Source organism: Microbacterium testaceum StLB037, assembly GCF_000202635.1.
In the GTDB taxonomy this organism is placed as follows: Bacteria; Actinomycetota; Actinomycetes; order Actinomycetales; family Microbacteriaceae; genus Microbacterium; species Microbacterium testaceum_F.
On sequence record NC_015125.1, the window covers coordinates 3,709,997 to 3,824,536 of the forward strand.

Annotated in this window: 104 protein-coding genes, 5 tRNA genes and 1 other RNA gene (2 of these 110 only partly in view); 67 read left to right on the top strand and 43 right to left on the bottom strand. The window is 69.6% G+C overall.

Annotated features, from left to right (window positions below):
- A protein-coding gene (locus MTES_RS16990) for a DUF3145 domain-containing protein (protein WP_013586515.1) crosses the window boundary here: on the top strand, positions 1 to 266 show its 3' portion. The gene continues 238 nt to the left of window position 1, outside the view; the window shows 266 of its 504 coding nt (coding positions 239-504); the start codon falls outside the window, past its left edge; the stop codon is at positions 264 to 266.
- Between the two features lie 149 nt (positions 267 to 415).
- Here MTES_RS16990 and MTES_RS16995 read toward each other — a convergent pair whose 3' ends face one another.
- The 6 genes from MTES_RS16995 to aceE form a co-directional block, all read right to left on the bottom strand.
- Positions 416 to 1,654, bottom strand: a complete 1,239-nt coding sequence (locus MTES_RS16995) for a beta-ketoacyl-[acyl-carrier-protein] synthase family protein (RefSeq protein WP_013586516.1) — start codon at positions 1,652 to 1,654, stop codon at positions 416 to 418.
- Positions 1,655 to 1,723: 69 nt separating this feature from the next.
- Positions 1,724 to 1,972, bottom strand: a complete 249-nt coding sequence (locus MTES_RS17000; protein ID WP_013586517.1) for an acyl carrier protein — start codon at positions 1,970 to 1,972, stop codon at positions 1,724 to 1,726.
- 74 nt (positions 1,973 to 2,046) lie between these two features.
- A complete protein-coding gene (locus MTES_RS17005; protein ID WP_013586518.1) occupies positions 2,047 to 3,051 on the bottom strand; it encodes a beta-ketoacyl-ACP synthase III in 1,005 nt (334 codons plus the stop codon).
- Positions 3,048 to 3,971 carry an ACP S-malonyltransferase gene (locus tag MTES_RS17010; RefSeq protein WP_013586519.1) on the bottom strand — a complete coding sequence of 308 codons (924 nt, stop codon included), beginning with the start codon at positions 3,969 to 3,971 and terminating at the stop codon, positions 3,048 to 3,050. The genes MTES_RS17005 and MTES_RS17010 overlap by 4 nt, the downstream gene beginning before the upstream one ends.
- Before the next feature lie 82 nt (positions 3,972 to 4,053).
- The gene (locus tag MTES_RS17015; protein ID WP_050901894.1) at positions 4,054 to 5,310 is read right to left on the bottom strand and encodes a helix-turn-helix domain-containing protein; all 1,257 of its coding nucleotides are present in this window, start codon (positions 5,308 to 5,310) and stop codon (positions 4,054 to 4,056) included.
- Positions 5,311 to 5,374: 64 nt separating this feature from the next.
- Positions 5,375 to 8,101: a pyruvate dehydrogenase (acetyl-transferring), homodimeric type gene (gene aceE, locus MTES_RS17020; RefSeq protein WP_013586521.1), complete on the bottom strand. Its 2,727-nt coding sequence runs from the start codon at positions 8,099 to 8,101 to the stop codon at positions 5,375 to 5,377.
- A 260-nt stretch (positions 8,102 to 8,361) separates the two neighbouring features.
- Here aceE and MTES_RS17025 point away from each other — a divergent pair, with 260 nt between their 5' ends.
- Positions 8,362 to 9,057 carry a DUF1345 domain-containing protein gene (locus tag MTES_RS17025; protein ID WP_043363223.1) on the top strand — a complete coding sequence of 232 codons (696 nt, stop codon included), beginning with the start codon at positions 8,362 to 8,364 and terminating at the stop codon, positions 9,055 to 9,057.
- 3 nt (positions 9,058 to 9,060) lie between these two features.
- On the opposite strand, the gene MTES_RS17030 is transcribed toward MTES_RS17025, so the two are convergent.
- The 5 genes from MTES_RS17030 to MTES_RS17045 form a co-directional block, all read right to left on the bottom strand.
- Positions 9,061 to 9,136, bottom strand: a tRNA-Val gene (locus tag MTES_RS17030).
- Between the two features lie 14 nt (positions 9,137 to 9,150).
- On the bottom strand, positions 9,151 to 10,428 hold the full coding sequence (locus MTES_RS17035; RefSeq protein ID WP_013586523.1) for a hypothetical protein: 1,278 nt from the start codon (positions 10,426 to 10,428) through the stop codon (positions 9,151 to 9,153).
- Positions 10,425 to 10,754 (bottom strand): hypothetical protein, encoded by a 330-nt coding sequence (locus MTES_RS18625; protein ID WP_013586524.1) that lies wholly within the window; start codon positions 10,752 to 10,754, stop codon positions 10,425 to 10,427. Before MTES_RS18625 ends, MTES_RS17035 begins: the two co-directional genes overlap by 4 nt.
- Positions 10,751 to 11,977, bottom strand: coding sequence for a WXG100 family type VII secretion target (locus MTES_RS17040; protein WP_013586525.1), 1,227 nt, complete (start codon positions 11,975 to 11,977; stop codon positions 10,751 to 10,753). Before MTES_RS17040 ends, MTES_RS18625 begins: the two co-directional genes overlap by 4 nt.
- Positions 11,974 to 12,288 (bottom strand): DUF6507 family protein, encoded by a 315-nt coding sequence (locus MTES_RS17045; protein WP_013586526.1) that lies wholly within the window; start codon positions 12,286 to 12,288, stop codon positions 11,974 to 11,976. The genes MTES_RS17040 and MTES_RS17045 overlap by 4 nt, the downstream gene beginning before the upstream one ends.
- A 90-nt stretch (positions 12,289 to 12,378) precedes the next feature.
- On the opposite strand from MTES_RS17045, the gene MTES_RS17050 reads away from it, so the two are divergent.
- From MTES_RS17050 to rnpB, 3 genes are all read left to right on the top strand, one after another.
- On the top strand, positions 12,379 to 13,107 hold the full coding sequence (locus tag MTES_RS17050; RefSeq protein ID WP_043363226.1) for a zinc ribbon domain-containing protein: 729 nt from the start codon (positions 12,379 to 12,381) through the stop codon (positions 13,105 to 13,107).
- A gap of 6 nt (positions 13,108 to 13,113) precedes the next feature.
- The gene (locus tag MTES_RS17055; RefSeq protein ID WP_080575454.1) at positions 13,114 to 14,829 is read left to right on the top strand and encodes a bifunctional 3'-5' exonuclease/DNA polymerase; all 1,716 of its coding nucleotides are present in this window, start codon (positions 13,114 to 13,116) and stop codon (positions 14,827 to 14,829) included.
- A gap of 45 nt (positions 14,830 to 14,874) precedes the next feature.
- Positions 14,875 to 15,263: RNase P RNA component class A (rnpB, locus tag MTES_RS18650), an RNA gene on the top strand.
- A gap of 70 nt (positions 15,264 to 15,333) precedes the next feature.
- On the opposite strand, the gene MTES_RS17060 is transcribed toward rnpB, so the two are convergent.
- Together MTES_RS17060 and ppgK are read right to left on the bottom strand one after the other, a co-directional pair.
- A complete protein-coding gene (locus MTES_RS17060) occupies positions 15,334 to 15,729 on the bottom strand; it encodes a DUF732 domain-containing protein (RefSeq protein ID WP_158309760.1) in 396 nt (131 codons plus the stop codon).
- 47 nt (positions 15,730 to 15,776) lie between these two features.
- Entirely contained in the window at positions 15,777 to 16,562 is a 786-nt protein-coding gene (gene ppgK / locus MTES_RS17065) for a polyphosphate--glucose phosphotransferase (protein WP_013586530.1), read from the bottom strand.
- A 98-nt stretch (positions 16,563 to 16,660) separates the two neighbouring features.
- Here ppgK and MTES_RS17070 point away from each other — a divergent pair, with 98 nt between their 5' ends.
- The 3 genes from MTES_RS17070 to MTES_RS17080 are packed head-to-tail and all read left to right on the top strand — an operon-like array spanning position 16,661 to position 21,251.
- On the top strand, positions 16,661 to 16,846 hold the full coding sequence (locus MTES_RS17070; RefSeq protein WP_013586531.1) for a hypothetical protein: 186 nt from the start codon (positions 16,661 to 16,663) through the stop codon (positions 16,844 to 16,846).
- A 51-nt stretch (positions 16,847 to 16,897) separates the two neighbouring features.
- Positions 16,898 to 18,238 (top strand): type I glutamate--ammonia ligase, encoded by a 1,341-nt coding sequence (glnA, locus tag MTES_RS17075; protein WP_013586532.1) that lies wholly within the window; start codon positions 16,898 to 16,900, stop codon positions 18,236 to 18,238.
- Positions 18,239 to 18,260: 22 nt separating this feature from the next.
- Positions 18,261 to 21,251: a bifunctional [glutamine synthetase] adenylyltransferase/[glutamine synthetase]-adenylyl-L-tyrosine phosphorylase gene (locus MTES_RS17080; protein WP_013586533.1), complete on the top strand. Its 2,991-nt coding sequence runs from the start codon at positions 18,261 to 18,263 to the stop codon at positions 21,249 to 21,251.
- A gap of 53 nt (positions 21,252 to 21,304) precedes the next feature.
- Here MTES_RS17080 and MTES_RS17085 read toward each other — a convergent pair whose 3' ends face one another.
- Positions 21,305 to 22,996: a long-chain-fatty-acid--CoA ligase gene (locus MTES_RS17085; protein ID WP_013586534.1), complete on the bottom strand. Its 1,692-nt coding sequence runs from the start codon at positions 22,994 to 22,996 to the stop codon at positions 21,305 to 21,307.
- Between the two features lie 101 nt (positions 22,997 to 23,097).
- Here MTES_RS17085 and MTES_RS17090 point away from each other — a divergent pair, with 101 nt between their 5' ends.
- Positions 23,098 to 23,409, top strand: coding sequence for a DUF2277 domain-containing protein (locus tag MTES_RS17090; protein WP_013586535.1), 312 nt, complete (start codon positions 23,098 to 23,100; stop codon positions 23,407 to 23,409).
- Positions 23,410 to 23,421: 12 nt separating this feature from the next.
- Here MTES_RS17090 and MTES_RS17095 read toward each other — a convergent pair whose 3' ends face one another.
- The 4 genes from MTES_RS17095 to glnA (MTES_RS17110) form a co-directional block, all read right to left on the bottom strand.
- Entirely contained in the window at positions 23,422 to 23,982 is a 561-nt protein-coding gene (locus MTES_RS17095; protein WP_013586536.1) for a UDP-N-acetylmuramate dehydrogenase, read from the bottom strand.
- Positions 23,983 to 24,071: 89 nt separating this feature from the next.
- Complete coding sequence (locus MTES_RS17100) at positions 24,072 to 26,033, bottom strand: alpha/beta hydrolase (RefSeq protein ID WP_013586537.1); 1,962 nt, start codon at positions 26,031 to 26,033, stop codon at positions 24,072 to 24,074.
- Entirely contained in the window at positions 26,030 to 26,398 is a 369-nt protein-coding gene (locus MTES_RS17105; protein ID WP_148272905.1) for a DUF6507 family protein, read from the bottom strand. The genes MTES_RS17100 and MTES_RS17105 overlap by 4 nt, the downstream gene beginning before the upstream one ends.
- A 158-nt stretch (positions 26,399 to 26,556) precedes the next feature.
- Positions 26,557 to 27,981: a type I glutamate--ammonia ligase gene (gene glnA / locus MTES_RS17110; RefSeq protein WP_013586539.1), complete on the bottom strand. Its 1,425-nt coding sequence runs from the start codon at positions 27,979 to 27,981 to the stop codon at positions 26,557 to 26,559.
- Between the two features lie 102 nt (positions 27,982 to 28,083).
- Here glnA (MTES_RS17110) and MTES_RS17115 point away from each other — a divergent pair, with 102 nt between their 5' ends.
- Positions 28,084 to 28,542 carry an RDD family protein gene (locus MTES_RS17115; RefSeq protein WP_050901810.1) on the top strand — a complete coding sequence of 153 codons (459 nt, stop codon included), beginning with the start codon at positions 28,084 to 28,086 and terminating at the stop codon, positions 28,540 to 28,542.
- A 40-nt stretch (positions 28,543 to 28,582) separates the two neighbouring features.
- Here the strand turns inward: MTES_RS17115 and MTES_RS17120 are convergent, their stop codons facing one another.
- Entirely contained in the window at positions 28,583 to 29,293 is a 711-nt protein-coding gene (locus MTES_RS17120) for a DUF4191 domain-containing protein (RefSeq protein WP_013586541.1), read from the bottom strand.
- Positions 29,294 to 29,413: 120 nt separating this feature from the next.
- Between MTES_RS17120 and MTES_RS17125 the strand changes: the two genes are divergently transcribed.
- Positions 29,414 to 30,502, top strand: a complete 1,089-nt coding sequence (locus tag MTES_RS17125; protein WP_013586542.1) for a hypothetical protein — start codon at positions 29,414 to 29,416, stop codon at positions 30,500 to 30,502.
- Between the two features lie 17 nt (positions 30,503 to 30,519).
- Here the strand turns inward: MTES_RS17125 and sucB are convergent, their stop codons facing one another.
- From sucB to MTES_RS17140, 3 genes are read right to left on the bottom strand one after another with little or no spacing between them, the layout of a single operon-like run.
- Positions 30,520 to 32,232: a 2-oxoglutarate dehydrogenase, E2 component, dihydrolipoamide succinyltransferase gene (gene sucB, locus MTES_RS17130; protein WP_013586543.1), complete on the bottom strand. Its 1,713-nt coding sequence runs from the start codon at positions 32,230 to 32,232 to the stop codon at positions 30,520 to 30,522.
- Positions 32,233 to 32,286: 54 nt separating this feature from the next.
- The gene (gene lpdA / locus MTES_RS17135; protein ID WP_013586544.1) at positions 32,287 to 33,660 is read right to left on the bottom strand and encodes a dihydrolipoyl dehydrogenase; all 1,374 of its coding nucleotides are present in this window, start codon (positions 33,658 to 33,660) and stop codon (positions 32,287 to 32,289) included.
- The gene (locus tag MTES_RS17140) at positions 33,657 to 35,117 is read right to left on the bottom strand and encodes a leucyl aminopeptidase (protein WP_013586545.1); all 1,461 of its coding nucleotides are present in this window, start codon (positions 35,115 to 35,117) and stop codon (positions 33,657 to 33,659) included. Before MTES_RS17140 ends, lpdA begins: the two co-directional genes overlap by 4 nt.
- An 85-nt stretch (positions 35,118 to 35,202) precedes the next feature.
- Here MTES_RS17140 and MTES_RS17145 point away from each other — a divergent pair, with 85 nt between their 5' ends.
- The 3 genes from MTES_RS17145 (at position 35,203) to MTES_RS17155 (ending at position 38,422) form a co-directional block, all read left to right on the top strand.
- Positions 35,203 to 36,129, top strand: a complete 927-nt coding sequence (locus MTES_RS17145) for a proteasome assembly chaperone family protein (RefSeq protein ID WP_043361655.1) — start codon at positions 35,203 to 35,205, stop codon at positions 36,127 to 36,129.
- 287 nt (positions 36,130 to 36,416) lie between these two features.
- Positions 36,417 to 37,727: an RNA polymerase sigma factor gene (locus tag MTES_RS17150; protein ID WP_013586547.1), complete on the top strand. Its 1,311-nt coding sequence runs from the start codon at positions 36,417 to 36,419 to the stop codon at positions 37,725 to 37,727.
- Positions 37,724 to 38,422 carry a coenzyme F420-0:L-glutamate ligase gene (locus tag MTES_RS17155; RefSeq protein WP_013586548.1) on the top strand — a complete coding sequence of 233 codons (699 nt, stop codon included), beginning with the start codon at positions 37,724 to 37,726 and terminating at the stop codon, positions 38,420 to 38,422. The genes MTES_RS17150 and MTES_RS17155 overlap by 4 nt, the downstream gene beginning before the upstream one ends.
- Before the next feature lie 331 nt (positions 38,423 to 38,753).
- Here MTES_RS17155 and MTES_RS17160 read toward each other — a convergent pair whose 3' ends face one another.
- Entirely contained in the window at positions 38,754 to 39,776 is a 1,023-nt protein-coding gene (locus tag MTES_RS17160) for a sugar-transfer associated ATP-grasp domain-containing protein (protein WP_013586549.1), read from the bottom strand.
- Positions 39,777 to 39,821: 45 nt separating this feature from the next.
- Between MTES_RS17160 and MTES_RS17165 the strand changes: the two genes are divergently transcribed.
- A complete protein-coding gene (locus MTES_RS17165; RefSeq protein WP_013586550.1) occupies positions 39,822 to 40,457 on the top strand; it encodes an alanine racemase C-terminal domain-containing protein in 636 nt (211 codons plus the stop codon).
- Positions 40,454 to 41,497: an alanine racemase gene (locus tag MTES_RS17170; RefSeq protein WP_013586551.1), complete on the top strand. Its 1,044-nt coding sequence runs from the start codon at positions 40,454 to 40,456 to the stop codon at positions 41,495 to 41,497. The genes MTES_RS17165 and MTES_RS17170 overlap by 4 nt, the downstream gene beginning before the upstream one ends.
- 63 nt (positions 41,498 to 41,560) lie before the next feature.
- On the opposite strand, the gene MTES_RS17175 is transcribed toward MTES_RS17170, so the two are convergent.
- The gene (locus MTES_RS17175; protein WP_013586552.1) at positions 41,561 to 41,779 is read right to left on the bottom strand and encodes a DUF7455 domain-containing protein; all 219 of its coding nucleotides are present in this window, start codon (positions 41,777 to 41,779) and stop codon (positions 41,561 to 41,563) included.
- A gap of 166 nt (positions 41,780 to 41,945) precedes the next feature.
- On the opposite strand from MTES_RS17175, the gene MTES_RS17180 reads away from it, so the two are divergent.
- Positions 41,946 to 44,015 (top strand): DNA gyrase/topoisomerase IV subunit B, encoded by a 2,070-nt coding sequence (locus MTES_RS17180; RefSeq protein ID WP_013586553.1) that lies wholly within the window; start codon positions 41,946 to 41,948, stop codon positions 44,013 to 44,015.
- Between the two features lie 77 nt (positions 44,016 to 44,092).
- On the opposite strand, the gene MTES_RS17185 is transcribed toward MTES_RS17180, so the two are convergent.
- Positions 44,093 to 46,546 (bottom strand): DNA gyrase/topoisomerase IV subunit A, encoded by a 2,454-nt coding sequence (locus MTES_RS17185; protein ID WP_013586554.1) that lies wholly within the window; start codon positions 46,544 to 46,546, stop codon positions 44,093 to 44,095.
- Between the two features lie 71 nt (positions 46,547 to 46,617).
- Here MTES_RS17185 and MTES_RS17190 point away from each other — a divergent pair, with 71 nt between their 5' ends.
- On the top strand, positions 46,618 to 47,745 hold the full coding sequence (locus MTES_RS17190) for an alkaline phosphatase family protein (protein ID WP_013586555.1): 1,128 nt from the start codon (positions 46,618 to 46,620) through the stop codon (positions 47,743 to 47,745).
- Positions 47,746 to 47,751: 6 nt separating this feature from the next.
- On the opposite strand, the gene sepH is transcribed toward MTES_RS17190, so the two are convergent.
- Entirely contained in the window at positions 47,752 to 48,804 is a 1,053-nt protein-coding gene (gene sepH, locus MTES_RS17195; RefSeq protein WP_043361659.1) for a septation protein SepH, read from the bottom strand.
- Positions 48,805 to 49,025: 221 nt separating this feature from the next.
- Here sepH and MTES_RS17200 point away from each other — a divergent pair, with 221 nt between their 5' ends.
- Complete coding sequence (locus tag MTES_RS17200; protein WP_013586557.1) at positions 49,026 to 49,319, top strand: DUF4193 domain-containing protein; 294 nt, start codon at positions 49,026 to 49,028, stop codon at positions 49,317 to 49,319.
- Here MTES_RS17200 and MTES_RS17205 read toward each other — a convergent pair.
- The gene (locus MTES_RS17205) at positions 49,294 to 49,785 is read right to left on the bottom strand and encodes a DUF3093 domain-containing protein (RefSeq protein WP_013586558.1); all 492 of its coding nucleotides are present in this window, start codon (positions 49,783 to 49,785) and stop codon (positions 49,294 to 49,296) included. The genes MTES_RS17200 and MTES_RS17205 overlap by 26 nt on opposite strands.
- A 12-nt stretch (positions 49,786 to 49,797) precedes the next feature.
- Here MTES_RS17205 and dut point away from each other — a divergent pair, with 12 nt between their 5' ends.
- The 5 genes from dut to dxs all read left to right on the top strand — a co-directional run bounded on the left by dut (position 49,798) and on the right by dxs (position 56,812).
- Entirely contained in the window at positions 49,798 to 50,253 is a 456-nt protein-coding gene (gene dut, locus MTES_RS17210) for a dUTP diphosphatase (protein WP_013586559.1), read from the top strand.
- On the top strand, positions 50,250 to 50,879 hold the full coding sequence (locus tag MTES_RS17215) for a DUF3710 domain-containing protein (protein ID WP_013586560.1): 630 nt from the start codon (positions 50,250 to 50,252) through the stop codon (positions 50,877 to 50,879). Before dut ends, MTES_RS17215 begins: the two co-directional genes overlap by 4 nt.
- Entirely contained in the window at positions 50,876 to 51,643 is a 768-nt protein-coding gene (locus MTES_RS17220; protein ID WP_013586561.1) for a DUF3159 domain-containing protein, read from the top strand. Before MTES_RS17215 ends, MTES_RS17220 begins: the two co-directional genes overlap by 4 nt.
- 136 nt (positions 51,644 to 51,779) lie before the next feature.
- Complete coding sequence (gene acnA / locus MTES_RS17225; protein WP_013586562.1) at positions 51,780 to 54,620, top strand: aconitate hydratase AcnA; 2,841 nt, start codon at positions 51,780 to 51,782, stop codon at positions 54,618 to 54,620.
- Positions 54,621 to 54,865: 245 nt separating this feature from the next.
- A complete protein-coding gene (dxs, locus tag MTES_RS17230; RefSeq protein ID WP_013586563.1) occupies positions 54,866 to 56,812 on the top strand; it encodes a 1-deoxy-D-xylulose-5-phosphate synthase in 1,947 nt (648 codons plus the stop codon).
- 218 nt (positions 56,813 to 57,030) lie between these two features.
- Here the strand turns inward: dxs and MTES_RS17235 are convergent, their stop codons facing one another.
- The 4 genes from MTES_RS17235 to MTES_RS17250 all read right to left on the bottom strand — a co-directional run bounded on the left by MTES_RS17235 (position 57,031) and on the right by MTES_RS17250 (position 62,231).
- Entirely contained in the window at positions 57,031 to 59,169 is a 2,139-nt protein-coding gene (locus MTES_RS17235; RefSeq protein ID WP_013586564.1) for a 3-hydroxyacyl-CoA dehydrogenase NAD-binding domain-containing protein, read from the bottom strand.
- Entirely contained in the window at positions 59,166 to 60,374 is a 1,209-nt protein-coding gene (locus MTES_RS17240; protein ID WP_013586565.1) for a thiolase family protein, read from the bottom strand. The genes MTES_RS17235 and MTES_RS17240 overlap by 4 nt, the downstream gene beginning before the upstream one ends.
- A 71-nt stretch (positions 60,375 to 60,445) precedes the next feature.
- Positions 60,446 to 61,642, bottom strand: a complete 1,197-nt coding sequence (locus MTES_RS17245) for a ribonuclease D (protein WP_013586566.1) — start codon at positions 61,640 to 61,642, stop codon at positions 60,446 to 60,448.
- Positions 61,635 to 62,231, bottom strand: a complete 597-nt coding sequence (locus MTES_RS17250; RefSeq protein ID WP_013586567.1) for a DUF3000 domain-containing protein — start codon at positions 62,229 to 62,231, stop codon at positions 61,635 to 61,637. Before MTES_RS17250 ends, MTES_RS17245 begins: the two co-directional genes overlap by 8 nt.
- A 19-nt stretch (positions 62,232 to 62,250) precedes the next feature.
- On the opposite strand from MTES_RS17250, the gene MTES_RS17255 reads away from it, so the two are divergent.
- Complete coding sequence (locus MTES_RS17255) at positions 62,251 to 63,459, top strand: alpha/beta hydrolase family protein (protein WP_043361661.1); 1,209 nt, start codon at positions 62,251 to 62,253, stop codon at positions 63,457 to 63,459.
- 14 nt (positions 63,460 to 63,473) lie between these two features.
- On the opposite strand, the gene MTES_RS17260 is transcribed toward MTES_RS17255, so the two are convergent.
- Complete coding sequence (locus MTES_RS17260) at positions 63,474 to 63,914, bottom strand: SufE family protein (RefSeq protein ID WP_013586570.1); 441 nt, start codon at positions 63,912 to 63,914, stop codon at positions 63,474 to 63,476.
- Between the two features lie 34 nt (positions 63,915 to 63,948).
- Positions 63,949 to 64,851, bottom strand: a complete 903-nt coding sequence (locus MTES_RS17265; protein ID WP_043361663.1) for a sulfurtransferase — start codon at positions 64,849 to 64,851, stop codon at positions 63,949 to 63,951.
- Between the two features lie 119 nt (positions 64,852 to 64,970).
- Here MTES_RS17265 and zapE point away from each other — a divergent pair, with 119 nt between their 5' ends.
- The 4 genes from zapE to MTES_RS17285 all read left to right on the top strand — a co-directional run bounded on the left by zapE (position 64,971) and on the right by MTES_RS17285 (position 68,623).
- The gene (gene zapE, locus MTES_RS17270) at positions 64,971 to 66,008 is read left to right on the top strand and encodes a cell division protein ZapE (RefSeq protein ID WP_013586572.1); all 1,038 of its coding nucleotides are present in this window, start codon (positions 64,971 to 64,973) and stop codon (positions 66,006 to 66,008) included.
- A gap of 169 nt (positions 66,009 to 66,177) precedes the next feature.
- Positions 66,178 to 67,452, top strand: coding sequence for an ammonium transporter (locus MTES_RS17275; RefSeq protein WP_013586573.1), 1,275 nt, complete (start codon positions 66,178 to 66,180; stop codon positions 67,450 to 67,452).
- 123 nt (positions 67,453 to 67,575) lie between these two features.
- Positions 67,576 to 68,085, top strand: coding sequence for a type II toxin-antitoxin system PemK/MazF family toxin (locus tag MTES_RS17280; RefSeq protein ID WP_013586574.1), 510 nt, complete (start codon positions 67,576 to 67,578; stop codon positions 68,083 to 68,085).
- A 22-nt stretch (positions 68,086 to 68,107) separates the two neighbouring features.
- A complete protein-coding gene (locus MTES_RS17285; RefSeq protein WP_013586575.1) occupies positions 68,108 to 68,623 on the top strand; it encodes an ASCH domain-containing protein in 516 nt (171 codons plus the stop codon).
- Positions 68,624 to 68,674: 51 nt separating this feature from the next.
- Here MTES_RS17285 and MTES_RS17290 read toward each other — a convergent pair.
- Positions 68,675 to 68,750 (bottom strand) — tRNA-Val (locus tag MTES_RS17290).
- 152 nt (positions 68,751 to 68,902) lie between these two features.
- Here MTES_RS17290 and MTES_RS17295 point away from each other — a divergent pair.
- The 7 genes from MTES_RS17295 to MTES_RS17325 all read left to right on the top strand — a co-directional run bounded on the left by MTES_RS17295 (position 68,903) and on the right by MTES_RS17325 (position 71,255).
- Positions 68,903 to 68,974: transfer RNA gene (locus MTES_RS17295), tRNA-Gly, on the top strand.
- Between the two features lie 65 nt (positions 68,975 to 69,039).
- A tRNA-Cys gene (locus MTES_RS17300) sits at positions 69,040 to 69,110 on the top strand.
- A 27-nt stretch (positions 69,111 to 69,137) separates the two neighbouring features.
- Positions 69,138 to 69,209, top strand: a tRNA-Val gene (locus MTES_RS17305).
- 101 nt (positions 69,210 to 69,310) lie between these two features.
- Complete coding sequence (locus tag MTES_RS17310) at positions 69,311 to 69,682, top strand: hypothetical protein (protein WP_043361664.1); 372 nt, start codon at positions 69,311 to 69,313, stop codon at positions 69,680 to 69,682.
- A 141-nt stretch (positions 69,683 to 69,823) separates the two neighbouring features.
- Positions 69,824 to 70,237, top strand: coding sequence for a PPOX class F420-dependent oxidoreductase (locus MTES_RS17315; protein WP_013586577.1), 414 nt, complete (start codon positions 69,824 to 69,826; stop codon positions 70,235 to 70,237).
- 201 nt (positions 70,238 to 70,438) lie between these two features.
- Positions 70,439 to 70,822, top strand: a complete 384-nt coding sequence (locus MTES_RS17320) for a hypothetical protein (protein WP_013586578.1) — start codon at positions 70,439 to 70,441, stop codon at positions 70,820 to 70,822.
- A gap of 40 nt (positions 70,823 to 70,862) precedes the next feature.
- Entirely contained in the window at positions 70,863 to 71,255 is a 393-nt protein-coding gene (locus tag MTES_RS17325) for a PPOX class F420-dependent oxidoreductase (protein ID WP_013586579.1), read from the top strand.
- Positions 71,256 to 71,258: 3 nt separating this feature from the next.
- Here the strand turns inward: MTES_RS17325 and MTES_RS17330 are convergent, their stop codons facing one another.
- Positions 71,259 to 72,410, bottom strand: coding sequence for an SLC13 family permease (locus MTES_RS17330; RefSeq protein ID WP_013586580.1), 1,152 nt, complete (start codon positions 72,408 to 72,410; stop codon positions 71,259 to 71,261).
- 82 nt (positions 72,411 to 72,492) lie between these two features.
- On the opposite strand from MTES_RS17330, the gene thrS reads away from it, so the two are divergent.
- From thrS to MTES_RS17345, 3 genes are read left to right on the top strand one after another with little or no spacing between them, the layout of a single operon-like run.
- Entirely contained in the window at positions 72,493 to 74,493 is a 2,001-nt protein-coding gene (thrS, locus tag MTES_RS17335; protein ID WP_013586581.1) for a threonine--tRNA ligase, read from the top strand.
- Positions 74,490 to 75,056, top strand: a complete 567-nt coding sequence (locus tag MTES_RS17340) for an HIT family protein (RefSeq protein WP_013586582.1) — start codon at positions 74,490 to 74,492, stop codon at positions 75,054 to 75,056. The genes thrS and MTES_RS17340 overlap by 4 nt, the downstream gene beginning before the upstream one ends.
- Positions 75,057 to 75,111: 55 nt before the next feature.
- Complete coding sequence (locus MTES_RS17345) at positions 75,112 to 75,699, top strand: hypothetical protein (RefSeq protein ID WP_013586583.1); 588 nt, start codon at positions 75,112 to 75,114, stop codon at positions 75,697 to 75,699.
- 15 nt (positions 75,700 to 75,714) lie between these two features.
- Here the strand turns inward: MTES_RS17345 and pdxY are convergent, their stop codons facing one another.
- Positions 75,715 to 76,569: a pyridoxal kinase PdxY gene (gene pdxY / locus MTES_RS17350; protein ID WP_013586584.1), complete on the bottom strand. Its 855-nt coding sequence runs from the start codon at positions 76,567 to 76,569 to the stop codon at positions 75,715 to 75,717.
- On the bottom strand, positions 76,566 to 77,903 hold the full coding sequence (locus MTES_RS17355) for an aminotransferase class I/II-fold pyridoxal phosphate-dependent enzyme (RefSeq protein ID WP_013586585.1): 1,338 nt from the start codon (positions 77,901 to 77,903) through the stop codon (positions 76,566 to 76,568). Before MTES_RS17355 ends, pdxY begins: the two co-directional genes overlap by 4 nt.
- A 118-nt stretch (positions 77,904 to 78,021) precedes the next feature.
- Here MTES_RS17355 and pdxS point away from each other — a divergent pair, with 118 nt between their 5' ends.
- The 10 genes from pdxS to MTES_RS17405 all read left to right on the top strand — a co-directional run bounded on the left by pdxS (position 78,022) and on the right by MTES_RS17405 (position 88,208).
- Positions 78,022 to 78,906: a pyridoxal 5'-phosphate synthase lyase subunit PdxS gene (pdxS, locus tag MTES_RS17360; RefSeq protein WP_013586586.1), complete on the top strand. Its 885-nt coding sequence runs from the start codon at positions 78,022 to 78,024 to the stop codon at positions 78,904 to 78,906.
- Complete coding sequence (gene pdxT / locus MTES_RS17365; RefSeq protein WP_043361666.1) at positions 78,896 to 79,516, top strand: pyridoxal 5'-phosphate synthase glutaminase subunit PdxT; 621 nt, start codon at positions 78,896 to 78,898, stop codon at positions 79,514 to 79,516. Before pdxS ends, pdxT begins: the two co-directional genes overlap by 11 nt.
- Before the next feature lie 10 nt (positions 79,517 to 79,526).
- Positions 79,527 to 80,285, top strand: coding sequence for a YebC/PmpR family DNA-binding transcriptional regulator (locus tag MTES_RS17370; RefSeq protein ID WP_013586588.1), 759 nt, complete (start codon positions 79,527 to 79,529; stop codon positions 80,283 to 80,285).
- 48 nt (positions 80,286 to 80,333) lie between these two features.
- Entirely contained in the window at positions 80,334 to 80,936 is a 603-nt protein-coding gene (gene ruvC / locus MTES_RS17375; protein WP_043361668.1) for a crossover junction endodeoxyribonuclease RuvC, read from the top strand.
- Between the two features lie 9 nt (positions 80,937 to 80,945).
- The gene (gene ruvA, locus MTES_RS17380) at positions 80,946 to 81,566 is read left to right on the top strand and encodes a Holliday junction branch migration protein RuvA (protein ID WP_013586590.1); all 621 of its coding nucleotides are present in this window, start codon (positions 80,946 to 80,948) and stop codon (positions 81,564 to 81,566) included.
- Complete coding sequence (ruvB, locus tag MTES_RS17385; protein ID WP_013586591.1) at positions 81,559 to 82,602, top strand: Holliday junction branch migration DNA helicase RuvB; 1,044 nt, start codon at positions 81,559 to 81,561, stop codon at positions 82,600 to 82,602. Before ruvA ends, ruvB begins: the two co-directional genes overlap by 8 nt.
- An 83-nt stretch (positions 82,603 to 82,685) precedes the next feature.
- Complete coding sequence (locus tag MTES_RS17390; protein ID WP_013586592.1) at positions 82,686 to 83,147, top strand: preprotein translocase subunit YajC; 462 nt, start codon at positions 82,686 to 82,688, stop codon at positions 83,145 to 83,147.
- 48 nt (positions 83,148 to 83,195) lie between these two features.
- Complete coding sequence (secD, locus tag MTES_RS17395; RefSeq protein ID WP_013586593.1) at positions 83,196 to 84,902, top strand: protein translocase subunit SecD; 1,707 nt, start codon at positions 83,196 to 83,198, stop codon at positions 84,900 to 84,902.
- On the top strand, positions 84,902 to 85,888 hold the full coding sequence (gene secF / locus MTES_RS17400) for a protein translocase subunit SecF (RefSeq protein ID WP_013586594.1): 987 nt from the start codon (positions 84,902 to 84,904) through the stop codon (positions 85,886 to 85,888). The genes secD and secF overlap by 1 nt, the downstream gene beginning before the upstream one ends.
- 67 nt (positions 85,889 to 85,955) lie before the next feature.
- Positions 85,956 to 88,208 carry a RelA/SpoT family protein gene (locus MTES_RS17405; RefSeq protein WP_013586595.1) on the top strand — a complete coding sequence of 751 codons (2,253 nt, stop codon included), beginning with the start codon at positions 85,956 to 85,958 and terminating at the stop codon, positions 88,206 to 88,208.
- On the opposite strand, the gene MTES_RS18630 is transcribed toward MTES_RS17405, so the two are convergent.
- The 3 genes from MTES_RS18630 to MTES_RS17420 form a co-directional block, all read right to left on the bottom strand.
- Positions 88,203 to 88,778, bottom strand: coding sequence for a hypothetical protein (locus tag MTES_RS18630; protein WP_013586596.1), 576 nt, complete (start codon positions 88,776 to 88,778; stop codon positions 88,203 to 88,205). The two genes, MTES_RS17405 and MTES_RS18630, sit on opposite strands and share 6 nt — an antisense overlap.
- 65 nt (positions 88,779 to 88,843) lie before the next feature.
- Positions 88,844 to 90,079 (bottom strand): DUF349 domain-containing protein, encoded by a 1,236-nt coding sequence (locus MTES_RS17415; protein WP_043363240.1) that lies wholly within the window; start codon positions 90,077 to 90,079, stop codon positions 88,844 to 88,846.
- A gap of 477 nt (positions 90,080 to 90,556) precedes the next feature.
- A complete protein-coding gene (locus MTES_RS17420; protein WP_013586598.1) occupies positions 90,557 to 90,853 on the bottom strand; it encodes a hypothetical protein in 297 nt (98 codons plus the stop codon).
- A 158-nt stretch (positions 90,854 to 91,011) separates the two neighbouring features.
- On the opposite strand from MTES_RS17420, the gene MTES_RS17425 reads away from it, so the two are divergent.
- The 10 genes from MTES_RS17425 (at position 91,012) to aroB (ending at position 102,355) form a co-directional block, all read left to right on the top strand.
- Positions 91,012 to 92,370 (top strand): replication-associated recombination protein A, encoded by a 1,359-nt coding sequence (locus MTES_RS17425; protein ID WP_043363243.1) that lies wholly within the window; start codon positions 91,012 to 91,014, stop codon positions 92,368 to 92,370.
- Between the two features lie 186 nt (positions 92,371 to 92,556).
- A complete protein-coding gene (rpsD, locus tag MTES_RS17430; RefSeq protein WP_013586600.1) occupies positions 92,557 to 93,186 on the top strand; it encodes a 30S ribosomal protein S4 in 630 nt (209 codons plus the stop codon).
- Positions 93,187 to 93,333: 147 nt separating this feature from the next.
- Complete coding sequence (locus MTES_RS17435) at positions 93,334 to 93,600, top strand: hypothetical protein (RefSeq protein WP_043363245.1); 267 nt, start codon at positions 93,334 to 93,336, stop codon at positions 93,598 to 93,600.
- A gap of 61 nt (positions 93,601 to 93,661) precedes the next feature.
- Complete coding sequence (gene alaS, locus MTES_RS17440) at positions 93,662 to 96,331, top strand: alanine--tRNA ligase (protein WP_013586602.1); 2,670 nt, start codon at positions 93,662 to 93,664, stop codon at positions 96,329 to 96,331.
- The gene (gene ruvX, locus MTES_RS17445; protein ID WP_013586603.1) at positions 96,328 to 96,801 is read left to right on the top strand and encodes a Holliday junction resolvase RuvX; all 474 of its coding nucleotides are present in this window, start codon (positions 96,328 to 96,330) and stop codon (positions 96,799 to 96,801) included. The genes alaS and ruvX overlap by 4 nt, the downstream gene beginning before the upstream one ends.
- A 1-nt stretch (position 96,802) precedes the next feature.
- A complete protein-coding gene (gene mltG / locus MTES_RS17450; protein ID WP_013586604.1) occupies positions 96,803 to 98,659 on the top strand; it encodes an endolytic transglycosylase MltG in 1,857 nt (618 codons plus the stop codon).
- Entirely contained in the window at positions 98,653 to 99,489 is an 837-nt protein-coding gene (locus tag MTES_RS17455) for a shikimate dehydrogenase (RefSeq protein ID WP_013586605.1), read from the top strand. Before mltG ends, MTES_RS17455 begins: the two co-directional genes overlap by 7 nt.
- Positions 99,490 to 99,493: 4 nt before the next feature.
- A complete protein-coding gene (aroC, locus tag MTES_RS17460; protein ID WP_013586606.1) occupies positions 99,494 to 100,720 on the top strand; it encodes a chorismate synthase in 1,227 nt (408 codons plus the stop codon).
- Complete coding sequence (locus tag MTES_RS17465) at positions 100,707 to 101,282, top strand: shikimate kinase (protein WP_013586607.1); 576 nt, start codon at positions 100,707 to 100,709, stop codon at positions 101,280 to 101,282. Before aroC ends, MTES_RS17465 begins: the two co-directional genes overlap by 14 nt.
- Positions 101,279 to 102,355 carry a 3-dehydroquinate synthase gene (gene aroB, locus MTES_RS17470; RefSeq protein ID WP_013586608.1) on the top strand — a complete coding sequence of 359 codons (1,077 nt, stop codon included), beginning with the start codon at positions 101,279 to 101,281 and terminating at the stop codon, positions 102,353 to 102,355. The genes MTES_RS17465 and aroB overlap by 4 nt, the downstream gene beginning before the upstream one ends.
- Positions 102,356 to 102,482: 127 nt before the next feature.
- On the opposite strand, the gene MTES_RS17475 is transcribed toward aroB, so the two are convergent.
- The 3 genes from MTES_RS17475 to MTES_RS17485 form a co-directional block, all read right to left on the bottom strand.
- Positions 102,483 to 103,802: an MFS transporter gene (locus MTES_RS17475; protein WP_013586609.1), complete on the bottom strand. Its 1,320-nt coding sequence runs from the start codon at positions 103,800 to 103,802 to the stop codon at positions 102,483 to 102,485.
- A gap of 13 nt (positions 103,803 to 103,815) precedes the next feature.
- Positions 103,816 to 104,721 carry a shikimate dehydrogenase gene (locus MTES_RS17480; protein ID WP_013586610.1) on the bottom strand — a complete coding sequence of 302 codons (906 nt, stop codon included), beginning with the start codon at positions 104,719 to 104,721 and terminating at the stop codon, positions 103,816 to 103,818.
- Positions 104,722 to 105,106: 385 nt separating this feature from the next.
- Positions 105,107 to 105,739, bottom strand: coding sequence for a TetR/AcrR family transcriptional regulator (locus MTES_RS17485; protein ID WP_013586611.1), 633 nt, complete (start codon positions 105,737 to 105,739; stop codon positions 105,107 to 105,109).
- A gap of 50 nt (positions 105,740 to 105,789) precedes the next feature.
- Here MTES_RS17485 and MTES_RS17490 point away from each other — a divergent pair, with 50 nt between their 5' ends.
- The 8 genes from MTES_RS17490 to MTES_RS17525 form a co-directional block, all read left to right on the top strand.
- On the top strand, positions 105,790 to 107,601 hold the full coding sequence (locus tag MTES_RS17490; protein WP_013586612.1) for a sugar phosphate isomerase/epimerase and 4-hydroxyphenylpyruvate domain-containing protein: 1,812 nt from the start codon (positions 105,790 to 105,792) through the stop codon (positions 107,599 to 107,601).
- A 13-nt stretch (positions 107,602 to 107,614) separates the two neighbouring features.
- Positions 107,615 to 108,073, top strand: a complete 459-nt coding sequence (aroQ, locus tag MTES_RS17495) for a type II 3-dehydroquinate dehydratase (protein ID WP_043361671.1) — start codon at positions 107,615 to 107,617, stop codon at positions 108,071 to 108,073.
- An 84-nt stretch (positions 108,074 to 108,157) separates the two neighbouring features.
- A complete protein-coding gene (gene efp, locus MTES_RS17500; RefSeq protein ID WP_013586614.1) occupies positions 108,158 to 108,718 on the top strand; it encodes an elongation factor P in 561 nt (186 codons plus the stop codon).
- A gap of 2 nt (positions 108,719 to 108,720) precedes the next feature.
- Positions 108,721 to 109,131, top strand: coding sequence for a transcription antitermination factor NusB (gene nusB, locus MTES_RS17505; RefSeq protein ID WP_013586615.1), 411 nt, complete (start codon positions 108,721 to 108,723; stop codon positions 109,129 to 109,131).
- A 142-nt stretch (positions 109,132 to 109,273) separates the two neighbouring features.
- Positions 109,274 to 112,225 carry a DEAD/DEAH box helicase gene (locus MTES_RS17510; RefSeq protein WP_013586616.1) on the top strand — a complete coding sequence of 984 codons (2,952 nt, stop codon included), beginning with the start codon at positions 109,274 to 109,276 and terminating at the stop codon, positions 112,223 to 112,225.
- A gap of 38 nt (positions 112,226 to 112,263) precedes the next feature.
- Positions 112,264 to 112,794 carry a putative immunity protein gene (locus MTES_RS17515; protein ID WP_013586617.1) on the top strand — a complete coding sequence of 177 codons (531 nt, stop codon included), beginning with the start codon at positions 112,264 to 112,266 and terminating at the stop codon, positions 112,792 to 112,794.
- Between the two features lie 119 nt (positions 112,795 to 112,913).
- A complete protein-coding gene (locus MTES_RS17520) occupies positions 112,914 to 114,512 on the top strand; it encodes an MBL fold metallo-hydrolase (protein WP_013586618.1) in 1,599 nt (532 codons plus the stop codon).
- Positions 114,513 to 114,515: 3 nt separating this feature from the next.
- Positions 114,516 to 114,540 carry the beginning of a VOC family protein gene (locus MTES_RS17525; protein WP_013586619.1) on the top strand. 371 nt of this gene lie beyond the right edge of the window, so the window shows 25 of its 396 coding nt (coding positions 1-25); it begins with the start codon at positions 114,516 to 114,518; its stop codon lies beyond the right edge, outside the window.

The following is a 114,540-nucleotide window of genomic DNA, read 5'->3' on the forward strand; positions in this document are numbered from 1 at the left end:
GCGAAGATCCCACCCCGCGCAGCGATGGAGGCCGCTGGATGCACACGCCGGGTCTCGGCATCCACTATGCGCAGACCGACGCCGCCGGGAACGTCGTCATCGGCGAAGACCGCGTCCGTTACGCCATGGAGGTCGCGGCGGGGGATGCCTTCGAGCTGCGCCGCGAGCTGGATGTCGCTCTCGGCTCGGCCTGGGATGAAGAACTCGAACCGTTCCGTCACGCCGGCGACGACCAGCAGATCGTCTGGCTCCACAAGGTCGGCTGACCCCCACGCGTCGGGGGAGCGGAGGCGTCACTACCGGACGTCGGTGATCATTCCCGGCACCGGGACCGCGTATCCCTCTCCCGATCGGAAAGCGAACGCCCCCGGCATCCCCGAAGCAGTCGGGGGATGCCGGGGGCGTTCGATCGTGATCAGACCGAGGCGATCGCGACGACGGCGTTGTGGCCGCCGAAGCCGAACGAGTTGCTGATGGCGAGCTGGTCGCCCGCCCCGAGCTCCACCGGCGAACCGGAGAGAGCGAACGGGACCTCGGGGTCCTGCTCGGTGAGGTTGATCGTCGGGGGCGCAACGCGGTCCTGAAGCGCGAGGACGGTGAAGATCGCCTCGAGCGCGCCCGTGCCACCGAGCAGGTGGCCGGTGGATGCCTTGGTCGCCGAGACGGGGATCTCGTCGACGCGATCCCCGAACACGGCGCGTAGCGCCTTGTACTCGTTCGGATCGCCGACCGGAGTCGACGTCGCGTGGGCGTTGATGTGGGTGACGTCGTCGACCGACGCACCGGCCATCTCGAGCGCCATGTGGACGGCGCGCGCGGCGCCGAGGCCCTCGGGATCGTTGGCCGTGATGTGGTACGAGTCCGCCGTGACGCCGCCTCCGACGATCGACGCGTAGATCTTCGCACCGCGCGCCTTCGCGTGCTCCTCCGTCTCGAGGATCAGCACGCCGGCGCCCTCGCCCATGACGAAGCCGTCACGGTCGATGCTCGCCGGGCGCGAGGCGGTCTCGGGGGAGTCGTTGCGCTTCGAGAGCGCCTGCATCGACGCGAACGACGCGATGGTGATCGGGTGGATCGCCGACTCGGTGCCACCGGCGATCACGACGTCGGCCAGGCCGTCACGGATGTGCTGCACCGCGTTGACGATCGACTCGGTGCTCGACGCACAGGCCGAGGCCACGGTGCGGGCGAACGCTCGCGCGTTGAAGTGGAGGGAGAGGTTGCCGGCCGCCGCGTTCGGCATGAGCATCGGCACCGTCATCGGCATGACCCGACGCGGGCCCTTCTCGCGAAGGACATCCCACGCGTCGAGGAGCGTCCAGACGCCGCCGATCCCGGTCGCGAAGTCGACCCCGAGCCGGTCGGGGTCGATGTCGGGCGCGCCCGCGTCCTCCCACGCTTCCTTCGCCGCGACCATCGCGAGCTGCGACGAGGGGTCGAGGCGCTTGGCGACCGGACGCTCGAGGACGGTCTCGGGCCGCACGAGCGCCTCGGCGGCAAAGGTGACGGGAAGCTGGTACTTCTCGACCCATTCATGCTCGAGGGTGCGCGCGCCGGAGGTGCCGGCCAGCAGGGCGGACCAGCTCTCAGGGGCCGTCCCGCCGATGGGCGAGGTGGCGCCGATGCCGGTGACGACGATGCGGGGTGTGCTCATGGGGTGCGAAATCCTTGCTGCGGACCGATGGGACCTGACCGGTGGGGGCCGAGGCCCCCACCGGGAGAATCAGGCCTGGTTCGAGGTGATGAAGGTGACGGCGTCGCCGACGGTCTTGAGGTTCTTGACCTCGTCGTCGGGGATGGTGACGCCGAACTTCTCCTCGGCGTTGACGACGATCGTCATCATCGAGATGGAGTCGATGTCGAGGTCGTCGGTGAACGACTTCTCGAGGGCGACCTCGTCGGCCGAGATGCCGGTCTCATCGGTGATGAGCTCGGCCAGACCTGCGAGGACCTCGTCGTTGGTGAATGCCATGATTTCTCCTGTTCGTGGGTCGGCCCCGCGGTTACCCGTGGGCCTGGATCAGTCTAGGGTTCGACGCCGCTGCGTCAGGGGAGGACGACGACCTGCGCGCCGAAGACCAGACCGGCACCGAAGCCGATCTGCAACGCGAGTCCGCCGCTGAGCTCGGGGTGCTCCTCGAGCAGTCGGTGGGTGGCGAGGGGGATGGATGCCGCCGAGGTGTTGCCCGTGGTCTCGATGTCGCGACCGATGACCACCGTCTCCGGCAGCCCGAGCTGCTTGGCGAACTCGTCGATGATGCGCATGTTCGCCTGGTGGGGGACGAACGCGGCGAGATCGCTCGGCTCGATGCCCGCGGCCTCGATCGCCTGGCGTGCGACCTTCACCATCTCCCACACGGCCCAGCGGAACACCGTGGGGCCCTCCTGGCGGAGAGTCGGCCACGGGGCGGCCCCGTCGCGGAACTCCGTCAGGGTGGCGTTCATGCCCACGGCATCCGCCTTCGATCCATCGGACCCCCAGATGGTGGGGCCGATACCCGGCGTGTCACTGGGGCCGATGACCACCGCTCCGGCACCGTCGCCGAGAAGGAAGGAGATACTGCGGTCGGTCGGGTCGACGACGTCGCTGAGCTTCTCGGCCCCGACGACGACCACGTGCTTCGCGAGACCACCGCGGATGAGGGCGTCGGCCTGACCCACGCCGTACGCGAAGCCGGCGCACGCCGCGTTCACGTCGTACGCCGCGGCGGGGTTCGCGCCGATCCGGTCGGCGACGATCGCGGAGGCCGACGGTGTCTGCTTGGGGTTGCTGATGGTCGCCACGATCACGGCGTCGATGTCGGCGGGGTTCACGCCCGACTTCTCGACGGCCTCTCGCGCGGCCTCCGAGGCGAGGTCGATGGCATCCGTCTCTTTGTTCGCGCGGACGCGCGTGACGATGCCGGTGCGCTGACGGATCCATTCGTCGCTCGAGTCGATCGGCCCCACGAGGTCGTCGTTCGGGACGAAGTTCTCGCCGCGCGCGGCACCGTACGCGTAGATGCGCGTGTGTGCCGGGCCCTGCAGCTGACGGAGAGTGGGGGTGCTCATGCCTGGATGTCTTCTTTCAGAAGCGAGACGGCCGCATCGAGGTCGTCGGGGGTCTTGACCGCCACGGTGGGTGTGCCGCGCAGGGCGCGCTTCGCGAGTCCCGTCAGCGCTCCCGCGGGCGAGAGTTCGATGATGCCGGTCACGCCCCGCTCGGCGAAGGAAGCCATGCAGCGGTCCCAGCGCACGGGCGACGCGACCTGGGCGACGACGAGGTCGAGGGCGCGGCGGCCGTCGGCGACGACGGAACCGTCGGAGTTGGTCCAGAGCGTCACGCCGGGGTCGGAGACCTCGACGTCGGCCGCCGCCGCGCGCAGGACCTCGACGGCGGGTTCCATGAAGCGCGTGTGGAAGGCGCCGGCGACCTGCAGCGGGATCACTCGTGCCCCGCGCGGCGCTTCAGCCGCGAGCTCTGCGAGGGCCGGAAGCTCGCCCGCCGCCACGATCTGGCCGCCCCCGTTGTAGTTGGCCGGGGTGAGTCCGAGCGCCTCGAGCCGTTCGAGCACGGCCGTCTCGTCGCCCCCGACGACGGCGCTCATACCGGTCTCGGTGACGGCCGCGGCCTCGGCCATCGCGCGGCCTCGTAGACCGACCAGACGCAGTGCGTCGCCGTCGGACAGGACTCCGGATGCCGCAAGCGCGGCGATCTCGCCCACGGAGTGCCCCGCAACCCCGGCGACGGCGCTGCCGGAGCGCTCCGTCAGCGCAGCCCACGACAGCAGGCTCGCGGCGACGATGAGGGGCTGGGCGACGCTCGTGTCGCGGATGCGGTCGGCATCCCACTCGGTGCCGGCGGCGACGAGGTCGACACCGGCCTGCTCGGAGTACGCGGCGAGGCGCTCGCGCGCCCCGTCGAGCTCGAGCCACGGCGTGAGGAACCCAGGGGTTTGCGACCCCTGCCCGGGGAAGACGGCGATGATCACGGTCCCATCCTGCCAAGGATCGGGCGCGGGCTTATGGAGGTATCGACACAGATATGCGGCGTGTCTTTGTGCGAGCCGTGCATCAACGAGGCAGAGAGGAGCGCCGACCGGCGGCTCCACGCCGTCGCGTGGCATCCGTTCCGATCGATCCGAGGATCAGCGCGGTCTGGAGGATGAGCGCTTCGCGGGGGCCGGTGGCATCCCACCCGATGACCTCGGACACGCGCTTCAGGCGATAGCGCACCGTGTTCGGGTGCACGTACAGCTCGCGGGCGGTGGCCTCGAGCGAGCGACCGTTGTCGAGGTAGCTCCAGAGCGTGGCGACGAGATCGGTGCTGTGCGCCTGGAGCGGACGGTAAACGCGGTCCACCAGCGTCTGCTTGGCCACCGCATCGCCCGCGAGGGCGCGCTCGGGGAGGAGGTCGTCCGCCTCGACCGGACGCGGGGCGTGGCGCCACGCGCGGGCGACGGCGAAGCCCGCCAGCGCCGCGCGTGCACTCTGCCCGGCGTCGACGAGAGCGGCGACCGGGGGGCCGAGCACGAGGTGTCCCGAGCCGAAGCCGGGTTCGAGACGCTTGGCGATCTCGGTGAAGGGGAGCTCGGTCGTGTCGTCACCCCCGCGAGCGGGGAGCTCGGCGCGACCGAGGACGAGGACGAGACGCGACCCCTGGACACCGATGAGGACGTCGACGCCGAGCTTGCGCGCGGTGCGGCGCACCTGGTCGACATCGAACTGCGGGGGAGTCGTGCCCACCAGAACGGCGACCTCGCCGTGGCCGTGCCATCCGAGGGCGGCGATGCGACTGGGCAGCTCTTCGTCGGCCTCGCCCGTGAGGATCGAGTCGACGACGAGCGCTTCGAGACGCGCGTCCCAGAGCCCGCGCGCTTCCGCCGCTCGCGCGTAGACGTCTGCGGCCGCGAAGGCCACCTCGCGCGAGTAGAGGAGCATCGCTTCGCGCACGCTCTTGCTTCGGCCCGCGACGCGCTCCTCCATCACCTCGACGGTGACGCGGACGAGCTGCAGCGTCTGCGTCAGGCTCACGCTGCGCAGGAGCTCGCGGGGGGCCGCCGCGAAGATGTCGGACGCGATCGCGGGTGTCTGCGCGGGGTCCTCGACCCACTGCGTGAACGACGTGATGCCGGCTTGGGCGACGAGGCCGACGGCCGATCGCCGGGCCGGCGGCATCCCGGCGTACCAGGGGAGGGTCTCCTCGAGACGCTGGATGGTGGCTGTCGCGAGGTCGCCCGAGATGCGGCGCAGCCAGACGAGGGTCTCTTCCTTGTCGCGAGCCGCCCGGTCCTTGCCCGCCGTCGCCGACGTGTGCGAGTCCCGCGAAATGCGGTCGGGACCGGCCCCACCCGAAAGGGGGGAGCCGGTCCCGACCGTGGGTTCACTCACGTGATCAGGCCTCGCCACCCGCGTTGCCGCTGGTGCCGGCGTTGACGTCGTGCAGGCGGTACTTCTCGATCGCCTGTCCGACGACCGCGCGGTCGACCTTGCCCTCTTCCGCGAGCGCCTGCAGGGCGCGGACCGCGAGCGAGGGGCCGTCGATCTTGAAGAAGCGGCGGGCCGCTGCGCGGGTGTCCGAGAAGCCGAAGCCGTCGGCGCCGAGCGTCCAGTAGTTCTGCGGGACCCACTGACGGATCTGGTCCTGGACGGCGTGCATCCAGTCGCTGACCGCGACGACCGGGCCCTGGGCTTCCTTCAGCTTGTCGGTGAGGTAGGCCACGCGCGGCTCCGCCTCGGGGTGCAGGAAGTTGTGCTCGTCGGCGGCGAGACCGTCGCGGCGCAGCTCGCTCCACGAGGTGACCGACCACACGTCGGCCACGACGCCCCAGTCGTCCTTCAGCAGGCGCTGGGCCTCGAACGCCCACGGCACACCGACGCCGGAGGCGAGCAGCTGCGTGCGGGGACCGTCGCCCTCGCCCGAGGAGATGTGGTGGATGCCACGGACGATGCCGTCGACGTCCACGTTCTCGGGCTCGGCCGGCTGCACGTACGGCTCGTTGTAGACCGTCATGTAGTACATGACGTTGGGGTCGGGGTGGTTGCCGCCGTACATGCGCTCGATACCGGAGCGGACGATGTGCGAGATCTCGTACCCGTAGGCCGGGTCGTAGGACACGGTCGCCGGGTTCGTGGATGCCAACAGCTGCGAGTGGCCGTCGGCGTGCTGCAGGCCCTCACCGGTCAGCGTGGTGCGACCGGCGGTCGCGCCGATGATGAAACCGCGCGCCATCTGGTCGCCGGCGGCCCACTGGGCGTCGCCCGTGCGCTGGAAGCCGAACATCGAGTAGAAGACGTAGACCGGGATGAGCGGCTCGCCGTGCGTCGCGTACGAGGTTCCGGCCGCGGTGAACGCCGCGAGGGCGCCTGCCTCGTTGATGCCGACGTGGATGATCTGCCCCTGCGGGCTCTCCTTGTACGCGAGCAGCAGCTCGCGGTCGACCGAGGTGTAGTGCTGACCCTTGGGGTTATAGATCTTCGCCGTCGGGAAGTACGCGTCCATGCCGAACGTGCGCGCCTCGTCGGGGATGATCGGCACGATGCGGTGACCGAAGTCCTTGACCCGCAGCAGGTCCTTCAGGAGACGCACGAACGCCATGGTCGTAGCGATCTCCTGCGTGCCGGAGCCCTTCTTGGGCAGCGCGTAGGCGGCGTCGCCCGGCAGCTCGAGGCCGACATGCGTGGTGCGACGCTCGGGCAGGAAGCCGCCGAGCGAGCGGCGACGCTCGAGCATGTACTTGATCGTCTCGTCCTGCTCGCCGGGGTTGTAGTACGGCGGCTGGTACGGGTTCTCGTCGAGCTGCGCGTCGGTGACGGGGATGTCCATCGCGTCGCGGAAGGCCTTGAGGTCGTCGAGCGTCAGCTTCTTCATCTGGTGGGTCGCGTTGCGGCCCTCGAAGTGCGGACCGAGGCCGTAGCCCTTGATCGTCTTCGCCAGGATGACCGTGGGCTGTCCCTTGTGCTCCTTGGCCGCCTTGAACGCGGCGAACACCTTGCGGTAGTCGTGACCACCGCGCTTGAGGCCCCAGATCTGCTCGTCGGTGTAGTCCTTGACGAGCTCGAGGGCGCGCGGGTCGCGGCCGAAGAAGTTCTCGCGGACGTACGCGCCGTTCTCGGCTTTGTAGGTCTGGTAGTCGCCGTCGGGCGTGGTGTTCATGAGGTTGAGCAGCGCACCCTCGGTGTCGCGGGCGAGCAGGTCGTCCCACTCACGGCCCCACACGACCTTGATGACGTTCCAGCCGGCACCGCGGAAGAAGCTCTCGAGCTCCTGGATGATCTTGCCGTTGCCGCGTACGGGGCCGTCGAGACGCTGGAGGTTGCAGTTGACGATGAACGTCAGGTTGTCGAGGCCCTCGTTCGCCGCGACCTGCAGCTGTCCGCGGCTCTCGACCTCGTCCATCTCGCCGTCGCCGAGGTAGGCCCAGACGTGGGAGTCGCCGACGTCCTTGATGCCGCGGTTCGACAGGTACTTGTTCGACATCGCCTGGTAGATCGCGTTGATCGGACCGAGACCCATCGACACCGTCGGGAACTGCCAGAACTCCGGCATGAGACGGGGGTGGGGGTAGGAGGGGATACCGTTGGGCGCCTGCGACTTCTCCTGGCGGAAGCCGTCGAGCTGCGCCTCGGTGAGGCGACCCTCGAGGTACGCGCGTGCGTAGGCGCCGGGGGAGGCGTGGCCCTGGATGAAGATCTGGTCGCCGCCCGAGGGGTCGTCGAGACCGCGGAAGAAGTGGTTGAAGCCGACCTCGTACAGCGCAGCCGACGAGGCGTAGGTGGAGATGTGGCCGCCGACGCCGATGCCGGGGCGCTGCGCACGGTGCACGGTGACCGCGGCGTTCCAGCGGATCCACTTGCGGTACCGGCGCTCGAGTTCCTCGTCACCGGGGAACTCGGGCTCGTTCTTCTGCGAGATGGTGTTGATGTAGTCGGTGGTGGGAACCATCGGCACGTTGAGGTGCAGTTCCTTCGAGCCCTTGAGAAGGCTCAGCATGATCTCGCGAGCGCGGGCCGGCCCCTTGGCCTGGACGAGCTGTCGCAGGGATTCCTGCCACTCCCCGGTCTCTTCGGGGTCGCTGTCCTGCGGCCCTTGCGAATACGGATCCTGGTCGTGAACAGTCACGGAAGACCTTTCGTCGTCTGGCAGGTCATGCCAGAGAATCGCCATACAAGTGCGGCAACCCTTGTTCGCTCCGCACAATCAACCAGCGTCCAGCCTAGCGAGTCGCGGGGACATCGGATGCGCGCGTGGCGTACACATCCCGCGCGACCGTCCGACGCTTCGACGTCGAACGATCCACCGCGCGCCCGGGATCGGATCACCGGATGCCACGTCCCGGTGTTCCACCGCTGACGCATCGGACGCGGGTCTACCCTGAGCGCGTGACTTCCAGCGCATCCGCGGGCTTCCGGACCCGCCCTGAGCATCGCTGGCCGGTGCTCATCGCCCTCGGCGTCGGCACCGGGTTGTACGCGGTCCTCCCCAGCGACGCGTCGGGTATTCTGCGCTACGTCGTCGTGATCGCCGGCGTGCTCTGCGCGATCCCCATGGTGGTCACCAACCCCGCACGGTTGACGCGCGAGACGCGTGTCGGACGCGGTTTCGCGCTCGCGTTCACCGTCGTGCTCCTCGCCGCCAACCAGGTCGCCTTCTTCCTCCTCGTCCACCAGCTGCTTCAGGGCGAGGGGAGCGGAGCGACGACCCTGCTGGGTGCGGCGCAGGTGTGGGCGATCAACGTCATCGGCTACGCCGTCGTGTATTGGGAGATGGACCGGGGCGGCCCGATCGCCCGCCGCCGCGACGCCCGCGACGAGCTGCCGCCCGCCGACTTCCAGTTCCCGCAGGACTCCGACCGCGACGCCGTGAGCGAAGTCGCCCGGCGCTCGTCCGACATCGAGGACTGGGCCCCGGGGTACGTCGACTACCTGTACTTCTCGGCATCCAACGCGATGGCCTTCAGCCCCACCGACGTCATGCCGCTGAGCACGCGCGCGAAGATGTTCATGATGGTGCAGGCGATCTCGGGGTTCGTGCTGCTCGCACTCGTGATCGCGCGGAGCGTGAACATCCTGAGCTGACGGTGGTGGGCCCTGCCGGGATCGAACCGACGACATCCACGGTGTAAACGTGGCGCTCTACCAGCTGAGCTAAAGGCCCGGGATGCCCCGAGTCTAGCGGGCGAGCGACCGCGCGCAGAGCTCGACGAGGAACGAGTACACCGCGAAGCTCGGGTCGGCGACCAGCTCGTGCGTGCCGTCGACCGGGGGAGCGACCCGCTTCCAGCCGCGCCCCGGGATGATGACGTCGTACCGCTCCGCTCCGGCGCCCTGGACGACGATGTCGGTCCAGGGCGCGGTGTCGTCGCGCACCGCGGCCTCGAGGGCGGCGGTCTCCACGGTCGACGCCTCAGGGTCATCGATCGGCCAGAACGGGGCGAGCCCGCTCCACGCGGCGACGAGAGCCGGCAGGTGCTCGGGGGCGATGAGGGCGTGATGGCGCCGTTCGGGATCGGCGGTCGCGGTGCCCGCGTGCAGCTCGGCGATCGACGGATCGTGCGAGACCACGATGCCGCGCGGACCGGCGAAGGCCACCAGCACCGCGGCGACCCCGCCGCGCCGAGCGCGGACCACGAGCACCGGGCGTGGAGAACCGAGCGCGTACGCGACGGCGGTGCCGGCGGGCGTGAGCCTCGACGCGTCGTCGATGAATCCGGCCGCGGCGAGCTCGGCAGCGGCATCCGTCCCTCTCATCCGGCGGGGGAGCGACGCGGATCCCCCGCGGATGCGTGCAGCGCCCGCGCGGAGCTCCGTCAGCGCCGCCGCGGAGACAACGGGAGCGGTGGCGGCGAAGACGGGCGGCGCGAAGGCCGTGAGGTCCTCGAGCGGGAAGCCGACGCGTCTCGAGGCCTCGGCGTCGACCGGCGCGGCGCCCACGGCGCGAGCGGCGGCCTCGACCTCGGCAGGGTCGGCCGTGAGACGCAGCTGCGCGGCGATCCACGAGAACACCGGCCGCAGCGCGCCGAGCTGTGCGGGCGTCGCGCTCGCGGAGAGGTGCACGTGATGCGTGCCCGTGGCCCACACCGTCTTCGTCACGACGACGTCCGTCGTCTCCACCGGGTACACGAACGTGATGTGTCGCGCGCGGGCGAGGCCGGCATCCGGATCCTCATCCCACAGGTCGACGCCCAGCACGCGGGCACCCGGATGCTGCCGGCCCGCGGCGAGGAGCGCGGCCGCGGAGGCATCCGTCAGGGGCGCTGTGCTCTCGACCGCCGTGAGGACGAGATTCGGCTGGAAGCCGGGCTGCTCCTCGCCCAGGGTCAGCACGAGTTCGGCACCGTCATACTCCGAGGCGACGAAGCTGTCGGGGTACCGCACGGTCGCGTGGGTCGTGGACGCTTCGCGCACCTCGGGTGCGGGTGCCCGCTCGTCGGTGGTGAAGAACTTCACGCCTGTCCGCCCTTCGTCGACGCCTCGCCCCGCCAGGCGCGGTACCACCGCGGCAGCAGGAAGCGCGGCAGCCAGAACACGCCCATGATCGCCACGAGCAGCAGAATCGCCGCGGCCCCGAGGAGAACGGCGAAGAGCTCACGCGAGTACGGACTGACCAGGAGGCCGACGGTCGCCGCCAGGAATGCCGCGCCGAGCCACAGCCAGGCGAACCCGATCGTGCTGCCGAAGCCACGGCGGACGCGCATCCAGCCCTTCCATCGGCCGGAGTATGCGACCACGCCGAGGACGAGGAAGACGACGCCGAGGAGCAGGCCCGCGGTCACAGGAGGTTTCCCTGCGCCTGCGGCTCGACCCCGATCGGGCCGGGCGCCATGATCTCGACGTTCTCCTGACGGACGTCGTCCATCACGTCTTGCGCGATCTCCTGACCGCCCCAGCCGCCCAGGACACCGCCGATCACACCACCGATGACGCCGCCGATCACCGTGCCGGGACCCGGGAAGATCGAACCGATGCCCGCTCCGAGCAGGGCACCGCCCCACGCACCACCGGCACCGCCGGCGACCGAGGAGCTGCCGATGACGAGGGTGTCGACCGCGGCTTCCTCTTGGCGCTGATCCTCGGACCATTCCGGATGCCGGGTGAGGGTGTCGTTGTAGCTCTCGCCGTAGACGCTCCAGTACGTCAGCCCCGCGCCGAGGAGCCCCAGCCCCTTGCCCACTCGCCCCGCCCAGGCCGGCGGCGTGCCGACCCCGTCGGGGGCGAACTGCGGCTGACCGTTCCATCCCGGCAGGCCCGAGATGCGCGGGGGAGTGTCGGGCAGGAGGTTGCTCTCGAGCATCCACGCCCCGGACGGCCGCTGGACCCACACCTCTCCGTCGATGAGGCTGCGCGGCCAGGTGGGGTTGATCTGCCCGGCTGTGAGCGTGATCTCGTCGGGGAGAAGCGCTCCGGGACCGGGCACCATGAGCGTGCCGCGGTAGCGCGTGAGCAGTTCGGCGGCCAGACCCTGCACCGCCGAGCCGGCGTTGCCGTTGACGATCTCGAGACCGTCGTTCAGGAGCCAGGATGCCGAGGTCCGCAGCGCCCGCAGAGCTCGCGCGCACTCCTGGTCGGCGGCTGTCGCGTCGGCCTCGAACGTCGTCCGCGCGCGACCGACTTCGTAGAAGGTCGGCGCGTCCGGGTCGCGGTCCGCCATCGGGAGGTCCGACTGCTCGTCGACCGTCTGCAGGTCGGTCAGCAGGGCAGCGCGGCGCGTCTCGAGGGACGCGAGCGTGTCGGCGTAGGTCCGCAGGGCCGAGACGGCCGACGACAGCGCGGTGGTCAGTTCGTCGACGGCGAGCGGCAGCGGCGCCATCGCGCCGTAGGCCGTCTGAGCCTCGGGCGCCTCGTAGACCGCGCTGAGACCGCTCCAGGTCGTCGTGACGTCGGTGATGGCGTCGTCGAGTCCGTCCAAGACGCCGGCGAGTGTGTCTGCCGCGGCCGAGACCGCGGTCGAGCTGGGGACCGCGACGAGCGACCCGGTCGAGAGGACGGGAGTGCTCACGGCTCGAGTCCGTTCAGCGTCGACTGCGTCTGCGCGGCCATGTCGTAGTCGGTGTGCTCGTACAGCGCGATCACGCTCTCCGTCGTCTCGGTGACGGTGCTGATGTGCCGCCGCATGCCCGCGAGACGGATGAGGAACGGGTCCGCGGCGACCTCCGCGAGGGCCGCCGAGGTCTCGCCTTCTCCCACGGCCGTCTGGGCCGCGTCGAAGGCGTTCGCCGTCGCGGTCACGACGTCGTCGATCGCCTCGGCGTGTTCGTCGGCGGTGCGGCAGACGGCGCGCGCCTGCACAGGGTCGATGCTCCACGTCACGGTGATGGCATCCCTTCATCTGGGGGGGTCCGTACGTTCCAGGCTACCTAGGGCGGTGCGGTGTCCGACCCTCGCGGTAGCGTGGACTCCGTGAACGCCGACCCCGCCGACCAGCGCAAACTGCTCGATCTCGCCGACCTCGATGCCCGGATCCGGCATGACGAGCGCGTCGCCGGCAACCCACCGCAAGCGGCGGAAGTGCGCGAACTGATCGCTCAGCGCGCCACGCTCGCCCAGGAGCTGTCGGCGCGTGCGAACGCCCGCGACGACCTCACCGCCGAGATTGCGCGGCTCGAGTCCGACGTCAAGGTCGTCGATGCGCGCATCGCGCGCGACACCGAGCGCCTCGCCGCGTCCTCGAACCCGAAGCAGGCACAGGGCTTCGAGAGCGAGCTCGCCGCTCTCGCCCGCCGCAAGAGCGATCTCGAAGACATCGAGATCGAGCTCATGGAGCGTCTCGAGAGTGCGGATGCCGCCGTCGCCGAGCAAGAAGCACGGATCGCCGAGACCAACGCACGCGGCGCCGAGCTGAGCGCCGAAGCGAAGCGCGTCGTGGCAGAGGCCACCGAGCGCCTCGAGGGCGCCCGCCGCGATCGCGAGGCCGTCGCCGGGTCCCTCCCGGCTGACCTCCTCGCTCTGTACGAGCGCCTGGCCGCGCGCGGAAACGGCGCCGGGCTCCTGCGCGCCGGAGCGTGCGAAGCCTGCCGCATGGTGCTGCCGCCGAGTGATCTCGCGAACGTCCGCCGCGCGCAGACCGACGAGGTCGTCTTCTGTCCCGAGTGCGGGGCGATCCTCGTGCGTACCGAAGAATCGCGGTGAGCCGCCCTGGCATCCGCGGCGTCTGACGCGGTCGTCGTCGCCCGGACCGCTACCGGCGACGTCGTCCTGATCGACCTGGATGCCACGGGCACCGCGACAACGACCGTCACGGTCGCGCTCTCCGACCTCCCCGGAACGATCCGCGCGCGAGAGGCGGCGGGAGCCGTCCGGTGGATCTGGAATGACACCCGCGCCTGGTACCCCGGTCTGCTCGCCGCTGGTGTGCGCGTGGCGCGCGCGTGGGACCTCCGGCTCGTTCACGCTCTCCTCCGCGACGCGGCCGCCGTGGTCGACGATCACGGGCTGCGCGCGGCGCGCGCGTGGGACGCCGTCCTCCCGGACACCCTCGTCGCCGATACGCTCTTCGACCTCGCCGAGGCGGCATCCGGTCCGCCGGACTCCGCCGAAGCCACCCTCGAGGAGTACCGCCGCCAGCGCGACGCCATCGACGACTCGGCGTCGCCTGCCGCACTCCGGCTGCTCGCCGCCGCCGAGTCGGCGGGGGCCCTGATCGCCGTCGAACTGCACGCGGCCGGGTTGCCGTGGAGCGTCGACGCGCACGGCGAACTGCTGGAGCGCCAGCTGGGGGAGCGCCGAGGGCAGGCACTTCCCGCCCGGATCGAGGAGGCCGCCGGGCGCGTGCGTGCGGCGCTCGACGACCCGGCCGCGTCCCTCGACTCGCAGCCGCGGCTCCTGAAATCGCTGCACCGAGTCGGCCTGTTCGTGGAATCCACGAGCAGATGGGAGCTCGCCGAACACGACCACCCGGTCGTGGCACCCCTGGTCTCGTACAAGAAGCTCATGCGCCTGTACACCGCGAACGGCTGGACGTGGATGTCGGAGTGGGTGCGCGACGGACGGTTCCGTCCCGTGTACGTGCCCGCCGGCGTCGTCACGGGTCGGTGGGCGTCGTCGGGCGGGGGAGCGCTCCAGATTCCCCGGCAGTTGCGCGTCGCCGTCCGCGCCGACCCCGGTTGGACGCTCGTCACGGCGGACGTGGCTCAGCTCGAACCCCGCGTGCTCGCGGCGATGGCCCGCGACACCGCCCTCGCGGACGCCGCGCGGCGCCGCGATCTCTACTCGGGTGTCGTCGAGGCCGGCGCGGTGGCCACGCGCGCCGAGGCCAAGATCGCGATGCTCGGCGCCATGTACGGCGCGACGACCGGGGAGAGCGGGCGCCTCCTCCCGCGCTTGCGTCGCACGTTCCCGCGGGCGATGGCCCTCGTCGACCATGCCGCGCGCGTCGGAGAAGAGGGCGGAGTCGTCTCGACCTGGCTCGGCCGCACGTCACCCGGTCCCGGCGAGGCCTGGCGGGCGGTGCAGTCGCGCGCCGGCGACGCCGAGGCATCCGGGATCGACGAGACCCGCGCTCGTCGCTCGGCGCGCGATCGTGGACGCTTCACGCGCAACTTCGTCGTCCAGGGCACGGCCGCCGAGTGGGCACTGGCGTGGCTCGCCGACCTGCGCGGGCGCTTGGCGGCCCTCGAACCCGTGGATGCCGCGGACGCGGCGCCGCGGTCCGGCCCGGTGTTCGGACGCCGGCCGCACCTGGCGTTCTTCCTGCACGACGAGATCATCGTGCACACGCCCGTGGTGCACGCGGAGGCCGTCGCCGCCGCCGTCCGGGAATCGGCGGCGGCTGCCGGGACGCTGCTGTTCGGATCGTTCCCGCTCGACTTCCCCCTCGATCTGAAGATCGGCGAAACCGCCGAGAAGGCGTGACGCGACGGGCCGACCTGGCCGCGCCGGTAGACTCGAGCACGCGAATGGGTCGGCTGGACGGTCGCGTCACGGGTTCGCCCGTGCCGAGGAACGTCCGGGCTCCACAGGGCAGGACGGTGGGTAACACCCACCCGGAGCAATCCGCGAGACAGTGCCACAGAGAGCAGACCGCCCGCACCGCACTCGTCGCGGGAGCGGGTAAGGGTGAAAGGGTGGTGTAAGAGACCACCGGGGGTCGTGGTGACACGATCCGCCAGGTAAACCTCGTCCGGAGCAAGGCCAGACAGGGGATGTTGACGCGGCTCGCCGAGTCCCCGGGTAGGCCGCTGGAGCGGCACGGCAACGTGTCGCCGAGAGAGATGACCGTCCACGGGGGCCCTGAGCTTGTTGAAGGGTCCCCCGGACAGAACCCGGCGTACAGGCCGGCCCATTCGCTTCACTCGCTCGATCGATGAGCTCGCACCGCGGGGCCAGACCTGCACGCCGGTCCGTCGACGGTGTTGGTCAGCCGCAGAGGGTCGCCTGGGCCGCCTGAGCGACGATGGTCCCGTCACCCGCCTGAGCCGTGAGGCCCGCGGGAACGACGAGCAGTACCTGGTCGGCGGGGGTCCCGGCATCCAGCTGCTCGCAGGTGCTCTCGCCCAGCGAGATCAGCTGCTCGTCCGTCGCCTTCCCGAGGTCGCCGAGCTTGCTGCGCACCTCGGTGAGGTAGGCGGCATCCTCGGTCGAGGCCGGGGCCTCGGTCTCTTCCGGCTCGACGACCACGGACGTGTCGCCGGAGGAGAACGTGCCGGTCTGCCCGGGAGTGACGGTGATGTTCTCCTGCGTCGTTTCGCTGCTGCACCCGGCCAGGAGGACAGCGGCGGTGGCGAGGACGAGGACGGCGGGGAGACGTTTCATGGCTCCCACCATAGGGAGACCAAAACGCGTCCGTCAGGAAACGGCTGTCACTTGACAGCGGGCAACGCCTCGGGCAAAGGCACGGCGAGGGAGGCCGCACCGATGATCCCGGCGTTGTTACGGTGCTTCGCCGGAACGATCGGCGCGCGGAGCTTCAGCAGCGGGAGGAACTCCTCCGAGTGCTTGGACACGCCCCCACCGACGACGATGAGGTCGGGGCTGAAGAGGAACTCGACGTAGTCGTAGTACCACTGCAGGCGCTTGGCCCACTTCTCCCACGACAGCTCTTCGCGCTCCATGGCGGAGTAGGCGGCGTAGCCCTCGGCATCCCGCTTGTGACCGCTGCGCTGCAGGTGGCCGAGCTCGCTGTTCGGCACGAGCACGCCGTCGTAGATCATCGCCGAGCCGATGCCGGTGCCGAGCGTCGTGAGGATCACGAGGCCGTCGATGCCCTTCGCGGCGCCGTAACGCACCTCGGCGATACCGGCGACGTCGGCGTCGTTGGCGAAGTGGATGTCGCGGGAAAGGCCGTGCTCGAAGAACTTCTCGGCTTCGAAGCCGATCCACGACTTCGAGACGTTCGCCGCCGACATCGTGCGTCCGCCCTTCACGATCGCGGGGAACGCCACCCCGAGGGGGAGGTCGGCGGGCGCCTCGAGCGTCTCCAGCACCTGCTTGACGGCGGCGAGCACGTCGGCCGGTTCCGCGCCGGCAGGGGTGGCGACCTTGACGCGGTCGCTGATCAACTCCCCGGCATCCAGGTCGACGATCCCCGCTTTGATCCCGGTTCCGCCGATGTCCACTCCGACCGCGCGCGACGCATTCGTTGCCATGCCCTCCAGCCTATCCAGCCGGGCGGCCCGGATCAGTAGGATCGACGAAGGCCCGGCGGATCTGCGCCCGAGGCTCGTGACCCACTCGAGGAGCGATCGTGAGCGACGAGAACGCGAAGTACTGGTACAACCTGGAGACCCACGAGGTCGAGCAGGGCTACGCCTCTCCGGCGATCGACCGAGCAGGCCCCTTCGACACCGCCGAAGAAGCGGCGCGCGCGCCCGAGATCCTCCGCGAGCGGTCCCGGCAGTGGGCCGAAGACGACGCCCGCGAAGACCGCTGAGCATCGACGGCGCCACCCGCTGACCGCACGGACTGAGAACGAGGGATGACGATGGACAAGCAGCGCGATTTCGTTCTGCGCACGATCGAAGAACGCGGCGTGAAGTTCGTGCGCCTGTGGTTCACCGATGTCGTGGGAACCCTGAAGTCGGTGGCGATCGCCCCGGCCGAGGTGGAGGGGGCCTTCACCGAGGGCCTCGGATTCGACGGTTCCGCGATCGAGGGTCTCACCCGCTCGTACGAGTCGGACCTGCTCGCCCACCCCGACCCCACGACCTTCCAGATCCTGCCGTGGCGCGGAGAGATCGACCCCACGGCGCGCATGTTCTGCGACATCACGACCCCCGACGGTCAGCCGGCGGTCGCCGACCCGCGGCACGTGCTCAAGCGCACCCTCGCCAAAGCCGCCGACGCGGGCTTCACGTTCTACACGCACCCCGAGATCGAGTTCTACCTGCTGAAGTCCTCGCAGCTCGGCCCCGACGGGCGTCCCGAGCCGGTCGACTCGGCGGGCTACTTCGACAACGTCCCCGGGGGAACGGCGCATGACTTCCGTCGCCGCTCGGTGCGGATGCTGGAAGACCTCGGCATCTCGGTCGAGTTCAGCCACCACGAGGGCGGCCCGGGTCAGAACGAGATCGACCTGCGTTACGCGGACGCCCTCACCACCGCCGACAACATCATGACCTTCCGGACGGTCGTGAAAGAGGTCGCGATCGAGCAGGGCGTGTACGCGACGTTCATGCCGAAGCCCATCAGCGGGCAGCCCGGCAGCGGTATGCACACGCACCTCTCGCTCTTCGAGGGCGACATGAACGCGTTCTACGAAGAGGGCGGGCAGTACCAGCTCTCGAAGGTCGGCCGTCACTTCATCGCGGGCCTCCTCCGTCACGCCAACGAGATCTCGGCCGTGACGAACCAGTTCGTCAACTCGTACAAGCGCCTGTGGGGCGGTGACGAGGCTCCGAGCTTCATCTGCTGGGGTCACAACAACCGCTCGGCCCTCGTGCGCGTGCCGCTCTACAAGCCGAACAAGGGTCAGTCGACGCGCGTCGAGTACCGCGCCCTCGACTCCGCAGCCAACCCGTACCTGTCGTACGCGCTCATGCTCGCGGCCGGCCTGAAAGGCATCGAGGAAGAGTACGAGCTGCCCGCCGAGGCCGAAGACAACGTCTGGTCGCTGACCGACTCCGAGCGCCGCGCCCTCGGCTACGCGCCGCTCCCGGCAAGCCTCGACCACGCTCTCGAGTACCTCGAGGAGTCCGAGCTCGTCGCCGAGACGCTGGGGGAGCAGGTGTTCAAGTACGTTCTGCTCAACAAGCGTCGCGAGTGGCAGCAGTACCGCGCCCAGGTCACGCCGTTCGAGCTCGCGAGCAACCTCGAAGCGCTCTGACACCGCCCCTGACAGGACACCGATGATGTCGGGCGATCGATCGACGGCGCTCACCGCCCTGGCGCGCATCGGCTTCTCGCGACTCGCGGAGGCCGATGCGCTCCTGGGCGAGCTCGAGGAGCTCGCCGGCGTCCCGAGGGCCGATGCCACGACGTTGGCGCAGCGCGTCGCCGACCCCGATCGCGCCCTCTCGTCGATCGTCCAGATCGCTCGCCGGAACACGGATGCCGTGCGCACCTGCGCCGCGGACGCCGGCGCGTGGCGCGCGCTCTGGGACATCGTCGGCGCCTCCGACGGGTTCGCGGAGTTCTACCTCCGCCATCCCGAGGAGCTCGCTCACCTCGCCGGGGCGGGTCTGACCATTCCCGACGAGCAGGCCATGCGCCTCGAGCTCCTGGCATCCGTCGGCGACGAAGACGGCTTCGCCGCGGAGTCCTCGGATGCCGCCTGGCTCGCGCTGCGAGTCCGCTACCGGCGTCTGCTGGCCCGGATCGCCGCGTACGACCTCGGCCAGGACGACCCGGCCGGCGCGATCGACATGGTCTCGGCCTCCCTCGCCGACCTCGCCGGAGCAGCGCTCGAAGCCTCGCTCAGCGTGGCCCGCTCGCGTGTGTCCGGAACCGGACCGGCCGCGTTCCCGCGCGAGCAGGTCGAGGCGACGCAGTTCGCGATCATCGCGATGGGCAAGACCGGTGCCCGCGAGCTGAACTACGTCAGCGACGTCGACGTGATCTTCGTCGGCGGGTCCTCGGACGAGGAGGTCGTGTCCGAAGCGCGCGCGATCGACATCGGCACGCGTCTGGCCGTGCAGACGATGCGGGGGATCTCCGGTCCCGAGATCGAGCCGCCGCTGTGGGAGGTCGACCCGAACCTGCGCCCCGAGGGCAAGCAGGGTGCGTTGGTACGGAGCCTCGGCTCCCACCGCCAGTACTACGACCGGTGGGCGAAGAGCTGGGAGTTCCAGGCGCTGCTGAAGGCCCGGGCGATCGCGGGCGACGCGCAGCTGGGGGCCGAGTACGTGGGCGCCATGCAGCCCCTCGTCTGGCACAGCGCCGCGCGCGAGAACTTCGTCGAGGGCGTGCAGCGCATGCGCGAACGCGTGACCGACCACGTCCCCGCGAGCGAGGTGAACCGTCAGCTGAAGCTGGGTCCTGGTGGCATCCGCGATGTCGAGTTCACGGTGCAGCTGCTCCAGCTCGTGCACGGGCTCACCGACGAGCGCATCCGGCAGCGCGGCACGCTCGAGGCGTTGGACGCCCTCGTGGCCGAGGGGTACATCGGCCGGTCCGAGGCGGAGGCATTCGGCCGCGACTACCGCCTGCTGCGGCTGCTCGAACACCGTCTGCAGCTGCGGGGGCTTCGGCGGACGGCGCTGCTCCCCGAGAAGCCCGAAGACCTTCGCGTGCTCGCGCGAGCGACGCGGTTGTCGGATTCCGCGGAGGGCGTGCAGGCGGCGTGGGAGGGCATCAAGCGCGAGGTGCGCGACATCCACGTGCGCTTGTTCTACCGACCGCTGCTCTCGGCCGTCGCCGCCCTGCCCGAGGGGGAGCGGACGCTCTCGACCGAGCAGGCGCGCGATCGTCTCGCCGCGATCGGCTTCCGCGATCCTGCGGGGGCGCTCCGCCACATCGCGGCGCTCACCAGCGGACTGAGCCGCAAGGCCACGATCCAGCGGCACCTCATGCCGATCATGATCCGCTGGTTCGCCGACGGCGTCGATCCCGACTACGGGCTCCTGGTGTTCCGCCGCATCAGCGAGCGTCTGGGGAACACGCCCTGGTTCCTGCGCGTGCTGCGCGACTCCGCCGGTGCGGCCGAGAGCCTCACCCGCGTGCTCTCGGGCTCGCGGTACATCGGTGAGTTGATGGAGTGGATCCCCGAGGCCGTGGCGTGGCTCGACGACGATGCGCTGCTCCGCCCCCGCTCGGGCAAGGCGCTCGAAGACGAAGCACGCGCGATCCAGACGCGCTGGCAGAACATCGACGACGCGATGCGGTCGGTACGAGCCCTTCGGCGCCGCGAGATGCTCCGCGTCGCGATGGCCGCCGTGCTCGAGGTCGTCTCGCTCGAGGAGCTCTCCGACGCGCTCACGACGATCACCGAGACGACGATCCAAGCGACCCTGCGCGCTGTGCGTCGCGCCGTGGTCCCGCCCGAGGACGACGATCTCGACTTCTCCGTCATCGCCATGGGTCGCTTCGGCGGCCGCGAGCTGGGATTCGGGTCGGATGCCGACGTCATGTACGTCTATCGGGCGAACGGCCTCGACCCCCAGCGCGCGAGCGCCCTCGCCCTCAAGATCGTCGCCGGCCTCCGGGAGCATTCCGAGGACCACCGCCTGCCCCTCGACCTCGACGCCGAGCTGCGCCCCGAAGGGCGAAGCGGACCGCTCGCCCGTTCGCTCGACGCCTACGCCGAGTACTACCGCCGGTGGTCGTTGTCGTGGGAGGCGCAGGCCTTGCTCCGCGCCCGCGGCGTCGCCGGCAGCGTCAAACTCATCAACGACTTCATGGCCCTGGCCGATGAAGTGCGCTACCCCGAGAAGGCCGAACCGAACGGCCTGCGCGAGATCCGCCGCATCAAGGCGCGCGTCGAGAACGAGCGGCTTCCGCAGGGCGCCGATCCCGCGCGCCACCTCAAACTCGGCCCGGGGTCGCTGAGCGACGTCGAGTGGCTGGTGCAGATCATCCAGCTCCAGCACGCGCGCGCGGTGCCGGGGCTGCGCACGACGTCGACGCTCGGGGCCTTGAGCGCGGCGGTGGAGGCCGGTCTCGTTCCCGCCGATGCGGCTGAGAAGCTGGCGGCATCCTGGCACCTCGCCAGCCGCCTGCGGTCCGCCAACACCCTGCTTTCGGGGCAGACGAGCGACGTCCTTCCCGCGGACCGCTCGCGTCTCGACGGCATCGGTCGCATCCTCGAGTACCCGCCGCGCTCCGCAACTCAGGTCGAGGAGGACTACCTCGGCGCCACCCGCCGCGCGCGCCGCGTCTTTGAGAAGCTGTTCTACGGCTGATCGGTCCCGGCGGGAGGGATGCCGCGGCTCCGGGGCCGCGGCATCCCCCCGCGTCAGGACATGAGGCGCTCGCGCACCTCGCGACGAAGGACCTTGCCGATCAGCGAGCGGGGGAGATCGTCGACGACGATCACCCGGCGCGGGACCTTATAGGCCGCGAGTCGCGACTTGCAGAAGTCGCGGACCGCGTCCGCGGGGAGGTCGACGCCGTCACGCACGACGATCGCCGCCGCGACGTCCTCCCCACCACGGGGTTTCGGAAGCGCGACGACCGCCGCCGCCTCGATGTCGGGATGACCGACGAGCACGTCTTCGACCTCGCTCGGCGACACGTTGAAGCCACCGGTGATGATGATCTCCTTCAACCGATCGACGATCGTCACGAAGCCGTCGGGGGAGACCGACGCGATGTCTCCCGTGCGCAGCCATCCGCCGTCGAGAAGGGTCTCCGCGGTGTCGGTGGGCCGGTTCCAGTAGCCCTGGAACACCTGGGGGCCGCGCAGCAGCAGTTCGCCCGTCTCCCCGAGGGCGACGTCGTTCTCGGGATCGGCCGGGTCGACGACACGGATCTCGGTGCTGGGGAAGGGCACGCCGACCGTGCCCGGGCGACGCGAGGGCCCGATCGGGTTCCCGAGAGCGACAGGCGAGGACTCGGTCATGCCGTAGCCCTCGACCAGCAGACCGCCGGTCGCGGCCTCCCAGCGGTCGACCGTCGCGACCGGGAGGCTCATCGCCCCCGAGATCGCGAACCGCACGGTCGAGAGGTCGATCGTGCCGCGGGCCGCCGCGCGGGCGAGCTGGTCGTAGATGGGCGGGACGGCCGGAAGGAAGGTCGGCGGGCTCTTCGGAATCGCGGATGCCACGAGCTCGAGATCGTACTTCGGGAACAGCACGAGCTTGGCGCCGATGCTCATCGCGAAGGTCAGGCACAGGGTCAGCCCGTACGCGTGGAACAGGGGGAGGACGCCGTAGAAGGTCTCTTCGCCATCGCGGAGCCCGGGGACCCACGCGCGCCCCTGCATCGCGTTCGCGCGCAGGTTGGCATGGGTCAGCACCGCGCCCTTCGGACTCCCGGTCGTGCCGCTCGTGTACTGCAGGAGCGCGATGTCGTCGAGCCGCGGTCCCTTGTGCTTGCGAGACAGCACGCCGTGGGTCAGCAAGGTCTCCCAGGGGCGCGTCCGCTTCGATGTCGGTGTGGCGGTCAGCTGCGCGCGCGCCTCGCGGGCCTTACGGACCGGAAGCCGGAGCGCCAGGCGCTTCGCGCGCGGCATGGCCCTCGTGATATCGACACTGATGACGTGTTCGAGCGCCAGGTCGGCGGGGAACTCGGCGACGACGTCGGCGATCTTGTCCCACACGATGGCGAAGCGCGCACCGTGGTCTTCGAACTGGTGACGCAGCTCGCGCGGCGTGTAGATCGGGTTGTGCTCGATGACGATGGCCCCGAGTCGCAGCGCGGCGTAGAACGCCGCCACGTGCTGCGGGCAGTTCGGGAGCACCAGCGCGACCCGATCGCCCGCGCGGACGCCGAGCCGGCGCAGCCCCTCAGCCGCATGGTCGATCAGGCGACCGAGCTCGCGATACGTCGTCGTCGCGCCGAAGAACTCGAGCGCGGGGCTCTTCCCGTACCGCGAAACGCTCGCGGCCATCATCTCGGGCAGCGTCTGCGTCGGTTCGTCGATCTCGTGCGGCACCCCGTCGGCGTAGGAGCTCAGCCAGGGACGCGAAGAGTAAGGCAGGGGCATGGCATCCATCCTTCCGTCCCCCTCCGCCATGACGGCGGCACGGCACCTGTGGGGATGCCGGGAGCCTGGAGATCATCGATGCTCAGGTCTAGCCTGGCGCCATGTGCCGCAACATCGTCCCGCTTCACAACTTCACGCCGCCGGCGACGGATGCCGAGTGCCATGACGCCGCGCTGCAGTTCGTCCGCAAGATCGTGGGGACGACGAAACCCTCGCGGGCCAACCAGGACGTCTTCGACCGCGCCGTGGCCGAGATCGCGGCATCCGTCCGTCATCTCCTCGACGACCTGGTGACGAACGCCCCGCCGAAGGTGCGCGAAGAGGAGGCGGCGAAACGCCAGGCGCGCTCGGCCGAACGCTACGAGGCGATCCGCGTCTTCCAGGAGCAGAAGCGCGCGGAGCGCGCGGGCTGAGCCCGCCGCGTGTCAGCCCTCGGTGTGTCGCTCGAACAGAGGAGTGGCATCTGGACTCTCCAGGTCTGGGACGCCGGTCTCATCCGGCACCGCCTGCAGCGGGCCGCGCAGCTGCTCCAGCAGGGCCGCGGCGTCGCCGGGCTCGCAGGTCGAGGTCGCACGAAGCTCGAGCATATCGACCGTGCCGTCGGCCGCGCTGCCCGGGATCATGTCGACGTCCAGCCGGGACACCTTCGCCTCCGGCTTGCCCGCGACGATCACGATGTTCTCGATGCCCTCCCCGTACGTGGGCGACGGAGCGAGCTGCCATCCGTTTTCTGTCATCCACGCTCGGAGATCCGCCATGCGCTGGGGACCCTCACCGTTGAACGAGAAACCCTCCGGCAGGTTCCGGCGCAGGAAGAACTCGTATCCTTCGTCGCATCGCTCTGGCACATCGCCGTACTCCGCAACGCGCCATTCGCCCGTGAATATCTGCTTCTGCACCTCGGCGACGGTCTCTTTGAACGCGAGATTCTGCTCTTTGGCTGCGGCGAAGCTGACCTCCTCGGAGGGGGTGACCTGAGGGGACATTTGCGGACCTCCACATGCTGTCAAGACGGTCGCGGCGATCACCGCGCCAAGGAGGGCAAGGGGCCCTCGTCTGCTGCCGCTTTTCGTCATCAGTGTGCTCCTGCCGTCTCCAGCGCCTCGCGCAATCCCACCACGAAATGCTTGAAGGACTCGGCGGACGGATCCAGATAGCCGGTCTGCTCCCTCGATTCATAGCGGGGGATTGCCGCACCGCCCGGCCCGACGCTCCACCCGACGAGAACATCCTTGGTGCTGTTGTGCGCGTCGTGACTGTCGGTCGATTCCCCGTCCTCGCCTCCAGGGGAACCGTACCCGGGCACGACCCCGCCGTTGGACCCGAAGCGCTCGACGCCCGGGATGTCGCGCGGGTCGACCGCGTGCGCGCTGCCCAACCAGTCCTTGCGTCCCCACTCCGCGATGTTGTCGTCGTCCGCGTGGGTCGAGAACAGCTCGGTCTGCCCGGAGCGGATCTGCGCGGCGAGTTCATCGCCCGTCTGCGGGGTCACCCCAGCCGAGCCGAAGAACCACACGTGCGAGACCAGTCCGGGGTTGTCGGACAACGCCTGACCGGTCATGGTCGTGCCGAGCGAATGCGCGCCGGCGTTCAGCTGCGCGTCGGGGTTCACGGTGCGCAAGCCCTGCCAGGTCTGCGAGAGCCGGGAAGCTCCCGCATCCGGTCGATCGATCTCCCGAACGCTCAGGACCCCTCCGGAGTCCCAGTCCATGACCAGCACGACAGCAGTGCTCTTGTCTTGCCCCGTGCGCTCCAGCTCGCTCGTCAGCGCCGCCTGCAGGTCGGCGCTCCCGCGTGCCCATTCGTTGAGCGACCCCAGATCGGTCCGGATGCCGTGCGTCAGCGTGGTGATCTGATCGGCGTTGTCGACGTCGCCGAACGCGATGTTCGCGCGCGGGGAGCCCTCGGTGTCGAGGAAGAAGCTGAGCAGCGTCGGCCGCGTGCCGTCGTCCCCGCGCTGCTCGATCACGGCGCGGAGGTGCTCGAGCCGCGTCCGGGTCTCGTCGTCGAGATCGTCCCGCGCGAGGGCCTGAGCGAGCCCTGAGCGATTGAACATCCCGCGCTGCGGAGCGGGGATGCCGTTGAGGTTCCCGACCACGAGCGGAGCCAGCGCGAGCAGCTGCGCGAGGGGACCCGCGTTCCACTCGCCGTTCGGCGCCGCCGTCGAGGTCGACGCGAGATCCGCGAAGAGGTCGCCCGCCCGATGCGGGTCGACGAAGGCGACCGCCTGAACGAAATCAGGGTGCGCCTCCATCCAGCGCTTCGCCGCGTCTTCGTCGGCGGTCGAAAGCCAATCGATGCGACGCTCGGCCGCGCGCCCGAGTTCGTAGGTGAGCTGCTCCGCCAGAGTCCGGCTCGTGGATGCCGCAGCCGGGGCTCCCGGGTACGCGTTATCCACGAATCCCCAGAACGTCTGCGCGACGCGCAGCGGCTCGCCACCGGCGGCGTAGACCTCAGTACCACCGGAAACACCCCGCAAGCGCGATGCGAGTCGGTCCTCCGAGTCCTCGATGTCGCGCCGGAGACGCTCGATATCGTCGCGCAACGCGTCGAGTGCGTCCTTAGCCTTGCGCAGCACCGTCCCCGCCGACGACCGCCCCAGCGCCGCATCCGCGGCGACGTCAGGGTCCGTGCCGCTCGATCGCGTCGACCAGTAGGTCGTGTCCGCCATCGCCTTGGCTTCTTCTGCCGACGTGTAGTCCGCGACGACGCTGCCGATCCGTGATGCCAGCTCTTCGCGACGAGAGCGGAGGTCGGGCAGTTCCGAGGATGCCGCCTCGTACAGCGCGTTTCGCGCGGCGATCAGCGATTCCGCGAAGCTCTGGGCGTCGTCGCGGGGCCGATCCAGCATCCGTGGCACCCCTTCGGCACCGGTCACGTGGAACACCTCGGGGTCGCTGAGGACATTCCACCGGTCATGAACCGTCGACATCGACGTCTGCGTGGCGTTCGCCACCGTGACGAGCCGCTCCGCGAGTCCCGAGACGACGGCGGGATCGAGGACCTGAGGCAGGTCGGCGACACTCGGCGTGCTCATCCGTACACCCCCGAGGTGTAGGCGTCGAGAGAATCGATGCCCCAATCATCCAGAGCGCGGGACTCCGCTTCACCCGCCGTGACGGACATCTCGACGTCGCCTGCGACCACGGCGGTGGTCGCCTCGGTCACGGCCGTGGCGGAGGCCGCGACGATGTGCGCGAGCTTTCCGGGAACGAGACTCCGCTCCTCGAGGAAATCGCCCCAGGCCGCGGACAGTGTCCGGCGGCCATCCACCGACAGCGAGCCGCCCTCGAGGGCGAGAGCATCGATGCCGGAGATGGCATCCGCGATGCCGACACCGGCATCGTCCACGCTCGCCAGAACCCCGATCACGCGATCCGGATCGACACGATAATCACCCACGATGGCCCCTCTCATCGATGCGACCATCCTGCCAAAGCCCTCTGACATCGTCCGAGACCGTTCGCGCGACACACAGGAGCGTCACAGGAAGCCCCGCGCAAACGGCGACGCCCGCCCCCGCGAAACGGCGGGAGCGGGCGTCGTCGACGATCGGGCGATCAGACCCCGAAGTACAGCTCGTACTCGAAGGGGTGCGGGCGCTGAGCGATCGGCTGGATCTCGTTCTCGATCTTGTACTCGATCCAGGTCTCGATGAGCTCCTCGGTGAAGACGCCACCCGCGAGCAGGAACTCGTGGTCGGCGCGGAGGGCCTCGAGCGAGTCGAGCAGCGAGTTCGGGACCTGCGGGATGTTCTTGGCCTCTTCGGCGGGGAGCTCGTAGAGGTCCTTGTCGACGGGCTCGTGCGGCTCGATGCGGTTCTTGATGCCGTCGAGACCGGCCATGAGCTGCGCCGCGAACGCGAGGTACGGGTTGCCCGAGGCATCCGGCGCGCGGAACTCGATGCGCTTCGCCTTGGGGTTCGAACCCGTGATCGGGATGCGGATGGCCGCCGAACGGTTGCCGGCCGAGTAGACCAGGTTCACGGGCGCCTCGAAGCCCTTCACCAGACGGTGGTAGCTGTTCAGCGTCGGGTTGGTGAAGGCGAGAACGGCGGGGGCGTGAGCCAGCAGACCACCGATGTACCAGCGCGCGATGTCGGAGAGCCCGCCGTAGCCGGTCTCGTCGTAGAACAGCGGCTTGCCGTCGTTCCACAGCGACTGGTGGGTGTGCATGCCCGAGCCGTTGTCACCGAAGAGGGGCTTGGGCATGAAGGTCGCGACCTTGCCCCACTCCTCGCAGGTGTTCTTGACGATGTACTTGAACTTCAGGATGTCGTCGGCCGCGTGCACCATCGTGTCGAAGCGGTAGTTGATCTCCTGCTGACCACCCGTGCCGACCTCGTGGTGCGAGCGCTCGAGGACGAAACCGGCCTCGATCAGCTTGAGGGTGATGTCGTCGCGCAGATCGGCGGTCTTGTCGACCGGCGAAACGGGGAAGTAGCCACCCTTGTACGGGGTCTTGTTGGCGAGGTTTCCGCCCTCCTCCGCGCGACCCGTGTTCCAGGCGCCTTCTTCGGAGTCGACCGAGTAGAAGCTCGAGTTCTGCTTCACTTCGTAACGGACGTCGTCGAAGATGTAGAACTCGGCCTCGGGGGCGAAGAACGCGGTGTCGGCGATGCCGGTGGAGGCGAGGTACTTCTCGGCCTTCTTGGCGACCTGGCGCGGGTCCTTGCCGTAGATCTCACCGTTGCGCGGGTTATAGATGTCGAAGATCATCACGAGGGTCTTCGCCTCGCGGAACTGGTCGACATACGCGGTGGTCACGTCAGGGATGAGCTGCATGTCCGACTCGTGGATGTTCGCGAACCCGCGGATCGACGAGCCATCGAACAGCTGTCCGACGGTGAAGAACTCCTCGTCGACAGTCGAGGCGGGGATGTTGAAGTGCTGCTGCACACCAGGAAGATCCGTGAAACGGATATCGAGGAACTTGACGTCCTCGTCCTGGATGAACTTCAGCACCTCGGACGAATCTTTGAACATGAAGACTCCAGAGGTAGAACATTCGGGATCAGGCCGACCTCGGCCAGCCTCCTCGACCCTACCCAGAACCGGTGTCCCGGTCATATCTCGCATGTTTCGGGGATGTTACACGGGCACGATTACGCTGGATTCGTGACCGCTGCCGCAGACAACGAGTATCCGGGCCAGCGGCTCGGCCTTCCCCGCGAGGGTCGCGGCTCCGTCGCCCGCCCGGGGCGGCGCATCGCCGCCCTCCTGATCGACGTGGCGAGCGCCGGGCTGATCGGATTCGCGTTCTTCTCGCATCCTGACCCGGTGACGGGGGTGCCGTTCGCGAACCCGATCGCCACGAACCTCATCTTCTTCGCGGCTCAGATCCTCTTCATCCCTCTCATCGGCGGGAGCCCGGGGCACCGACTGATGGGGATGCGTCTGGAGCTGGCATCCGGCGGATGGGTCGGCGTCTGGCGGCCCATCGTCCGCACAGTGCTTCTCGCCCTCGTCATTCCCGCCGTGGTGTGGGACTCCGACCAGCGGGGCCTTCACGACAAGGCCGTCGGGACCGTCCTCGTCCGGAGCTGAAAGAGCAAAGGCCCCGCCGAAGCGGGGCCTTTCTCGTTGATCAACGGGGGCGCGGAGCCCGCATCTTGTTCGGGTCGACGCCCTTCGGGATCGGCAGCGATGCCAATCCCTGAGACACCGACGAGACACGCTTGATGACGGCGGCCATCGTCGCACGGTCGACCTTCTTCGGCAGACCCTTGATGGTCGAGGCGAGGTTCTTGATGGCCACCTCGTCCTCCCCGTGCCCGACATAGATGACGGTGATCGGGACGCCGGTCGCCACACGCTGGACGCGGGCGCGCTCTTCGCCCATGAGCCGGGACAGGCGCGTACGCGAACCCTCACCGATGAGGACGACACCGCCGCGACCGATGGCTCGATAGACGGCTTCCTGGGTACGGGGGTTGACGCCGATGGGCGTTTCCGATGCCTGCCAGTTGCGGCCGAGCGACGATGACAGCACGTGGCCGGTGGCCCCCGGCATCCCGTCGATCTTCTTGTACATCGCGTGAGTCGACAGACGCGTCATCGTGATCATTCCGACCAGGATGCCGGCCAGCAGCCCCGTGAAGCCCCAGAGGATCACGCTCCACACCGCCACCGGCGGGATCAGGAAACCGATCAGCACGCCCAGACCTGCGCCCGCGAGCACGATGCCGGCCAGCGCGAACGGGAGCCAGCGGTACTCCTTCTGCGTGAAGGTGTAGAGCGTGCGAAGCTGCGAGAAGAATCCCGGACGCTTCTCGGGGGTGGAGGTACGAGCGGCCATAGGAATGATTCTATCTTCGCGCGTGGCGCCCCTCCTCCCCATGCAAGGGATGTTCGGTCTTGTCCACCATCGACCGCTCACCGGGCGTGGTGCCAGCGGCGACTCATCCACCATCGACGGATGAGCACCGCCGTCTCACCTCCTTTCGTCGAATTCCTGGACGACTACCTCCGTCGCCGTACGCGCAGTGGCCTGTCCCTCGCGCCCGGGGAGTCCGTCACCCTCGCCGTCGGTCTCCTGCGGGGATGCCGCCGGGCGGAGGATCGCGCGCACGGGGCGGCCTGGGCGCTGACCGCTCGAGGCTGCCCGGTGCTCATCGAAGACGTCGACGGCGAAGACGCCGTGGGGGTGACCGCGGCCGCCCTAGCGCAATTGGCGGAGATGATCGACGACGAGGATCGAGCACTGATCGAACGCGCGCGCGACGCCGTGCTGACCCAACCGCCCCGCGCGTGGGACGAAGCGGAGCGACGGCTGTTCGCGTGGGCCGAACCCGTTCCGCTGGTTCTCGGACCCCTGGCCCCGCGAGTGGATGACGGCGACACCCCTCCGCCCACCTTGCGCCGGCCACCGATCTTCCTCTCCGCCGTCGATGCCGATCTCGCCACCCTGGTCACCTCGGCGATGAGCGACCTTCGAGAGAGATGGAGGAGCCGACGATATCCCCGCGCACTCACCGTCGCGCTGGTCGCGGCCGGTGTCGCCGTGGTGCTCGGGCTGATTCTGCCCACGGGCGCGACGAACCCCGTCCCCCCGACCGGGTCCACGGCGTCGCCGTCCTCATCGATCCTTGACTGGACTCCGGATGCCGCCCGCCCGGCGACGCCGCGTCCGTCCGACCGACCGACGGTGCTGGATCCGGGCCGCCCGACGCCGCTGCTGACGGGGGAGACTCCGGCACCGTCTCCGGCCGAGTCCTCGTCCGCCGAGGAAGACATCGTCGATGCGGCGAGAGAACTGCTCACCACCTACTCGGCCTGCGCTGGGGAGACTGTGTGCGAGCAGAGCTTGCGTGAGGGGCGGGCAGACCCCGGGGACGCGCCACCCACGGATCCTGCAGGTGCCCGGATCTCGCTCGTCGACGACTTCGGTGGGCTCGCTGTGGTCCGTCTCGACAGCGCCGACGCGTCACAGTACGTGACGATCGTGCGGGAGAAAGACCGATGGCTGGTCCGCGACGTCAGAACGGTCGCGGACCAGCCATCATGAGCCGATCACGGCGGGGATCAGATCCCGAGGTCACCCTCGAACTGCGCGCCCTCCAGGCGAGCCTTCACGGCGCCGAGGAAGCGAGCGGCGTCCGCACCGTCGATGATGCGGTGGTCGTACGAGAGGGCCAGGTAGACGTACGAGCGCACGGAGATGGCATCCTTTCCGTCGACCGAGACGACGCCCGGCTTCTTCACGACGGCGCCGAGGCCGAGGATCGCCGACTGGGGGAGGAAGACGATGGGCGTGTCGAACAGCGCGCCGCGCGAACCGGTGTTGGTCAGCGTGAACGTGCCGCCGGCGAGCTCATCGGGCTTCAGCTTGTTGTCGCGCGTGCGGGCAGCCAGATCGGCGATCTCCCGAGCGAGCTGGGCGATGTTCTTCTCGCCCGCGTCCTTGACGACGGGGGTCAGCAGGCCGCGCTCGGTGTCGACCGCGATCGCCACGTTCTCCTGGGCGGGGTAGACGATCTCGTCACCCTCGACCGTCGAGTTGATGATCGGGTACGCCTTGAGCGCCTCGATCGCCGCGAGGGCGAAGAACGGCAGGAACGAGAGCTTGTCACCCGTCTTCTGCTGGAACTCGCCCTTCACACGGTCGCGAAGAGCGGCGACCTTCGTGACATCGACCTCGACGACGGTGGTGAGCTGCGCGGTGGCCTGCATCGACGCCACAGCACGCTCGGCGATGACCTTGCGCAGACGCGACATCTTCTGCGTGGTTCCGCGCAGCGGAGAGACCTCGACGGGCGCGGGGGCGGCTGCCGCAGAAGCGGCGGGAGCCGCTGCCGGAGCCGACTTCGCGGCTTCGGCAGCCTTGAGGACGTCTTCCTTGCGGATACGGCCACCGACGCCACTGCCCTTGACGGTGTTCAGGTCGACGCCCTGCTGCTGCGCCAGACGGCGAACGAGGGGAGTGACGTAGGTGACGTCGTCGTTCGAGGACCCTGCCGGCGCCTGCTCGGCCGGCTTCTCGGCGGGCGCAGGCTGCTCGGCCGGCTTCTCGGGAGCGGGAGCAGCTGCGGCGGGCTTCTCCTCGACCGCGGGAGCAGGCTGCTCGGCGGGCTTCTCTTCTGCGGCGGGAGCCGGGGCGGGAGCCTCGGCCGGAGCGGCAGCACCGCTGCCGATACGGGCGAGAGTGGCGCCGACGGCGACCGTCTCATCTTCCTGAACGAGGATCTCCTGAAGGGTTCCGGCGACCGGCGAAGGGATCTCGGTGTCGACCTTGTCGGTCGAGATCTCCAGCAGCGGCTCGTCGACCGCGACGTCGTCGCCGACGGCCTTGAGCCAGCGCGTGACGGTGCCCTCGGTGACGCTCTCGCCCAGCTCGGGGAGCTTGACATCGGTCGCATCGCCGGACGACGCCGGCGCGGGTGCCGCTGCGGGCTCGGCGGCGGGAGCGGGGTCTTCGGCCGCGGCCTCCTGCTGCGCCGGGGCTTCCTCCTGTGCCGCGGGGGCGGCCTCGGGAGCGTCGTCCGAGGACGCGGCGCCCGAACCGTCGCCGATCTTCGCCAGCACGGCGCCGACCTCGACGGTCTCGTCTTCTTGCACGAGGATCTCTTCGATCACGCCCGAGACGGGCGAGGGGATCTCGGTGTCGACCTTGTCGGTCGAGATCTCCAGCAGACCCTCGTCCTCCTGGACGGTGTCACCGACCTGCTTCAGCCAGCGGGTGACCGTTCCCTCGGTCACGCTCTCGCCGAGAGCGGGGAGGACGACGGAAGTGCTCATGGATATGTCTCCTTCGTACCGGATGCGGTATCTAGCTTAGTGACCGGTGAGCGGTCAAAGTGCGTGCAGGGGCTTTCCGGCGAGTGCCAAGAAGGCTTCGCCGAGTGCCTCGCTCTGGGTGGGGTGCGCGTGGATGAACGGCGCGATGTCTTCCGGGTGGGCTTCCCAGCCCACCGCCAGTTGAGCCTCGGTGATCAACTCACCGACGCGGTCGCCCACGAGGTGGGCGCCGACGACCGGTCCGTCGATCCGCCGGACGATCTTGACGATGCCCGACGTACCGATGATCTCACTCTTGCCGTTGCCCGCGAGGTTGTACTCGTAGGAGCGGACGGCCTCGGATCCGTAACGATCCTGTGCCTGGGCCTCGGTCAGCCCGACCGAGGCCACTTCGGGGTGCGAGTACGCCACGCGCGGGACATCGACGTCGGGAACGAGGACCGGCGACAGCCCGGCGATCTCCTCGGCTACGAAGATGCCCTGTTGGAAGCCTCGGTGCGCGAGCTGCAGGCCCGGCACGATGTCCCCGACGGCCCAGACGTGAGGGGCGTCCGTGCGCAGACGCTCATCGGTTCGGACGAAGCCGCGCTCCAGAGCCACTCCGGCTTCCTCGTACCCCAGGCCCGCGGTGACAGGACCCCGACCGACAGCGACGAGCACGTAGTCCGCCGCGAGTTCGGCGCCGTCGTCGAGCACGACCGTGACGCTGTTCTCGTCCGTCCGCAGCGAGGCGAACCTCCGACCGAGCCGGAACTCGATCCCGCGCTTGCGGAACGCCCTCTCCAGCGCCTTGCTCGACGCGGAGTCCTCCGCGGGGAGCAGGTGGGGGAGGGCCTCGACGATCGTGACGTCGACGCCGAACGAGCGCCACACGCTCGCGAACTCCACACCGATGACCCCGCCGCCCAGGACGACGACGCGGTCCGGGATGACGTCGAGCTCGAGGGCTTGCTCGCTCGTCAGAACGCGGCCTCCGACATCGAGACCGGGCAGGCTGCGGCTGTACGACCCCGTCGCCAGGATCACGTCCGCACCCCGGTAGAGGTCTTCGCCCACGCGCACGGCCGGTCCGGCCGCCAACGTCCCCTCGCCGCGGACCACGCGGATGCCCCGCGCCGCGATGAGACCCTCGAGACCCTTGAACTTCTTCGCGACGATTCCTTCTCGATACGCAAGCACGCCGCTCGGGTCGATGCCCGACAGCGTGGCGTTCACGCCGATACGGCTCGCGTCGCGAGCGGCATCCGCGACCTCGGCGGCGTGGAGCAGGGCCTTGGTCGGGATGCAGCCCCGGTGCAGGCAGGTACCCCCGAGCTTGTCCTTCTCGACGAGAACCACGTCCTTGCCGAGTTCCGCCAGGCGCAGGGCGGCGGCATAGCCACCACTGCCACCCCCGAGGACGACGACGTCGGCCGAGTAGTCGGTCATCGCGAGCTCGCCAGCAGCTCGACGAGCGAACGGACCGTCGCGGCCGTCACACCCTTGTCGGTGTACCCGAACGGAGCACCCTTGTTCATCCCCACGCCGGCGATGTCGAGGTGGACCCACGGGATCCGTGCGGCGTCGGCATCATCAGACACGCGGCCGACGAAGTGGCGCAGGAAGAGTCCCGCGAAGAGGGAGCCGCCGGCCGGGTCGCCGATCTTCGCGTTCTGGAGATCGGCGATGGGGGAGTCGAGGTCGTCCACCATGTGCGCGGGAAGCGGAAGCTGCCACGCGAGCTCGGAAGCGCGCGACGCGGCGGCGAGGTACTCGGCGACCGCCTCGTCCTCCCCCATGACGCCGGTGTGCCGATTTCCGAGGGCGATCGTGATCGCGCCGGTGAGCGTCGCCACATCGATCAGGAGGTCGGGCCGCTCTCGGCTCGCGGCCGCCAGCCCGTCGGCGAGGACGAGTCGACCCTCGGCATCCGTGTTCAACACTTCCACGGTGGTTCCGTCGAGCGTGCGGAGAACGTCGCCGGGGCGGGTGGCGCGCCCGGACGGCATGTTGTCGGCGATGCAGAGCCACGCACTGACGCGGACCGGAAGGGCCATCTCGGCGGCCGCTTTGAGGACCGCGAGCACGGTTGCGGCACCGCACATGTCGTACTTCATGCCGACCATCGATGCCGGCGGCTTCAGGGACAGGCCTCCGGTGTCGAACGTGATGCCCTTGCCGACGAGGGCGACGTGACGCTGAGCGTCGGCGGGGGAGTAGTCGAGGCGGACGAGTCGAGGCGGACGATCCGAGCCCTGACCCACACCCAGGATGCCGCCGAACCCGCCGTCGCGGAGGGCTTCTTCATCCAGGACTTCGACCTCGACGGGGAGGCCGGCGACCGCCTTGACCGCCTCGTCGGCGAAGTCGGCGGGTCCGAGCCACTCCGCGGGAGTGGTCACCAGGTCTTTGACGAGGGCGACGGCGCCGGATACTGCGGCGACGGCGACGACGTCGTCCTCCGTCGGAGCGTCCGACGAGAAGACGGTGACCCGGTGGGCGCGCGTCTTCGGCGACTCCTTCTTGTAGCCGGCGAAGCGGTAACCGCCGAGGGCGGCGCCCTCCGCGAGCGGGCGCCAGTCGGCGGGCGTCAGCGCCTGTACGGCGACGTGCTCGAAGCCCGTCAGCTGCCGAAGGCCCGCGCCGGCCGCGTCGCGGAGGGCGGCGGCATCCGGCGACGTCCCCGCGCCCACGACAGCGAGAGGTGTGGCGACGCCGGGAAGGTACACGCGCTGGAACGAGCCGGGGGCACCGGTGAAGCCGACCGCCCTCAGAGCCTCGCCCAGTCCGTCCCACCCCTCGGGGTCTGCACCTTCGCCCACGGGCTTGGCGACCACCAGGAGGATCGCATCGGCATCGGATTCGCGGAGGGGGGCGTCGGTGTGCGCCACAGAAGGAAAGGGCATGCGTTCCATCCTAGGTTCGCCCGTGTTCGCTAGCAGCGGGACGCACCGCGCCCCGGCGCCGGACCCGGCTCGTAAGCTGGAGGGCATGCCGTATTCCGCACCGCTGTACGATCGCGCACCTTCCGCGCCGCCGGTGCCCTCGGGGCTTCCCCTGGTGATCGCGCTCACCGGATTCACCGACGCGGGCGGCGCGGTGACGCGGCTCGTCGAGTACTTCCGCAATGATCTCGAACCGCACGCGCTCGTCGCCTTCGACAACGACACGCTCCTCGACTACCGTGCGCGGCGCCCCCTCATCACCTTCGTCGAGGATCACCTCACCGACTACCGGCCGCCGCGCCTCGAGCTCTCGCTCGCGCACGACTCCTTGGGCAGTCCGTTCCTCCTTCTGGCCGGGTACGAACCGGACTTCCTCTGGGAGGCCTTCGCCGAGAGCGTCCTCGAGCTCGCCGCCGGTCTCCAGGTGTCATCGGTGACATGGGTGCACGCCATCCCGCTTCCCGTCCCGCACACACGCCCCATCGGCACCACGGTGAGCGGCACACGCTCCGACCTGGCCGAGGCGCACTCGGTGTGGCGTCCCCACACCCAGGTCCCGTCGACGGCCGGGCACCTGCTCGAGTACCGCTTCGCCGAGGCCGGCGCCAAGGTGACGGGCTTCGCGCTCCTCGTGCCGCACTACCTCGCCGACACCGAGTACCCCGCCGCCACCCTCGCGGCGCTCGACAGCCTCACCGTGGCGACCGGCCTGGTCTTCTCGGGTGAGGTACTGCGCGAGGAGAACCGCGAGTTCCTGGCGAAGGTCACCGAGCAGGTCACCGGGAGCGAAGAACTCACGCGCATGCTCCAGGGGCTGGAGGAGCGCTACGACTCCTACATGGCCGGTTCGACGCAGGCCACCCCCATCATCCACACCGGTGATCTGCCCAGCGCCGACGAGCTGGCCGCCGAGCTCGAGCGGTTCCTGGCCTCCGGCGCGGGCGACGACGACCGACGCGGTCCTCTGGGCTGAACGAGGTCGCCCAGACCCTCCGCGCGACGGACGGTCCTGCTCGACCGGGCTCGGATGCCGATCCGCCTCGCTCACCGAGGAATGCGCGGGGGCGTCTGCGCGTTACTACGCATAGATCCCCGGCGCACGTCAAGTCCCGCGTCGAGGATGTGAGACAATAAAGAACCTGACCCGTTGTCGTCCGGTCCAGGAGCCCCGCTCCTCGGCTCCGGGCTTGACAAGGGTCTTACTAGTGTCCGAGAACGACCGGCGGCCGTGCAACGTACGTTCCCGGTGAAAGGCGAAACGTGGCAGGCACGAACACCAAGACCCGCTCCCGGAGTGCGAAGGACACCGACCTCGACACTTCCGAGGAGACCGTGACGGCGTCGACGAAGACGTCGGCCAAGAAGGCTCCCGCGAAGGCCAAGGCGACGCCCGCGAAGGCGAAGACGAAGGCCAAGAAGGACGACGACCTCGAAGACGAAGAAGAGGTCGACGAAGAGGTCGATGTCGAGCTCGACTCCGACGAGGACGACGACAGCGACGACGAGGCCAAGCCCGCCGCGAAGAAGTCGGAGGACGACTCCGACGACGACGAGGAGGCTCCGAAGGCGCCCGCCGAGGCGCTGCCGACCGGAGCGATCGTCATCTCGTCGAGCGACGAGGACGATGTTCCCGTCTACTCGGCGCAGATCACCGGTGCGACGGCGGATCCGGTCAAGGACTACCTGAAGCAGATCGGCAAGGTCCCGCTCCTGAACGCGGCCGAAGAGGTCGAGCTCGCGATGCGCATCGAGGCCGGTCTGTTCGCCGAAGAGAAGCTGTCGAACATGTCGGCGGCCGAGAAGACGAGCCAGCTCGGACTCGACCTGCAGTGGGTCGCCCGCGACGGTCAGCGCGCCAAGAGCCACCTGCTCGGCGCCAACCTGCGTCTCGTCGTCTCGCTCGCCAAGCGCTACACCGGTCGTGGCATGCAGTTCCTCGACCTGATCCAGGAGGGCAACCTGGGCCTGATCCGTGCGGTCGAGAAGTTCGACTACACGAAGGGCTTCAAGTTCTCGACCTACGCCACCTGGTGGATCCGTCAGGCCATCACCCGCGCCATGGCCGACCAGGCCCGCACCATCCGCATCCCGGTGCACATGGTCGAGGTCATCAACAAGCTCGCCCGCGTGCAGCGCCAGATGCTGCAGGACCTCGGTCGCGAACCCACGCCCGAGGAGCTCAGCCGCGAGCTCGACATGACCCCCGAGAAGGTCATCGAGGTGCAGAAGTACGGCCGCGAGCCCATCTCGCTCCACACCCCCCTCGGTGAAGACGGAGACAGCGAGTTCGGTGACCTCATCGAGGACACCGAGGCCGTGGTCCCGGCCGACGCCGTGGGCTTCACCATGCTGCAGCGCCAGCTCGAGTCGCTGCTCGACTCGCTCAGCGAGCGTGAGGCGGGCGTCATCCGTATGCGCTTCGGCCTCGGCGACGGTCAGCCCAAGACCCTCGACCAGATCGGTGACACGTTCGGCGTCACGCGCGAACGCATCCGCCAGATCGAGTCGAAGACCATGGCGAAGCTGCGTCACCCGAGCCGCTCGCAGTCACTCCGGGACTACCTCGAATGAGCGGCGAGGCCAACGCCGGTAAGGCGCTCACCCGCACTGTCGACGGCACCTCGTACGCGCGCATCCCGATCCGCACGCGGGTCGTCATGCCGGGTGACGACCTCGACGCGTTCATCCTCGAGTACGCGAAGGATGCCGTCCAGCCGGGCGACCTGCTGTTCGTCACCGAGAAGATCGTCGCCATCACGCAGGGCCGCTCGTACAAGCTCGACTCGATCAAGCCGCGCAAGCTCGCGCTGTTCCTGTCGAAGTACGTGACGCGCACGCCCTACGGCATCGGTCTCGGGATGCCCGAGACCATGGAGATGGCGCTGCGCGAGTGCGGTACGCCCCGGATCCTGTTCGCCGCGGCCGTTTCGGCCGTGACGAAGGCCTTCGGCCGCAAGGGCGACTTCTACCGCATCGCGGGCGACAAGGCACGGGCGATCGACGGTCCCACGAAGGGCACGATCCCGCCGTACAACCAGGCCGTCGTGCTCGGTCCGGAGCGTCCCCGCGAGGTGGCGGCCCGCCTGAAGGCGCTGCTCGGCGTCGACCTGGACGTCGCCGTGGTCGACATCAACGACCTGGGTGGCAACATCCTCGGGTCGACGATGGACAAGGCCGGCGAGAAGCGTCTCGTCGCCATCCTCAAGGACAACCCGCTCGGCCAGGGACACGAGTCCACGCCGTTGGGTATCGTCCGCCGCGGCTGACAGAACTCACCGCGAGAGGCCCGTCCCGTTTTGCGGGCGGGCCTCTCGCGTTTCCGGATGCCGCCCGCTCGGCGAACCGAGGTGGCAGAGCCCGTCGAAGCCACCGGACGCCTCCGCACCCCGGCCCCTTCGACAGGCTCAGGGTCCTCCCCACCGGGGGTGGCTGAGCTCATCGAAGCCACCGAAGACCGCCGCACCCTTCGACCGGCTCAGGGTCCACCCGCCCAGACGGCTGAGCCCGTCGAAGCCGCCAGACCCGCGAAGATCTCAGCACCTCACACAAACGCGGAAGGCCCGCCCCGCACGGGGACGGGCCTCTCGGCATCCGGAGTCAGAACCCGATGGCCGCCTGATAGCGCGGCTTGTGGCCGGTGCGGATTCCCGTCACGCTCGGCTTGTTCTCGTAGACACCGGCGCCCCAGTTGCCCTCGACGAGCACGGGGCCGTCCGGGCCGACGACGATGTCCCAGCCGACGTACTGCACCTGCGGGACGACGCGGGCGACCTGGTCGACGAACGCCTTGACCTCGTCGATCATCGGCAGCTGGAAGTCGGCGATGCGCACGCCCGAGTCGGGGTGCAGTTCGTGCACGTGCCCGTGCGAGTCGTAGCCGGCGCCGAGGGCATGGCCGTTCTCGTCGAGCATCGTGTAGAAGCCGCCGAAGGTCATCTGGTCGCTGACGGCGCCGCGGCCGAACTTCTGCGCCATCGCGAGGATGTGGGTCTTCTCCCCGTCGAAGAAGGCCGTCACGCGCGTGGTGTTGACGGTGCCGGGGCACACGGCCGCGAGGTCGTCGTGCTGACGGATGACCTCCTCGACGAGGATCTCGCCGCGCTCGAGGAGTCCGCGGTGGAACTGCGTCCAGTCCTCGACCTCGGCCGCGTGGTAGCGGTGCACGCCGGTGCCGGCCTGACCGACCGGCTCCTTGGTGACGATGGTGCCGAGGCGCTCCGTGAAGGCGCGCAGTTCGTCGGCGTTGTCGGCATCCACCACCATCCAGTCGCGGCGGAGGAAGTCGCTGAACTTTCGGTCGAACTCCACCTTGTCTTGGAAGAGTCCTCGGTAGTCGGGGTGGTCGTACTTCTGCGAGATCTGGTTCGAGACCGGGTGCGTCATGTACGTGGCGCGCTCGGCGGGGGTGAGGATCGCGAAGTCGTAGTCGATGTAGTCCTGGAAACCGACGTTCTTCACGCCGGCCTGGTAGAGCATGTCGGCGACGACGAGCGGCAGCGCCTTGCCGTGCTGCGTCGAGGCCTCTTTGGCTCGTTCGATGACCGAGCCCACGTCGATGCGACGGGCACGTCCGGCGAGGTAGCGCAGACGGGTGACGGGGGAGAAGCCCTGGCTAGGCATGCACGCTCCGGGGTCGGGGATGACGGACCCCGTTAGTCTAAAGGGGTGACCTCCACGCTCCCTGCCCGCGCGTCCGCCGCCCGGGGAGTCGCTCCGGTCGCGTTGGTCTCGGCGTCCGCGTTGCGCCGCAACGCCCCCCTCGCCGTGGGCGGCGACGACGACGTTCTCGCCGCCGACGCGTGGGGCCACGGCGCGGAGTGGGTGGCATCCGTGCTCGCCGATCTGGATCTGGATGCCACCGCCCTCGACGCGGTGACCCTGTTCGGCCTGCCCGGATCTCACGCGCTCCCCGTACTGTCTCTGCGCGGTCGCGCGCTGGGCACCAAGGCGCTGCTGCGCGGTGAGGGCGTCTCCTACGGCTACACGCACCGTGCCCCCCACGACACGCGCGTGGCCCTCGTCACGGGCGGCTACGCCCAGGGTGTGGTGCGCTCCCTCGGCAACGCCGTGACGGTGGCGATCGACGGGCGCCGGCACCGCATCGTCGGGCGCGTCGCGATGGACGTCTGCGTCGTCGACGTCGGTGACGCCGACATCGCACGCGGAGCGGAGGTCGTCTTCTTCGGCGACCCGGCAGAGGGCCACCCCTCGCTCGAAGAATGGACGGATGCCACCGGCTGGAGCGCGGCGGAGATCGTCGCCGCCGTGGGCGTCCGAGCCGAGCGGAGGGTCGTCGCATGAGCGCGCAGTACCGCGTCGACCTCGACGCCTTCGCCCGCAACCTCCACCGCGTGCGTGACGCCGTGGCGCCCGCCGAGCCGATGTTCGTGGTCAAGGACGACGCCTACGCGCACGGCCTCGAGGTGCTCGTGCGGCGCGCACGGAGCGAGGGAGTGCGCTGGTTCGGAGCGTTCGACGTGGTCACCGGCGCGGCGGTGCGGGCCATCGCCGGTCCCGATGCGCGCATCTTCGTCTGGTTGATCGGCGGCGCCGACGACCTCGCGGCGGGGATCGCGGCCGACCTCGACCTCGGTGTGGGCGACCAGTCGCTCCTCGACGACCTCGCGGCCCTCACCGCGGACGGCTCTGCCCGCGTGCACCTCAAGATCGACACGGGCCTGCACCGCAACGGCATCCGTCCCGAGGACTGGGATGCCGCGCTCGCCCGCACGGCCACACTCGTCGAGCAAGGCCGCGTCCGGTTCGAGGGCATCTGGTCGCACATCTCGGAAGCCTCGGATGCCGATGACGACGACGCCCGTGCGCTGTTCCTCGCGGCGCGCGACGCGGCGCGTGCCGTCGGCCTGGAGCCGCGCTTCTCTCACCTGGCCGCCAGCGCCGCGGGCTTCGCCCGCGGGGAGTTCCGCGAGGACCTCGTGCGTGTCGGGGCGTTCTCGTACGGCATCCGTCCGGCCGGCGGCCCAGGCGAGGCGGAGTTGGGCATCGAGCCCATCGCGAGCCTGACCGCGACGGTCGCCTCGGTCGATTCCCAGGGCGTGCACGTGGACGTGGGGAGCGCGCACGGGCTCCCCAGCGCCCTCGCCGGGCGATTCGACGTCGCCACTTCGGCGGGTCCGCGTCGTGTCGAGGCGATCGGGTTCACCTCGCTGACGGTCGCCCCGTGGGAGACCGCGGAAGTCGGCGAACCCCTCACGATCTTCGGGCGGGGAGCGCTGTGCAGCGCAACGGATCTCGCGGAACTCATCGACACGATCGGTGAGGAGATCGCTCTGCGCGTGTCGCCCGTCCTTCCGCGCGTCTACACGACGGGCCGGGCCTGACGGCACGAAAAAGGCCCCGTTCCGCGCCTGTCGACGCGGTCCCGGGGCCTGTTCCGAGGATTGTCAGTCAGCGGCGTTGAGCCGTGCGGTCTCGTCGTGCCACGAGGTGGCGATGCTGCGCAGCTTCTCTTCGTACTTGCGGCCGTGGTGCGCGCAGAACAGCAGTTCGCTGCCGTTGACCTCGGCGGCGATGTACGCCTGCGCGCCGCAGGAGTCACAGCGATCCGCCGCCGTCAGGCGGTGGTCGAGAACAGACGCTTCGGGTGCGGTCGTGGTGGTCATCTCGGGTGCCCTCCTCAAGTGGTCGTTGGGCGAGTCTCCATATACAACCACGGGGATGTTTCCCCTATGCCGCAGCTTGATCACATTTCGCTGTGCGCGTACGGTGACCCGACCCCGCTGTGTGTCTGCCAGGCGATGTCGGTGGCCCCGATTACGCTGGGAAATCGTGACGTCCGAGTACTCCGCCCATCATCTCCAGGTCCTCGAGGGCCTCGAAGCCGTTCGCAAGCGCCCGGGCATGTACATCGGCTCCACCGATTCCCGCGGACTCATGCACTGCCTGTGGGAGATCATCGACAACTCCGTCGACGAGGCCCTGGCCGGTCACGGCTCGCGGATCGACATCGTGCTGCACGCGGACGGCAGTGTCGAGGTGCGCGACCGCGCCCGTGGCATCCCGGTGGACGTCGAGCCCCGTACAGGTCTGACCGGCGTCGAGGTCGTCTTCACCAAGCTGCACGCCGGCGGTAAGTTCGGCGGCGGCTCGTACGCGGCCTCCGGTGGACTGCACGGTGTGGGCGCCTCGGTCGTCAACGCGCTGTCCGAACGCCTGGACGTCGAGGTCGACCGCGCCGGGAAGACCTACGCGATGTCGTTCCACCGCGGCGAGCCCGGGCAGTTCGCGGGGGACACCCCCGACTCGGAGTTCACCCCGTTCGAGCGCAGCAGCGAGCTGCGCGTGATCGGCAAGGCGCCGCGCGGCGTGACCGGCACGCGCATCCGTTACTGGGCCGACCGCCAGATCTTCACCAAGGACGCCGCCTTCGGCCTCGACGAGCTCGTGCAGCGCGTCCGCCAGACCGCGTTCCTCGTCCCGGGGCTCGAGATCGTCGTGCTCGACGAGCGGGGCGACGAGAAGGTCGAAACGAGTTACCGCTTCGACGGGGGTATCTCGGAGTTCGCGGAGTTCCTCGCCCCCGACGCCGCCGTCACCGATACCTGGCGACTCACCGGTACCGGCACGTTCACCGAGACCGTGCCGGTACTGCAACCCGGCGGATCGATGATCCCGACCGAGGTGCACCGCGAGTGCGAGGTCGACATCGCCGTGCGCTGGGGGACCGGCTACGACACCACGACCCGTTCGTTCGTCAACATCATCGCCACCCCCAAGGGCGGCACGCATCAGCAGGGCTTCGAGCAGGGGCTGATGAAGATCCTGCGCGCGCAGGTCGAGCAGAACGCCCGCAAGCTCAAGGTCGGGAACGACAAGATCGAGAAGGACGACCTGCTCGCGGGCCTTACGGCCGTGCTCACTGTGCGCCTCCCCGAGCCGCAGTTCGAGGGCCAGACCAAAGAGGTGCTCGGCACTCCCGCGGTGCGGCAGATCGTGGCATCCGTGGTTCAGAAGGAGCTCGCGGCGCGCTTCGCCTCGCCCAAGCGCGATGACAAGGCGCAGACGGCGCAGTTGCTCGAGAAGATCGTCTCCGAGATGAAGGCGCGCATCTCGGCACGCACCCACAAAGAGACGCAGCGACGCAAGAACGCGCTCGAGTCCTCGTCTCTGCCGGCGAAGCTCGTCGACTGTCGATCGAACGACGTCAACGACTCCGAGTTGTTCATCGTCGAGGGCGACTCGGCCCTGGGAACCGCGAAGCTCGCCCGTAACAGCGAGTACCAGGCCCTCCTGCCGATCCGCGGCAAGATCCTCAACACGCAGAAGGCGTCGATCAGCGACATGCTGGGCAACGCCGAGTGCGCCTCGATCATCCAGGTGATCGGCGCCGGCTCGGGCCGGTCGTTCGATCTCAGCGCGGCCCGCTACGGGAAGATCATCCTGATGAGCGACGCCGACGTCGACGGCGCCCACATCCGCACCCTGCTGCTGACACTCTTCTTCCGCTACATGCGGCCGCTCGTGGAGGAGGGCCGGGTCTTCGCCGCTGTGCCGCCCCTGCACCGCGTCGTCGTCATGAACCCCGGCTCGAAGCCGAACGAGACGATCTACACCTACAGCGAGCAGGAGCTGCACAACCTGCTCACCAAGCTCAAGCGCTCGAACAAGCGTTGGCAGGAGCCCGTGCAGCGCTACAAGGGCCTCGGAGAGATGGATGCCGACCAGCTCGCGACCACGACCATGGATCGCGCCGGGCGCACTCTGCGTCGCGTCCGTGTGCAGGACATGGAGGCGGCGGCATCCGTGTTCGATTTGCTGATGGGAAGCGACGTGGCCCCGCGCCGCGAGTTCATCATCGACTCGAGCGACCGTCTGGCGCGCGAGCGCATCGACGTTTGAACCGCGACCGGCGCGGGCTGACCATCTCGCCGGTCACGGGGCAAGAGGCCTTCGCGCGGAACCGCGAGTCGCGGCCGTCAGCGAACCGACGTGCCGATCGCGCCGATGACCGCGTCCAGCGGCTGCCCCGACGCGTCGCGCTTGGCGCCGCCCTCGGGGAGGGCCCGGACCGAGCCGTCCGTACCCACGGCGCGCGGATCGGTCCCGACCCACGCGAGCACGAGGGCGTCCTCGCCGCGGAGCAGACGCTGCGCGCGCACGCCCCCGGTCGCACGACCCTTCGCGGGGTACTCGGTGAACGCCGAGACCTTGGCGCTGCCCGCGTCGGTTCCGGGGAGCGCGGCGGTCGAACCCGCAACCGTGACGACGACGGCGTCGAACGCCGATGCTCCGATGACCGCGAACGCGATCACGCGCGCGCCATCCGACAACCGGATGCCGGCCATACCGCTCGCGGAGCGCCCCTGAGGGCGCACCGATGAGGCGTCGAAGCGCAGGAGCTGCGCGTCGCTGGCGACGAAGACCAGTTCGGCATTGTCGCCGGCGGGAGCGGCCCCGACCACGCGGTCACCATCGCGGAGGGCGATGATCTCGATCTCGGGCTTCGTGCCGAGCTCGCTCGCCGCGACGCGCTTCACCACCCCCTGCTCGGTGCCGAGAGCGATCGTCGGACCATCGCTCAGCGGGACGAGCGCGACCACAGTCTCACCCTTGGCCAGGGCGAGATACTGCTCGACCTTCGTCCCCGCCGCGAGCTGAACCGAGTTGGCCGGGACGGAGGGGAGGTCGACGGGGGAGAAGCGCACGAGACGGCCGGCCGAGGTGACGGCGCCGATCTCCCCGCGGGTGGTCGTGTCGACGGCGGAGCGGATCGCGTCGTGCTTCGATCGGCGCGTCGGCGGCACGACGCCCCCTGCGGGCGCGTCGGCGATGAGCTCGGCGCGGACCATACGGCCGGTGGCCGAGAGATACACGCGGCACGGCGCGTCCGCGATCTGCAGGTCGGCGGCGGCAGCGGCCTTCGCCGAGCGGGGCTGCACCGGACCGCCGTTGAGCAGCAGTGTCCGACGAGGAGTGCCGTAGGCCTCGGCAGCGGCGTCGAGTTCCTTCGCCACCTGCTGCCGCAGGAGCGTCTCACTACCGAGCAACTCCACGAGCTGAGCGATCTCGGCATTCAACTGGTCGCGCTCGGCCTCGAGCTCGATGCGGGAGAACTTCGTCAGACGACGCAGGCGCAGCTCGAGGATGTACTCGGCCTGCGGGTGCGAGAGGTCGAAGACCTCCTGCAGCTTCGTGCGGGCCTGCTCGCCGTCGTCGGACGAGCGGATGACCTGGATGACCTCGTCGATGTCGAGGATCGCGATGAGCAGGCCCTCGACGAGGTGAAGCCGCTCACGCTTGCGGGCCAGCCGATACTCGCTGCGACGGGTGACGACGCGAATGCGGTGGTCGATGTAGACGCGCAGCATGTCGCGCAGACCCAGCGTCTGGGGCTGCCCGTCGACCAGGGCGACGTTGTTGATGCCGAAGGAGTCCTCGAGCGGGGTGAGCCGGTAGAGCTGCTCCAGCACGGCCTTCGGATCGAACCCGGTCTTGATGCCGATGACCAGACGCAGCCCGTTGTTGCGGTCGGTGAGGTCGGTGACGTCGGCGATGCCGGTGAGCTTCTTCGCCTGGACGGCGTCCTTGATCTTCTCGATCACCCGCTCGGGTCCCACAAGGTAAGGGAGCTCTGTGATGACGATGCCGGTGCGGCGCGGGCCGAGCGACTCGATCGACGACTTCGCCCGCGTACGGAAGGAACCACGGCCGTTCGTGTAGGCATCCTTGATGCCGTCGAGGCCGACGATGATGCCACCCGAGGGGAGGTCGGGGCCGGGAACGAACTCCATGAGCTCTTCGACCGTGGCATCCGGATTCTGCAGGAGATGCGTCGCTGCGCCCACGACCTCGATGAGGTTGTGCGGCGCCATGTTGGTCGCCATGCCGACCGCGATGCCGGTCGCGCCGTTGACGAGGAGGTTTGGGAACGCCGCAGGGAGAACCTCGGGTTGCTGGAACTGACCGTCGTAGTTCGGGATGAAGTCGACGACGTCCTCGTCGAGGTTCTCCGTGAGTGCCAGGGCGGCTGCCGCCAGACGGGCCTCGGTGTATCGAGGGGCGGCGGGACCGTCGTCGAGCGAGCCGAAGTTGCCGTGCCCGTCGACGAGCGGGACCCGCAGCGAGAAGGCCTGCGCGAGGCGCACGAGCGCGTCGTAGATGGGCGCGTCGCCGTGGGGATGCAGCTTTCCCATCACCTCGCCGACCACGCGGGCGCTCTTGACGTGGCCGCGGTCGGGACGCAGCCCCATCTCGGCCATCTGATACAGGATGCGCCTCTGCACGGGCTTCAACCCGTCGCGGGCGTCGGGCAGAGCGCGCGAGTAGATGACCGAGTAGGCGTACTCGAGGAACGACCCCTGCATCTCGGTGGAGACATCGACATCTTCGATGCGCTCGGACACGGGGGAGGAGGAACGGGAATCGGGCATGGATGCGGCCTCGGGTCGGGCGGGCGTCACGTCAGGACGGGGATCGGGAGCCGTGTGGAAGACTTGCTCCGATGTCTCTCAGCCTACCGGCGGACCCGCCGCGTTCCCGGAGCCTCACCGGTGTGGTGGAGCAGTCGATCGCCGCACTGGAGGGCCGCTCCGACTGGTTCGCTCCCGCGCGCAGCGCGATCGTGTTCGTGGTCGACGGCCTCGGGGCCCACAACCTCGCCGCCCGTCGCGGACACGCGCGCTTCCTCGGCTCGGTGGGGGGCCGCCGGGATGTCGCGCGGACGGTCTTCCCCTCCACCACCGCCGCAGCTCTGACGAGCCTGTTGACCGGCACCGAGCCCGGAAGCCACGGCATCGTCGGCTACCGCGCCCGCATCCCGGGGACGAACGTCGCACCGAATCAGTTGCACGGGTGGGAGACCGACGGCCTCGACCCGAGAACCTGGCAGCGCAGCACACCGCTGATCGAGCGCGAGGTCGACGGCGGCCGGCCCTGTTTCGTCGTCTCACGGCCCGAGTACACGCGGACCGGCTTCACCGAAGCGACCCTGCGCGGCGCCCGTTTCGTGCCCTCGAACGACCTCGCCGAACGCGCGGCCACGGCCGCTGCCCTCGCGACGGAGCACGCGGGCGCGCTGATCTATCTGTACGCCCCCGAGCTCGACACGGCGGGCCATCGCGACGGGACGGAGTCCGACCGCTGGATCACCGCCCTCGAGCGTGTCGACGCCGCGGCACAGACCCTCGCCGCCGAGGCCGGCCCGACAACCGGCATCCTGGTCACCGCCGACCACGGGATGGTCGACGTCCCGGCCCACCGACATGTGCTCGTGGGCGACGGCGATCCGCTCGTCGACGGCGTCTCGCTCATCGGCGGCGAGCCGCGCATGCTGCACCTCTACACGGAGCCCGGACGAACGGATGCCGTGGCCGCGACGTGGCGAGACCGCGAGCACGCGCGGGCCTGGGTGATGACGCGCGACGAAGCCGTCGATGCGGGTCTGTTCGGCCGCGTCGCGGATGAGGTGCGGGAACGCATCGGAGACGTCATCGTCGCGGCCCGCGGTCGTTACGCCTACTACGACGATCGCGAGGCCGACAAGCGCCCGCAGAGCATGGTCGGCCAGCACGGTTCGCTCACCGACGAGGAGCGGACGGTGCCGCTCCTGAGGCTCGGCGCCTTCAGCTGAGGCCGCTCAGCTCTCGTCGGAGCGCGCGCCGAACACGATCTCGTCCCACGACGGCATCGAGGGGCGGCCCTTCGTACGACGGCCACCGTCACCCGCGGACGACGAGCTCGGGGACGGCGTGGTCTCCGCTTCCGGGGACGACTCGGCCGCCGGATCCGTGTAACCGGGCTCGAGAGCGTCGAACAGCGCGACCGGGGCACCCACGGGTCGCGTCGACGTGGGCTCCGGCGCCGCCGTGCCGGGCAGGGGCTCGCGCTGTCCTCGACGGCGGCGCAGCGCCTCGAGGAGATCGGCGGTCTCGGACGACGTCACGGGCACGTCGGGGGCGCGCTTGATCGCCGCGGCCTGCACCGCTGCGGCGACGGGACCCGTGGCCTCCACGCCCGGTTCGTCCTCGATGTCGATCTTGCGCGGGCCGAACGAACCGCTGTCGAAACGTGACTCGTCTTTGGGGAGCGGGCTGTCCAGGGCGCGCAGTCGCGGAATGAGGCCTTCGGGGAGCGAGCCCTGGCGCGACAGCTGGATCGCGTCGGAGTTCTGCGGCGACAGAGTGCTGCGGCGGGGGTCGAAGCTCCAGCGCGCGTCATGGTCGATCCCGTTCGCAGTGAACTCCAGCTTGACCATCCAGCCGGAGGATTCCTTCCAGCTGGTCCAGCGCTCCGCGGATGCGCCGGCCTCGGCGAGCTTCGCGCGGACCGCGGTGCCGAAGGTGATGGGGGAGTCGTGCTCGAGCGCGCCCCCGAGGAGCACGGGCACGGCCAGAGCCTGGGCGACGACGTGCTCGCGCTCGGCGAGCACGGGGCCTTCGAACCGCTCGATGTCCTCGATGCGCGCGTTCAGCAGCGTGGCGACTTCGCGGGCCGTGAGACCGGAGCGGATGTGCGCCTGGATCTCGCGAGGGCTGGGACGGGGTCCACGATCATCCTCGTCGCGGTCCCGACGCGCCCGGCGCGCTTGCACGCGCATGACCTCGTCGAGAGCGAGGGCGAAGCGTTCACCTGATTCGGTCGCGACGACGAGGACGTCATCTTCGGTTCCGATGACTTTGAGCTGCTCCATGCGAAACACCCCTCCGATCTGCGGTCGACGCCCATGCTGACACGGCGCTCTCCCGGTTCCGGGAATATCGCGGGCGCGCCGCGAGTTTCAGGCCTCGCCCGAAACGCAACCCGTCTCGAGAGCATTTGCTTATCGAGGTCGGGTCATGCAAACTATGGCCGCCCGATCGGGTACCCGACGGCGCACAGCACCACAATCACCGGAAGTAGAGACCAGCACGCATGGCGACCGATTACGACGCACCGCGCAAGACCGAGGACGACAGCGAGTCGATCGAGGCCCTCAAGGAGCGCGTGCCCGACAAGACGTCGGGATCGATCGACAACGAGGATGCCGACAACCCTTCGGGCTTCGAACTGCCCGGGGCCGACCTGTCCGACATCGAACTCGACGTCGTCGTCCTCCCGCCGCAGGAAGATGAGTTCACCTGCATGAACTGCTTCCTCGTCAAGCACCGCTCACAGATCGATCATGAGAGCGGCAACGGCTTCATCTGCGCGGAGTGCGCAGCCTGAGCTGAGCACGTTGGATCGCCGCCACCAGGCGATCCGGCGTCCGGGTGGATACCACCCACGAAGGAGTCGGATCCTCGGGGTCGGTCACGGGAACCGTGACGACCCCGTCGATACCGCCCCGGATCACATGCCACGCCCGGTGGTCGAGACCACTCCCACGGGCCGTGCGCGCCGCATCGCCCTCCACGCCGAACGGTTCCCCGAGCACGTCGACCGGGATGTGCGCTCGACCGGCTCGCAGCTCGCCGTCGCGGATCTCGACGATCGGCGACAGCAGGACGAGTGCGGCCACGATCCCCACCGCGACGACCAGCCCGACGACGAGGGCGAAGGTCGTGTTGACGGGGGAGAACACCAGCGCAGCCATGGGCCCGCAGACAGCGGCGGCGACCAGCGCCCACAGGGACGGGCTGAGGCGCTCGCGATACTCGACTCCGGTGCGGATACCGCACCCCCTCTTCTGCATTACCCTCGTGGGGTGACCGAAACGGTGGACGTCCCAATTGTCGCATCCGAGCCCCCGGTCTTCGCTCACCCGGGCGACGCCGGAGCCGACCTGACCTCCGCGGAGGCCGTGCGTCTCGAGCCCGGTCGTCGCGCGCTCGTGTCCACGGGGGTGCGCATCGCCCTCCCCGAGGGATTCGCCGCCTTCGTCGTCCCCCGTAGCGGCCTCGCCGCCAAGCACGGCATCACGATCGTGAACTCCCCGGGCACGATCGACGCCGGGTACCGCGGCGAGATCAAGGTGGCGCTGCTCAACACCGACCTCGACGAGGCCTACGACATCGCCGTAGGCGATCGCATCGCCCAGCTCATCGTGATGCCCGTCCCACCCGTGCGCTTCGTCCCCGTCGACGACCTTCCCGACAGCGTGCGCGGCGAGGGCGGCTTCGGATCGAGTGGATACCAGAACCTGCAAGGGAGCACCCGATGACCGACGACGCCCAGCCCACCATCGAGCCGGAAGATGCCGGCCTCGAGCTGGCCCTCACGGCCAAGAGCGCCCCGATCGACCGCGACAGCGCCGGCCCGTTCGACGAGGCCGAGGCGAACCCCGTCCGGCCCTACATCGACCTCGGCGGCATCAAGATCCTCCCGCGCGAGGGTCTGAACCTGCGCCTCGAGGTCGAGGAGCAGACCAAGCGCATCGTGGCCGTGGGCCTCGATTACGCCGACTCGACGCTCCAGGTGCAGCCGTTCGCCGCTCCGCGCACGAGCGGCCTGTGGGGCGAGACGCGCGAGCAGATCCGCCAGCAGGTGAAGCAGCAGGGCGGTCGCGTCGAGGAGCGTGAGGGACCCCTCGGCCCCGAGCTCCTCGCCGAGGTCCCCGTCATGGGCACCCCGGACGGCGCGGGCAAGCGCCTCGCGCGCTTCGTCGGCGTCGACGGCCCGCGCTGGTTCCTCCGCGGCGTGATCGGCGGAGCGGCCACCACCGACGTCGAGGCGGCCGCCGCGATCGAAGACCTCTATCGGTCGATCGTGGTCGTGCGGGGCGGCTCGCCGATGCCCCCGCGCGATCTCATCCCGCTCCGGATGCCGGCCACCCCCGGCACGACATGAGCGACGACGCGGCACGGCCGGCCCGCGACGGCGAGAGCGTCCCGCTCGAACCGCCCGCCGCGGCGGACACGCTCGGCGCCGCACTCGGCAACGCCGCGCGACGCGCGGGACTCGACCCGGCCGCCCATGCCTCGACCGGCTCCGCCGTCTGGTCGGCGATGGGCGGGTGGCGCGGCATCCTGGAATCCGTCCTGCCGTCGTTGGCGTTCGTGATCCTCTTCACCGTCACGATCGACCCCGAGACGCGCCAGGGCAACCTGTGGCTCAGTCTCGGCGTCTCGGTCGGCCTCGCGGTGGTGTTCACGGTCGCGCGTCTGATCGCCAAGTCCCCGCCGAGCGCCGCGATCGGAGGACTCCTCGCGACGGTGGCCGCCGCGGTGCTCGCGCTGGTGACCGGTCGCGGGCAGGACAACTTCGTCTTCGGGTTCTTCACGAACGGGGCGTACGGTACGGCTTTCCTCGTGTCGGCCCTGGTGGGCTGGCCCCTGATCGGGCTCGCGGCGGGGTATCTGACGGGCGAGGGGACGCGGTGGAGGGCCGATCGGCGCAAGCGCCGCGCCTACATGTGGCTGTCGATCGCGTGGGCGGCCCTGTTCGCCGCGCGGCTCATCGTCCAGCTGCCGTTGTACTTCGCCGGCGACGTCGTCGCCCTCGGAACGCTGAAGATCGTCATGGGCCTTCCGCTGTTCGCCCCGATGCTCGCGGTGACCTGGTTGACGGTCCGCGCCCTGGGCCCGGCTCGCTCCGTTGCGAGCGAAGACTGATACATTTATCTTGATATCAAGATAAATACCCGTCTTCCGAGCGGTTAGGTCGGCCTTCCTGGCAGGGACCGAGCAGCGCGGGGAAGATGGGATTGGCGGGCTGACGCCTGCGCATTCGCCGACGAAGGAGACGATCGTGTCCACGGTTGACAGCTTCGGTGCCAAGAGCACCCTGACAGTCGGCAGCACCGACTACGAGATCTTCCGCATCGACACGGTCGCCGGTCACGAGAAGCTCCCGTTCAGCCTGAAGGTGCTGCTCGAGAACCTTCTCCGCACCGAGGATGGCGCCAACGTCACCAAGGAGCAGATCGAGGCCCTCGGCTCGTGGGTGCCCACGGCCGACCCCGACACCGAGATCCAGTTCACCCCGGCCCGTGTGGTCATGCAGGACTTCACCGGCGTGCCCTGCATCGTCGACCTCGCCACCATGCGCGAGGCCGTGACCGCCCTCGGTGGCGACCCCAACAAGATCAACCCGCTCTCGCCCGCCGAGATGGTCATCGACCACTCGGTCATCGCCGACCTGTTCGGCAGCGAGAACGCCCTCGAGCGCAACGTCGAGATCGAGTACGAGCGCAACGGCGAGCGGTACCAGTTCCTGCGCTGGGGCCAGACGGCCTTCGACGACTTCAAGGTCGTGCCCCCGGGCACCGGCATCGTGCACCAGGTCAACATCGAGCACCTGGCGAAGGTCATCTACGACCGCACCGTCGACGGTGTGCTCCGCGCCTACCCCGACACCTGCGTCGGCACCGACTCGCACACCACCATGGTGAACGGCCTGGGCGTGCTCGGCTGGGGCGTCGGCGGCATCGAAGCCGAGGCGGCCATGCTCGGCCAGCCCGTGTCGATGCTCATCCCGCGCGTCGTCGGCTTCAAGCTCTCCGGCGAGATCCCCGCCGGCGTGACGGCGACCGACGTCGTGCTCACGATCACCGACATGCTCCGCAAGCACGGCGTCGTCGGCAAGTTCGTCGAGTTCTACGGCGAAGGTGTGGCCTCGGTGCCGCTCGCGAACCGCGCCACGATCGGCAACATGAGCCCCGAGTTCGGCTCGACCGCGGCGATGTTCCCCATCGACGACGTCACGCTCGACTACCTGCGCCTGACCGGTCGCGACGAGCAGACCGTCGCCCTCGTCGAGGCGTACGCCAAGGAGCAGAAGCTCTGGCACGACCCGGCCCGCGAGCTCGTGTTCAGCGAGTACATGGAGCTCGACCTCTCGACGGTCGTCCCCTCGATCGCCGGCCCCAAGCGTCCGCAGGACCGCATCCTCCTCTCCGAGGCGAAGTCGCAGTTCGAGAAGGACATCCTGAACTACGCGGATGCCTCGGTCTCGGACTCCATCGTCGATCTCGAGGTCGACGGCACCTTCCCGGCATCCGACCCGGGCGCCGTCCCCGGCGAAGAGACCGAGGACGTCACCGGCGGCGATGTCCTGATCTCCTCGGGTCACCCCGTGAACGCCTCGAACCCGGTCAAGGTCACCACCCCCGACGGGCAGTCGTACCTGCTCGACAACGGTGCTGTCACGCTCGCGGCGATCACCTCGTGCACCAACACCTCGAACCCCTCGGTCATGATCGCGGCGGGCCTGCTCGCCAAGAACGCCGTCGACAAGGGACTCAAGCGCAAGCCGTGGGTCAAGACGACGCTCGGACCCGGCTCGAAGGTCGTCACCGACTACTACGAGAAGTCCGGCCTCGACAAGGCGCTCGAGGGTCTCGACTTCTACACCGTCGGCTACGGCTGCACGATCTGCATCGGCAACTCGGGTCCGCTCATCGAAGAGGTCTCCGAGGCGATCAACGAGAACGACCTCGCCGTCACGGCTGTGCTCTCGGGTAACCGCAACTTCGAAGGGCGCATCAGCCCCGACGTGAAGATGAACTACCTGGCATCCCCTCCGCTGGTTGTCGCGTACGCCCTGGCCGGGTCGATGAACTTCGACTTCGAGACCGACGCGCTCGGCAAGGACCAGAACGGCGACGACGTCTTCCTCAAGGACATCTGGCCGGCCCCCGACCAGGTGCAGACGATCATCGACGCATCGATCTCGCGCGAGCAGTTCATCCAGCAGTACGCCACCGTCTTCGAGGGCGACGAGCGCTGGAAGAACCTGCCCACCCCGACCGGTCCGGTCTTCGAGTGGGATGCCGACTCCACCTACGTGCGGAAGGCGCCCTACTTCGACGGCATGTCGATGGAGCCCTCGCCGGTCACCGACATCACCGGAGCGCGGGTCATGGCGACCCTCGGCGACTCGGTCACCACCGACCACATCAGCCCCGCCGGCAACATCAAGGCCGGGACCCCCGCCGCGCAGTACCTCATGGAACACGGCGTCGCGCAGAAGGACTTCAACTCCTACGGCTCGCGCCGCGGTAACCACGAGGTCATGATCCGCGGCACGTTCGCCAACATCCGCCTGAAGAACGAGATGGTCGCCGCCGTCAACGACGGTCAGATCATCGAGGGTGGCTACACCCGCGACTTCACGCAGGAGGGCGGCCCGCAGTCGTACATCTACGACGCGAGCCAGAACTACCAGGCGCAGGGCACCCCGCTCGTCATCTTCGGCGGCAAGGAGTACGGCTCGGGCTCGTCGCGCGACTGGGCGGCCAAGGGCACCAACCTGCTCGGGGTCAAGGCCGTCATCACCGAGAGCTTCGAGCGCATCCACCGCTCGAACCTCATCGGAATGGGCGTCGTGCCGCTGCAGTTCCCCGCCGGCGAGAGCTGGAAGTCGCTGGGCCTCGACGGCACCGAGATCGTCTCGATCGAGGGCCTCGAGCAGCTCAACGAGGGCGTCACGCCGAAGACCGTGAAGGTCACGGCCGAGCCGAGCGAGTTCTCGCCCGAGGGCAAGCAGACCATCACGTTCGACGCCGTGGTCCGCATCGACACCCCCGGAGAGGCCGACTACTACCGCAACGGCGGCATCCTGCAGTACGTGCTGCGTTCGCTGGTCTGATCGCCGCATCGTCCGAGCGCCCGTCCCGATCCGTCGGGGCGGGCGCTCGTCGCTTGCGACCGTCCCTCCGTGCACGGACGAACGCTCTCCGAGCGCACTTCTTCGCGCAGCGAGCATCCATCGCGAGGAGCGGGCGAGACCACTGATCGCGCCGTCCCGCAAGCCGTTGCCGGGCCCGGACGAGCCCCGAAGACTAGAATCGACAAGTACGCACGTTCCCGCGCGCACAGCACGAGAGGAGTCTTATGGCTCTCCTACCCGGCATTCACGGCCCCCGTGACCTCGACGACCTGAACCCCGATCAACTGCGCCAGCTGGCCGCGGAGGTCCGCGCGTTCCTCGTCGAGAACGTCTCCCGCACCGGCGGGCACCTCGGCCCGAACCTCGGCGTCGTCGAATTGACGATCGCCCTGCACAAGGTCTTCGATTCCCCGGCCGACCCGATCATCTTCGACACGGGCCACCAGTCCTACGTGCACAAGATGCTGACCGGCCGTCAGGACTTCGTGAACCTCCGCTCGCGCGGGGGCCTCGCGGGTTACCCGCAGCGCTCGGAGAGCGAACACGACATCGTCGAGTCCTCGCACGCGTCGAGCTCGCTCAGCTGGGCCGACGGGGTCTCGCGCGCGTTCAGCCGTACGGGACGACGGGACCGACACGTCGTCGCCGTCGTGGGCGACGGCGCGCTCACCGGCGGCATGACGTGGGAGGCGCTGAACAACATCAGCGACGACAACGACCGCAACCTCGTGATCGTCGTCAACGACAACGGCCGTTCCTACGCGCCGACGATCGGCGGCATGGCGCGGTACCTCAACCGGGTCCGCACGAACGACGCGTACCGCACGCTGCACCGCAACTCGGACACGCTCTTCCGTCGCCTCGGTCCGGCCGCCCGCGCCGTCTACCGTGGTGTCCGCGGCGGCACGCACGGCTTCCTTTCGCGCTTCACGAACAACGAGGCGCTCTACAGCAACCTCGACATCAAGTACCTCGGCCCGATCGACGGGCACGACTTCGAGTCGCTTATCGAGACGCTCGAGCTCGCCAAGTCGTACGGTGCTCCCGTCATCGTCCACGCGATCACCGACAAGGGCAGCGGCTACGCCCCGGCGATGAGCGACGAGGCGGACCAGTTCCACGCCGTGGGCAAGATCGATCCGATCACGGGCGAAGCGCTCGGTGCAGGCGGTGGCCCGCAGTGGACCGACGTCTTCGCCGAGGAGCTCACCGCCGTCGGCGCCGAACGAGACGACGTGATCGCGATGACGGCCGCGATGCTGCGACCGACGGGCCTCCAGCAGTTCGCGGAGCGCTTCCCCGAGCGTGTCTACGACGTGGGTATCGCCGAGCAGCACGCGGTCGCGTCCGCCGCTGGCCTCGCCTTCGGTGGGCTTCACCCCGTCGTCGCGATCTACGCCACGTTCATGAACCGCGCGTTCGACCAGGTCATGATGGACGTCGCCCTCCACAAGGCGGGCGTCACCTTCGTCCTCGACCGTGCCGGCGTGACCGGCCCCGACGGTCCGAGCCACCACGGCATCTGGGATCTGGCGATGCTGCAGCTGGTCCCCGGCATCCGCATCGCCGCTCCGCGCGACGCCGCGCGCCTGCGCGAGGAGTTCCGCGAGTCCACCGCGATCGAAGACGCACCGACCGTCGTGCGCTACCCGAAGGGCAAGGTCCCCGCGGATCTCGAGGCCGTCGAACGCCTCGCCGACGGCGTCGACGTGCTCGCCCGCGGCTCGAGCGAGGACGTGCTGCTCGTCGGCATCGGCCCGATGGTCCACCTCGCGATGGAGGTCGCCGAGCGGCTCCGCGCCCAGGGCATCGGCGCCACGGTCATCGATCCTCGCTGGGCCATTCCCGTGCAGCCCTCGGTCATCGAGCTCGCGCGCGAGCACCGCCTCGTCATCACGATCGAAGACGGCATCCGTGTCGGTGGCGTCGGCACGCGCGTTCGTCAGGTGCTCCGCGAAGCCGGCGTCGACACGGCCGTCGACGAGCTCGGCATCCCGGACGAGTTCATCGACCACGCCACACGCGAGCAGATTCTGGAGGATGCCGGGCTCACGGCATCCAAGATCGCCCATGACGTGGTCGCTCAGGTCCTCGGTACTCGCATCCCGGTCGCCCGTCAGACGCCGACGGGCTCGATCCCGACGATCGAGTGGGAGAAGTCGCGCCCGTAGGCGCTCGATCGACCACGAACAGGCCGGGATGCCGATATCCCGGCCTGTTCCGCGTGTGCGGGCGCATCCCCACCGTCACGAGAACAGGGCAATGCACCGAGAACAGGCCAGTACGCCCATACGCGGCCTGTTCTCGTCGCTTCGCCTGTCCTCGTGACCGCCGCACGAACGACAGCGGCGCCGCCCCCGAAGGAGCGGCGCCGCTGTCGTACCGGGGGTCAGGCCCCGATGCCGCGGATGGGCGGGTGGTGGAACGTGTCGCCGAAGGCGCGCTCCGATGCTCCCTCGCGGTCGAGGTAGGGCGAGGCCCCTCCGTCGATGAAGGGCCAGCCGGCACCGAGGATGAGGCACAGGTCGATGTCCTGCACCTCGGGGACCACACCCTCGTCGAGCATGATCTTGATCTCCTGCGCGAGGCCGTCCTGCACGCGGGCGAGGATTGTCTCGGGCGCGACGGGCGTCTTGCCGGTCACGAGCACCTTCTGCGCGGCCTTCGTCCAGCCGGTCACGCGTCCGCCCTTGTCCTTCTCGACGACCTCGGGAAGCGCGGCGAGCTCGTGGAAGTTCTCCGACGAGAAGAACCGGTCGGGGAACGCGTGCGCCATCGTGTCCTGCACGTGCGCCGCGACCTTCCAGCCGACGAGGTCGATGAGCTGGAACGGACCCATCGGCAGCCCGAGCGGAGCGAACGCCTTCTCCACGACCGTGATCGGCGTGCCCTCGTACACGGCGCGCGCGGCCTCGCCCATGACCTTGGCCAGCAGACGGTTCACGACGAAGCCGGGCGCGTCGGCGGTGAGCACCGCGTTCTTACCCAGGCCCTTCGCGACGACGAACGCCGTCGACAGAGCGGCGTCGGAGGTGGCATCCGTCTTCACGACCTCGATGAGCGGCATGACCGCGACCGGGTTGAAGAAGTGGAAGCCCACGAGACGTTCGGGGTTCTGCAGCACCGAACCGATCTCCGCGACCGAGAGCGACGAGGTGTTGGTCGCGAGGATCGCGTCGTCCGCGACGATCTTCTCGATGGACGAGAACACCTCCTGCTTGACCCCGACCTCCTCGAACACTGCCTCGATGACGAAGTCGCAGTCGGCGAACTCCGAGCGATCGGTGGTGCCGTGCACGAGGGCGCGCAGCTGGTTGGCGGTGTCGCCGTCCAAGCGGCCCTTGGCCTCGAGCTTGCCGATCTCCTCGCGGATGGATGCCACGCCCTTGTCGACGCGTCCCTGATCGAGGTCGGTGATGACGACCGGCACCCGGAGCTTGCGCACGAACAGCAGCGCGAACTGCGAGGCCATGAGCCCGGCGCCGATGACGCCGACCTTCGTGACCTTCTTCGCGAGCGCCTTGTCGGGGGCCCCGACCGGACGCTTGGCGCGCTTCTGCACGAGGTCGAAGGCGTACATGGATGCCGCGAACTGGTCGCCCGTGATGAGGTCGGCGAGAGCCTCGTCCTCGCGCGCGAAGCCCTCGGCCTTGGTGCCGCTCTTCGCCTTGTCGAGCAGGTCGAGGGCGACATAGGGGGAGCGGGGAACGGTCCCGATCTTCGACTCGAGCATCCCGCGCGCCATCTTGATGGCGATGGGCCACTTGGTCAGGCGCTCCAGCTTGCCCGGCTCGTTCTTCCGCTCGACGCGCACCCGACCGGTGAGCACGCCGTCAGCCCAGCGCAGCGAGTCCTCGAGGTAGGAGGCCGCCGGGAAGATGGCATCCATGATCCCCAGGTCGAAGGCCTGCTGGGGCTTGAGCATCCGGTTCTGCTTCAGCGGATTCGAGATGACGACCTCGAGCGCGTTCTCGATGCCGATGAGGTTCGGCAGCAGGTAGGCGCCGCCCCAGCCGGGGATGATGCCGAGGAACACCTCGGGCAGCGCGATCGCCGCGGCCGAGGAGTCGACCGTGCGGTAGGTCGAGTTCAGCGCGATCTCGAGACCGCCGCCGAGGGCGAGGCCGTTCACGAACGCGAACGAGGGCACGCCGAGCTCCGACAGCGAACCGATCACCTGGTGTCCGCGCTGCGCGATGAGGCGGGCGACGTCTTTCGACGGCAGCTTCGCGACGTCGGAGAGGTCGGCGCCCGCGGCGAGGATGTACTGCTTGCCGGTGATCGCGACCGCGTGGATCTCTCCCGCGGCAGCGCGCTTCTTCAGCGTCTCGAGCGTCTGCCCGAGTTCAGCCAGGGTCGCCGGCCCGAGCGTGTTCGGTCGGGTGTGGTCGCGCCCGTTGTCGAGCGTGATCAGCGCGAGCACGTTGCCCGAGGGCAGGCGCACGTCGCGGACGGGGGAGTGGGTCACCACCTCGTCACCCGTCAGGGCGTCGAGGGGCGTGAAGTCGATCGAGGTGTAGTCGGTCACTTGCGCTTCTTCTTTCCGTCGAAGAACGGGTTCTCCCAGATGACCGACCCGCCCTGGCCGAGCCCCACGCACATCGCGGTGAGACCGTAGCGGACATCGGGACGCTCGGCGAACTGCGCCGCCAGCTGGATCATGAGACGGACTCCGGATGCCGCGAGCGGGTGGCCCACGGCGATCGCACCGCCCCACGGGTTGACGCGCGGGTCGTCGTCGGCGATGCCGAAGTGATCGAGCAGCGAGATGACCTGGATGGCGAACGCTTCGTTCAGTTCGAAGAGGCCGATGTCGTCAATCGTGAGACCGGCCTTCTTGAGCGCCTTCTCGGTCGACGGGATCGGGCCGATCCCCATGATCTCGGGCTCGACGCCCGCGAAGGCGAACGACACCATGCGCATCTTGGGCGCGAGACCGAACTCCTTCACGGCATCGGCTCCGGCGAGCAGGCTGATGGTCGCGCCGTCCGTGAGGGGCGACGACGTGCCGGCCGTCACGCGCCCGTGCGGCCGGAACGGGGTCTTGAGCGTCGCGAGACCCTCGACGGTGGTCTCGGGGCGGCGCCCCTCGTCCTCGGTGGCGAGGCCCCACGCGCCGTCGGCGTCCTTGACGGCCACCGGGACGAGGTCGGGCTGGATCTTGCCGGCCTCGTACGCGGCCTGCACCTTGTGCTGGCTCGCGGCGCCGTAACGGTCGGCGCGTTCCTTCGTCAGATGGGGGAACCGGTCGTGGATGCGCTCGGCCGTGACGCCCATGTTCAGCGCGCCCGGGTCGACGAGCTTCTCCGCCACGAAGCGCGGATTCGGATCGACGTTGCCCCCGATGGGGTGGCGGCCCATGTGCTCGACGCCACCCGCGAGGGCGAGGTCGTACATGCCGACACCGATCGAGGCCCCCATGGTCGTCACGCTCGTCATGGCGCCGGCGCACATGCGCTCGATCGCCAGGCCCGGCACCGTCATGGGCAGACCCGCGAGGATCGCCGCCGTCCGGCCGAGGGTGAGTCCCTGGTCACCGGTCTGCGACGTCGCGGCGATGGCCACGTCGTCGATCCGGTCCTTCGGCACGTCGCCGTTGCGCTCCATCAACCCGATGATCGCCTTGACGACCAAGTCGTCCGCGCGGGTGTTCCAGTACATGCCCTTCTCGCCGGCGCGCCCGAAAGGGGTGCGCATTCCGTCGACGAAGAAGACGTCCGTCATCTCGGCCACTCTGCCTCCAAAGTTTGGGATGACCCCAGCCTAGGAAGGCGGATTCCCGGCGGGGAATCGGTTGTCCGAACCTACGAATCCGTGGCGGGGACGTCGTCAACGACGTTGAGGGAAGCTACAAAGCTATCCGCGATCACCTGTGCGGTCTGGTCAATCTGCCAGGGGCGCGCGCCAAGGCCGGACAGAGCCGCGCCGATGGTCTCGACCGTCACCTCGGCGGGCGGCGCCCACGCCACGCGGCGAAGCGTCTCCGGGGTGAGGAGGTTCTCCGTCGGCATGCTCAGCTCTGCCGCGCGCGCCTCGACGGCGGGCCGAGCGGCCTTCAACCGACGATCGGCCTCGGGGTTGCGGTCGACCCACGCGCGGGGTGGCGGCAAGGTGTCGCTCGGCACGCGGTCGGGCGGAAGGTCCGTGTCCTCGCGACCGGCCACGATGGCGTTCCACCAGCGGTCCAGCTGGGTTCGGCTGGCGCGCCCGTTGAACTCCTTGACCCCGGCCAGCGCCTGCTTGCTCGCCGGATCCGCCAGCACGGCGGCGATGAGCGCGCGATCGGGCACGAGACGCCCCGGAGCGACGTCCTGCTCGCGGGCGTACTCCTCGCGCGCTTGCCAGAGCGCGCGAGCAACGGCGAGGGCACGACGCCCCCGCACGGTGTGGAGCCCGCTCATGCGCCGCCAGGGGTCTTCCCGTGGCGGCTTCGGCAGACGCTCGAGAACCGCCTGGAACTCCTGGCGGGCGAACTCGGTCTTCTGCTGCTCCTCGAGCTCGGCGACCAGCACGTCGCGGACGTCGATCAGGTGCTCGACATCGAGAGCGGCGTACTCGAGCCAGGATGCCGGCAGAGGACGCGTCGACCAGTCCGCGGCCGAGTGGGCCTTCGCGAGAGTGATGCCGAGCGTCTGCTCGACGACCGCGCCGAGTCCGACGCGCTCGTGACCGAGAAGACGCGCACCCAGCTCGGTGTCGAAGATCCGCGGGGGTTCGAGCCCCCGCTCGCGCAGCGAAGGCAGGTCCTGGCTCGCCGCGTGGAAGACCCACTCGACGTCGGCGAGCGCTGCCTGCAGCGGGGAGAAGTCCTCGATCGTCGAAGGGTCGAACAGGAAGACACCCGCGTCGCGGCGGAACACCTGGATGAGATACGCCCGCTGGGAGTATCGGAACCCCGACGCGCGCTCGACGTCGACCGCGACCGGACCGGTGCCCGCCGCAAGCCGATCGGATGCCTGCGCCAGGCCGGCGGCATCCTCGATGACCAAGTACTCAACCACGGGTGGGCCTCCGGGCTCCGAAGACGGCGACGCCCTCCGACCCCGGGGGGAGGCCGGCCAGCATGCATACGAGTTCCGCCCACGCGTCGAGATGGGGGCGGATGGGACCACGCGGCGACCATGACGCGCGAAGTTCGATCTGCGACCCTTCGCCCTGGGACGCGAGCGCCCCGAAGCCGGTCGAGAGGGTCTTGGTGGCGGTACCCGATTCGGAGTGGCGTTCGGCTCCCCGCGAATCGAGAGCGTCGATGAGCCACGACCACGCGACCTGCGCGAGCAGCGGATCGATGCCGATCTCCGGTTCCAGAGGCGCCTGCGCGAAGCACACCACTCGCCACGCCCCGCCCCAGGCATCGGGTTCATCGGGGTCGTGAAGAAGGATGAAGCGCCCGGTACCGAAGGGCGAGTCCGTCGAATGCTCCTCGGGCCGTACGTCACCGGCCAACGCCAGGGAATGCGGCGCGAGCCCAGCGGGGGAGGGAATCTCGCGCACGACGAAATCTTCTCGGAACGTCGCGGCGCGCACCTCCTCGATCGCCCGGGCGAAGGGGGTCGACGCCTCGGGGGAGCCCAGGTCAGTCACGGCCACAGACTAGAGTGAGGCCTCGATGAACGCTCCCAGGCGCGCCGCGCGGTCCCGCCCCTCGAGGCGGACGGCCTCCATCGCCCGCGTCGGGATCTCCGCGCTCGCGGTGGCCCTCGCGGCGAGCGCGACCGCCCTGAGCGCCGTCTCGCTGAGAATGGCGCGAACCGTCGTGACGCCGGCGGGGCGCATCCCGAACACGCGCATCGTGAGCCTGGATGCCGCCGCCCAGACGGTGACGCTCGAGCGCACCGCCGACACCGCCCTGCCCGGGCGCTACGGGATCTTCACCACGGGGACCTCCGACTACCTCCGGCTCGGCTCGGTCGTGGCGGACGATGGGAAGACCGTCACCAGGAAGCTCCTCACCCACGTCCCGTCCGATGGGAGCCTCGCCGCCGAGGCGGCTTTCAGCGGCTGGTACTTCCACGAACCCGACCAACTGCGCCTGCCGGTGCTGTCGGTGCAGATCGAGACCCCGGTCGGTCCCTGCCCCGCATGGGAGTTCCCGGCCGACGGCGACTCCGGCGTCTGGGTCGTCCAGGTGCACGGTCGAGGGACCACACGAGCCGAGACGTTGCGCGCCATCCCGATCTTCCACGCCCTCGGCATCACGGCGCTCGCCGTGTCGTACCGCAACGACGGCGAAGCGCCGGAGAGCGCGAGCGGCACCTATGCCCTCGGGGCGACGGAGTGGCGCGACGTCCAGGCCGCCATCGAGTACGCCCTGCACCGCGGGGCGCAGCGCGTCCTCCTGATGGGGTGGTCCATGGGCGGGGCGATGTGCCTGCAGGCCGAAGCCCTGTCGTCCCACCGTGACGCCATCGCCGGGCTGATCCTCGAGTCACCGGTCGTCGACTGGAGAACGGTCCTGCGGTACCAGAGTCGGCTGCTCAACCTCCCCGCCCCGGTGCTGGGCCTGACGGAACGCATCCTCGACTCCCGCTGGGGAGCCCGTCTCGTGAGGGGCGGTGACCCCATTCCCCTCGACCGCCTCGACCGGGTCGCCCACGCGGCTGAGCTACGGCATCCCGTGCTCATCCTCCACAGCGACGACGACGGCTTCGTCCCCAGCGACGCCTCGCATGCCCTCGCGGCGGCGCGTCCCGACCTCGTGACGATGGAGACGTTCGAGGTGGCGCGCCACACGAAGCTCTGGAACTACGACGAGACCCGTTTCACGCGCGTGATCCAGGACTGGGTGCGACGGCAGGGACTCGCGGCCGACGAGTGACCGGATGCCGCGGCTCAGGCGCCGCGCTTGGCGCGGACCTGGCGCTTGGCCCGCATGAGCATGCCGGTCATGCCCGCGATCCGGAGCGGGCTGACGGCACGGGTGAGACCGATGCTCTGCGGGAAGTCGTCGGGGACCGCGAGGACCTCGTCGGCGCTCAGCCCGGTGAGTCCTTGCGCCAGGATGCTCGCGAAACCTCGGGTGGTCGGCGCCTCCGCCGGAGCCGTGGCGTGCATCGCGACGCGATCGGCGTCGTCGACGGTCACGATGATGAACACGGGCGACTGGCACTCGGCGACGCGTTCCTGGAGCTCCGGGTGATCGGCGTACTCGGCCGGCACCGCGGGGAGCTCTTGCGAGAGCTCCAGCAGCAGCTGCAAGCGGTCGGGCTCGTCGAGCTCGAGGAACTCGTCGCGGATCTCGGCCAGACGGGCGGGGAGGGTGTTCTCGGACATCCCCGTCATCCTCCCACGCCCACGCCGCACGGGCTCAGCGCGAAGGGACCTCGCCCGGCTCGGAGCCGGAGACGATCGGCACGCGGACCGCGCTGCCCCACTCGGTCCACGACCCGTCGTAGTTGCGGACGTCGTCGAAGCCGAGCAGGTGCTTGAGGACGAACCACGTGTGGCTCGAGCGCTCACCGATGCGGCAGTACGCCACGATTTTGTCGCCGTCCTTCAGCCCCGCGCCGTCGCGGTAGATGGCATCCAGTTCTTCGCGCGATTTGAAGCCGCCGTCCTCGGCCACGGCCTTGGCCCACGGAACGCTCTGGGCGCTCGGGATGTGACCGGCGCGCAGCGCGCCCTCTTCGGGGTAAGCCGGAGCCGAGGTGCGCTCGCCGGAGTACTCCTCGGGGGAGCGCACATCGATGAGCGGGTTGCCGAGATGGGCGAGCACGTCATCCTTGTACGCGCGCAGCACGGAGTCGTCGCGCTCGACCGCGGGGTAGGCGGTCGGCTCGATGACCGGCTTGTCGGTGGTGAACGGCCGGCCCTCGGCGATCCACTTGTCACGCCCGCCGTCGAGCAGCCGGACGTCTTCGTGTCCGAACAGCGAGAAGACCCAGAGCGCGTAAGCGGCCCACCAGTTGTTCTTGTCGCCGTAGATGACGACGGTGTCGTCGCGAGAGATGCCCTTGCTGCTCAGCAGCTTCGCGAACCCTTCCCCGTCGACGTAGTCACGGACCACCGGGTCGTTGAGCTCCGTGTGCCAGTCGACCTTCACGGCTCCGGGGATGTGTCCTGTCTCGTAGAGCAGGACGTCCTCGTCCGATTCGACGACCACCAGACCCGGCTGACCCAGGCGCTGCTCGAGCCATTCGCCGGTGACGAGCCGGCCGGGCTCGGCGTAGTCGGCGAACTTGGGGGAGCTGGTGTCGAACTCGACGGTCACGGGGATCTCCTCGGTCGGGGCGGGGGATGCGGCGGCATAGGGTGGACACCGCACCATCGACCCTAGATCCGCGGCATGGGGCACGCACCCCTCCCGTAAGACTTGGACACAGGACGGCCATGACCTCCACTCCCGCAACGACCGGCCTCATCCACCTCACCGAGCGCGAGCCCGCGGTCACCGGCGCCGAGATGGTGAACGCCCTCGTTCCGCCGCCGCAGTTCGACGGCGCGACGTTCGAGTCGTACCGCGCGGACGACGCGTACCCCTCGCAGCAGGAAGCGAAAGAGCTGCTGCAGGCGTTCGCGGGAAAGCAGTCGGCTCCTGCGAAGAAGGGCGGCTTCTTCCGTCGCGCGGAGAAGGTCGCGCCGGTCAAGCCCGGCGTCTATCTCGACGGCGGCTTCGGCGTCGGCAAGACGCACCTGCTCGCGTCGATTTATCACGCGATGCCCGCCCGCCGGAAGTACTTCGGGTCCTTCATCGAGTACACCGCCCTCGTCGGCGTCCTCGGCTACGCCAAGGCCGTGGAGCTGTTCCGCGGATCCGACCTGCTGTGCATTGACGAGTTCGAGCTCGACGACCCGGGCGACACGATGGTCATGACGCGCCTGTTGGGGGAGCTCGTGGCATCCGGAACCCGGTTGGCGGCGACGTCGAACACTCCTCCCAACGCTCTGGGCGAGGGGCGCTTCGCGGCTCAGGACTTCCTGCGCGAGATCCAGTCGATGTCCGACAGCTTCCGCACGATCCGCATCGACGGCACCGACTTCCGCCAGCGCGCCATCGACGGCGAGGCGAAGGTGCTCGGTGACGACGAGTACCGACGGGCGATGGATGCCGCGGCCGCCGCGGGAGTGGCATCCGATGACGCGTTCGCCGACCTCGTCGGACACCTCGCCCGGGTGCACCCCTCGCGTTTCATCCGTCTGATCGACGGTGTCGACACGATCGGGTTGCGCGACGTGCAGGTTCTGCACGATCAGTCGGCCGCGCTGCGCCTCGTCGCGTTCATCGACCGGGCCTACGACGCGCAGATCCCGATCCGCGCAACCGGCGTCCCGCTCAACACGGTCTTCAGCGAGGAGATGCTCGCGGGCGGCTACCGCAAGAAGTACCTGCGCGCCACGTCGCGGCTCGTCGCGCTCACACACTCCTGATTCAGCGTCCTCATGCGTGGCTCCCGGCCACGCGAAACGCGATGTTTACCTGGGGCCGAGCGCTGTAACGTCCCCGTAACACCTCTCGAACGGAGATGGAAACCGGCGCTGGGAACACTGGGGGGACCCGACGCTACACCTGCGTCCCTGCAGAGAGGTTTCCTCCGAGATGGATCAAGGCAACACCGCATTCATCCTGCTAGCAGCCGCCCTCGTGCTGCTCATGACGCCAGGACTCGCGTTCTTCTACGGTGGCCTCGTCAAGGCCAAGAGCGTCATCAGCATGATGATGATGAGCTTCGGCGCGATGGGCCTGATCGGCGTGCTGTGGGTGCTCTACGGCTACGCGATCGCCTTCCCCGCGACCGACGCCGGCGTCACCCAGCTCCCCTGGATGATCGACTGGAACGAGTTCGGTCTCTCCAGCGTCCTCACCGCACCTGAGGGCGCGGCGTACCCGCCGCTCGCCTTCGTCGCCTTCCAGGCCACGTTCGCCATCATCACGGTCGCTCTGGTCTCGGGCGCCATCGCCGACCGCGCCAAGTTCGGCTCCTGGATGATCTTCGCCCTCATCTGGTCGACGGTCGTCTACTTCCCGGTCGCGAGCTGGGTCTTCAACTTCGGCCTCGCCGAGGACGGCTCCTTCTCTTACGGCGGCTGGATCACCCACGGCCTCCAGGACGTCTTCGGCGTCGGCGCGATCGACTTCGCCGGTGGAACCGCGGTGCACATCAACGCCGGTGCCGCAGCCCTCGCCCTCGCCCTCGTCCTCGGCAAGCGCGTCGGCTTCCAGAAGGGCGCGCACGTCCCCCACAACCCGCCGTTCGTGCTCCTGGGCGCCGGCCTGCTGTGGTTCGGCTGGTTCGGCTTCAACGCGGGCTCCGAGCTCGCCGCCGACAACACGGCGGCCCTCGCGTTCGTCAACACCATCGCCGCTCCCGCCGCAGCTCTGCTCTCGTGGCTGATCGTCGAGAAGATCAAGGACGGCAAGCCCACCTCGGTCGGGGCCGCCTCGGGTGCCGTCGCCGGTCTCGTCGCCATCACCCCGGCCTGTGCCGCCCTGACGCCGATCTGGGCCATCGTGCTCGGCCTGGTCGCCGGTGCCGTCTGCGCCCTGGCGATCGAGCTGAAGTTCAAGCTCGGGTTCGACGACTCGCTCGACGTCGTCGGCATCCACCTCGTCGGCGGTCTGCTCGGAACGCTGTACCTCGGCATCTTCGCCACCGGCACCGGCCTCATCAACAGCGGTTCGTTCAACCAGCTCATCGTCCAGGCGATCGCGGCCCTCGCGGTCCTGGTGTACTCCTTCGTGCTCGCCTTCATCATCGGCTTCGCGATCGAGAAGACCATCGGCTTCCGCGTCAAGAACGAAGACGAGATCGCCGGCATCGACACCGTGGTTCACGGCGAGGAGGGCTACGTCCTGAGCGACGCTCGGGCCTGACCTTCGTCACCCCCGGACGGGGCGTCACCGAATCGTCGGTGGCGCCCCGTCTCTCTTTTCCTCCGGTGCCGCCGTGCGGTGGGCTCCGTCGGAGCGCGACCGCAGGATGCCTAGGGTGGGGGAATGGGAACCACCTCTCGTCTCGTGTCGGCGTTTCTCGGGATGTTCCGCTCGTCGCCCCCGACCCGAGCCGGCTCCGCCCCGGTACGGCCCTCCACGGCCCCCTCGGGCACACAGACGGTCGAGATCGATCCACCGCGGCGCCTGACGCTCTCCTACGCCCCTCAGCGCGACAACGCGCCGGACGGGGGCGAGATCGTGTGGACCTGGGTGCCGTACGAGGAACGCGACGGGCGCGGCAAGGACCGTCCCGTGCTCGTGATCGGACGGGCGGATGCCACCCGCTCGTACGCCGTACGCCTCACCAGCAAGCCGCACGACGGCGATCGGCAGTACCTGTCGCTCGGCACGGGGGAGTGGGACCCGCAGAGGCGCCCGTCGTGGGTCGACATCGAGCAGGTCTACCTCGTGCACGACGCGGGCATGCGCCGGGAGGCCGCGGCCCTCGATCGACGCCGCTTCGACACGGTCGCGGCGGCGCTGACCGCGCGCTACGGCTGGAAACGCGGCTGACGGGGGCTGCGAGGATGGGGGCATGAGCGCCATCTCACCCATCGTCGTCGACACCGCAGCCGCCGATCGGATGTGGCAGGACTATGCCGCCGCGCATCCCGACGCCGTCGCCGCCTGCCCCGAGTACACCGTCGAGCATTTCGGCGACACCGAGAGACTCGCCGACGAACTGCTCGCGTGCGTGCTCGAGGGGGAGAAGCGCGCCACCTCCTCGCTCGTCGCCGAGTACACCGCGGAAGGGCAGCTCCTCCCGCGGATCGGCTCGCACTGGATCGCCTGCGACGGCCGGGGCGCACCCCGCGCGATCCTCCGGACGACCGAGATGCGTCTCGACGTCTTCGAGAGCGCGGACGCCCGTTTCGCCTACGACGAGGGCGAGGACGATCGGTCCCTCGAAAGCTGGCGAGTCGAACACCGTCGCTACTGGACACGCATCTCGGCGGCTCTCGGGCGCGAATGGTCCGAGGAGAGCGACGAGATCATCTTCGAACGCTTCTCCGTGGCGTGGCCGCCGGAGCACGCGGACGCCGGCCACTGATCGGCGGCGCGCCGGGAAACGAAGAAGCCCCCGGGGAACCGGGGGCTTCTGTGGTGGGCGATACCAGACTCGAACTGATGACCTCTTCCGTGTGAAGGAAGCGCGCTACCAACTGCGCCAATCGCCCTCATCCCGAACGGGACTCATCGATCGTACCGGATGCCGCGACCTGCTCCGAACCACGACGTCGAGACACACCCGGGGCGCGTCCGGTTTTGCACCCTCGCTCAGATCGGGTAATGTCTTACGAGTGCTCGGGGCAAGCCCCGGGAACGAAATGCGGATGTAGCGCAGTGGTAGCGCATCACCTTGCCAAGGTGAGGGTCGCGAGTTCGAATCTCGTCATCCGCTCGAGTGAAGGGATCATCGTCAGGGAAACCGACGAGAGATCACGACACGTGGGTCGAACCACACACGGTGGCGTGGCCGAGCGGCTAGGCACCGGCCTGCAAAGCCGTTTACACGGGTTCGAATCCCGTCGCCACCTCGCTTCACAACTGAACAGCCTGTATAGGCGCGATTGGCGCAGCGGTAGCGCGCTTCCCTGACACGGAAGAGGTCACTGGTTCGATCCCAGTATCGCGCACCGAATGAAACCCCCGGCTCCGCCGGGGGTTTTCTCGTTTCCGAGGTAATCACGCACGCCCGAAAGCGGCGATGTCGGCGGGTCGTGGCATCCTTTCTTCTATGGATGAGCTTCAGGATTCGCCCCCGCGTCGATCGCAGGAGCAGCTGCAGCAGTGGGTGCAGGAGTTCAAGGATCAGGGTCACGTGTTCGGCGGCTCGATCCGTGTCGCCCAGCAGGAGGACGCGGACAGTCAGGACACGGGTCTCGTGGTCATGAGTCTCCGCAACGCGAAGGCCTCCATCTACATGCAGCCACGTGGCTACGACCAGCCGGTGTGGGAGGCCACGCTCACGGGACGCCCCGAAGATCTGACGCTTTCCATCCACGACATCGCCTCGCTCGCGGCAGAGCTCGTCGTCGCCGGCAACCTCTGCTCGTTCCTGCAGTGGAAATCCCTTGAGTGGGACCGCGACAGCGGCACCCGCGGCTGACCTCAGCGGCGGGGAGGTGGTGACGCGGGGATGAGCGCCGCGCCCACCCTGCCGACGGCGGCTCGTGCTCCGATCGTGTGAACAACCGCCCGGCCCGCAAGCCCCCGCCCTTTTCGTCACCCGGACGCCTACCGTGGACCCATGACCGTCCCCGACACGCAGTGGCGTGAGATCGCCGCCTCACCGTTCGTCTCGCTCGGCACCTTCCGTCGCAACGGCGCCGAGGTCGCCGTTCCCGTATGGATCGCACGCGACGGCGATGAGCTCGTCGTCACGAGCGAACGCAACACGGGCAAGGTCAAGCGGCTGCGCAACGACTCCCGCGTGACCCTCCGGCCCTGCAGCCGCATGGGCGCGGTGGACCCGGATGCCATCACCGTCGTCGCGAAAGGACGCGTCGCCGGGGCAGCCACCGACGATTCCCGCGCCGATACGGCCCTGCGGCGGAAATACGGCCTGCAGTACCGCGCGATCCTCGGCTTCGAGGCCATCGTCCGCAAGATCCAGCGACGTCCGGGCGACCGGGTGATCCTCCGCATCTCGCGCGACGGCTGACGTTCCGCGCACCTCTACGTGGAGCGAGGGCCGGGGAACGCGATGAGGTGTACCCGAACCGCAGTTGTTCGCAAGGGGGTTTGCCGTCGGGCCGGACTCGCGAGAGGTTGCAGGAGAGCGGCTGGCACCCCGGCATCCGTGTCCCCCTTCTTCTCGCCGGAAGATGCGCGGTCTGACGAGGTGCCGGCGAGGAGGTGTCACATGGGACGGTTCATCTACGACGGAAACACGAAGATGGAGTTCGAGGATCGGCTCCTGGCGCACCTGCAGGCGGTCATCATGGCCAAGGTGCGGCGGGGAGAGAGTTTTCCGTTCACGTGGAAGGACGACATCAGCACGGGTGGTGGGCGGACGACCGTTTACATCCACCCGAACGTCTCGCTGGTGTTCAAGTACCACGGGAGTCGGACTCCGCAGTTGAGTGCCCCGTGGCTGCACGCGCTGACGTACAACGCCAACTCGGGGCGCGGACTGTACGTGATCCCCGAACCGGAGGAGTTCACCCCGCGCGAGAGCATGCAGCGCGACGAGATGGTCTTCCGCGAGGTACCGAACGACCAGATGGCGGCCGGCCCTCACTCGTGAGCGGGGAATAGCACTGCCCGGCTGCGGGGTTGTCGCCCTCATGAGCGACTGGACAGAGACCAAGCCCTTCTTCGAGACCACGGCGGTCGCGCACCTCGCCACCCTCATGCGGGACGGCTCCCCGCACTCGACGCCGCTGTGGGTGGGCGTCGACGGCGAGCGGCTCGTGTTCTTCACCGAGGTCGACACGCTGAAGGATCGCAACCTGCGTCGCGATCCCCGCGTCGCGATCTCGGTGACGGGAGCCGACAACCCCTACGCGATGGCCTTCGTCCGCGGTGAGGCCGTCGACCGCCTCGAGGGGGATGCCGCTCTGCCCTACGTCGACCGCATCTCGCAGGTGTACGAGGGGCGCCCCTACGGAATGCGCGAGGGTCTGGCCGTGTGGTTCATCGAGCCGCGCAAAGCGTGGTCGCGCACCTACGAGGACTGACCCTCACAGGGCGAGCGGCAACACCCCGAGGAGCAGAATGAGGGGCGCGATCACGGCGCCCAGCACGATGAAGCGCCCCCACTTCACCTCGACGCCCGCCGCCACCAGACGGTCGTGCCACAGGAGTGTGGCGAGGGATGCCCAGGGCGTGACGATCGGTCCGGCGTTGACGCCGATGAGGAGGGCCGCCAGTCGAGCGGGGGATCCCGCGACGGACTCGAGCGCCAGGTAGGCCGGGAGGTTGTTGATGCCGTTCGCCGCGAGAGCCCCGACGCCGGCCACCTGCCAGAGCGAGACGAGGTCGTCGCCGGTTCCTGCCAGCACCGACGTGATGCGCCCGATGCCCAGAGCCTCCAAGGCACCCACGGCGAGGAACAGACCGCCGGCGAACACGAGCAACGACCACGGGACGAGACGGACGCCGAGAACCCGCGGCGCGCGCCACGCGAACGCCGCCACGAGCACCACGGCGGCGCCGAGGGCCGGCATCCACGGTTCGAGGCCGACGACCAGGAGCGGCAGCAAGGCGACGGTGACGACCCCGGACACGCGCAGGAGGAGCGGGTCGGAGACGGCGGGGGAGGCGGCATCCGGGTACGTCTTCGGCAGGCGACGGAGGAACACCGCCGTCAAGACCACGACCGACACGACGATCGCGATCAGCGCCGAGGGCCCGAGAAGCGCGAGGAAGGCGACGGGGTCGTGCCCGCCCCCGAGGGCTTCGGATGCCAGCAGGTTGGTCAGGTTCGACACGGGCAGCACGAGCGAGGCGGTGTTCGCCAGCACGACCGTGACGAACGCGAAGGGGAGCGGATCGAGCTTTCGCGCCACGGCCATCGAGATCACGACCGGCGTCAGCAGCACGGCGGTGGTGTCGAGCGACAGGAAGGCCGTCGCGACCGTCGCGAGCGCCACGACGAGCACCCACAGCCACACCGTGCGCCCGCGCGCGACGCGAGCGAGGCGCGCGGCCACGACGTCGAAGAGCCCGGCTTTGGATGCCAACTCGGCGACGACCGTGACGGCGACGACGAACAGCAGGATGGGCCAGACGCGGTCCGCGACGGCGAGGGCGGCGTCCGCGGGGAAGACGCCGGTGAGCAGCGCGATGATCCCGAGGATCCAGAGCACGCCGCCGATGATGGCCAAAGTCACCGCTCCACTATGCGGCACGTCCGGTGCCGTTGAGGTCACGCCCGCCCGGTAGCCTGGAAGCGACCCTTTCAGGAGATGTGCTGTGACTGATTTCCCCGCCGATGGCTTCGCCCTCTTCCCCGACCGTTCGGTTGTCGCCCTGCGCGTCAACGGCGAGCTGAAAGACCTCGCCACGACCGTCACGGCCGACGACGAGGTGGAGCCCGTCACGATCGACAGCGCCGACGGCCTGTCGATCCTCCGGCACTCGACGGCGCACGTGCTCGCCCAGGCGGTCCAGCGCGTCAAGCCGCAGGCCAACCTCGGCATCGGTCCGCCCGTCACCGACGGTTTCTACTACGACTTCCAGGTCGACGAGCCGTTCACTCCCGAGGACCTCAAGGTCATCAAGAAGGAGATGGAGCGCATCGTCCGCGAGAACCAGCGGTTCGTGCGCCGCGTCGTCACCGACGACGAGGCACGCGCCGAGCTCGCCGACGAGCCGTTCAAACTCGAGCTCATCGGCCTCAAGGGCGGGGCTTCGACGGGCTCAGCCACCGAAATCGCGGAGGGCGCCTCCGTCGAGGTGGGCGCCGGCGAACTGACGATCTACGACAACGTCACCCGCGACGGCGAGACCGCGTGGAAGGACCTCTGCCGGGGACCCCACGTGCCCGGCACGCGCCTGATCGGCAACGGCTGGGATCTCACCCGCATCGCGGGCGCCTACTGGCGCGGCAGCGAGAAGAACCCGCAGCTGCAGCGCATCTACGGCACCGCGTGGCCGACGAAAGACGAGCTGCGCGCGTACCAGCACCGCCTCGAAGAGGCCGCGAAGCGCGACCACCGCAAGCTCGGCAAGGAGCTCGACCTCTTCTCGTTCCCCGACGAGATCGGCCCCGGCCTCTCGGTGTTCCACCCCAAGGGCGGCATCATCCGCTACGAGATCGAGCGCTACATGCGCGAGCGCCTGCTCGCCAGCGGCTACGAGGTCGTGAACACCCCGCACATCACCAAGGGCGACCTGTTCATGACGAGTGGTCACCTGCAGTGGTACGCCGACGGCATGTACCCGCCGATGGTGCTCGACGAGGTGGTGGATGCCGATGGGCACGTCTCGCGCGAGGGCCAGGAGTACTACCTGAAGCCCATGAACTGCCCGTTCCACAACCTGATCTTCCGCTCGCGCGGCCGCAGCTACCGCGAGCTGCCCCTGCGCCTCAGCGAGTTCGGCTCGGTCTACCGCTACGAGAAGAGCGGGACGCTGTCGGGTCTCACCCGCGTGCGGGGCATGACCCAGGACGACACGCACATCTACGTCACGGCCGACCAGGTCAAGGGCGAACTGACCCACAGCCTCGACTTCGTGCTGCAGACCCTGCGCGACTACGGCCTCAACGACTTCTACCTCGAGCTGTCGACCAAGGAGGAGGGCAACCCGAAGTTCATCGGCGACGACAGCCTGTGGGTCGAGGCGACCGAAACCCTCCGCGAGGTCGCCGAGGCCTCGGGCCTCGAGCTCGTGCCCGATCCGGGTGGGGCGGCGTTCTACGGCCCGAAGATCTCGGTGCAGGCCCGGGACGCCATCGGCCGCACCTGGCAGATGTCGACCATCCAGCTCGACTTCAACCAGCCCGAGCGCTTCGAGCTCGAGTACACCGGTCCCGACGGCGAGAAGCACCGTCCGGTGATGATCCATCGCGCCCTCTTCGGCTCGGTCGAGCGCTTCTTCGCGATCCTGCTCGAGCACTACGCCGGAGCCTTCCCGGTGTGGCTCTCGCCCGTGCAGGTCGTGGCCGTTCCCGTCGCCGCCGAGTACGGCGACTACCTGCAGGGCATCGTCGCCGACCTCAAGAGCAAGGGCGTTCGCGCCGAGGCCGACCACAGCGACGACCGCATGCAGAAGAAGATCCGCACGCACACCACGCAGAAGGTGCCGCTCATGCTGATCGCCGGCGAGCAGGACCGTTCCAACGGCACGGTCTCGTTCCGTTTCCGCGACGGAACGCAGCTCAACGGCATCCCTGTCGACGAAGCCGTGGCGCGGATCACCGGCGCCATCTCGTCCCGCACGCTCGTCAACACCGCGGAGGACCTGGCGTGACGCCGGACCCGGATGCCACGGGAACCGACGACGCCGAGTTGATCGACGCGGCGACCCTGCCGGGGGTACCGGACGAGTTCCAGCGCCTGTGGACCCCGCACCGTATGGCCTACATCTCGGCGGGCCGGGAGCCCATGGAGCAGAACTGCCCGTTCTGCGCGGCTCCCGGCAAATCCGACGAGGACGGGCTGATCGTCGCGCGCGGCAAGACGGCGTACGTGCTGCTCAACCTCTTCCCCTACAACTCCGGCCATCTGCTGGTGTGCCCGTACCGTCACATCGCCACCTACGACCAGGCGACCGACGAAGAGGTCGCCGAGATCGGAGTGCTCACGCAACGCGGAATGCGCGTGCTGCGCGCCGTGTCGCGGTGCGACGGGTTCAACCTCGGGATGAACCAGGGCGCGATCGCGGGGGCCGGAGTCGACGCGCACCTGCACCAACACATCGTTCCCCGCTGGGCGTCGGACGCGAACTTCTTCCCGATCATCGCCAAGACCAAGGCCCTGCCGCAGCTCCTCGGGGACGTGCGGCGCACGGTCGCGGAGGCCTGGGGCGACTAGGTCGGGTGTTCGCAAGCCCCTCGCCTCATGACCGAGCGTCGCTAGCGTGGGAGTCATGACCTCTCGCCCTCGCGCCCTCGTTCTGTCACTGACGGTGGCCGCGGTGATCGTCGGTATGACGGCCTGCTTCCCCGTCCCGAACCTCGGCGGAGCGGGTGAGAACGAGAGCGCCCCCACGCAGACGCAGCCCGTCGATCCCGCGGACGGCGCGGATGCCGAGAGCATCGACGATCCTCTGGCCGAGCGGCAGGAGTTCTTCGAGGAGCAGCAGCTCCCGCTGGATGGGACACCGCTCGTCGCGGTCACGCCCGCGCAGAAGGAGTTCATCTCCCAGCAGCGCGCTTACGTCGAGGGTCAGGGGTCGACGTGGTCGGCCCAGGACGAGAACATCGCCCTCGCTCTCGCTGCGGATGCGTGCGAGTCGGCGATCCTCAACAGCCACAGGGTCGACGCGTCGACCCTGCAGACGCATGTCGCCACGTCGCCCCTGTTCGCCGCCATCCTCCCGAAGGATGCGGATGCCGCGACCCTCGCCGCAGGAGAACGCAACGTCGCGAGCGTGATGGTGTTCGGGACATCGTTCCTGTGCCCGGACGATGCGCCGGCCTGGCAGTCGGCCTACGGCGAGGTGTACGGCGGCTGAGCCGCCTCACCCGCTTCAGCGCACCTGACGCACCGAGAACTGCAGGCGCGGGTGCGCGTAGGCCTCCTGCGACTCGATGAGGCGCAGCTCGCGGGATCCCGACTCGTACGTGTTGGTGAGCAGGTCGAAGACACTGGATGCCGTGCGAGCCAGCGCATCGGCCGCGTCGCCGGCGCTGCGGCGGTAGTGCGCGGTGAAGAGCGCCGCCGTGACGTCGCCTGACCCGTTCGCCTTCATGGGGATGAGCGGCGTCTGCACGATCCACGCGCCGTTGTCATCGACGACCATCATCTCGATCGTGTCGGGCTCGCGGTCGGGTCGCTCGACGCTCGTGACGAGGATCGTCCGCGGGCCGCGGTCGCGCAGCGCATCGGCGGATTCGAGGGTCGAGTCGATGCTGCCCGGCTCGGTGCCCGTCAGGAAGCCGAGCTCGAACTGGTTCGGGGTGAGGATGTCGGCGACGGGCACGACGCGCTCACGCAGCAGCTCGGGGATCGCGGGAGCCACGAAGCACCCGGACTTGGCGTTGCCCATGACCGGGTCGCAGGCGTAGACGGCTTCCGGATTCGCCTTCTTCACCCGCGCGACGGTGTCGATGATGACGTCGGCGATTCCCTCGCCGCCCTGGTATCCCGAGAGCACGACGTCGATCTCGGGGAAGATCCCGCGCTCCTCGATCCCGGTGATCACCGCGGCCACGTCGTCGGGCGAGATCAGCGGCCCGCGCCATGCGCCGTAGCCGGTGTGATTGGAGAAGTTGACCGTGTAGACGGGGAGAACCTCGACGCCGATGCGCTGGAGGGGGAAGACGGCGGCGGAGTTGCCGACGTGTCCATACGCGACGGCCGACTGGATCGAGAGAACCTTCATGCCTCGATCCTTCCACCTCGCGCGGTAGGTCGCCGCGTTCCCGCAGCGACGGCGATGTCGTCCGCCAGAGTGACCGCCGAGGCCTCGTCGAGATCGTGCACCGTCAGGCGAAGGAAAGAGCCCGTGGCGGGGGTGAGGAAGAACGGGTCGCCCTCGCGGACAAGCCAGCCGCGGCGCATCAACTCCTCGCGCACGTCGGCGGCGGGCGCGGGCATTGGAACCCAGAGGTTGAGGCCGTCGCCCGGCGCCACGGGAAGGCCGCGGTCGGTCAGCGCACGGGCGAATGCCGCATTGCGGGCCGCGTAGTGCGCGGCAGCGCGCTCGATGTCCGCGCGCACCGCGTCATCCGTGACGAGCGCGAGCGTCATGCGCTGGAGGATGTGGCTCACCCACGTCGTGCCGGGCGTGAGCCGCACGGCGAGTCCGTCGGCGGTGTCCGGATCGGATGCCGTGACGGCGAGGCACGTGTCGGGTCCGAGGAACTTCGACATCGAGCGGATGCGCGCCCACCGCCGCTGCGCCGGACCGATGACGGAGTGCAGCGGCGCGCGTGAGAGCAGAGAGAAGTGATCGTCCTCGATCACGAGCACGTACGGATGTGCCGCCAGCACGTCGCGCAGCGCCGCGGCGCGCTCGGCGCTGAGACTCGCCCCGGTGGGGTTGTGGGCGCGCGGCGTGACGATCACGGCACGCACCCCGGCGTCGAGCGCGGCGCTGAGCCCGTCGACGGTCATCCCGTCGGCATCCACCGCCACCGGAACCGCACGGTACCCGCCCGTTCGGACCGTGTGCAGGGCGGAGAGGAAGCACGGATCCTCGAGCGCCACGGCGTCGTCCCGCTGCAGGGCCTGAGCGAGCAATCGCTCGATCGCATCGCTCGCGCCGCTCGTCACGGTGATGCGGAGGTCGTCATGGGGGAGCTGGTCCGCCATCCAGTCACGCGCCCAGGCCTCGAGGCCCGGGTCGATGACCGGCTCGCCGTACAGCACGGGACGCGTGGAGCGGACGAGGGCGGCGGTGGGGTCCGGGATGAGCGTCGGATCGGGGTTCCCGGTGCCCACGTCGCGCAGGACGGTGCCGGGCGCATACCCCTCCTGCGCCACGGTCGTCCGATCCGCCACGCGGGTGCCGCCGCGTCCGCGCGCCTCGACGAGCCCGGCCTGGGCGAGCTGACGGTACGCCGCGACGACGGTGTTGCGGTTGACGCCGAGTTCGGCCGCGACGGCGCGCACCGAGGGCAGCAGCGTGCCCGGCGCCAGTTCGCCGCGTTCGATCCGCTCACGCAGGTCGGACGCGATTCCGGATGCCGATCGGCCGGTCATGTCGATGGTCATAGCCCCCCTGGGTCCCTGTCCACCTTATGTCCTCAGCCATGCTACGTTTTGGCCTAAGCCAAATGGAGCGCGACCCGACGCGCGGAAGATCGCGCCCCGAGCGCGGAACGGAGTGGACATGACCGACACCGGAACCTCCCGCGTCAAGCGCGGTCTCGCCGAGATGCTCAAGGGCGGCGTCATCATGGACGTCGTCACCGCCGAGCAGGCCCGTATCGCCGAGGACGCCGGCGCCGTCGCCGTCATGGCGCTCGAGCGCGTTCCCGCCGACATCCGCGCACAGGGCGGCGTCGCGCGCATGAGCGACCCCGACCTGATCGACGACATCATCGCCTCGGTGTCGATTCCCGTCATGGCCAAGGCCCGCATCGGTCACTTCGTCGAGGCGCAGATCCTGCAGGAGCTCGGCGTCGACTACATCGACGAGTCCGAAGTGCTGTCACCCGCCGACTACGTCAACCACATCGACAAGTGGAACTTCACGGTTCCGTTCGTCTGCGGCGCGACGAACCTCGGCGAAGCCCTTCGCCGCATCACGGAAGGGGCGGCGATGATCCGGTCCAAGGGCGAGGCCGGAACCGGCGATGTCTCGGAGGCGACCAAGCACATCCGCACGATCCGCAGCGAGATCAACGCCCTCCGCGCGAAGACGAAGGACGAGCTCTACGTCGCGGCCAAGGAGCTGCAGGCGCCCTACGACCTCGTCGCCGAGATCGCCGAGACCGGGAAGCTCCCCGTCGTCCTGTTCACCGCCGGGGGAGTGGCGACCCCCGCCGACGCCGCGATGATGATGCAGCTCGGCGCCGACGGCGTGTTCGTCGGCTCGGGCATCTTCAAGTCGGGCAATCCCGCCCAGCGTGCCGCCGCGATCGTGAAGGCGACCACCTTCCACGACGACCCGAAGATCGTCGCCGAGGCCTCGCGCGGTCTCGGCGAGGCGATGGTCGGCATCAACGTCGCCGACCTCCCCGCTCCGCACCGCCTCGCCGAGCGTGGCTGGTAACGCTCCGCGCGTCGGCGTGCTCGCCCTCCAGGGCGACGTGCGCGAGCACCTCGCGGTGCTGACCGCCCTCGGCGCCGACGCACGTCCCGTACGTCGACCCGAGGAACTCGCCGCCGTGGAGGGCCTCGTCCTCCCCGGCGGCGAGTCGAGCGTCATCGACAAGCTCGCCCGCGCCTTCGGCCTGTTCGAGCCCGTCCGGGCGGCCATCGCCGCGGGCATGCCGATGTACGGCACCTGCGCGGGACTGATCCTCCTCGCCGACCGGATCGACGGCGCGATCACCGGCCAGCGCACGTTCGGCGGGATCGATGCCCGCGTCGCGCGCAACGTCTTCGGCAGCCAGACCGCGTCGTTCGAAACCGATCTCGACGTCCCCGCGCTCGGCGACCCGCCGGTCCACGCCGTGTTCATCAGAGCGCCCGCGGTCGTGGAGTGGGGACCGGATGCCGAGCCCCTGGCATCCCTTCCCGATGGGCGCGTGGTCGCGATCGAACAGGGCGCCCTCCTCGGAACTGCGTTCCACCCCGAATCGACGGGGGAGACGCGCTTCCACGAGCGCTTCCTCGCGCGGGTGAGCGCTCGACGCGGCGCGGGCGCACCCGCGCTCTAGACTGGAACCTATGTCCGGACACTCCAAATGGGCCACGACCAAGCACAAGAAGGCGGTCGTCGATGCCCGCCGCGCCAAGTCGTGGGCCAAGCTCATCAAGAACATCGAGGTCGCGGCCAAGCTCGGCGGCGCCGACCTGCAGGGCAACCCGACCCTCTTCGATGCCGTCCTCAAGGCCAAGAAGACCTCGGTCCCCAAAGACAACATCGACCGCGCGATCAAGCGCGGCGCGGGCATCGGCGGCGAAGCCGTCGAGTACCTGTCGATCATGTACGAGGGATACGGCCCGAACGGCGTCGCCTTCCTCATCGAGTGTCTGACCGACAACAAGAACCGCGCGGCGGCCGAGGTGCGCACCGCGCTCAGCCGGAACGGCGGCACGCTGGCCGACCCGGGCAGCGTCGCCTACAACTTCAGCCGGAAGGGCGTCATCGTCGTCCCGCGCGAGGGTACGACGGAGGACGACGTCATGCTCGCGACCCTCGAGGCCGGCGCCGAGGAGATCGAGCCGCACGGCGACGGCTTCGGCATCATCACCGAAGCGAGCGACCTCGTGACGGTGCGTTCCGCACTGCAGGAAGCCGGCATCGAGTACGACTCGGCCGACGTCGAGTTCGTCCCCTCGTTGAAGATCGAGGTCGACGCCGACACCGCGCGCAAGGTCTTCCGCCTCATCGACGCCCTCGAAGACAGCGACGACGTCCAGAACGTCTACACGAACTTCGACCTCACCCCCGAGGTGCAGGCGGAGCTCGAGAACGACGAGTAAGGGCGCGCCCTGAGCTCGAGCACGGCCCCTGCGCTTAGCGTGGGGGCCGTGTCTCGTTCCCTCCGCGTCCTCGGTATCGACCCCGGCCTGACCCGCTGCGGCATCGGCGTCGTGGATGTGTCACCCAACCGCACGGCGTCCCTCGTGCACGTGGGCGTCGCCCGTTCGGCGCCGAGCGACCCGATCGAGAAGCGGCTCGCGGCGATCGCCGCCGGCATCCGCTCGGTACTGCGCGAACACGACCCCCAGGTCGTCGCCGTCGAGCGCGTCTTCGCGCAGAACAACCGCCATTCGGTGATGGGGACAGCTCAGGCCAGCGGCATCGCGCTCCTCCTCGCGGCCGAGCACGGCATCCCGGCGGCCACTCACACCCCCAGCGAGGTCAAGGCGGCGATCACCGGCTACGGCTCGGCCGACAAGCTGCAGGTGCAGACGATGGTCGCGCGGGTGCTCCGACTCGACGCCCTGCCGCAGCCGGCGGACGCCGCGGACGCCCTGGCGATCGCGCTGTGCCACGCCTGGCGCGGGGGAGCGGCCCCCGCGTCCGGGGAGACCACGCTCACTCCCGCTCAGCGGGCATGGCGGGATGCCGAGAAGAGGCGTTCCCCCCAGCCTCGTGTCGCTCGAACACATGTACGAAGCGATGCGTAAGCTGTGAGCATGATCTCTTCGCTCCACGGGACGGCGGCTCACGTCGCCGAAGACTCTCTGGTCATCGTGGTCGGGGGTGTCGGCTTCTCGGTGGCGGTCACCTCGCAGTTCGCGCGGACGGTGCACGTGGGCGACGACGTGCACGTGCACACGAACCTCATCGTTCGCGAAGACGCCCTCTCGCTCTACGGCTTCGAGAGCCGCGAAGAACTCACCGTGTTCACGCAGCTCATCAGCGTCACGGGCGTCGGTCCGAAGTCGGCGCTGGGCGTGCTGTCGTCGCTGACCGTGCCGCAGATCGCCCAGGCGGTGACCGATGACGACGATGCCCCGTTCCGCAGGGTGTCCGGCATCGGCCCCAAGACCGCGAAGCTCATCGTCGTGCAGCTGGCGGGCAAGCTCGCCGTCGTCCCCGCCGCAGCTCCCGCAGCCGTCGCCGGCCACGGACAGGTGCCGTTGCAGGTGACGCAGGCGCTCGTGGGTCTCGGCTGGACCGAGCGCACGGCGGCCGAGGCCGTGGCATCCGTGGCCGAGAACGCCTCGGAGAGCGACCGCGCCTCGGTCCAGGCACTGCTGCGCCTCACGCTCGCGCTGCTGGGGCCTGCGCGCAAGGAGACCGTGGGTGGCTGACGTCCGCGACGCCGGGACCCCCGACGACGAGACCGAGCTCGCGATCGAGGGGGCGCTGCGCCCGACCTCGCTCGCCGAGTTCGTCGGGCAGCAGAAGGTGCGCGGGCAACTCCAGCTGCTGCTGGACGCGGCGCGCATCCAGCAGCGCTCGCCCGACCACATCCTCCTGTCCGGCCCTCCCGGACTCGGCAAGACGACGCTCGCGATGATCGTCGCCCACGAGAGCGGGCGTCCGCTGCGCCTGTCGAGCGGTCCGGCCATCCAGCACGCGGGCGACCTCGCGGCTCTGCTGTCGTCGCTCACTCCGGGCGAAGTGCTGTTCATCGACGAGATCCACCGCATGGCTCGGTCGGCCGAAGAGATGCTGTACCTCGCCATGGAGGACTTCCGCATCGACATCATGGTCGGCAAAGGCGCCGGGGCGACGAGCATTCCGCTCGATCTCTCGCCGTTCACTCTCGTGGGGGCGACGACCCGTGCGGGCCTCCTGCCCAATCCGTTACGCGATCGGTTCGGTTTCACGGCGCACCTCGAGTACTACGAGCCCGAAGAACTCGAACGGGTCGTCTCGAGATCGGCATCCATGCTCGACGTCGGGCTCCCCGGCACGGCGCGCTCCGAGATCGCCCGCCGTTCACGGGGGACGCCCCGCATCGCCAACCGTCTTCTGCGACGAGTACGCGACTATCTCGTCGTGCACGGGCCGTCCGAGGGTACCGACGACGGTGACGCCGACGTGCGGACCGTGGGGGCCGCCCTCGACCTCTACGACGTCGACGCCATCGGGCTCGACCGACTCGACCGCGCCGTGCTCGATGCGCTCGTGCGCCGTTTCCGCGGGGGACCGGTGGGGCTCAGCACGCTCGCGGTGGCGGTCGGCGAGGAGCCCGAGACCATCGAGTCGGTGGTCGAGCCCTACCTCGTGCGGATCGGCTTCATGGGCCGCACGCCGCGCGGCCGCGTCGCCACCCCCGAGGCCTACGATCACCTCGGTGCTCCTCACCCGGACGGGCTGCTCCGGTTCAGCCAGGGGTGATGACCTATACTCGGCGAGGGATTCCCCGACCCCCGCTAGGCAGTGCCGCACGGCGCGCCTGACCTGAAAGGTGCACCGCCTCCATGGATTTCGCGAGCTTCTTCGCCAATTACGGCCTCATCATCCTGCTGATCGGCCTCTTGATCTTCATGTTCTGGAGCTCTCGCCGCCGCATGCAGAAGCAGAAGCTCGAGCTGGAGGAGAAGGCGCGTCAGACGGTTCCCGGCGCTGAGGTCCTGCTGCAGGGCGGGCTCTACGGCACCATCGTCGAGTACGACGGTGAAGACCTCGACAAGCCGGCTCACGTCGAAATCGCCCCCGGCGTCGTCATCAAGGTCCACAGCCAGGCCGTCCTCCGCATCGTCGACCCGACCTCGGGCACCGTGACCGAAGACGAGTTCATCGAGGCCGAGGAGACCGAGGCCGAGTACATCGCCGGTGTCACCGACGGCGAGATCACCTCGATCAGCGACGACCACCGCGCCGCGCGCCAGGCCGCCGAAGCCGACGCCGACCGCACCGACAAGGACCGTCCGCAGGCCTGACGCCTCGACCGTTCGTTCTCTCGTTCCGCCGCATAGAAAGCCGACTCCGTGGCGCCCTCTCCTCCTGTCCGCCATGCCTGGCGTGTCCTGACCGGTCTCCTCGCCATCACGGCGGTGCTGTTCGGGCTGAACGCTCTGGGCGTGTACGCCTTCAAGGCCAGCTCCTGGACCCCTGACCTCGCCCTCGACCTGCAGGGCGGAACGCAGATCATCCTGCAGGCGCAGACCACGGACGGAGCCACTCCCGATTCGGAGCAGCTCCAGCAGGCGGTGTCGATCATCCGCCAGCGCGTCGACGCGTCCGGCGTGGGTGAGACCGACATTGCGACCGAGGGCAGCGACAAGATCGTCGTGCAGATCCCCGGCGAAGCCGACGAGGCCACGCGCCAGCGCATCCAGAGCTCGGCTCAGCTGCAGCTGCGACCCGTGCTGTTCACGGGTTCGCCCGCGACGACCTTCGTCGGAGAGGACGGCAACACCACGCCGTACCCGACGCCCGACGCGAACCTGCCGTCCACGCCGACCGCCTCGCCGACGGACGGCAGCGACCCGGCGTACATCACGCCGGCGCTCCAGGCGCAGTTCCTCGCCTACGACTGCGCCAACCCGCCGAGCAACCCCGCCCAGGCGCCCGCCAAAGACCCCATGATCACGTGTGGGCTCAACGACGGCACCAAGTACATCCTCGGGCCGGTCGAGCTCGACGGAGACGACATCGCGGATGCCACCAACGGCCAGGAGCAGAACACCGGCCGCTGGGCCGTGAACCTCGTCTTCAACGACCAGGGCACCGAGAAGTTCGGCCAGATCAGCCAGCGCCTGTACGGCAAGCAGGCTCCGTTCAACCAGTTCGCCTTCGTGCTCGACGGGTCGGTCCTCTCGGCCCCGTCGATGAACGGCATCATCCTCGACGGTCGCCCCAGCATCACGGGCAGCTTCACGCAGGAGTCCTCAAAGGCCCTGGCCGACCAGCTGAAGTACGGCGCCCTGCCGCTGAGCTTCAACGTCGTCAGCTCCGACACCGTCTCGGCCACGCTCGGTTCGCAGCAGCTGCAGGTCGGCTTCATCGCCGGTCTCATCGGTCTCGCGCTCGTCGCCCTCTATTCGCTCATCGTCTACCGCGCCCTGGGCACGGTGATCATCGCCTCGCTCGGGGTGATGGCGGTCCTGACCTACGTGATGCTCTGCATCCTGGCCTGGCGTATGGGCTTCCGCCTGTCGCTCGCCGGCGTCGCGGGCCTCATCATCACGATCGGCTTCACCGCGGACTCGTTCATCGTCTACTTCGAACGAATACGAGACGAGCTTCGCGACGGCAAGTCGATCACCGCCGCGGTCGAGGACGGCTGGTCCCGCGCCAAGCGCACGATCTACATCTCGAAGTCGATCAACATCCTCGCGGCCGTCGTGCTGTACATCCTCGCGGATGCCACGGTGAAGGGCTTCGCGTTCACCCTCGGGCTCACGACCGCGATCGACATCCTGATCTTCATCCTGTTCACCCACCCGGTGATGCAGTTGCTCGCACGGACCCGGTTCTTCGGCTCGGGGCACCCGCTGTCCGGCATGGACCCCGAGGCCCTCGGTGCCGTCTACCGCGGTCGTGCGCAGTTCCGTGCGCCCGTCGCCGACACCGGCCGCACCAAGCGCTCGCGCGGTGAGGCGCAGCGCCGTCAGACGATCGCGGAACGCAAGCAGGCTGAGCTCGCCGCCGCTCGCGGCGATAGCCGCTCCACGAAGGAGGGAGACGACTGATGCGCTCCATGACGCAGCTCGGTAACGACCTCTACTCCGGGAAGACCTCCTTCCCGTTCGTCCAGCGTCGCCGGATCTGGTTCCTCATCGCCGCCCTTCTCGTGATCGGCGCGGCGCTGGTTCCGCTCGCACGGCCCATCCAGTTCTCGATCGAGTTCACCGGTGGATCGCAGTTCACGATCTCGAACCCGGCGACCGTCGATCAGTCGCTGGCGACGCAGGCTGTCTCCTCGGTCGTTCCGGGCGCCTCCACCCGCGTCACCGTGATCAACGACGAGGCGGTCCGCGTGCAGACCGATCAGATGAGCAACGACGAGACCCAGGCGGTCTCGGCGGCGCTCGCCTCGGCGTACCAGGTGCCCAGTTCCGAGGTCACGAACTCCTTCATCGGAGCGACATGGGGTGCGGACGTCACGCGCCAGTCCCTGTGGGGTCTCGCCATCTTCCTTGCGCTGACCTTCCTCATCCTCGCGCTGTACTTCCGCACGTGGAAAATGTCGGTCGCTGCCATCATCGGCCTCGTCGACGTCCTCGTCATCACCGTCGGCATCTACGCGCTCTTCGGGTTCGAGATCTCGCCCGCGGCGGTGATCGGCTTCCTCACGATCCTGTCGTACGCCCTGTACGACACCACGGTCGTGTTCGACAAGGTGAGGGAGAACACGCGAGAAGACGGGGAGATCTCCGGACGCACCTTCGCCGAATCGGTCAACCTCGCGGCGAACCAGACCCTCATCCGCTCGATCAACACGACGATCGTCGCCGTTCTGCCGATCGGCGCGATCCTGTTCATCGGTGTGCCGCTCGGTGCGCGCACATTGAGCGACATCTCGCTGTCGATCTTCGTCGGAACCCTGGTGGCCGCGTACTCGACGCTGTTCGTCGCCGTGCCGCTGTACGCGCTGCTGCGCGAGCGGGAGTCGCCGATCGCTCAGCGCGATGCGCGCGTGCGCTCCGCGCGGGAGAAGGCGGGCGTCCCCGCCTGACGGCGGGGACCCGCTCCGCCGGGCGTAGGATTGATCGACTGACGTCATAACGGGGGGAGGGGCAAGGATGACCGAAACCGCGGCCTCCGCACCACCGCCGTCCTCGCTGCGCCGACTCGTTCCGCGGATCTTCTCGCGCGCCGCTCGTCGCGACGACGTCGACAAGCTCCTGCGCACCGTCCGGACGCATCACCCCAAGGGCGATCTCGGCATCATCGAGCGCGCGTACGCGGTCGCCGACAAGGCCCACGACGGGCAGAAGCGCCAGAGCGGCGAGCCGTACATCACGCACCCTCTCGCGGTGGCGCAGATCCTCGCCGAACTCGGTCTCGGCCCGAAGGCGATCGCCGCCGCCCTGCTGCACGACACCGTCGAAGACACCGGTTATCCGCTCGACGAACTGGCCGCCGACTTCGGTGACGAAGTCGCGATGCTCGTCGACGGCGTCACGAAGCTCGACAAGGTCAAGTACGGCGACAGCGCGCAGGCCGAGACCGTCCGCAAGATGATCGTGGCGATGTCGAAGGACATCCGCGTCCTCCTCATCAAGCTGGCCGACCGGCTGCACAACGCCCGCACGTGGGGCTTCGTCCCCCCGCACAAGGCGGCCAAGAAGGCCACCGAGACGCTCGAGATCTACGCGCCGCTCGCGCACCGGCTCGGCATCCAGGCCATCAAGAGCGAGCTCGAGGACCTCTCGTTCGCGGTGATGCACCCCAAGCTCTACGCCGAGATCGAGAGTCTCGTCAAACAGCGCACCCCGCAGCGCGAACAGTACGTCCAGAACGTCATCGACGCCGTCGACGCCGACCTCCGCGAACTCCGGGTGCGTGGCCGCGTCATGGGGCGCCCGAAGCAGCTGTACTCCGTGTACCAGAAGATGGTCGTGCGCGGTCGTGAGTTCGACGACATCTACGACCTCATCGGCATCCGGATCCTCGTGGGCACGGTGCGCGACTGCTACGCGGTGCTCGGCGCGATCCACGCCCGCTGGACGCCGCTGCCGGGGCGATTCAAGGACTACATCGCGACCCCCAAGTTCAACCTGTACCAGTCGCTCCACACGACGGTGATCGGACCCGGCGGTCGCACGGTCGAGATCCAGATCCGCACGCACGAGATGCACCAGCAGGCCGAGTTCGGTGTCGCGGCCCACTGGAAGTACAAGGAGCGCATGGCGGGCGGCAAGGCGGATGCCAAGGCCGTCGACGCCGACATGGCGTGGATCGCGCACATCTCGGACTGGCAGGCCGAGACCGCCGACCCGGGGGAGTTCCTCGATTCACTGCGCTTCGAGATCGGCGCGAAAGAGGTCTACGTCTTCACGCCGAAGGGACGCGTGATCGGACTGCCCGCGGGCGCCACTCCCGTCGATTTCGCCTACGCCGTGCACACCGAGATCGGTCACCGCACCATGGGGGCGAAGGTCAACGGGCGGCTCGTGCCGTTGGAGACCGCCCTGCAGAGCGGCGACGTCGTCGAGGTGTTCACCTCGAAGAACCCCGACGCGGGCCCCAGCCAGGACTGGCTCGGCTTCGTCAAGAGCACCCGCGCGCGCAACAAGATCCGCGGCTGGTTCACGAAGGAACGTCGCGAGGAGGCCATCGAGCAGGGCAAGGACTCGATCGCGCGCGCGATGCGCCGGCAGAATCTGCCGCTGCAGCGCCTCATGAGCCAGGACTCGTTCACGGAGGTCGCGCGGCAGTTCCACTACGAGGACGTCTCCGCGCTGTACGCCGCGGTCGGCGAGGGACACGTCTCGACGCAGTCGGTGATCGAGAAGGTCACCGCGCTGGTCAGCGCGGAGGACACCTCGACCGGGCCGATCGACCTGCCTCAGGTCGGGCGCCGGCGAGCCCCGCGCAACAGCGACTCGGGAGTGCTCGTCCGGGGCGCCCCCGACATCCTGGTCAAACTGGCGAAATGCTGCACCCCGGTTCCGGGCGACGAGATCGTCGGTTTCGTCACGCGCGGAAGCGGCGTCTCCGTGCACCGCGGTGACTGCACCAACGTGAAGTCGCTCAAGGAAGACCCCGACCGTCTCATCGACGTCGAGTGGGCACCGACGACGAAGAGCCTGTTCCTGGTACAGATCCAGGTCGAAGCCCTCGACCGCTCCGGCCTGCTCAGCGACGTGACCCGCGTGCTGAGCGAGCACCACGTTAACATCCTCTCGGCCACCGTGTCGACGTCGAACGACCGCCTCGCCCTGAGCAAGTTTGTCTTCGAGATGGGCGACACAGTGCACCTCGACCGCGTGCTGAACGCCGTGCGACGCATCGACGCCGTCTACGACGTGTACCGCGTCACCTCGTCATAGCCCCCTCCGCGGCGTGGCGCCCTCCGCGGCCGTCGCGCGCTCAGCGGCCGTCGCGCCCTCGAGGACGTCGAGGGCACGACGACCGTAGGGGATGCGGGGACGCTCGTGAATCCACGCCCTCGCCTGCTCCGCGAGGTCCGGGTCGGTAGCGGCCCAGGCCGCGGCCGCCGCGGGTTCCTCCAGACGCGCCAGATCAGCCAGGGCGCGCGTCGGCGTGGCCACGGCCACCCCCGCCACCTCCATCGTGTCGGCGGGGTCGAGCCGCACATCGTGGTAGATGACGTGGATGTCGTGCGTGACCCGGACGCGTCGCTCGCACGCGCGCTGGAGGTGGTGCGGGGACGGCTCGACGAGCACGCCTCCGTGGACCCAACCCGCGCTGTGCCGGACGAGCGCCAGCCGCTTCCCGGTCAGCGGTGCGAGGCTCCGGGCGCGCATCCACGGCGTCTCGGCGGCATCCGCGGGCATGTAGCCGGCGCCGATCCCGACGAGAACGCCGTCGAGACACGCCGCGGTGAGTTCGGCGAGCGAGAGACGCTCGTCCGGGAAGTACAGGAAGGGCGACACCATCCCGTCAGTCTGACGCGAGGGTGTCGCCCTGCCCCGCCGGAGCGGGAATCTGTGGAGAGAACCGATCAGCCGCCGAGGGCGCGCAGCCATCCACGGCGCGCTTCGAGCGCCTCGGAGGCCTGAGCAGCCGCCCGCTTGTCACCGCGCGCTTCGGCATCGGCGAGCTCGGACTCGAGCTTGGCGATCGCGTCGGTGATCTGGCGCGTCATGTCGTTCGCACGCGCCTTCTGCTCGGGGTCGTTGCGCTTCCAGTCCGCGTCTTCCCGCGTGCGGACGCTCTGCTCGATCTTGCGGAGCTCGTCGTCCAGGCCGCGCTCGACGTCGCGGGGGAACACCCGGCCGATCTCGTCCCACTGACGCTGGATCGCGGTCAGTCGCTGACGGGCCGTGGCGAGGTTCTTCTCGTCGACGATCGGAGCGGCCTGCTCGAGCAGGGCACGCTTCTGCTCGATCTTCTCGCGCGACGCTTCGATGTCCGCGGCTTCCCGCTCGCCGCGGGCGCCGTAGAGGGCGTCGCCCGCAGCCTTGAACCGCGCCCACAGCGCGTCGTCGACCTTGCGACCGGCGCGGCCGGAGGCCTTCCACTCGTCGAGCAGGTCGCGATAGGCGCCGATGCCGTCCTCGCCACGCGGGGCGAGGGCCTCGGCGCGCTCCACGAGACGCGTCTTGACGTCGCGAGCAGCCTTGTGCGTGTCGTCCAGCGCCGAGAAGAACTCGCGGCGGTGGCGGTCGAAGCTCGCCCGGGCGTCACGGAAGCGACGCCACAGCTGCTGAGCCGTCGACTTGGGCAGGCGGGGGCCGTTCTGCTGGTGCGCCTGCCAGCGGTCGAAGAGAGCCGACATGTCGGCGGTGCTCTGCTTCCACTGCACGGTCTGCGGGTCGCGGGCGGCCAGAGCCTCGGCCTCTTCGACGATGAGGGTGCGCTCGCGTACCGCCTCTGCGACGGCTTCCTTGGCCGCCGCGGCCTCGCTCTCGCTCGCCTCGGCCAGCTCCGCGGTGAGAGCATCGATGCGCGAGATGAGGGTGGCGAGATCGCCCACGGCGGCGGCCCCGTCCAGCTTGCCGCGCACGCTCAATGCGGTGGCACGGAGGTCGGATGCCGACGCGCCGCCTCGGCGGTGACGAACCTCGAGGAGGGTGACCTCGCTCGCCAGGTCGGCGAACTTGCGCTCGAAGTACGCGAGGGCTTCGGCCGGAGTCCCGTCCGGGTACTGGCCCACGACGCGCCATCCGTCGGCTTCGCGCACCGAAACGGTGCCCTCGTCATCGACGCGACCCCACGGCTCGGTCGGAGCGGCCACGCGAGCGCCCGGGCGCGGCCCGGGGCGGGGCGACGGAGCCGGAGCGGGCACGGGCGCAGCGGGCGTCGCGGCGACGGGCCCGGCGGCATCCTGTTCGGCCGGCTCGGAGATTTCCTCGCCGGCGGTTTCCTCGCCGGCGGCGGGGGAGGCAACACCGTCGCCGGATTCCGCCGCTTCGACGGGCGACTCGTCAGCGGCGCTGGGAGCCTCGGCGGCCTCCGACGCATCCGCGGGGGAGGCGTCGACGGACTCGGCGGGGACGTCGGCCGGATCGGTGGCCGCCGCGGATTCGTCGGGGGAGACCGTCGTCTCGTCGGCGGGAACCAGCTCGTCGGTCGCGTCGCTCGCGGAGTCGTGCGGACCGGCGGTGTCGGGGGAGGAAGCGGAAGTCACGGAAATAGCACCTCATCGCGGCAAAGCCGCCTGGGGGAGAAGGACGATCCCGAGCCTAGTACGCCCGACCGCGGCGTGACGGGATCAGGGTGTCGGGGCCGTCGTCTCTTCCGGTTCGGGAAGCGGAGCGTCGGGAGCCGTGGAGGGAGAAGGGGAGTCCGTGACCGTCGGAGAGGGTGCGGGAGCGCCCGGACCCGCCACGAAGTACGCGGTCTGGGCCGCGATCGCGCCGGCGATCACGATGACGCCGACGACGACCCCGAGAAGGTTGTCGCGCCGACGGCGCTGACCTTGACGACGATGCAGCTCCTGCCGCGCCTGGTACGCACGAGCGCGTTCCCGCTGCTCGCGGCTCTGCCGGTCTTTCCCGCCCGTCGCCACATCGACCTCCTCCGGCCGCCCTGCGACCGTCCCCGATCCTACGCAGCACGCCGCGAGCCCGACAAAAGACCGACGCCGGTGTCGGTGGCCCCGGTTAGCCTGGATCGGTGCCCGCCTCCTCCGCCCTCTTCCAGGGCCAGACCCCGCTCGCGGTCCGGATGCGGCCCACGAGCCTCGACGAGGTCGCGGGCCAGGGCCACCTCCTGCGCCCGGGATCGCCGCTCGTCACCCTCGCGACCACCGACTCCTCGGCATCCGGATCCGCCGTCTCGGTGATCCTGTGGGGGCCGCCGGGGACGGGCAAGACGACGCTCGCCCAGGCCATCGCACGGTCGTCGGGGCGCCGCTTCGTCGAGTTGTCGGCGATCACGGCCGGCGTCAAAGACGTGCGTGAGGTCATGCAAGAGGCCCTCACGCAACGCGACCTGTACGGGCAGTCGACGATCCTCTTCCTCGACGAGATCCACCGTTTCACCAAGGCGCAGCAGGACGCGCTCCTGCCGGGCGTCGAGAACGGATGGGTCGTGCTGATCGCCGCGACCACCGAGAACCCCTCGTTCTCGGTCATCTCGCCGCTGCTCTCGCGGTCGTTGCTCTTGACACTCCGCCCGCTCGGCGACGACGATCTGGGCGCCCTCGTCGACCGCGCGGTGACCGACCCGCGCGGTCTCGCCGGCCGCGTGGTACTCGACGACGACGCCCGAGCAGCTCTCGTCCGCCTCGCCTCGGGCGACGCGCGACGTGCGCTCACGGCCCTCGAGGCGGCGGCCTCCGTCGCGGGCGACGACGCCGGCCACGCCGCACCGAACGCTACCGAGGTCGAGGACGAGGACGATCCGGATGCCGATGACCCCGCCGCGGAGGCCGAGATCGCCGAGCCGCCGGTCATCACCGCCGACCACATCGCCCAGGCCGTCGACCGGGCGCTCCTGCGCTACGACCGCCAGGGCGACGAGCACTACGACGTCATCAGCGCGTTCATCAAGTCGGTGCGCGGGTCGGATCCGGATGCCGCGATCCACTACCTCGCGCGGATGATCGAGGCGGGGGAGGACCCCCGCTTCATCGCGCGGCGCCTGGTCATCTCCGCCGCGGAGGACATCGGCATGGCCGACCCCCAGGCCCTGCAGATCGCTGTCGCGGCGGCCGACGCCGTCGCCTTCATCGGCATGCCCGAGGGGCGTATCCCGCTCGCCGAGGCCACGGTCTACCTCGCGACCACGGCCAAGTCGAACGCGGCGTACAACGCGATCAACGCCGCGATCGCCGACGTCCGTGCGGGCGGCTTCGGCCGGGTGCCCCTGCACCTCCGCGACGCGCACTATCCCGGAGCCAAACGCCTGGGCCACGGCAAGGGATACAAGTACGCCCACGACAGCGAGATCGGCATCGTGACGCAGCAGTACCTACCCGACGAACTGGTGGGAAAGCGGTATTACGAGCCCACGAACCACGGCGCCGAGCGCGACGTGTCCGCCCGCCTCGAGAAGATCCGCCGCATCCTCGACGGCCACTGAGCGCTCTGCGGGAGCTCGCGGGCGGCTCTGATAACATGAATCGGCTCGAAACAGGGTTTTCGGGCATCCCCTCCTTCCTGTGATCACCTTCCGGTGCGCCCCGGCGTGCGCTCCGGATCGGGCGGAAGGGGGCGATACGCCCGCGAGCCGCGAAAGGCGCGGCCGCGTCATCGGAAGGAGAACTTCGTGACCACGAAGTCTCAGGACCGCCGCAAGGTGCGTCTGTCGCGCGCCCTCGGCGTCGCGCTCACCCCCAAGGCCGCCCGCTACCTCGAGAAGCGTCCCTACGCTCCGGGTGAGCACGGTCGCACCAAGCGCAAGGCCGACAGCGACTACGCCGTCCGTCTGCGCGAGAAGCAGCGTCTGCGCGAGCAGTACGGCATCCGCGAGAAGCAGCTGCGCATCGCGTTCAACGAGGCCCGCCGCACCGACGGCCTGACCGGTGAGAACCTGGTCGAGCTGCTCGAGATGCGTCTGGACGCCCTCGTCGTGCGTTCGGGCTTCGCCCGCACCACCGCGCAGGCTCGCCAGCTCGTCGTGCACCGCCACATCCTGGTCGACGGCCAGCTCGTGGACCGCCCGTCGTTCCGCGTGAAGCCGGGGCAGCAGATCCACGTCAAGCCGAAGAGCGAGGGCCTCGAGCCCTTCCAGGTCGCCGCCGCCGGCGGGCACGCAGAAGTGCTGCCCCCCGTCCCGGGCTACCTCGAGGTCGACCTCTCGACGCTCCAGGCGAAGCTCGTGCGTCGCCCCAAGCGCGCCGAGGTGCCCGTCACGTGTGACGTGCAGCTCGTCGTCGAGTACTACGCCGCCCGCTGATCCCAGCGAGCACACGAAGGGCGTCGGGTTCTCCCGGCGCCCTTCGTCGTTCCCGATCCGGTCGCCGGACGCGCGCGCCGCGGGGGCCGTCGCCTACGATGAAGGATGCCGCGACCGCGGCGCTGTATCGAGGAAGAAGTGGTGATCGTGAGAAGCCTCGTCTGGTTCGCCTTCGGCATCGTCGGTGGTTTCGTCGCCGCCCACCTGGTGAACAAGGACCCCCGCGGCCAGGAGCTGTTCGCGCAGCTCGACTCGCGCATCGGCGAGTTCACCGACCGGATGAGCGACGCCTATCACGAGCAGGAAACGCGTCTCTCGGAGATCGTCGACGACGTCAAGGGCGTCGCCGCCTCCGCCGGTGCGGCCCTCGACAACGCCGCCGACACGGCGCGCTCGGCATCCTCGTCCGACTGACCTTCCGGCATCCCGCCCCCGGCGCCGGGGGAGGATCCGCACGCCCATCGAAAGATTCGCCATGAAAACCGCCGAGATCGCCCAGCGCTTCCTCGACTTCTTCGAGAAGAAGAATCACACGATCGTCCCCTCGGCCTCGCTCGTCACCGACGACCCGGCCCTGCTGTTCACCGTGGCGGGCATGGTGCCCTTCATCCCGTACCTCAGCGGGGTCGTGCCGCCGCCCTACCCGCGCGCGGCCGACGTGCAGAAGTGCATCCGCACGAACGACATCGAGGAGGTCGGCAAGACCCCTCGCCACGGCACCTTCTTCCAGATGCTCGGCAACTGGTCGTTCGGCGACTACTTCAAGGAAGACGCGATCCGCTTCGCGTGGGAGCTGCTGACCGCTCCTGAGGCCGAGGGCGGCCTCGCCTTCGACCCGAAGGATCTGTGGGTCACCGTCTACGAAGAGGACGACGAGGCCCGCGACCTCTGGCTGAAGCTGAGCACCCTTCCCGACGAGCGCATCCAGCGCCTCGGCAAGGACACCAACTACTGGTCGACGGGTCTTCCCGGCCCCGCAGGCCCCTGCTCGGAGATCTTCTTCGACCGCGGCCCCGCCTACGGCATCGACGGTGGCCCCGCCACCGACGACGACCGGTACGTCGAGATCTGGAACCTCGTGTTCATGCAGTACGAGATCACGAACGTGCGCTCGAAGTACGACTTCGACATCGTCGGCGAACTCCCCGCGAAGAACATCGACACCGGCATGGGCCTGGAGCGCATCGCGTTCATCAAGCAGGGCGTCGACAACATGTACGAGACCGACCAGGTGCGCCCCGTGCTGGACCTGGCGGCGAAGCTGGCGGGCAAGGCGTACGGCGCCGAATCGCACGAGGACGATGTGCGCCTGCGCATCGTCGCCGACCACGTGCGGTCCTCCCTGATGCTCCTCGCCGACGGCGTGACCCCCTCGAACGAGGGCCGCGGCTACATCCTCCGCCGCATCATGCGCCGTGCGATCCGCTCGATGCGCCTGCTCGGGGTCGAGGGGGCGACCTTCCCCGAGCTGTTCGCCGCCTCGCGCGACGCCATGAAGGAGTCCTACCCCGAGGTCGAGGCCGACTACGCCCGCCTCTCGGCGTACGCGATCGCCGAGGAGCAGACGTTCCTGCGCACGCTCGCTGCCGGTTCCGCCATCCTCGACCAGTCGGTGGCGGAAGCCAAGAACGGCGGGGGCACCACCCTCTCGGGCTCCGAGGCTTTCCTTCTCCACGACACGTACGGCTTCCCGATCGACCTCACGCTCGAGATCGCCGAAGAGGCGGGCCTGTCCGTCGACCGCGGCGCCTTCGACCAGCTCATGCTGGAGCAGCGCACGCGCGCCAAGGCCGACGCCCGAGCCCGCAAGGGGGCGATCGCCGATCAGAGCGCGTACCGCGAGTTCCGCGCGCTCGGTGAGACCGTGTTCACCGGATACACCGAGCTGCAGACCGAGTCGAAGGTCCTCGGCATCCTCGTCGACGGTCAGGGGACCGACCGCGCATCCGAGGGTCAGATCGCCGAGATCATCACGGGCGAGACCGCGCTGTACGCCGAGTCCGGCGGCCAGGTCGCCGACAAGGGCACGATCGTCGGCCCGGGCTACGAACTCGAAGTGCTGGATGTGCAGCGACCGGTTCCGGGCCTGATCAGCCACACCGTCGAGGTCACGACCGGAGAGGTCTCGGTCGGCGCGCCCGCCACGACGGTCGTCGACGCACTGAACCGCCATTCCGCGCAGCAGGCGCACTCGGCCACGCACCTCGTGCACGCCGCGATCCGCGACACCCTCGGCAAGACGGCGACGCAGACCGGCTCGCTCAACCGCGCCGGTTACATGCGCTTCGACTTCAGCTGGGGGTCGGCGCTCTCTCCCGAGACCCGCACCGAGATCGAGGACATCGCGAACAACGCGGTGCGCGACAACCTCGAGGTCACCACGCGCGTGATGTCGCTCGACGAAGCCAAGGCCGCGGGCGCCATGGCGCTGTTCGGCGAGAAGTACGGCGACACCGTGCGCATGGTCGACATCGGCGGCCCGTGGTCGCGCGAGCTCTGCGGAGGCACGCACGTGGCCCGCAGCTCCGAGATCGGCCTGGTCAACCTCGTCGGCGAGCAGTCGGTGGGCGCCTCCAACCGCCGCGTCGAAGCGCTCGTCGGCCTCGACGCCTTCCGCGACCTCGCCGCCGAGCGCGCGATCGTGTCGCAGTTGTCGACGTCGCTCAAGACCCCGCGCGAGCAGCTCACCAGTCGCATCGCCGAACTCGCGGCGAACCTCAAGGCCGCGGAGAAGAAGATCGCCGCCTTCGAGGCGCAGGCCCTGACCGGTCGCCTGCCCCAGCTGGTCGAGGCGGCCATCTCGGTCGGCACCGTGCGCGTCGTGGCCGAGAGCCTCGGCGAAGGCGCATCGGCCGACGACGTGCGCTCGCTCGCCCTGCAGGTACGCGACCGTCTCGGCACCGATCCCGCCGTCGTGGCCCTCGCGTCGGTCGCCGGGGGTCGTGCCACGGTCGTCGTCGTCACCAACGAGTCCGCGCGCGAACGCGGACTCGCCGCCGGCGCGCTCGCCAAGGCGGCCGCCGGGATCCTCGGTGGCGGCGGAGGCGGACGTCCCGACGTCGCCCAGGGCGGGGGAACGGATGCCACGGCCCTTCCGCAGGCGCTCGAGGGCATCGTCGCGGACGTGCGGGCGACCACCGCGTGACGGGATTCCGGCGGGGCATCCGTCTGGGGATCGATGTCGGCCGCGCCCGAGTGGGCGTGGCCCGCTCCGATCCCGACGGAGTGCTGGCCGTTCCCGTCGAGACGGTTCCGCGCAAAGGGGAACCGGTGCGACGCATCGTCGCCCTCGCCGCAGAATACGAGGCGTTCGAGGTGCTGGTCGGACTCCCGCTCAATCTGCGGGGCGAGGACACCGCGTCGACCGCGGACGCACGCGCCTTCGCCCAGGAGTTGGCGGCCGCGCTGGCGGCGCCTGTACGACTCGTCGACGAGCGCCTCAGCACGGTGTCCGCGCACGGCGTGCTCCGGCAGGCAGGTCGTTCTCAGCGGGATTCTCGTAGCATTGTGGATCAAGTCGCCGCTGTGGTTCTGCTGCAGCAGGCGCTCGACGTGGAGCGACAGTCCGGCGAGCCGGCCGGACCCGCCGTCACACCGGGACAGGAGCCCGCCTGACATGCCCGAAAACGACCCCAACGCCAACGACCCCTTCGCCGAACTGTACGGACGGCTGCCCGACCCCCGCGCAGCCGCTTCGGACAGTGCTCGGCGACGCTCGACACCGACCGACGAGTCGGCCGACACGTCCGGTCCGCAGACGCCTCCGTCGCGTCGCGCGGCGCGTGCGGCCCGCGCGCAGACCGGCCCGACCGCCGCCCAGCCTGCCGCCCCCACGGCGCCCGAGGCCGTGGCATCCGTGACTCCACAGCCCGCGGCCGAGCCGACGCGCGGGGCGCGGTCCGAGGAGCAGGCGCCGGCGCAGCCCGCAGCTCCGAAGCCCGCCGTGTCGCAGCCGACCGCCGTGAGCTCGGCTCAGCCGCCGGCAGACGCCTCCGCGCGCGCCGCTCAGCCGGCCGCTGCTCAGCCGGCCGCAGCGCGCACCCCCGCCGCGCAAACGCCCGCGGCGCAGACCCCCGCAGCGCAAACGCCCGCCGCGCAACCGCCCGCGGCGCGCACCCCCGGGGCGCAGCCCCCCGCACCGCAAACCCCTGCAGCACGCACCCCCGCACCGCAGACCCCCGACGAGACCGCACGCCGCACCGCCGCCGCGCAGCAGCCCACCCAGCAGATGCCGATCGCCCGGCCCGAGCGCGAGCCCGCGCTCGTAGGGGCGACGGCCGGCTCCGCGGGGGCCGACGGCTCCGTCCCGAGCGGCTCGCTCGAAGACCTCTTCACCGGCCGCGCGCACACCGATCAGATCGGCGCTCCCGCACCGCGGCCTCCGAAGAAGCGCCGCCGCACGGGGGGATGGATCGCACTGACGATCGTCCTGGTGATCCTCGGCGGACTGGCGGGCGGAGGGTTCGCCCTCTGGAACACCTACGGCGAGCGGGTCCAAGCCTTCTTCGGCACGGGTGAGTCGCTGGACTACGAGGCCGGAATGGCCAACGGCGAAGCGCGCGTCACAATCGTCTCGGGAGACACCGGCGAGTCGGTGTCTCCGAAGATGTTCGAGGCCGGGGTCACCAAGGCCTCCAACTCGCTGTACAAGTACATGGTCGACAACTCCGTGGGCTTCACCTTCCAGCCCGGCGTGTACAAGCTGCAGAAGGAGATGACGTCGGAGGCGGTCATCGCGGCCCTCCGCGACCCGGCGACCCGGCTCGACAGCTCCGTCCAGCTGCGCGAGGGGCTGACCCTCGAGCAGTCGCTCGATGCGATCTCGGAGCAGGCCGGCATCCCGCGCGCCGATCTCGACGCCGCTGTCGCCGACCCGTCGCAGTACGGCGTGCCCGCCTCGACGCTCGAGGGTTGGATCTTCCCCGCGACCTACGACTTCGACGACGGCGTCACCGCGAAAGACGTCATCACGCGCATGGTGCAGCGCACCGTGCAGTCGCTCGATCAAGCCGGCGTCCCCGAGGCGGATCGCGAGCGGATCCTCATCATCGCCTCGATCATCGAGCGCGAGGCGCGCGCGTCCGACGACTTCTACAAGGTGTCACGCGTCATCGAGAACCGCCTGCAGCCGGACAACGACGAGACGCACGGACTGCTGCAGATGGACTCGACGGCGCAGTACGGCGTGGGGGAGATCGGCGCGGGATCCTCGTCGTCGTCCGAGAACGCCCTGACGAGCGACAACCCGTGGAACACCTACATCCACCCCGGTCTTCCCATCGGACCGATCGCCAACGCGGGAGACCTCGCGATCGATGCGGCGATGCACCCGGCGGACGGTGACTGGTACTACTTCACGACCGTGAACCTAGCGACGGGCGAGACGGTGTTCTCGACGACCTACGCCGACCAGCTCAAGGCCGTCGACCAGTTCCAGCAGTGGTGCCGCGACAACCCCGACGGCGGATGCTGACGGCGACCCGGCTCGCCGTCTGGGGAGACCCGATCGACCACTCGCGGTCGCCGGCGCTGCACACGGCGGCGTACCGCGAGCTCGGTCTTTCCTGGACGTACGGGCGACAGAGGGTGGCCGAGGCGGAGTTCCCCGCGCACCTGGCTGAGTTGGATGCCACGTGGCGGGGGCTCTCGCTCACGATGCCGCTGAAGAACGCCGCGTTCCGTAAGGCTGTCGCGCTCGACGACGCGGCGCGACGCACGGGCGCCGTCAACACCTACCTCCTCACGACCGAGGGCCCGCGCGGGTTCAACACTGACGTCGGCGGCCTGGCGCGTGCGCTGCGCGAGGCGGGCGTGGTCGAACCGAATACCGCGCGGATTCTCGGCGCCGGCGCCACGGCCACCTCCGCGGTGCTGTCCCTTTGCGAACGCGGCGTGCGGCACGTGGAGGTGGTGGCCCGGCGCCCGGAGGCCGTCGTCCCCCTGCGCGAGCTCGGGGAGTCGATCGGCGTGGAGATCACTCGGGGGTCCTTCAACGATCCCCACGCGCCCCTGCCCGTCGACGTCACCATCGCGGCTCTGCCGGGGCAGGTCGACGTGGGTCCCGGCATCCGTCCCTTCGCCGAGAACGGCGGGCTGCTCGTTGACGTCGTCTACGGTAACTGGCCGACAGCCCTCGCCGAACGGTGGCGTGACGCGGGCAACGAGGCGATCAACGGGCTCCCGATGCTGCTGCACCAGGCCCTGCTGCAAGTGCGCATCTTCGTCGGCGGCGATCCGGCTGTGCCCCTGGATCGCGAGGACGCCGTGCTGGCCGCGATGCGCACCGCGCTCGTGGGAGACTAGGGGAATGCTTCGCGTTCTCACGGCCGGCGAGTCCCACGGCCCCGAACTGATCGCCCTCATGGAGGGGATGCCGGCCGGCGTGCCCGTCTCATCCGCGCAGATCCGCGCCGAACTCGCGCGTCGTCGCCTCGGCTACGGCCGCGGCTCTCGTATGAAGTTCGAAGAAGACGAGCTGACGCTGTCCACGGGCATCGTGCACGGCTTCACCATCGGCAGCCCGATCGCGCTGCGCATCGGGAACACCGAGTGGCCGAAGTGGACCGAGGTCATGAGCCCCGAGCCGATCGAGCTGTCCGACAAGTCGCGTGGCCGCGGCGCCGCGCTCACGCGCCCGCGTCCCGGCCACGCCGACCTCGTCGGCATGCAGAAGTACGGCTTCGACGAGGCCCGCCCGATCCTGGAGCGCGCCTCCGCCCGCGAGACGGCCGCCCGCGTGGCCCTCGGTGCGATCGCCCGCTCGTTCCTCGGCGAGCTCGGCATCCGTCTCGTGAGCCACACGCTCTCGATCGGTCCGGTCCGCGTGCCCGACGACGCCGCGTTCCCGTCACCCGACGACGTCGACTCCCTCGACGCCGATCCGCTGCGCTGCTTCCACCCCGAGACGAGCGCGGCCATGGTCGCCGAGGTCGACGCCGCGAAGAAGGACGGCGACACGCTCGGCGGCGTCGTCGAGGTCCTCGCCTACGGCCTGCCGCCGGGGCTCGGCTCCCACGTGCAGTGGGACCGTCGACTGGATGCCAAGCTCGCTCAGGCGCTGATGAGCATTCAAGCGATCAAGGGCGTGGAGGTCGGCGACGGCTTCCTTACCACGACCCGTCGCGGCTCGCGAGCCCACGACGAGCTGTTCGCCACGGGCGACGGCATCACACGCTCCTCCGACCGCGCGGGCGGCACCGAGGGCGGCATGTCGACGGGCACCGTGCTGCGCGTGCGCGCGGGCATGAAGCCCATCGCCACGATCCCGAAGGCGCTGCGCACCGTCGACGTCGCCACCGGCGACACCGCGGCCGCGCACCACCAGCGTTCCGACGTCTGCGCCGTTCCCGCCGCCGGCGTCGTGGCCGAGGCCATGGTCGCCGTCACTCTCGCCGACGCCGTGCTCGAGAAGTTCGGCGGCGACAACATCGCCGAGACGCGACGCAACCTCGAGTCCTACCTCGCGAACCTCCCCGAGACGCTGCGCACGACCGACGCGTCCGACGCCGCGCTGCTCGCGCATGACCTCGCCTGAGCCGGTGAACACCGAGGCGACGGTCCGGAATGCCGGAACGCCCGCCGCCTCGGCCGTCGTGCTCATCGGCCCCATGGGGGCGGGCAAGACCAGCGTCGGACGCCGTGTCGCGCGCGCGCTCGGCACGCCGTTCACCGACACCGACAAGCTCGTCGTGCGCGACCACGGGCCGATCCCGGCGTTGTTCGTCGCCCACGGCGAGCCGCACTTCCGGGCCCTCGAGCGCGAGGCGGTCGTCGAGGCGCTGGGCCGGGGCGGCGTCGTCGCGCTCGGCGGGGGAGCGGTTCTCGACCCGCTGACCCGCGAACGCCTGCGGGAGCACCGCGTGGTGCTGCTGACCGTGGCCCCGCACGTCGTGGCATCCCGGATCCACGGAGACGAGCGGCCCCTGCTCGGCGGCGAAGACCCCGTCGCGCGCTGGCTGCGCATCTTCGAGGAGAGGCGGCCCGTGTACGAGCAGACCGCCGACATCGCATTCGACACCTCGTCGGGCCCGCTCGCGCGGGTCGTCGACGACATCGTGGCCTGGGCACGCCGTGTGCCGGCCGGAGAGACGGCATGACCGACACCACCACCATCAGCGTCGCCGGGGACTCCGGCTACGACATCACGATCGGCCGCGGCCTCCTCGCGTCGCTGGGCGAGGTGCTGCCGGCGGCGGCGCAGAAGGTGCTCGTCGTTCACCCGCCGACGCTCGCGAAACAGGCCGAAGCGCTGCGGGCCCAGCTGATGGGCGACCGCCAGGTGCTGCTCGCCGAGATCCCGGATGCCGAGGCCGGCAAGCGCGTGGAAGTCGCGGCGTTCTGCTGGCAGGTCATGGGACAGGCCGACTTCACGCGCACCGACGTCGTGATCGGCTTCGGCGGGGGAGCGGTCACCGACCTCGCCGGCTTCGTGGCCGCGACGTGGCTGCGCGGCGTCGCGCTCGTCCAGGTGCCGACGACCGTGCTCGGCATGGTGGATGCGGCCGTGGGCGGCAAGACCGGCATCAACACCGCGGAGGGGAAGAACCTCGTCGGCGCGTTCTGGCCGCCGGTCGCCGTGGTGTGCGACCTCGACCTGCTCGACACGCTGTCGAAGAACGAGGCGACCGCCGGATTCGCCGAAGTCGTCAAGGCGGGTTTCATCTGGCATCCGGAGATCCTCGATCTCATCGAGGCCGACCCGTCGGGGATCGTGGACCCGCGCGGCGACGCATTCCGCCGCTGCGTCGAATTGGCCATCGACATGAAGGCGCGCGTCGTGGGCGAAGACCTGCGCGAGGCGGGGCTGCGCGAGGTGCTGAACTACGGTCACACCCTCGGGCACGCGATCGAGCACGCCGAGCGCTACCGCTGGCGTCACGGCGCCGCGATCTCGGTGGGCATGGTGTTCGCGGCCGAGCTGTCACGGCTCGCCGGACGCCTGTCCGACGACGTCGCGCAGCGCCACCGCACGGTTCTCGAGTCGCTCGGGCTGCCGACGACGTATCGCGCCGGGGCGTTCCAGACGCTCAAGGCCACGATGCAGCGCGACAAGAAGAGCCGCGGCGCGATGCTGCGCTTCATCGTGCTCGACGACCTCGCTCGCCCGACCGTGCTGCAGGCGCCGGACGAGTCGCTGCTGTTCGCGGCATATCAGGAGGTCGGGGCGTAGATCCGCGCGAACCTCGCAGCTTCCCCCCGGAATCCTGCGAGGTTTCGTCGTTTCTGCGAGAGACGGCACGCCCCACCCGCGAAGCGGCCCCGCCTCCGGACGGAGACGGGGCCGTTCGACGTCGGGATCAGACCCCGGCGGGGACGCGCTGTTCGGCGCGGAGGCCGAGCTGGTCGGTGGGCACGTTCTTCGTCTCGCGCGCCGTGAGGGCGCTCACCGAGGCGATGATCGCGATCGCGGCGGTGAAGAGGCTGATGACGACCCAGCCGCCCGCGCCGCCGCCACCGAGGGCCGCGACGATGCTCGGCGCGAACCCGGCCATCAGGAAGCCGAGCTGCGTGCCTATCGCCATACCGGAGAAGCGCACCCGGACGCTGAACATCTCGCCGTAGAACGACGGCCAGACGGCGTTGGCGGCGGCGTATCCGCACGAGAACGTGAGGATCGCCAGGCCGAAGGTGAGGAGGTCGTTCCCGGCGCCCATCGACAGCATGTAGAACGGCATGAACGCCGCCGACGACAGGGCGCCGTAGATGAAGACGGGCTTGCGGCCGATCCGGTCGGCGAGCTTGCCGAACAGGGGCTGCGTGAACAGCGCCACGACGTTGGCGACGACGACGAGCCACAGGGTCACACTGGCGGCGAGGCCGACCTCCTTGCCGTACGCGATGGCGAGGGTGCCGAAGACGGTGGAGACCGCGGCGATGAAGGCGCAGAAGATCACGCGGAGCACGTCGCGCCAGTGGTTCTTCAGCAGCGGGACCAGTGGCATCCGGGCGATCTGACCGGTCGCCTTCGCCTGCTCGAACTCGGGGGTCTCGTGCAGACTCCGGCGGATGAAGAACGCCACCACGACGACCACGGCGCTGAGCCAGAACGGCACACGCCAGCCCCACGAGAACTTGATGTCGTCGGGCAGGGCGACGACCGGGATGAAGATGAGCGCGGCGAGGATCTGACCGCCCTGGGTGCCGGTGAGCGTCCACGAGGTGAAGAACGAGCGGCGACCGTCGGGCGCGTGCTCGAGGGTGAGTGACGAGGCACCCGCCTGCTCACCCGCGGCGGACAGGCCCTGGGCGAGACGGCACAGCACGAGCAGTACGGGGGCGAACCAGCCGATCTGCGCGAAGCCGGGGAGGCAGCCGATGACGAAGGTCGAGAGCCCCATGAGCAGCAGCGTGAACATCAGCACCTTCTGGCGGCCGATGCGGTCACCGAAGTGGCCGAGGATGATCGCGCCGAAGGGGCGGGCGATGTAGGCGAACCCGAAGGTCGCGAACGACATCACCAGCGCCGCCTGGTCGCCCGAAGGGAAGAACACCGTCGGGAAGATGAGGGCGGCTGCGGAGCCGAAGAGGAAGAAGTCGTAGTACTCCACGGCGCTTCCCATGAAGCTGGCGGTGGCCGCCTTCACGGGAGTCTTCCGCGTCGTTGCGGGGGTGGTCATGGACGGATGCTCCTTAGCGGGCGAGGGCCGGGTCGACGGGGACGTCGAGGCCTTTGTCGGTCGTGACGAGGTCGAGGAAATGGGCGGTCATGCGGGCGGGGTCGGGTCGCGTCCCCGTGATGAGGGCGAACGCGTCAACGGCCTGGTGGACCGCCATGCGTCCGCCGCTGAGCGTGCGGCAGCCGCGCTCGCGCGCGATGACGAGGAGTTCGGTGTCGAGGGGGCGGTACACGATGTCAGCCACCCAGAGCTCGGGGCGCAGGAGCGCGGCGTCGAGGGGGAGTCCGGGATGCTCGGCCATGCCGACCGGCGTGCAGTGCACGAGACCGTCCGCGTCGGCGAGGACGGTGGCCAGCTCGGCGGGTGCGGCGGTGTCGACGACGGCGAGCGGATGCCGAGCGCCCAGGTCCGCGGCCAACGCGCCGGCCCGCGCGGGGTCGAGGTCGACGATGCTCAGGCGCGCGGTCCCGAGCCGCAGCAGCGCGTCGGCGACGGCGGACCCGGCCCCGCCCGCGCCGAGCTGGACGACGTGCCGGGTTCCGGCATCCGGGAGTCCGTCGGTGAAGGCGGCGGCGAAACCCGTCGTGTCGGTGTTGTGGCCGACGCGGCCGGTCGGGGTGAACAGCACGGTGTTGACCGCGCCGAGGGCCGCGGCGACGGGATCGATGCGGTCGAGGTGGGGGAGCACGCTCTGCTTGCACGGGTGCGTGACGTTGACGGCGTCGTAGCCGAGCCGCTCGGCCCAGGCCAGCACCTCGCCGATTCGCTCGGCATCGATGCCGAGGGCGGTGAGGTCGAGCGGACGGTAGACGTAGGTCAGTCCGAGGGCGCGCGCTTCGGCCATGTGCATCGGCGGCGTCAGCGAGGGGAGGACCCCCGTGCCGATGAGGCCGACGAGGTAGGGGTGCGCGTCGTTCACGGTACTCCTTCGTGTCCGTGTGGCGGTTATGTACTAACCGGTACGTTCAGAGGAAACCACGGCGGCGCCGCGCTGTCAACGACAGAATCCGGAGGACGCGGCGCCGAAGCCCGGGAGCGGATCCTCGGCGTGCCGGGCGGTGGTGCACAACTCCTGCAGATCGCCGCGTCGGGGGTGCCTGAGCCTCGGGGAAGCCGGATCTGCCGGAGTTGTGTCGCGACGGCGGTGACACGCTGCTCGCGATCCCCCGCCCAGGCCCAGTCCGCGAACCCGCGCACCCCGGCCAGGCTCAACCCGCAGGCTCGCGCACCCCGGCCAGGCTCAACCCGCAGGCTCGCGCACCCCGGCCAGTCGCAGCCCGCAGGCGTGCGCACTCCGGGCGGATTCAGCGCGAGGGCGCCGTCAGCCAGCCGACCACGACGTCGCCCAGGGCGGAGCGCAGGTGGGCGCGGCGCTCGGGGGAGGCCAGGTCGACGTCGAAGAGGTGGCCGAAGGTGTACTGGTTGGCGACCTGGAAGACGCAGTACGAGCTGATCACGAGGTGCACGTCGATCGCGTCGACGTCGGAGCGGAACACACCCGCCTCCCGACCGCGCTCGAGGATCTCGTCGAGGAGCCCCTTCGCCGGCTGCGAGAGCGTTCGCAGTCCCTCGATCTGGCGGATGAATTCGCCGCGGTGGATGTTCTCAATCGCGACCAGACGGATGAAGGCCTCGTGCCCGACGTGGTGGTCGAAGGTCAGCTCGGCGAGGGCGCGGATGGCATCCACGGGGTCGGCGTGATCGACGTCGATCGCGCGTTCCGCCTCGCGGATTCCGCGGTAGGCCTCCTCGAGCACGGCCCGATAGAGACCCTCTTTGCCACCGAAGTAGTAGTAGATCATCCGCTTCGTCGTGCGGGTGCGCGCGGCGATGTCGTCGACCCGGGCGCCGGAGTACCCCTCTTCGGCGAAGACCTCGGTCGCGACGGCGAGCAGCTCGGCGCGCGTGCGCTCCGCGTCTCTGCGTGCCTCGGCCATTCGGTCAGACTAGTGGACCCGCTTTGTACCAGATGGTACATTCGGCCGCCATGAGGACCTCGATCGCGACCGTCTGCATCAGCGGCACGCTCGCCGACAAACTCCACGCCTGCGCCGACGCCGGCTTCGACGGCGTGGAGATCTTCGAGCCCGACCTCCTGGCGGCCCCCGAAAGCCCCGAGGAGATCGCCGCCCTCGCCGGGCGTCTGGGTCTGAGCCTCGACCTCTACCAACCGATGCGCGACGTCGAGGGCGTCGACGAGGAGGCCTTCGCCGCGGTGCTGCGACGCGCCGAGGCCAAGTTCCGCCTCATGCAGCGCCTCGGGATGGATCTCGTGCTCTGCTGCAGCAACGTCGCCACCGCGACGGTGGACGATGACGCCGTCTCCGCCGAGCAACTGCGACGCCTCGGCGATCTGGCGGCGGGGTACGGCATCCGGATCGCCTTCGAAGCCCTCGCGTGGGGGCGTTTCGTCGACGACTACCGCCGCGCGTGGCGCATCGTCGAGCTCGCCGATCACCCCGCGGTGGGGGTGTGCCTCGATTCGTTCCACATCCTCTCGCGCGGGCACGACCCCGCCGACATCGCCCGCATCCCGGGCGAGAAGATCTTCTTCGTGCAGCTCGCCGACGCCCCGCGCCTGAGCATGGACGTGCTCTCGTGGAGCCGGCACCATCGCCTCTTCCCGGGCGAGGGGGAGTTCGACCTCACCGATTTCACCGCGCGCATCGTCGACGCCGGATACACCGGCCCCTGGTCGCTCGAAGTGTTCAACGACACCTTCCGACAGACCGACGCCCGCCGCACGGCGCTGCACGCGCGGCGGTCCCTGCGCTGGCTCGAGGACGCCGTCTCGCGGGCACTGCCCGATGCGCCGGCCGACCTGCGGATGCTCCCGGACTCGGCGGCCCCCTCGGGGGTCGACTTCATCGAGGTCAAGGCCGAGGACACCTCCGCGATCGAGGAGCTGCTCGCGCAGCTCGGCTTCACCTCCCGCGGTCGCCACCGCACCAAGCCGGTCACCCTGTGGACGGCGGGGGAGGCGCGGGTCATCCTCAACGAGCAGCACGCCCGGGGGTGGGAGCCGCGCCTCGCGGCGATCGGCCTCGAGGTCGACGACGCCGAGGCGGTCGACCTCCGCATGCTCGAGCTCGGCGTGCCCCGGGCGTACCGCCGCACGTACGCGACCGAGGAACGTCTCGACGGCGCCGTGGCGCCCGACGGGACCGAGGTCTACTGGGCGCAGGCAGCCGACGAGGGCGATCCGGCCTGGGTCGCGGAGTTCGAGCACGGGGAACCGCTCCGCGCGACCGCGATCACCGGGGTCGACCACGTCAGCCTGAGCCAGCCCTGGGATGCCATCGAAGAGGCGACCCTGTTCTACACAGCGGGCTTCGCGCTCCGCGTCGACAGTGCCACCGAGGTTCCGGGACCGCGTGGCCTCGTCGCCAGCCGCGTGCTCGTCGCCCCCGGCGGCGGAGTGCGCCTGCCCCTGAACGTCGCTCCGGCGATCCTCGCCGCGGAGCGCGCGGGGGCCGCGCTCCCGCAGCACGTCGCCTTCCTCTGCGACGACGTGCGCACGGTCGCCCGCGCCGCCCGGGAGCGGGGATTCACTCCGCTCGCGATGCCCGGCAACTACTACGACGACATCGCCGCGCGCTTCGCCCTGACCGAGACCGAGGTCGACGAGCTGCGCGAACTCCACCTCGGCTACGACCAGGATGCCGCGGGTGCGTACCGGCACTTCTACACCCGCACGATCGGCGAGGTGTTCTTCGAGTTCGTCGAGCGCATCGACGCCTACGCGGGATACGGCGCCGGCACCGCCCCCGTGCGCCTCACGGCGCAGGGACGGCGCTGATAACGTGCCCGACATGACCACGCCTCGTCGCCTGCTGCTCGTCAACGGCCCGAACCTCAACCTGCTCGGCACGCGCCAGCCCGAGATCTACGGCTCCGACACGCTCGCCGACGTCGAGCGGGTCACGACCGAGGCGGCGGAACACCACGGGCTCGAGGTGCGGGCGATCCAGAGCAACCACGAGGGCGCGCTGATCGACGCGATCCACGCCGCGCGTCTCGACTGCGCGGGCATCGTGATCAACGCCGGGGGACTCACGCACACCTCGGTCGCTCTGCGCGACGCGCTGGCATCCGTGGCCCTCCCCGTCGCCGAGGTGCACATCTCGAACATCAAAGAACGCGAGAGCTTCCGTCACTTCTCCTACATCGAGGACGTGGCCGCCGTGCACGTGATCGGCGAGGGGGTGCCCGGGTACGCCCGGGCCGTCCACCTGCTCGTCGAGGTCATCGCGGGCCGCGCCGACGGATGACCGAGCGCAGCATCGCGTAGACTCGATGGCTGGGTGTGCGCCGGAGCGCCGCCTCCCCTCACACGAAACGGAATACGGGCACTCATGGCATCCACCGCAGACATCAAGAACGGCGTCGTCCTCAGCATCGACGGTCAGCTCTGGAACGTCGTGGAGTTCCAGCACGTCAAGCCCGGCAAGGGCGGCGCGTTCGTCCGCACCAAGCTCAAGAACGTCATGAGCGGCAAGACCGTCGACCGCACCTTCAACGCCGGCGCGAAGGTCGACATCGAGAACGTCGACCGTCGCGACTTCACGTACCTCTACAACGACGGCGAGGGCTTCGTCTTTATGGACGTCGCCGACTACGACCAGATCACCGTAGGGGCCGCCACCGTCGGCGACGCCGCCAACTTCCTCCTCGAGAACCAGCAGGTGCAGATCGCCCTGAACAACGGCAACCCGCTCTACATCGAGCTCCCGCCGTCCGTGGTCCTCGAGGTCACGTACACCGAGCCGGGCCTGCAGGGCGACCGCTCGTCGGCCGGCACGAAGCCCGCGACCGTCGAGACCGGCTACGAGATGCAGGTTCCGCTGTTCCTCGAAACCGGCACGAAGATCAAGGTCGACACTCGCACGGGCGAGTACCTCGGCCGCATCAGCTGACGTTGTCCGCCCGCACCAAGGCGCGCAAGCGCGCCCTCGACATCCTGTTCCAGGCCGACGTCCGCGGTGAGGAACTGCCGATCATGCTGGCCGCCGAGGCCAAGCGGGCGGCATCCGAGCCCGATCGTCAGGCCTCATGGCTGTACGCCCGCGACATCGTCGATGGAGTGATCGACAACCGCGACGCGATCGACGAACAGATCACGACGTTCTCGAAGGACTGGTCGCTGCAGCGCATGCCCGCGGTCGACCGTGCTCTGCTGCGCATCGGCACGTGGGAGATCCTCTACAACGACGAGGTGCCCACGGCCGTCGCGATCGACGAGGCGGTGGAGCTCGCGAAGGAGTTCTCGACCGACGACTCCGGCTCGTTCGTGCACGGCGTGCTGGCGCGTATCGCACGTTCGTCCTGACCGCTCACGACATGCCCCGACGCGGCCCCGACATCTCGTCGGCGGCCGCGTTTCGGCGCTCGCGGGCCGGCTGCCGGATCGGGTGGGACGGCCCCTTCGAATCGCGGCGGGCGATGTCGGAGGTCTCCGGCAGGATGCTCGCATGACCTCGTGGCGCGATCTCGTTCCCGCGGGCGAGACGGCCGCGTTCGAGCCGCTCGCCCTCGGCGTCGAGCTGCGCCAGCGCGAGGCCTACGACCCCGCCCGGTGGGAAGCGCGTGCCGTCGTGCCGGTGACTCCGCGCATGCTCGCGCACCGACAGGACGACCTGCAACTCGTCGCCCGTCCCCTCGTCCGGGGTGCGCGCGAAGCGTGGATCAGAGCGGATGCCACCTGGGATGCCGTGCGTCGATCCACGGGCCGGTTCGACCCCGCGCAGGTGCGGTGGTTCGCCGAGCTGCACGCCCTCGCGCAGGCGCTGCGGACGACGGGCCCGTTCGCCCCGTCCGGCGACACGGTCGCACTCGACAGCGTCGACTCTCCGTTGCTGTGGCCGCACCTGGCCGCGGCCGAGGGGCTCGGCATCCGAATGGTCCCGATGCATCCGCAGCAGACGGTGCGACTCGCGCGCACGGCGACCGCCCGGGTGGCGCTCGATGCGGTCGGCGGGGGAGCCCTGCGCGTGTCGGCGGATCTCGAGATCGACACGCGTCCCGTCGACGCCGCGCACGCCCGTGCCATCGGCACCGCGGGGCTCTTCACCTTCGAGATCGACCGCGATCCCGTGCCCGTCGTGCTGGCGGCGGTCGACCTCCCGGCCCCTCTGCCCACCCTGCTCGGCGGCACGATCGTCGAGGTGCCCGCGAGCGAGGCGACCGAGTTCGTCGCGGAGGTGTATCCGCGTCTGGCCCGCCGTGCCCCGCTGTCCGTCGGCGCGGGGGTTCCTCCGCCGCCGCCGGCCCGCCCGACGCTGACTGTCGAGGTCTCCTACCTCGACGACGACGCCGTCGAGTACCGGCTCGACTGGGTCTACCCGGGTGGGTTCCGGGCGGCGTACGACGATCAGAGCGACCACGCCGAGCGCGATCCGCGAGCCGAGGCGCAGATCGGCGAACGGTTCGAGACGGCGTGGACGGCGGCATCCGACCTGCCCCCGCTCGCGAAAGCGATCCTGCGCGACGCGGATGCCGCGGTCTTCGGCTCGCGTGTGCTCCCCGCCGTCGACGTGCTCGACGAGGTGCGGGTGCGCACGCGCGGTCAGCAGCCCACGTTCCGCGAACTGCGCGGCGACCCGTCGCTGCGCATCACCGCGGTCGAGTCGCTCGACCGGGACTGGCTCGACCTCGGCATCGTGGTGACGATCGAGGGCCGGCTGATCCCGTTCGGGGTGCTGTTCAGCGCCCTCTCGCGCGGCCGCACGCGCATCAAGCTGTCGGACGGCGCGTGGTTCTCGCTCGCGCACCCGGCGCTGCAGAGACTCCGAGAGCTGCTCGAGGAAGCTGCGGCGCTCGACGAGTGGGAGACCGGGCCGCGCCTGCCGCGCACCCACCTCGCCCTGTGGGCCGAGTTCGAGGACCTCGCCGACCAGTCCGAGGCGGCCGTTGAGTGGCGGCAGCTCGCGCGGGCGCTCCGCGATGTCGCCGAGGTGCCGGAGGTCGCGACCCCGCCGGGCTTCCGGGCCGAGCTGCGTCCCTACCAGCGCGAGGGACTGTCGTGGCTCGCGCTGCTGCACGCACACCGTCTGGGCGGCATCCTCGCCGACGACATGGGCCTCGGCAAGACGCTGCAGCTGCTCGCGCTGATGGCGCACACCCGCGCTCGCGGCGATGCGCGACCGTGGCTCGTCGTCGCCCCGACCTCGGTGCTGCCGACCTGGCGCGATGAGGCCGCGCGATTCGCCCCCGGCCTGCGCGTCACCGTCGTCGAGGCCACGGCAGTGCGGCGCGACCGTGCCATCGCCGAGATCGCGGGCGACGTCGACGTCATCGTCGCGTCGTACGGGGTCGTGCGGACGGATGCCGAGGAGTTCGCCGTGCCGCACTGGTCGGGCGTCGTGCTCGACGAGGCGCAGTTCGTGAAGAACCCCGCGACGCGCGTTCATCGCGCGATCGCGGCTCTCCGCACCGACGCCGTCTTCGCGGCGACCGGCACGCCGATCGAGAACGGGCTCGACGACCTCTGGGCGCTCCTCGCGCTGACCGCGCCCGGGCTGTTCCCGTCGATCCGGCAGTTCCGCGAGGATTACACCCGCGCGATCGAACAGCTGCCGTCCGATGCGCCCACCGACCTGTCGGCCGCGGCCGCGGGAGCGCACCGAGAGAAGACCCTCGAGCGCCTGCGCCGCCGCGTGCGGCCGTTCCTCCTCCGCCGCACGAAGGACGTCGTGGCATCCGACCTGCCCCCGAAGCAGGAGCAGGAGATCGCGGTGCCCCTCGACCCCGCGCACCGCGCGGTCTACGACCGGGTGCTGCAGCGCGAGCGGCAGAAGGTGCTGGGGCTGCTCGACGACCTCGACCGGCAGCGCTTCATCGTCTTCCGCTCGCTCACGCTGCTCCGCATGCTGGCGCTGGCGCCGAGTCTTGTCGACGACCGCGACGCTCACCTGGGCTCCGCCAAGCTCGACGTCCTGCTCGAGCGCCTCGTCGAGGTGACGGCCGAGGGCCATCGGGCGCTGGTGTTCAGCCAGTTCACCTCCTTCCTCGACATGGCGGCGGAGAGACTGGATGCCGCGGGTCTGGCATACGCACACCTCGACGGCAGCACCGCGCGGCGCGGTGACGTGGTCGCGGGCTTCCGCGCGGGGGAGGCACCGGTCTTCCTCATCAGCCTGAAAGCCGGGGGATTCGGGCTGACACTGACGGAGGCCGACTACGTCTTCGTCCTCGACCCCTGGTGGAATCCCGCCGCCGAGGCCCAGGCCATCGACCGGGCGCACCGGATCGGCCAGGACAAGAGCGTGTTCGTCTACCGACTCATCGCCGCGGGAACGATCGAAGAGAAGGTCCTCGCTCTCCAGCGCCGCAAGGCCGCCCTCTTCGACGCGGTGATCGACGACGGCGAGGCGTTCGCCGCCTCCCTGGACGCGGCCGATATCCGAGGGTTGCTGGGGCCGTGATCGAGGCGGCGCACGCGACGGTGTGAGAGGGTTCTCCCGTGCTGTCCCCTCAATCCCTGAGCGAGACGGATCGCCGTCTCGTGGCGGCGTGGGCGGCGGACTGCGCCGAGCGCGTCCTTCCCCTCTTCGAGGCGGAAGCTCCGCACGACGACCGGGCGCGCGACGGCATCCGTCGCGCTCGCGCCTTCGCCCGCGGGGAGCTCGATGCTGCGGGGGAGATCCGTCGGCGCTTCGTCGCCGGGCGCGCCTCGCAATCCGCGACGTCGCCGGCGGGCAAGGCGGCGGCGTGGGCGGCCGGCCAGGCGGCCGGCGTGGCGCACATGGGCGCGCACGCGCTCGGTGCCGCGGCGTTCGCGGCGAAGGCCGCCGAACTCGCCGATCCCGGCCGCGGTGGTGCCGTCGAACGCGCCTGGCAGATCGACCGGATGGACGCCGCCGTGACGGCTGCTTTGGGCCGTCTGCCTCCCCTCGGGCAGGACCCCTCCGGGCCTCTGGGGTCGGGGCTCCTCGCCTCGGGGGTTCTCGGCGAGAACATCCGCTTCCTTCAGTCGGCGATCATCGCCCGCTGATCGTCGCGCGGCACCGGGGCCCTGGCATCCGGGGGTCCCTCGAACCGCCGTGGCATCCCGCGGCCTTCCAGCCGGCCCCGCGTAGACTCGTCAGGTTCCGTCCACGACACAGGAGCGACATGAGAATCACCGGCCTCGGCCACGCGGGCATGTTCATCGAGACGGCGGGCGGCAGCATCCTCTGCGATCCCGTCATCGGTCCGAGCTTCTTCGGCTCGTGGTTCCCGTTCCCGGATAACCGCGCCCTCGACTGGGAGCGTTTCGGCAAAGCGGACTTCCTCTATATTTCGCACCGCCACCGCGATCACTTCGATCCGGCGATGCTCGAGCGCTACGTCCCGAAGGACGTCAAGGTGCTCCTGCCCGAGTACCCGACCGACGACCTCGAGCAGGACCTCGTCGCCCTCGGCTACACGAATCTCGTTCGCACCGAGGCCGGCGTTCCCCTGCAGTTCGGCGACCTGAAGCTCATGGTCACGCCGCTGCGCGCCCCCTCGGACGGTCCGATCGGCGACTCGTCCCTGTCGCTCGACGACGGGACGGCGTCGATCCTCAACCAGAACGACTCGCATCCCCTCGATCTCGAGAAGCTGTTCGACTTCGGCAAGCCCGACGCGTACTTCACGCAGGTGTCGGGCGCGATCTGGTGGCCCATGGTCTACGACCTGCCGCAGGACGCGAAGCAGAACTTCGCGAAGCTCAAGCGCGACGCGCAGAACAAGCGCGCGATGTACTACATCGAGAAGGTCGACGCCGCCCACGTCTTCCCGATGGCGGGTCCGCCGATGTTCCTCCGCGAAGAGCTCTTCCGCTACAACGGCACGGGCCTCGAGAACGATTCGATCTTCACCGACCAGCGCGAGTTCCTCGCGCACATGAAGGAGCAGCGCCCCGACCAGAAGGGCTACCTGTTCCTCCCCGGAACCGAGGTCGAGGTGCAGGGGTCGGACGTCACCGTCACCCAGACCCTCTATACGGATGCCGAGATCGACCGCGTCTTCGGCGACAAGTGGGCCTACCTCGCCGAGCAGCGTGACAGCCGTCAGTCCGAGGTGCGAGCCGAAGAGGCGACGCGCGCCGAGATCCTGCCGCCCGCGGAGATGCTCGCCGCGATCAAGGAATGGTGGGAGCCGCTGCTGCGTCGCGCCCGGACCATCCGCAACGGCGTCGGAGGAGCGGTGCGCTTCCGCATCGGCGAGCTCGACATGGTCGTGGACTTCCCCAAGGCGAAGGTGCGCGAGTACGCCGGCGAGGAGTGCATCTACTGGTACACGATCCCCGCCGACCTCGTCTCGACCAACATCCGAGACCACGAGATCGACTGGTCGAACTCGATCTTCCTGTCGATGCAGTTCGAGGTCGGCCGCTCGGGCAAGTTCAACGAGTTCCTCACGACGTTCCTCAAGTGCCTGTCGCGCGACCGCATCGAGTACGTCGAGAACTGGTACGCCGAGCAGTCGGACCAGACCGAGGATGCCGAGATCGACGGCTGGACCGTCCAGCGCCGGTGCCCGCACCTGCGCGCCGATCTGACCAAGACCGGCAAGATCGAGAACGGCGTGCTGACGTGCTCGCTCCATGACTGGAAGTGGGACCTGGCGACGGGTCGCTGCCTGACGACGACGGGTCACCCGATCCGCTCCACGCCCAGCGGCGAGCGCGCGGAAGCTGAGCGCGCCATGGCCGAGGGTGCGACCGCCGAAGTCGCCGCGAACTAATCCGTGCCGGGTCTGCATCACATCGAGG

What these genes read in the sequence shown, in the direction of transcription:
- MTES_RS16995 (WP_013586516.1), bottom strand. Translation starts at nt 1,654, where the DNA reads ATGAGCACACCCCGCATCGTCGTCACCGGCATCGGCGCCACCTCGCCC.
- MTES_RS17000 (WP_013586517.1), bottom strand. Translation starts at nt 1,972, where the DNA reads ATGGCATTCACCAACGACGAGGTCCTCGCAGGTCTGGCCGAGCTCATC.
- MTES_RS17005 (WP_013586518.1), bottom strand. Translation starts at nt 3,051, where the DNA reads ATGAGCACCCCCACTCTCCGTCAGCTGCAGGGCCCGGCACACACGCGC.
- MTES_RS17060 (WP_158309760.1), bottom strand. Translation starts at nt 15,729, where the DNA reads ATGAAACGTCTCCCCGCCGTCCTCGTCCTCGCCACCGCCGCTGTCCTC.
- ppgK (WP_013586530.1), bottom strand. Translation starts at nt 16,562, where the DNA reads ATGGCAACGAATGCGTCGCGCGCGGTCGGAGTGGACATCGGCGGAACC.
- glnA (WP_013586532.1), top strand. Translation starts at nt 16,898, where the DNA reads ATGGACAAGCAGCGCGATTTCGTTCTGCGCACGATCGAAGAACGCGGC.
- MTES_RS17080 (WP_013586533.1), top strand. Translation starts at nt 18,261, where the DNA reads ATGATGTCGGGCGATCGATCGACGGCGCTCACCGCCCTGGCGCGCATC.
- MTES_RS17085 (WP_013586534.1), bottom strand. Translation starts at nt 22,996, where the DNA reads ATGCCCCTGCCTTACTCTTCGCGTCCCTGGCTGAGCTCCTACGCCGAC.
- MTES_RS17090 (WP_013586535.1), top strand. Translation starts at nt 23,098, where the DNA reads ATGTGCCGCAACATCGTCCCGCTTCACAACTTCACGCCGCCGGCGACG.
- MTES_RS17095 (WP_013586536.1), bottom strand. Translation starts at nt 23,982, where the DNA reads ATGTCCCCTCAGGTCACCCCCTCCGAGGAGGTCAGCTTCGCCGCAGCC.
- MTES_RS17100 (WP_013586537.1), bottom strand. Translation starts at nt 26,033, where the DNA reads ATGAGCACGCCGAGTGTCGCCGACCTGCCTCAGGTCCTCGATCCCGCC.
- glnA (WP_013586539.1), bottom strand. Translation starts at nt 27,981, where the DNA reads ATGTTCAAAGATTCGTCCGAGGTGCTGAAGTTCATCCAGGACGAGGAC.
- MTES_RS17115 (WP_050901810.1), top strand. Translation starts at nt 28,084, where the DNA reads ATGTTACACGGGCACGATTACGCTGGATTCGTGACCGCTGCCGCAGAC.
- MTES_RS17120 (WP_013586541.1), bottom strand. Translation starts at nt 29,293, where the DNA reads ATGGCCGCTCGTACCTCCACCCCCGAGAAGCGTCCGGGATTCTTCTCG.
- MTES_RS17125 (WP_013586542.1), top strand. Translation starts at nt 29,414, where the DNA reads ATGAGCACCGCCGTCTCACCTCCTTTCGTCGAATTCCTGGACGACTAC.
- sucB (WP_013586543.1), bottom strand. Translation starts at nt 32,232, where the DNA reads ATGAGCACTTCCGTCGTCCTCCCCGCTCTCGGCGAGAGCGTGACCGAG.
- lpdA (WP_013586544.1), bottom strand. Translation starts at nt 33,660, where the DNA reads ATGACCGACTACTCGGCCGACGTCGTCGTCCTCGGGGGTGGCAGTGGT.
- MTES_RS17140 (WP_013586545.1), bottom strand. Translation starts at nt 35,117, where the DNA reads ATGCCCTTTCCTTCTGTGGCGCACACCGACGCCCCCCTCCGCGAATCC.
- MTES_RS17145 (WP_043361655.1), top strand. Translation starts at nt 35,203, where the DNA reads ATGCCGTATTCCGCACCGCTGTACGATCGCGCACCTTCCGCGCCGCCG.
- MTES_RS17155 (WP_013586548.1), top strand. Translation starts at nt 37,724, where the DNA reads ATGAGCGGCGAGGCCAACGCCGGTAAGGCGCTCACCCGCACTGTCGAC.
- MTES_RS17160 (WP_013586549.1), bottom strand. Translation starts at nt 39,776, where the DNA reads ATGCCTAGCCAGGGCTTCTCCCCCGTCACCCGTCTGCGCTACCTCGCC.
- MTES_RS17170 (WP_013586551.1), top strand. Translation starts at nt 40,454, where the DNA reads ATGAGCGCGCAGTACCGCGTCGACCTCGACGCCTTCGCCCGCAACCTC.
- MTES_RS17175 (WP_013586552.1), bottom strand. Translation starts at nt 41,779, where the DNA reads ATGACCACCACGACCGCACCCGAAGCGTCTGTTCTCGACCACCGCCTG.
- MTES_RS17185 (WP_013586554.1), bottom strand. Translation starts at nt 46,546, where the DNA reads ATGCCCGATTCCCGTTCCTCCTCCCCCGTGTCCGAGCGCATCGAAGAT.
- MTES_RS17190 (WP_013586555.1), top strand. Translation starts at nt 46,618, where the DNA reads ATGTCTCTCAGCCTACCGGCGGACCCGCCGCGTTCCCGGAGCCTCACC.
- sepH (WP_043361659.1), bottom strand. Translation starts at nt 48,804, where the DNA reads ATGGAGCAGCTCAAAGTCATCGGAACCGAAGATGACGTCCTCGTCGTC.
- MTES_RS17200 (WP_013586557.1), top strand. Translation starts at nt 49,026, where the DNA reads ATGGCGACCGATTACGACGCACCGCGCAAGACCGAGGACGACAGCGAG.
- MTES_RS17205 (WP_013586558.1), bottom strand. Translation starts at nt 49,785, where the DNA reads ATGCAGAAGAGGGGGTGCGGTATCCGCACCGGAGTCGAGTATCGCGAG.
- MTES_RS17215 (WP_013586560.1), top strand. Translation starts at nt 50,250, where the DNA reads ATGACCGACGACGCCCAGCCCACCATCGAGCCGGAAGATGCCGGCCTC.
- MTES_RS17220 (WP_013586561.1), top strand. Translation starts at nt 50,876, where the DNA reads ATGAGCGACGACGCGGCACGGCCGGCCCGCGACGGCGAGAGCGTCCCG.
- dxs (WP_013586563.1), top strand. Translation starts at nt 54,866, where the DNA reads ATGGCTCTCCTACCCGGCATTCACGGCCCCCGTGACCTCGACGACCTG.
- MTES_RS17255 (WP_043361661.1), top strand. Translation starts at nt 62,251, where the DNA reads ATGAACGCTCCCAGGCGCGCCGCGCGGTCCCGCCCCTCGAGGCGGACG.
- MTES_RS17260 (WP_013586570.1), bottom strand. Translation starts at nt 63,914, where the DNA reads ATGTCCGAGAACACCCTCCCCGCCCGTCTGGCCGAGATCCGCGACGAG.
- zapE (WP_013586572.1), top strand. Translation starts at nt 64,971, where the DNA reads ATGACCTCCACTCCCGCAACGACCGGCCTCATCCACCTCACCGAGCGC.
- MTES_RS17275 (WP_013586573.1), top strand. Translation starts at nt 66,178, where the DNA reads ATGGATCAAGGCAACACCGCATTCATCCTGCTAGCAGCCGCCCTCGTG.
- MTES_RS17280 (WP_013586574.1), top strand. Translation starts at nt 67,576, where the DNA reads ATGGGAACCACCTCTCGTCTCGTGTCGGCGTTTCTCGGGATGTTCCGC.
- MTES_RS17285 (WP_013586575.1), top strand. Translation starts at nt 68,108, where the DNA reads ATGAGCGCCATCTCACCCATCGTCGTCGACACCGCAGCCGCCGATCGG.
- MTES_RS17310 (WP_043361664.1), top strand. Translation starts at nt 69,311, where the DNA reads ATGGATGAGCTTCAGGATTCGCCCCCGCGTCGATCGCAGGAGCAGCTG.
- MTES_RS17315 (WP_013586577.1), top strand. Translation starts at nt 69,824, where the DNA reads ATGACCGTCCCCGACACGCAGTGGCGTGAGATCGCCGCCTCACCGTTC.
- MTES_RS17320 (WP_013586578.1), top strand. Translation starts at nt 70,439, where the DNA reads ATGGGACGGTTCATCTACGACGGAAACACGAAGATGGAGTTCGAGGAT.
- MTES_RS17325 (WP_013586579.1), top strand. Translation starts at nt 70,863, where the DNA reads ATGAGCGACTGGACAGAGACCAAGCCCTTCTTCGAGACCACGGCGGTC.
- MTES_RS17345 (WP_013586583.1), top strand. Translation starts at nt 75,112, where the DNA reads ATGACCTCTCGCCCTCGCGCCCTCGTTCTGTCACTGACGGTGGCCGCG.
- pdxY (WP_013586584.1), bottom strand. Translation starts at nt 76,569, where the DNA reads ATGAAGGTTCTCTCGATCCAGTCGGCCGTCGCGTATGGACACGTCGGC.
- MTES_RS17355 (WP_013586585.1), bottom strand. Translation starts at nt 77,903, where the DNA reads ATGACCATCGACATGACCGGCCGATCGGCATCCGGAATCGCGTCCGAC.
- pdxS (WP_013586586.1), top strand. Translation starts at nt 78,022, where the DNA reads ATGACCGACACCGGAACCTCCCGCGTCAAGCGCGGTCTCGCCGAGATG.
- MTES_RS17370 (WP_013586588.1), top strand. Translation starts at nt 79,527, where the DNA reads ATGTCCGGACACTCCAAATGGGCCACGACCAAGCACAAGAAGGCGGTC.
- ruvA (WP_013586590.1), top strand. Translation starts at nt 80,946, where the DNA reads ATGATCTCTTCGCTCCACGGGACGGCGGCTCACGTCGCCGAAGACTCT.
- MTES_RS17390 (WP_013586592.1), top strand. Translation starts at nt 82,686, where the DNA reads ATGGATTTCGCGAGCTTCTTCGCCAATTACGGCCTCATCATCCTGCTG.
- secF (WP_013586594.1), top strand. Translation starts at nt 84,902, where the DNA reads ATGCGCTCCATGACGCAGCTCGGTAACGACCTCTACTCCGGGAAGACC.
- MTES_RS17405 (WP_013586595.1), top strand. Translation starts at nt 85,956, where the DNA reads ATGACCGAAACCGCGGCCTCCGCACCACCGCCGTCCTCGCTGCGCCGA.
- MTES_RS18630 (WP_013586596.1), bottom strand. Translation starts at nt 88,778, where the DNA reads ATGGTGTCGCCCTTCCTGTACTTCCCGGACGAGCGTCTCTCGCTCGCC.
- MTES_RS17425 (WP_043363243.1), top strand. Translation starts at nt 91,012, where the DNA reads ATGCGGCCCACGAGCCTCGACGAGGTCGCGGGCCAGGGCCACCTCCTG.
- alaS (WP_013586602.1), top strand. Translation starts at nt 93,662, where the DNA reads ATGAAAACCGCCGAGATCGCCCAGCGCTTCCTCGACTTCTTCGAGAAG.
- mltG (WP_013586604.1), top strand. Translation starts at nt 96,803, where the DNA reads ATGCCCGAAAACGACCCCAACGCCAACGACCCCTTCGCCGAACTGTAC.
- MTES_RS17455 (WP_013586605.1), top strand. Translation starts at nt 98,653, where the DNA reads ATGCTGACGGCGACCCGGCTCGCCGTCTGGGGAGACCCGATCGACCAC.
- aroC (WP_013586606.1), top strand. Translation starts at nt 99,494, where the DNA reads ATGCTTCGCGTTCTCACGGCCGGCGAGTCCCACGGCCCCGAACTGATC.
- MTES_RS17465 (WP_013586607.1), top strand. Translation starts at nt 100,707, where the DNA reads ATGACCTCGCCTGAGCCGGTGAACACCGAGGCGACGGTCCGGAATGCC.
- aroB (WP_013586608.1), top strand. Translation starts at nt 101,279, where the DNA reads ATGACCGACACCACCACCATCAGCGTCGCCGGGGACTCCGGCTACGAC.
- MTES_RS17475 (WP_013586609.1), bottom strand. Translation starts at nt 103,802, where the DNA reads ATGACCACCCCCGCAACGACGCGGAAGACTCCCGTGAAGGCGGCCACC.
- MTES_RS17485 (WP_013586611.1), bottom strand. Translation starts at nt 105,739, where the DNA reads ATGGCCGAGGCACGCAGAGACGCGGAGCGCACGCGCGCCGAGCTGCTC.
- MTES_RS17490 (WP_013586612.1), top strand. Translation starts at nt 105,790, where the DNA reads ATGAGGACCTCGATCGCGACCGTCTGCATCAGCGGCACGCTCGCCGAC.
- aroQ (WP_043361671.1), top strand. Translation starts at nt 107,615, where the DNA reads ATGACCACGCCTCGTCGCCTGCTGCTCGTCAACGGCCCGAACCTCAAC.
- efp (WP_013586614.1), top strand. Translation starts at nt 108,158, where the DNA reads ATGGCATCCACCGCAGACATCAAGAACGGCGTCGTCCTCAGCATCGAC.
- MTES_RS17510 (WP_013586616.1), top strand. Translation starts at nt 109,274, where the DNA reads ATGACCTCGTGGCGCGATCTCGTTCCCGCGGGCGAGACGGCCGCGTTC.
- MTES_RS17520 (WP_013586618.1), top strand. Translation starts at nt 112,914, where the DNA reads ATGAGAATCACCGGCCTCGGCCACGCGGGCATGTTCATCGAGACGGCG.